The sequence below is a fragment of the Bradyrhizobium sp. BWA-3-5 genome (genome assembly GCF_032917985.1).
Lineage (GTDB): Bacteria > Pseudomonadota > Alphaproteobacteria > Rhizobiales > Xanthobacteraceae > Bradyrhizobium.
Genome location: NZ_CP136626.1, coordinates 2936880 through 3050857, shown reverse-complemented (window position 1 = coordinate 3050857; position 113978 = coordinate 2936880). Strand labels below are relative to the sequence as shown.

109 protein-coding genes and 2 tRNA genes (2 of these 111 cut by a window edge) are annotated in these 113978 nt (G+C 63.6%); 45 read left to right on the top strand and 66 right to left on the bottom strand.

Annotated features, from left to right (window positions below; genetic code table 11):
- Window positions 1-348, bottom strand: the 5' portion of a protein-coding gene (locus RX331_RS14550) for an ABC transporter substrate-binding protein (protein WP_317257202.1). Its footprint begins 1263 nt before the window's first position; only the first 348 of its 1611 coding nucleotides appear in the window; it begins with the start codon at window positions 346-348; its stop codon lies off the left edge, out of view.
- A 65-nt stretch (window positions 349-413) separates the two neighbouring features.
- Window positions 414-800 carry a hypothetical protein gene (locus RX331_RS14545; RefSeq protein ID WP_317257201.1) on the bottom strand — a complete coding sequence of 129 codons (387 nt, stop codon included), beginning with the start codon at window positions 798-800 and terminating at the stop codon, window positions 414-416.
- A 144-nt stretch (window positions 801-944) separates the two neighbouring features.
- On the opposite strand from RX331_RS14545, the gene RX331_RS14540 reads away from it, so the two are divergent.
- The 4 genes from RX331_RS14540 (at window position 945) to RX331_RS14525 (ending at window position 5276) form a co-directional block, all read left to right on the top strand.
- Window positions 945-1703 (top strand): proteasome-type protease, encoded by a 759-nt coding sequence (locus tag RX331_RS14540; protein ID WP_317257200.1) that lies wholly within the window; start codon window positions 945-947, stop codon window positions 1701-1703.
- Window positions 1704-1715: 12 nt separating this feature from the next.
- Window positions 1716-2480, top strand: coding sequence for an SDR family oxidoreductase (locus RX331_RS14535; protein WP_317257199.1), 765 nt, complete (start codon window positions 1716-1718; stop codon window positions 2478-2480).
- 275 nt (window positions 2481-2755) lie between these two features.
- Window positions 2756-3802: a patatin-like phospholipase family protein gene (locus tag RX331_RS14530; protein WP_317257198.1), complete on the top strand. Its 1047-nt coding sequence runs from the start codon at window positions 2756-2758 to the stop codon at window positions 3800-3802.
- Between the two features lie 19 nt (window positions 3803-3821).
- Complete coding sequence (locus tag RX331_RS14525) at window positions 3822-5276, top strand: GntP family permease (protein ID WP_317258131.1); 1455 nt, start codon at window positions 3822-3824, stop codon at window positions 5274-5276.
- 18 nt (window positions 5277-5294) lie between these two features.
- Here the strand turns inward: RX331_RS14525 and RX331_RS14520 are convergent, their stop codons facing one another.
- Window positions 5295-6518, bottom strand: coding sequence for an MFS transporter (locus RX331_RS14520; protein WP_317257197.1), 1224 nt, complete (start codon window positions 6516-6518; stop codon window positions 5295-5297).
- Window positions 6519-6763: 245 nt separating this feature from the next.
- Between RX331_RS14520 and RX331_RS14515 the strand changes: the two genes are divergently transcribed.
- Entirely contained in the window at window positions 6764-8014 is a 1251-nt protein-coding gene (locus tag RX331_RS14515) for a NupC/NupG family nucleoside CNT transporter (RefSeq protein WP_317257196.1), read from the top strand.
- A gap of 125 nt (window positions 8015-8139) precedes the next feature.
- On the opposite strand, the gene RX331_RS14510 is transcribed toward RX331_RS14515, so the two are convergent.
- Window positions 8140-8679 (bottom strand): cupin domain-containing protein, encoded by a 540-nt coding sequence (locus tag RX331_RS14510; RefSeq protein WP_317257195.1) that lies wholly within the window; start codon window positions 8677-8679, stop codon window positions 8140-8142.
- 197 nt (window positions 8680-8876) lie between these two features.
- Window positions 8877-9164, bottom strand: a complete 288-nt coding sequence (locus RX331_RS14505; RefSeq protein WP_317257194.1) for an usg protein — start codon at window positions 9162-9164, stop codon at window positions 8877-8879.
- Between the two features lie 381 nt (window positions 9165-9545).
- Here RX331_RS14505 and groES point away from each other — a divergent pair, with 381 nt between their 5' ends.
- The 4 genes from groES to RX331_RS14485 all read left to right on the top strand — a co-directional run bounded on the left by groES (window position 9546) and on the right by RX331_RS14485 (window position 12918).
- On the top strand, window positions 9546-9860 hold the full coding sequence (gene groES, locus RX331_RS14500; protein WP_317257193.1) for a co-chaperone GroES: 315 nt from the start codon (window positions 9546-9548) through the stop codon (window positions 9858-9860).
- Between the two features lie 91 nt (window positions 9861-9951).
- A complete protein-coding gene (gene groL, locus RX331_RS14495; protein WP_317257192.1) occupies window positions 9952-11595 on the top strand; it encodes a chaperonin GroEL in 1644 nt (547 codons plus the stop codon).
- 441 nt (window positions 11596-12036) lie between these two features.
- Window positions 12037-12513, top strand: a complete 477-nt coding sequence (locus RX331_RS14490; protein ID WP_317257191.1) for a phasin family protein — start codon at window positions 12037-12039, stop codon at window positions 12511-12513.
- Between the two features lie 192 nt (window positions 12514-12705).
- Window positions 12706-12918, top strand: a complete 213-nt coding sequence (locus tag RX331_RS14485) for a hypothetical protein (protein WP_317257190.1) — start codon at window positions 12706-12708, stop codon at window positions 12916-12918.
- A 51-nt stretch (window positions 12919-12969) separates the two neighbouring features.
- Here the strand turns inward: RX331_RS14485 and RX331_RS14480 are convergent, their stop codons facing one another.
- Window positions 12970-13713: a Crp/Fnr family transcriptional regulator gene (locus tag RX331_RS14480; protein WP_317257189.1), complete on the bottom strand. Its 744-nt coding sequence runs from the start codon at window positions 13711-13713 to the stop codon at window positions 12970-12972.
- Window positions 13714-14289: 576 nt separating this feature from the next.
- Between RX331_RS14480 and RX331_RS14475 the strand changes: the two genes are divergently transcribed.
- Window positions 14290-15570, top strand: a complete 1281-nt coding sequence (locus RX331_RS14475; RefSeq protein WP_317257188.1) for a serine hydrolase domain-containing protein — start codon at window positions 14290-14292, stop codon at window positions 15568-15570.
- Between the two features lie 160 nt (window positions 15571-15730).
- On the opposite strand, the gene RX331_RS14470 is transcribed toward RX331_RS14475, so the two are convergent.
- The 8 genes from RX331_RS14470 to RX331_RS14435 form a co-directional block, all read right to left on the bottom strand.
- Window positions 15731-16864, bottom strand: coding sequence for a slipin family protein (locus RX331_RS14470; RefSeq protein WP_410708278.1), 1134 nt, complete (start codon window positions 16862-16864; stop codon window positions 15731-15733).
- Between the two features lie 359 nt (window positions 16865-17223).
- A tRNA-His gene (locus RX331_RS14465) sits at window positions 17224-17288 on the bottom strand.
- A 4-nt stretch (window positions 17289-17292) separates the two neighbouring features.
- Window positions 17293-17364 (bottom strand) — tRNA-OTHER (locus RX331_RS14460).
- Window positions 17365-17670: 306 nt separating this feature from the next.
- Window positions 17671-19167 carry an AMP nucleosidase gene (locus RX331_RS14455; RefSeq protein ID WP_410708204.1) on the bottom strand — a complete coding sequence of 499 codons (1497 nt, stop codon included), beginning with the start codon at window positions 19165-19167 and terminating at the stop codon, window positions 17671-17673.
- 94 nt (window positions 19168-19261) lie between these two features.
- On the bottom strand, window positions 19262-20404 hold the full coding sequence (locus RX331_RS14450; RefSeq protein ID WP_317257186.1) for a DUF2778 domain-containing protein: 1143 nt from the start codon (window positions 20402-20404) through the stop codon (window positions 19262-19264).
- Window positions 20405-20667: 263 nt separating this feature from the next.
- The gene (locus RX331_RS14445; protein ID WP_317257185.1) at window positions 20668-21048 is read right to left on the bottom strand and encodes an RtcB family protein; all 381 of its coding nucleotides are present in this window, start codon (window positions 21046-21048) and stop codon (window positions 20668-20670) included.
- 82 nt (window positions 21049-21130) lie between these two features.
- Entirely contained in the window at window positions 21131-21883 is a 753-nt protein-coding gene (locus RX331_RS14440; protein WP_317257184.1) for an RtcB family protein, read from the bottom strand.
- Window positions 21884-22028: 145 nt separating this feature from the next.
- Window positions 22029-22724 (bottom strand): DUF899 family protein, encoded by a 696-nt coding sequence (locus tag RX331_RS14435; RefSeq protein WP_317257183.1) that lies wholly within the window; start codon window positions 22722-22724, stop codon window positions 22029-22031.
- 278 nt (window positions 22725-23002) lie between these two features.
- Here RX331_RS14435 and RX331_RS14430 point away from each other — a divergent pair, with 278 nt between their 5' ends.
- Both RX331_RS14430 and RX331_RS14425 read left to right on the top strand, forming a co-directional pair.
- Window positions 23003-23533, top strand: coding sequence for a FecR domain-containing protein (locus RX331_RS14430; RefSeq protein ID WP_317257182.1), 531 nt, complete (start codon window positions 23003-23005; stop codon window positions 23531-23533).
- A gap of 16 nt (window positions 23534-23549) precedes the next feature.
- Window positions 23550-25445: an adenylate/guanylate cyclase domain-containing protein gene (locus RX331_RS14425; protein ID WP_317257181.1), complete on the top strand. Its 1896-nt coding sequence runs from the start codon at window positions 23550-23552 to the stop codon at window positions 25443-25445.
- Between the two features lie 14 nt (window positions 25446-25459).
- On the opposite strand, the gene RX331_RS14420 is transcribed toward RX331_RS14425, so the two are convergent.
- The 3 genes from RX331_RS14420 to RX331_RS14410 form a co-directional block, all read right to left on the bottom strand.
- The gene (locus RX331_RS14420; protein ID WP_317257180.1) at window positions 25460-26959 is read right to left on the bottom strand and encodes a glycosyltransferase family 39 protein; all 1500 of its coding nucleotides are present in this window, start codon (window positions 26957-26959) and stop codon (window positions 25460-25462) included.
- 192 nt (window positions 26960-27151) lie between these two features.
- Entirely contained in the window at window positions 27152-28282 is a 1131-nt protein-coding gene (locus RX331_RS14415; protein WP_317257179.1) for a glycosyltransferase family 2 protein, read from the bottom strand.
- Window positions 28283-28600: 318 nt separating this feature from the next.
- Complete coding sequence (locus RX331_RS14410) at window positions 28601-28798, bottom strand: hypothetical protein (protein ID WP_317257178.1); 198 nt, start codon at window positions 28796-28798, stop codon at window positions 28601-28603.
- A gap of 213 nt (window positions 28799-29011) precedes the next feature.
- Between RX331_RS14410 and RX331_RS38795 the strand changes: the two genes are divergently transcribed.
- Window positions 29012-29644: a phasin family protein gene (locus RX331_RS38795; RefSeq protein ID WP_410708203.1), complete on the top strand. Its 633-nt coding sequence runs from the start codon at window positions 29012-29014 to the stop codon at window positions 29642-29644.
- A gap of 244 nt (window positions 29645-29888) precedes the next feature.
- Here the strand turns inward: RX331_RS38795 and RX331_RS14400 are convergent, their stop codons facing one another.
- The 7 genes from RX331_RS14400 to RX331_RS14370 all read right to left on the bottom strand — a co-directional run bounded on the left by RX331_RS14400 (window position 29889) and on the right by RX331_RS14370 (window position 38604).
- Window positions 29889-31397 carry a SulP family inorganic anion transporter gene (locus RX331_RS14400; RefSeq protein WP_317257177.1) on the bottom strand — a complete coding sequence of 503 codons (1509 nt, stop codon included), beginning with the start codon at window positions 31395-31397 and terminating at the stop codon, window positions 29889-29891.
- Window positions 31398-31439: 42 nt separating this feature from the next.
- Complete coding sequence (locus RX331_RS14395; protein WP_317258129.1) at window positions 31440-32318, bottom strand: formylglycine-generating enzyme family protein; 879 nt, start codon at window positions 32316-32318, stop codon at window positions 31440-31442.
- Between the two features lie 134 nt (window positions 32319-32452).
- Window positions 32453-33820 (bottom strand): arylsulfatase, encoded by a 1368-nt coding sequence (locus RX331_RS14390; RefSeq protein WP_317257176.1) that lies wholly within the window; start codon window positions 33818-33820, stop codon window positions 32453-32455.
- Window positions 33821-33943: 123 nt separating this feature from the next.
- A complete protein-coding gene (locus tag RX331_RS14385; RefSeq protein WP_317258128.1) occupies window positions 33944-34807 on the bottom strand; it encodes an ABC transporter ATP-binding protein in 864 nt (287 codons plus the stop codon).
- 2 nt (window positions 34808-34809) lie between these two features.
- Window positions 34810-35778, bottom strand: coding sequence for an ABC transporter permease (locus RX331_RS14380; RefSeq protein WP_317257175.1), 969 nt, complete (start codon window positions 35776-35778; stop codon window positions 34810-34812).
- Between the two features lie 51 nt (window positions 35779-35829).
- The gene (locus RX331_RS14375) at window positions 35830-37266 is read right to left on the bottom strand and encodes an ABC transporter substrate-binding protein (RefSeq protein ID WP_317257174.1); all 1437 of its coding nucleotides are present in this window, start codon (window positions 37264-37266) and stop codon (window positions 35830-35832) included.
- Between the two features lie 534 nt (window positions 37267-37800).
- On the bottom strand, window positions 37801-38604 hold the full coding sequence (locus RX331_RS14370) for a Crp/Fnr family transcriptional regulator (protein ID WP_410708202.1): 804 nt from the start codon (window positions 38602-38604) through the stop codon (window positions 37801-37803).
- Window positions 38605-38905: 301 nt separating this feature from the next.
- Here RX331_RS14370 and RX331_RS14365 point away from each other — a divergent pair, with 301 nt between their 5' ends.
- Entirely contained in the window at window positions 38906-39730 is an 825-nt protein-coding gene (locus tag RX331_RS14365) for a DUF72 domain-containing protein (protein WP_317257173.1), read from the top strand.
- 9 nt (window positions 39731-39739) lie between these two features.
- On the opposite strand, the gene RX331_RS38790 is transcribed toward RX331_RS14365, so the two are convergent.
- Window positions 39740-39904, bottom strand: coding sequence for a hypothetical protein (locus RX331_RS38790; protein WP_410708201.1), 165 nt, complete (start codon window positions 39902-39904; stop codon window positions 39740-39742).
- Window positions 39905-40156: 252 nt separating this feature from the next.
- On the opposite strand from RX331_RS38790, the gene RX331_RS14355 reads away from it, so the two are divergent.
- Window positions 40157-40621 carry a DUF488 domain-containing protein gene (locus RX331_RS14355; protein WP_317257172.1) on the top strand — a complete coding sequence of 155 codons (465 nt, stop codon included), beginning with the start codon at window positions 40157-40159 and terminating at the stop codon, window positions 40619-40621.
- Between the two features lie 120 nt (window positions 40622-40741).
- Here the strand turns inward: RX331_RS14355 and RX331_RS14350 are convergent, their stop codons facing one another.
- The 6 genes from RX331_RS14350 to RX331_RS14325 all read right to left on the bottom strand — a co-directional run bounded on the left by RX331_RS14350 (window position 40742) and on the right by RX331_RS14325 (window position 46688).
- Window positions 40742-41644: a PhzF family phenazine biosynthesis protein gene (locus RX331_RS14350; protein ID WP_317257171.1), complete on the bottom strand. Its 903-nt coding sequence runs from the start codon at window positions 41642-41644 to the stop codon at window positions 40742-40744.
- Between the two features lie 8 nt (window positions 41645-41652).
- Complete coding sequence (locus RX331_RS14345; RefSeq protein WP_317257170.1) at window positions 41653-42963, bottom strand: adenylate/guanylate cyclase domain-containing protein; 1311 nt, start codon at window positions 42961-42963, stop codon at window positions 41653-41655.
- Between the two features lie 125 nt (window positions 42964-43088).
- Window positions 43089-44255, bottom strand: coding sequence for an ABC transporter permease (locus RX331_RS14340; protein WP_317257169.1), 1167 nt, complete (start codon window positions 44253-44255; stop codon window positions 43089-43091).
- A complete protein-coding gene (locus tag RX331_RS14335) occupies window positions 44252-45196 on the bottom strand; it encodes an ABC transporter ATP-binding protein (protein ID WP_317257168.1) in 945 nt (314 codons plus the stop codon). The genes RX331_RS14340 and RX331_RS14335 overlap by 4 nt, the downstream gene beginning before the upstream one ends.
- On the bottom strand, window positions 45193-45978 hold the full coding sequence (locus RX331_RS14330; protein ID WP_317257167.1) for an efflux RND transporter periplasmic adaptor subunit: 786 nt from the start codon (window positions 45976-45978) through the stop codon (window positions 45193-45195). Before RX331_RS14330 ends, RX331_RS14335 begins: the two co-directional genes overlap by 4 nt.
- A complete protein-coding gene (locus tag RX331_RS14325) occupies window positions 45975-46688 on the bottom strand; it encodes a TetR/AcrR family transcriptional regulator (RefSeq protein ID WP_317257166.1) in 714 nt (237 codons plus the stop codon). Before RX331_RS14325 ends, RX331_RS14330 begins: the two co-directional genes overlap by 4 nt.
- A 326-nt stretch (window positions 46689-47014) precedes the next feature.
- Here RX331_RS14325 and RX331_RS14320 point away from each other — a divergent pair, with 326 nt between their 5' ends.
- Together RX331_RS14320 and RX331_RS14315 are read left to right on the top strand one after the other, a co-directional pair.
- The gene (locus tag RX331_RS14320) at window positions 47015-47758 is read left to right on the top strand and encodes a cupin domain-containing protein (RefSeq protein ID WP_317257165.1); all 744 of its coding nucleotides are present in this window, start codon (window positions 47015-47017) and stop codon (window positions 47756-47758) included.
- Between the two features lie 106 nt (window positions 47759-47864).
- Window positions 47865-48293, top strand: a complete 429-nt coding sequence (locus RX331_RS14315) for a hypothetical protein (RefSeq protein ID WP_317257164.1) — start codon at window positions 47865-47867, stop codon at window positions 48291-48293.
- 19 nt (window positions 48294-48312) lie between these two features.
- On the opposite strand, the gene RX331_RS14310 is transcribed toward RX331_RS14315, so the two are convergent.
- From RX331_RS14310 to RX331_RS14285, 6 genes are all read right to left on the bottom strand, one after another.
- Window positions 48313-48522, bottom strand: coding sequence for a hypothetical protein (locus tag RX331_RS14310; RefSeq protein WP_317257163.1), 210 nt, complete (start codon window positions 48520-48522; stop codon window positions 48313-48315).
- Window positions 48523-48655: 133 nt separating this feature from the next.
- The gene (locus RX331_RS14305) at window positions 48656-48778 is read right to left on the bottom strand and encodes a hypothetical protein (protein WP_317257162.1); all 123 of its coding nucleotides are present in this window, start codon (window positions 48776-48778) and stop codon (window positions 48656-48658) included.
- On the bottom strand, window positions 48775-48987 hold the full coding sequence (locus tag RX331_RS14300) for a hypothetical protein (RefSeq protein WP_317257161.1): 213 nt from the start codon (window positions 48985-48987) through the stop codon (window positions 48775-48777). The genes RX331_RS14305 and RX331_RS14300 overlap by 4 nt, the downstream gene beginning before the upstream one ends.
- 224 nt (window positions 48988-49211) lie before the next feature.
- The gene (locus tag RX331_RS14295; protein WP_317257160.1) at window positions 49212-49505 is read right to left on the bottom strand and encodes a hypothetical protein; all 294 of its coding nucleotides are present in this window, start codon (window positions 49503-49505) and stop codon (window positions 49212-49214) included.
- A 53-nt stretch (window positions 49506-49558) separates the two neighbouring features.
- Window positions 49559-50851, bottom strand: coding sequence for a sulfite oxidase (locus RX331_RS14290; protein ID WP_317257159.1), 1293 nt, complete (start codon window positions 50849-50851; stop codon window positions 49559-49561).
- 350 nt (window positions 50852-51201) lie between these two features.
- Window positions 51202-52290, bottom strand: coding sequence for a TRAP transporter substrate-binding protein (locus RX331_RS14285; RefSeq protein ID WP_317257158.1), 1089 nt, complete (start codon window positions 52288-52290; stop codon window positions 51202-51204).
- Window positions 52291-52614: 324 nt separating this feature from the next.
- On the opposite strand from RX331_RS14285, the gene RX331_RS14280 reads away from it, so the two are divergent.
- On the top strand, window positions 52615-53661 hold the full coding sequence (locus RX331_RS14280) for an MBL fold metallo-hydrolase (RefSeq protein WP_317257157.1): 1047 nt from the start codon (window positions 52615-52617) through the stop codon (window positions 53659-53661).
- An 83-nt stretch (window positions 53662-53744) separates the two neighbouring features.
- On the opposite strand, the gene RX331_RS14275 is transcribed toward RX331_RS14280, so the two are convergent.
- The 10 genes from RX331_RS14275 to RX331_RS14230 form a co-directional block, all read right to left on the bottom strand.
- Window positions 53745-54155, bottom strand: coding sequence for a DUF2000 family protein (locus RX331_RS14275; RefSeq protein ID WP_317257156.1), 411 nt, complete (start codon window positions 54153-54155; stop codon window positions 53745-53747).
- Window positions 54156-54308: 153 nt separating this feature from the next.
- Window positions 54309-54698: a DUF4189 domain-containing protein gene (locus RX331_RS14270; protein ID WP_317258125.1), complete on the bottom strand. Its 390-nt coding sequence runs from the start codon at window positions 54696-54698 to the stop codon at window positions 54309-54311.
- 242 nt (window positions 54699-54940) lie between these two features.
- Window positions 54941-56545 carry a molybdopterin-binding/glycosyltransferase family 2 protein gene (locus RX331_RS14265; protein ID WP_317257155.1) on the bottom strand — a complete coding sequence of 535 codons (1605 nt, stop codon included), beginning with the start codon at window positions 56543-56545 and terminating at the stop codon, window positions 54941-54943.
- Window positions 56542-57246: an XdhC family protein gene (locus RX331_RS14260; protein WP_317257154.1), complete on the bottom strand. Its 705-nt coding sequence runs from the start codon at window positions 57244-57246 to the stop codon at window positions 56542-56544. Before RX331_RS14260 ends, RX331_RS14265 begins: the two co-directional genes overlap by 4 nt.
- Window positions 57243-57572 (bottom strand): XdhC family protein, encoded by a 330-nt coding sequence (locus tag RX331_RS14255; RefSeq protein ID WP_317257153.1) that lies wholly within the window; start codon window positions 57570-57572, stop codon window positions 57243-57245. The genes RX331_RS14260 and RX331_RS14255 overlap by 4 nt, the downstream gene beginning before the upstream one ends.
- Window positions 57573-57586: 14 nt before the next feature.
- On the bottom strand, window positions 57587-58792 hold the full coding sequence (locus RX331_RS14250) for a VWA domain-containing protein (protein ID WP_317257152.1): 1206 nt from the start codon (window positions 58790-58792) through the stop codon (window positions 57587-57589).
- 125 nt (window positions 58793-58917) lie between these two features.
- Window positions 58918-59823, bottom strand: coding sequence for a MoxR family ATPase (locus RX331_RS14245; RefSeq protein ID WP_317257151.1), 906 nt, complete (start codon window positions 59821-59823; stop codon window positions 58918-58920).
- Between the two features lie 35 nt (window positions 59824-59858).
- On the bottom strand, window positions 59859-60662 hold the full coding sequence (locus tag RX331_RS14240; RefSeq protein WP_317257150.1) for a xanthine dehydrogenase family protein subunit M: 804 nt from the start codon (window positions 60660-60662) through the stop codon (window positions 59859-59861).
- A gap of 76 nt (window positions 60663-60738) precedes the next feature.
- Window positions 60739-61212, bottom strand: a complete 474-nt coding sequence (locus tag RX331_RS14235; RefSeq protein WP_317257149.1) for a (2Fe-2S)-binding protein — start codon at window positions 61210-61212, stop codon at window positions 60739-60741.
- Between the two features lie 216 nt (window positions 61213-61428).
- Entirely contained in the window at window positions 61429-61875 is a 447-nt protein-coding gene (locus RX331_RS14230; protein ID WP_283033918.1) for an SRPBCC family protein, read from the bottom strand.
- Between the two features lie 160 nt (window positions 61876-62035).
- Between RX331_RS14230 and RX331_RS14225 the strand changes: the two genes are divergently transcribed.
- From RX331_RS14225 to RX331_RS14215, 3 genes are all read left to right on the top strand, one after another.
- Complete coding sequence (locus RX331_RS14225; RefSeq protein ID WP_317257148.1) at window positions 62036-63391, top strand: 3-carboxy-cis,cis-muconate cycloisomerase; 1356 nt, start codon at window positions 62036-62038, stop codon at window positions 63389-63391.
- A 101-nt stretch (window positions 63392-63492) separates the two neighbouring features.
- Window positions 63493-64275, top strand: coding sequence for a 3-oxoadipate enol-lactonase (gene pcaD / locus RX331_RS14220; protein WP_317257147.1), 783 nt, complete (start codon window positions 63493-63495; stop codon window positions 64273-64275).
- 112 nt (window positions 64276-64387) lie between these two features.
- On the top strand, window positions 64388-64780 hold the full coding sequence (locus RX331_RS14215; RefSeq protein WP_317257146.1) for a carboxymuconolactone decarboxylase family protein: 393 nt from the start codon (window positions 64388-64390) through the stop codon (window positions 64778-64780).
- Window positions 64781-65027: 247 nt separating this feature from the next.
- Here RX331_RS14215 and RX331_RS14210 read toward each other — a convergent pair whose 3' ends face one another.
- Window positions 65028-65195 (bottom strand): hypothetical protein, encoded by a 168-nt coding sequence (locus RX331_RS14210; protein ID WP_317257145.1) that lies wholly within the window; start codon window positions 65193-65195, stop codon window positions 65028-65030.
- A 274-nt stretch (window positions 65196-65469) separates the two neighbouring features.
- Between RX331_RS14210 and RX331_RS14205 the strand changes: the two genes are divergently transcribed.
- The 9 genes from RX331_RS14205 to RX331_RS14165 all read left to right on the top strand — a co-directional run bounded on the left by RX331_RS14205 (window position 65470) and on the right by RX331_RS14165 (window position 83079).
- A complete protein-coding gene (locus tag RX331_RS14205; protein WP_317257144.1) occupies window positions 65470-66387 on the top strand; it encodes an ABC transporter permease subunit in 918 nt (305 codons plus the stop codon).
- A complete protein-coding gene (gene livM, locus RX331_RS14200) occupies window positions 66387-67718 on the top strand; it encodes a high-affinity branched-chain amino acid ABC transporter permease LivM (protein ID WP_317257143.1) in 1332 nt (443 codons plus the stop codon). The genes RX331_RS14205 and livM overlap by 1 nt, the downstream gene beginning before the upstream one ends.
- Window positions 67715-68548 carry an ABC transporter ATP-binding protein gene (locus RX331_RS14195; protein WP_317257142.1) on the top strand — a complete coding sequence of 278 codons (834 nt, stop codon included), beginning with the start codon at window positions 67715-67717 and terminating at the stop codon, window positions 68546-68548. The genes livM and RX331_RS14195 overlap by 4 nt, the downstream gene beginning before the upstream one ends.
- Before the next feature lie 181 nt (window positions 68549-68729).
- Window positions 68730-69464 (top strand): ABC transporter ATP-binding protein, encoded by a 735-nt coding sequence (locus tag RX331_RS14190; protein ID WP_317257141.1) that lies wholly within the window; start codon window positions 68730-68732, stop codon window positions 69462-69464.
- Window positions 69465-69781: 317 nt separating this feature from the next.
- Window positions 69782-70900 (top strand): branched-chain amino acid ABC transporter substrate-binding protein, encoded by a 1119-nt coding sequence (locus tag RX331_RS14185; protein ID WP_317257140.1) that lies wholly within the window; start codon window positions 69782-69784, stop codon window positions 70898-70900.
- Between the two features lie 253 nt (window positions 70901-71153).
- Window positions 71154-77438, top strand: coding sequence for a HAMP domain-containing protein (locus tag RX331_RS14180; protein ID WP_317257139.1), 6285 nt, complete (start codon window positions 71154-71156; stop codon window positions 77436-77438).
- A gap of 14 nt (window positions 77439-77452) precedes the next feature.
- The gene (locus RX331_RS14175; RefSeq protein WP_317257138.1) at window positions 77453-78946 is read left to right on the top strand and encodes an HWE histidine kinase domain-containing protein; all 1494 of its coding nucleotides are present in this window, start codon (window positions 77453-77455) and stop codon (window positions 78944-78946) included.
- A 342-nt stretch (window positions 78947-79288) separates the two neighbouring features.
- Window positions 79289-82027: a PAS domain S-box protein gene (locus RX331_RS14170; RefSeq protein ID WP_317258124.1), complete on the top strand. Its 2739-nt coding sequence runs from the start codon at window positions 79289-79291 to the stop codon at window positions 82025-82027.
- A 56-nt stretch (window positions 82028-82083) separates the two neighbouring features.
- The gene (locus RX331_RS14165; protein WP_317257137.1) at window positions 82084-83079 is read left to right on the top strand and encodes a P1 family peptidase; all 996 of its coding nucleotides are present in this window, start codon (window positions 82084-82086) and stop codon (window positions 83077-83079) included.
- 89 nt (window positions 83080-83168) lie between these two features.
- On the opposite strand, the gene RX331_RS14160 is transcribed toward RX331_RS14165, so the two are convergent.
- Window positions 83169-83936 (bottom strand): EF-hand domain-containing protein, encoded by a 768-nt coding sequence (locus tag RX331_RS14160; protein ID WP_317257136.1) that lies wholly within the window; start codon window positions 83934-83936, stop codon window positions 83169-83171.
- 258 nt (window positions 83937-84194) lie between these two features.
- On the opposite strand from RX331_RS14160, the gene rpe reads away from it, so the two are divergent.
- Both rpe and RX331_RS14150 read left to right on the top strand, forming a co-directional pair.
- Window positions 84195-84896: a ribulose-phosphate 3-epimerase gene (rpe, locus tag RX331_RS14155; protein WP_317257135.1), complete on the top strand. Its 702-nt coding sequence runs from the start codon at window positions 84195-84197 to the stop codon at window positions 84894-84896.
- A 193-nt stretch (window positions 84897-85089) separates the two neighbouring features.
- Window positions 85090-85449, top strand: a complete 360-nt coding sequence (locus RX331_RS14150) for a DNA-directed RNA polymerase subunit N (RefSeq protein ID WP_317257134.1) — start codon at window positions 85090-85092, stop codon at window positions 85447-85449.
- A gap of 31 nt (window positions 85450-85480) precedes the next feature.
- On the opposite strand, the gene RX331_RS14145 is transcribed toward RX331_RS14150, so the two are convergent.
- From RX331_RS14145 to RX331_RS14115, 7 genes are all read right to left on the bottom strand, one after another.
- Window positions 85481-85963, bottom strand: a complete 483-nt coding sequence (locus tag RX331_RS14145; protein WP_317257133.1) for a PH domain-containing protein — start codon at window positions 85961-85963, stop codon at window positions 85481-85483.
- Between the two features lie 120 nt (window positions 85964-86083).
- A complete protein-coding gene (locus RX331_RS14140; RefSeq protein ID WP_317257132.1) occupies window positions 86084-87511 on the bottom strand; it encodes a bifunctional serine/threonine-protein kinase/universal stress protein in 1428 nt (475 codons plus the stop codon).
- Window positions 87512-87516: 5 nt separating this feature from the next.
- Window positions 87517-88257 (bottom strand): metallophosphoesterase family protein, encoded by a 741-nt coding sequence (locus tag RX331_RS14135; protein WP_317258123.1) that lies wholly within the window; start codon window positions 88255-88257, stop codon window positions 87517-87519.
- 125 nt (window positions 88258-88382) lie between these two features.
- Window positions 88383-88994, bottom strand: coding sequence for a TetR family transcriptional regulator (locus RX331_RS14130; protein WP_317257131.1), 612 nt, complete (start codon window positions 88992-88994; stop codon window positions 88383-88385).
- 362 nt (window positions 88995-89356) lie between these two features.
- Window positions 89357-89965 carry a hypothetical protein gene (locus RX331_RS14125; RefSeq protein WP_317257130.1) on the bottom strand — a complete coding sequence of 203 codons (609 nt, stop codon included), beginning with the start codon at window positions 89963-89965 and terminating at the stop codon, window positions 89357-89359.
- Complete coding sequence (locus RX331_RS14120; protein ID WP_317257129.1) at window positions 89958-90632, bottom strand: hypothetical protein; 675 nt, start codon at window positions 90630-90632, stop codon at window positions 89958-89960. Before RX331_RS14120 ends, RX331_RS14125 begins: the two co-directional genes overlap by 8 nt.
- Window positions 90622-91377 carry a MotA/TolQ/ExbB proton channel family protein gene (locus tag RX331_RS14115; protein ID WP_317257128.1) on the bottom strand — a complete coding sequence of 252 codons (756 nt, stop codon included), beginning with the start codon at window positions 91375-91377 and terminating at the stop codon, window positions 90622-90624. Before RX331_RS14115 ends, RX331_RS14120 begins: the two co-directional genes overlap by 11 nt.
- Window positions 91378-91577: 200 nt before the next feature.
- On the opposite strand from RX331_RS14115, the gene RX331_RS14110 reads away from it, so the two are divergent.
- The 3 genes from RX331_RS14110 to purB all read left to right on the top strand — a co-directional run bounded on the left by RX331_RS14110 (window position 91578) and on the right by purB (window position 95102).
- Window positions 91578-92948 (top strand): sensor histidine kinase, encoded by a 1371-nt coding sequence (locus RX331_RS14110; protein ID WP_317257127.1) that lies wholly within the window; start codon window positions 91578-91580, stop codon window positions 92946-92948.
- 38 nt (window positions 92949-92986) lie between these two features.
- Window positions 92987-93631: a response regulator transcription factor gene (locus tag RX331_RS14105; protein WP_317258122.1), complete on the top strand. Its 645-nt coding sequence runs from the start codon at window positions 92987-92989 to the stop codon at window positions 93629-93631.
- Between the two features lie 163 nt (window positions 93632-93794).
- A complete protein-coding gene (gene purB / locus RX331_RS14100; protein WP_317257126.1) occupies window positions 93795-95102 on the top strand; it encodes an adenylosuccinate lyase in 1308 nt (435 codons plus the stop codon).
- Here the strand turns inward: purB and RX331_RS14095 are convergent, their stop codons facing one another.
- Window positions 95103-95936: an FTR1 family protein gene (locus RX331_RS14095; RefSeq protein ID WP_317257125.1), complete on the bottom strand. Its 834-nt coding sequence runs from the start codon at window positions 95934-95936 to the stop codon at window positions 95103-95105. It abuts the gene before it with no gap.
- Between the two features lie 20 nt (window positions 95937-95956).
- Window positions 95957-96301: a cupredoxin domain-containing protein gene (locus tag RX331_RS14090; RefSeq protein ID WP_317257124.1), complete on the bottom strand. Its 345-nt coding sequence runs from the start codon at window positions 96299-96301 to the stop codon at window positions 95957-95959.
- Between the two features lie 311 nt (window positions 96302-96612).
- On the opposite strand from RX331_RS14090, the gene murI reads away from it, so the two are divergent.
- Window positions 96613-97401: a glutamate racemase gene (gene murI / locus RX331_RS14085; protein ID WP_317257123.1), complete on the top strand. Its 789-nt coding sequence runs from the start codon at window positions 96613-96615 to the stop codon at window positions 97399-97401.
- Between the two features lie 17 nt (window positions 97402-97418).
- Here murI and RX331_RS14080 read toward each other — a convergent pair whose 3' ends face one another.
- The gene (locus RX331_RS14080) at window positions 97419-98171 is read right to left on the bottom strand and encodes a ThuA domain-containing protein (RefSeq protein ID WP_317257122.1); all 753 of its coding nucleotides are present in this window, start codon (window positions 98169-98171) and stop codon (window positions 97419-97421) included.
- Between the two features lie 164 nt (window positions 98172-98335).
- On the opposite strand from RX331_RS14080, the gene RX331_RS14075 reads away from it, so the two are divergent.
- The 5 genes from RX331_RS14075 to RX331_RS14055 all read left to right on the top strand — a co-directional run bounded on the left by RX331_RS14075 (window position 98336) and on the right by RX331_RS14055 (window position 102840).
- Window positions 98336-99115 carry an HpcH/HpaI aldolase family protein gene (locus RX331_RS14075; RefSeq protein WP_317257121.1) on the top strand — a complete coding sequence of 260 codons (780 nt, stop codon included), beginning with the start codon at window positions 98336-98338 and terminating at the stop codon, window positions 99113-99115.
- Between the two features lie 199 nt (window positions 99116-99314).
- Window positions 99315-100091 (top strand): acyltransferase, encoded by a 777-nt coding sequence (locus RX331_RS14070; RefSeq protein ID WP_317257120.1) that lies wholly within the window; start codon window positions 99315-99317, stop codon window positions 100089-100091.
- A 254-nt stretch (window positions 100092-100345) separates the two neighbouring features.
- The gene (rpsD, locus tag RX331_RS14065) at window positions 100346-100963 is read left to right on the top strand and encodes a 30S ribosomal protein S4 (protein ID WP_317257119.1); all 618 of its coding nucleotides are present in this window, start codon (window positions 100346-100348) and stop codon (window positions 100961-100963) included.
- Window positions 100964-101065: 102 nt separating this feature from the next.
- Entirely contained in the window at window positions 101066-101665 is a 600-nt protein-coding gene (locus RX331_RS14060) for an addiction module antidote protein (RefSeq protein ID WP_317257118.1), read from the top strand.
- 107 nt (window positions 101666-101772) lie between these two features.
- Window positions 101773-102840: a threonine aldolase family protein gene (locus RX331_RS14055; protein ID WP_317257117.1), complete on the top strand. Its 1068-nt coding sequence runs from the start codon at window positions 101773-101775 to the stop codon at window positions 102838-102840.
- 13 nt (window positions 102841-102853) lie between these two features.
- Here the strand turns inward: RX331_RS14055 and RX331_RS14050 are convergent, their stop codons facing one another.
- The gene (locus RX331_RS14050; RefSeq protein WP_317257116.1) at window positions 102854-104482 is read right to left on the bottom strand and encodes a beta-(1-6) glucans synthase; all 1629 of its coding nucleotides are present in this window, start codon (window positions 104480-104482) and stop codon (window positions 102854-102856) included.
- Window positions 104483-104649: 167 nt separating this feature from the next.
- Between RX331_RS14050 and RX331_RS14045 the strand changes: the two genes are divergently transcribed.
- Window positions 104650-106131 carry a GH1 family beta-glucosidase gene (locus RX331_RS14045; RefSeq protein WP_317257115.1) on the top strand — a complete coding sequence of 494 codons (1482 nt, stop codon included), beginning with the start codon at window positions 104650-104652 and terminating at the stop codon, window positions 106129-106131.
- An 11-nt stretch (window positions 106132-106142) separates the two neighbouring features.
- On the opposite strand, the gene RX331_RS14040 is transcribed toward RX331_RS14045, so the two are convergent.
- The 4 genes from RX331_RS14040 to grxD are packed head-to-tail and all read right to left on the bottom strand — an operon-like array spanning window position 106143 to window position 109639.
- Window positions 106143-107444 (bottom strand): serine hydrolase domain-containing protein, encoded by a 1302-nt coding sequence (locus RX331_RS14040; protein WP_317257114.1) that lies wholly within the window; start codon window positions 107442-107444, stop codon window positions 106143-106145.
- A complete protein-coding gene (locus RX331_RS14035; RefSeq protein WP_317257113.1) occupies window positions 107425-108705 on the bottom strand; it encodes a serine hydrolase domain-containing protein in 1281 nt (426 codons plus the stop codon). Before RX331_RS14035 ends, RX331_RS14040 begins: the two co-directional genes overlap by 20 nt.
- Before the next feature lie 47 nt (window positions 108706-108752).
- Entirely contained in the window at window positions 108753-109304 is a 552-nt protein-coding gene (locus RX331_RS14030; RefSeq protein WP_317258121.1) for an O-acetyl-ADP-ribose deacetylase, read from the bottom strand.
- Complete coding sequence (grxD, locus tag RX331_RS14025) at window positions 109301-109639, bottom strand: Grx4 family monothiol glutaredoxin (RefSeq protein ID WP_283033879.1); 339 nt, start codon at window positions 109637-109639, stop codon at window positions 109301-109303. The genes RX331_RS14030 and grxD overlap by 4 nt, the downstream gene beginning before the upstream one ends.
- Window positions 109640-109936: 297 nt before the next feature.
- On the opposite strand from grxD, the gene egtB reads away from it, so the two are divergent.
- A complete protein-coding gene (gene egtB, locus RX331_RS14020) occupies window positions 109937-111190 on the top strand; it encodes an ergothioneine biosynthesis protein EgtB (protein WP_410708197.1) in 1254 nt (417 codons plus the stop codon).
- Window positions 111191-111238: 48 nt separating this feature from the next.
- Entirely contained in the window at window positions 111239-112207 is a 969-nt protein-coding gene (egtD, locus tag RX331_RS14015) for an L-histidine N(alpha)-methyltransferase (protein WP_317257111.1), read from the top strand.
- A gap of 23 nt (window positions 112208-112230) precedes the next feature.
- Here the strand turns inward: egtD and RX331_RS14010 are convergent, their stop codons facing one another.
- A complete protein-coding gene (locus RX331_RS14010) occupies window positions 112231-112530 on the bottom strand; it encodes a hypothetical protein (RefSeq protein ID WP_317257110.1) in 300 nt (99 codons plus the stop codon).
- Window positions 112531-112912: 382 nt separating this feature from the next.
- Here RX331_RS14010 and RX331_RS14005 point away from each other — a divergent pair, with 382 nt between their 5' ends.
- Window positions 112913-113044, top strand: coding sequence for a hypothetical protein (locus RX331_RS14005; protein WP_317257109.1), 132 nt, complete (start codon window positions 112913-112915; stop codon window positions 113042-113044).
- Between the two features lie 34 nt (window positions 113045-113078).
- Here RX331_RS14005 and RX331_RS14000 read toward each other — a convergent pair whose 3' ends face one another.
- Window positions 113079-113978, bottom strand: the 3' portion of a protein-coding gene (locus RX331_RS14000) for a low temperature requirement protein A (RefSeq protein ID WP_317257108.1). It continues 279 nt past the right edge of the window; only the last 900 of its 1179 coding nucleotides appear in the window; its start codon lies beyond the right edge, outside the window; the stop codon is at window positions 113079-113081.

Here is a 113978-nt window from a genome sequence, read left to right as displayed (position 1 = left end):
GAACGGCTGGCCGTCGTGCCACTTCACGCCCTGCCGGAGCTTGAAGGTCAACTTCGTATTGGTGGAATCCCACGACCAGCTTTCGGCGAGATCGGGAATGACGGTGTCGATGCTCTCATGCACCTTGGCCGGATCGAACACGACCAGATTGTTGAAGATGGCCGCGAACGGCGTGACCGAGGCAATCGTCGCTTCCTCGTGCAGCGAGGCCGAGGGCGGATTGTCGTTGTGATAGAGCCTGAGCGTGCCGCCCTTTTTCTGCGCCACGGCAGGAACTGCCGTGAGCAAGGCGGCACAGAGCGCCACCATGGAGACGGTGAGTTCGCGTGATAGCCGCTTGCCGCGCATGATGAGGCCTCCCGATATTTCTTGTTGTTATGGAGGGACAGCGTGCCGGAGGCGGCGGACTCAAGTCAATATTCACAGGCGCGATAGTTCGATGCGGCGCAGGCATCCGCCATGGACTTCGCCTGCGACATTTCCGCAGGGGTCATCGTCTTCGACATTTCACGCAAGCCGGCCCTCGCCTTGGCATCGCCACGCCTGGCGGCGACGCTGAACCACATGAAGGCGCGGGCCTGGTTCGGCGCCGTGCCCTCGCCCTTGCGATACATGGTTCCGATCTGGGTCTGCGCCTTCGGATTGCCCTGTTCGGCCAGCGGGCGGAACAGCCGGATCGCGGGCAGGTAGTCGCCGCGATTATAGGCCACCATGCCGTCTTCCCAGGGGCCGGCCAGCGCGTGGGCGCTGCTGAGCAGGAGCGTCCCCGCCGCTATGGCTGCCAGAGCTGATTTCCGCATGGGCTCCCCCCGGCCTTCTCCCTGCCTTCTCCTGGGACATGGTACCCAGCGGGAGCATGCCGCGCCACGGGAATTGGGGTTGGATGCCCCATCGAAATTGGCTACTAGTTTGGCGCCGAAAATGAATGCGTTCGGGGACGTGGAATGACCTATTGCTGCGGAATTCTGGTGCGGGACGGCCTCGTCATGATCGCGGATACCCGCACCAATGCCGGCCTCGACAACGTCTCGACCTTCCGCAAGCTGCATATTTTCTCAAAGCCCGGCGAGCGCATCATGGCGATTGCCTCGGCCGGCAACCTCGCGATCAGCCAGTCCGTGCTGTCGACGCTGACGGAGGGCATCGAAGACCCCAACACCGGCGACGTCGAGACGCTGATGAACGCGCCGACCATGTTCCAGGCCGCGCAGCGCATCGGGCGGGCAATCCGCATGGTCCATGCCACCGAAGGCCCGGCGCTGCGGTCCGAAGATGTCTCCTTCGACGTCTCCTTCCTGTTCGGCGGCCAGATCAAGGGCTCGCGGATGCGGCTGTTCATGGTCTACACCGCCGGCAATTTCATCGAATGCACCACCGACACGCCGTACTTGCAGATCGGCGAGCATAAATACGGCAAGCCGGTGCTGGACCGCGCGATGCATTACGACGTCGAACTCTACGAGGCGCTGAAGACCGGCCTGATCTCGATGGATTCGACCATGCGCTCCAATCTCGGCGTCGGCCTGCCGATCGATGTTCTGGTGGTGCGCACGGACGCCTGCGAGGCCGATCTCAACCACCGCATCGAGGCCGGCGAGCCATATTTCCACGACCTGCGCTCGCGCTGGTCGGCGGCGCTGCGCGCGGCGCATCAGAATATTCCGAGACCACCCTACAAATCCGAAACAGAAGCAAAGAAGTAAGGCGAGGAAACAATGGCCGACGCAACCAACAAGATCGCACTCGTCACCGGCGCAGGCACCGGCGTCGGACGCGCCGCATCGCTGGCGCTGATGAATGCCGGTTACACCGTGGTGCTGGCCGGGCGCCGCATGGAGATGCTGGAGGAGACGAAGAAGCTCGGCGACAATGTCGGCAAGAGCATGTGCGTTTCCGCCGACATGACCAAGCCGGAGTCGATCGCGGCGCTGTTCGCCAAGGTGAAGGACACCTATGGACGGCTCGACGTGCTCTTCAACAACGCCGGCATGGGCGCGCCGCCGGTCAATTTCGAGGACCTCAGCCTGGAACAGTGGCAGGCGGTGGTCAACACCAACCTCACCGGCCCCTTCCTGTGTACCCAGCACGCCTTCCGCATCATGAAGGACCAGAACCCGCGCGGCGGCCGCATCATCAACAACGGCTCGATCTCGGCGCACGCCCCCCGCCCATTCTCCGCGGCCTATACCTCGACCAAACACGCCATCACCGGCCTGACCAAGGCCTCCAATCTCGACGGCCGCATGTATGATATCGCGGTCGGCCAGGTCGACATCGGCAATGCCGCGACCCCGATGACCGACCGCATGGTCGCCGGCCCCGGCGTGATGCAGCCGGACGGCACGATGAAGCACGAGCCGCGCATGGACGCGAAGGCGGTTGGCGATGCCGTCGCCTACATGGCCAGCCTGCCGCTCGACGCCAACGTGCTGTTCATGACGGTGATGGCAACCAAGATGCCGTTCGTGGGACGGGGGTAACCTCTCGTACCCCGGGCGCGACGCAGCATGAAATGCTGCGTCGCTGAACCGGGGCTCATACTAGCGGCACGATAGGTCCCGGCTCTGCGGAGCAGCGTGAAGGACGCTGCACCGCGTCCGGGACACGCACCCTCCAGCTAATTCACGCGTAGCACTCGCTCCCGCAGGAGCCGCGGCGAACCTCATACATCTCGTAATTGTGAAAGTAGCCACGCGAACGACGTGGTGTATGCTCCTTTTCGGCTCGCGTCGCGCTCGCACTGTCGGAGCCCGCCATGTCCTCGAAGGAACCACACAAGCGCGAGGGGCGCGATCCCGTGCTGGTAGATCTCGCGCTGCAGGGTGGCGGGTCGCACGGCGCATTTACCTGGGGCGTGTTAGATCGACTGCTAGATGAGCCGTGGCTGCGCATTGAGGGGATATCGGGCACATCGGCCGGCGCGATGAACGCGGTGGTGCTGGCGGCGGGTTTCAAGAACGATGGCCCTGCCGGCGCGAAGTCTGCGTTGCGGGCGTTCTGGCGGCGGGTCGCCGACTCGGCGCGGTTCAGCCCGATCAGGCGGACTCCACTGGACGTCGTGCTCGGCCGCTGGACGCTTGATACGTCGCCGTTTTATCTCGCCTTCGATATGGCAAGCCGCGTGTTCTCGCCTTATGATCTGAATCTATCCCGCGCCAACCCGCTGCATCACGTTCTCGCCGAGTCCGTCGATTTCGGCCAGGTCGCGAACTCTCCGATCCGGCTGTTCGTGACGGCCACCAACGTTCACACCGGTCGCGGACGCGTGTTTCGCAACGCTGAGCTGACACCTGATGTCCTGCTCGCTTCCGCCTGCCTGCCAACGCTATTCCGCGCGATCGAGATCGATGGCGAGCCCTATTGGGACGGTGGCTACGCCGGCAACCCGACGATTACGCCGCTGGTGCGCGAGACCGACTCGCATGACACGCTCCTGGTCGCCGTCAATCCGGTCGAACGTCAGGGGGTACCGCGCTCGGCGCGCGAAATTCTCGACCGATTGAACGAGGTCTCGTTCAACGCGACGCTGCTCAAGGAGCTGCGCATGATCGCGCTGCTCCGACAGGTCGTGGACGCGGGAAGCTCCGAGGGGCGCAAATGGGCCGAGATGCGCGTTCATCTCATCGCCAGCAAGATGCTAGCCGAGCTTGGCGCATCCTCGAAGTTCAACGCCGAATGGGATTTCCTTTGCATGCTGCGGGATGAGGGCCGCCATGCCGCGGAGGCCTTCCTTGCGGCGAGCGGCCAGAACATCGGCCAGCGTTCGTCGGTGGATCTGGACATCCTGTTACAGCACGTTTGACGACAAGAGGTTTGACGGCATGGGTCTCGTCGGAATCCTTGTTGCCCTTGGCCTCCTTGTCTGGCTGTCGTTTCGCGGATGGAGCGTGCTCCTGCTCGCGCCGGCTGTGGCGATCGTCGCTGCGGCCTTCGCCGGAGAGCCCCTGCTCGCCCATTGGACCCAGACTTTCATGGGCAGTGCGGCGAACTTCATTGCGCAATTCTTCCCGATATTTCTCCTGGGCGCGCTGTTCGGCAAGCTGATGGACGACAGCGGGTCGGTCCTTGCCATCGCCCGTTTCATCAGCAGCAGGCTGGGGCAGCGCCGGGCGATCCTTGCTGTCGTGCTTGCGGGCGCGCTCGTCACTTACGGCGGCGTGAGTCTTTTCGTCGCTTTTTTCGTTTTGGCGCCGATGGCACGGGAATTGTTTCGTGCCGCCGATATCCCGCATCGGCTCATGCCGGCCGCCATCGCGCTCGGCACATCCACCTTCACGATGTCGGCGATGCCCGGAACACCCGCGATCCAAAACACAATCCCGATGCCTTTCTTTGGTACGACGCCGTTCGCAGCACCTGGACTGGGAATCATCGCTTCGGCCATCATGCTTGCCTTCGGGCTATGGTGGCTCGCCCGCGCCGAGGCGTCGGCACGCAAATCCGGTGAAGGCTATGGCGGAGATGCGGAGCCCAGCACCGGCACCGTTGCTGACGATCAATTCATCCGGGAACGCGCCACATCGTCCCACGAGTTCGATACGGCCGAAATAACCCATGGCAAGCGCAGCGATGTGCCGCCGCCAATCGGCACGGCAATCATCCCACTCCTCGTCGTTGTCGGCGTGAACCTCCTGATGTCGGTCCTGATCCTGCCACGCCTCGACTTCTCGTTTCTTGGGGAGGATCGCTGGGGCGCCACATCGCTTGCGGGTGTGGCCGGCGTGTGGTCGGTCGCCGTCGCGCTCGCCGCCGCCACCGCAACCCTCATTGCGCTCAATCGAGCCCGTCTGGCAGACGTGCGGGCGAGCATGGATGCCGGCGCAAACGCCTCGGTGCTGCCGATCTTCAGCGTGGCCAGCCTGGTCGGCTTTGGCGCTGTCGTCGCCGCGCTGCCCGCCTTTGCGCTGGTGCGCGACTGGGTGCTGTCGATTTCCGGCGGCCCTCTCGTCTCTCTGGCTATCGCGACGAACGTCCTTGCCGCCTTGACCGGCTCGGCTTCCGGCGGATTGACCATCGCGCTCGATGCGCTTGGCGAAACTTACCTGCAAATTGCCAGGACGGCCCAGATCGACCCAGGACTCATGCACCGCATTGCCGTGATCGGGTCCGGCACGCTCGACAGCCTGCCGCACAACGGCGCCGTCGTGACGCTGCTTGCGGTCTGCGGCTCGACCCATCGCGACAGCTACTTCGATATGGTGATGGCCAATATCGTTGGGCCGGTCATTGCGCTGGTTGCTGTGATCGCCTTGGGCTCGACGCTTGGGTCTTTCTAGCCGCACCCGCCGGCCGCCCTACTCCAGCCGCTCCACCTTCCGCAGCGACGGGAACAGTTTCATCCACAGCAGCGCGACCGCGATGGTGCCGACGCCGCCGATGACGGCAGCCGGCACGGTGCCTAACAGCGCGGCCGTGACGCCGCTTTCGAATTGGCCGAGCTGGTTGCTGGCGTTGATGAACAGGAAATTGACCGCGCCGACCCGGCCGCGCATCTCGTCGGGCGTCGAGAGCTGCACCAGCGAGAAGCGGATAACGACGCTGATGGTATCGGCGGCGCCGAGCAGTGCCAGCGCCAGCACCGACAGCCACATCCATTGCGACAGCGCAAAAATCACCGTCGCCGCACCGAACACGATCACGGCCTGGAACATCCGCAAGCCGACATGGCGGTTGATGGTGTGACGGGCGAGATAGGCGGTCATCAAGAGCGCGCCCACCGCGGGCGCGGCGCGCAGGATGCCGAGACCGAGCGGGCCGGTCTGCAGGATGTCGCGCGCATAGATCGGTAATAGCGCCGTAACGCCGCCGAGCAGCACGGCGAACAGGTCGAGCGAGATGGTGCCGAGGATTGCCGGGTTGTTGCGGATGAAGCGGACGCCGGCATATACGTCGTCCGACGTCGTGTCGGTCTTCGAAAGCTCCTGCCGTTCCGCCCTGATGAAGCCGGTAAGGACTGCGCCCGCCAGCCAGAATACGACGATGACGAGATAAGGCAGGCTCGGCGCGAAGACATAAGCGAGGCCGCCGAGTGCCGGGCCGGTGATGGTCGCGATCTGGGCAGCGCCGGAGGAAATCGCGGTGGCCCGCTGCAGCGAGCCCTTTGGCGCGATCAGCGGCAGCAGCGCGGCGGTGGCCGGGCTTTCGAAGGCGCCGGCGATCCCGATCACGAAGGTCGCGATGAAGATCTGCACCTCATTGAGCCAGCCGGCAAAGGTGGAGACCGCCAGGAACAGCGCCGTCATGGCTTCCGCGATCTGGCAAAGCTGCACCACGCGCTTGCGCTCGAACCGGTCGGCCGCATGGCCGGCCACGAACACCAGCAGTGCCGTCGGCAGGAACTGCACCAGCCCGACCATGCCGAGATTGAAGGCGCTGCCGGTGAGATCATAGATCTGCCAGCCGATCGCGACCGCGGCGATCTGGCTGGAGAAGCGCGAAAGGCTGCGCGACAACAGGAAAAACAGGAACGGCCCGTGCCTGAGCAGTTCGCGGGCACCCACCGGTAGCGTTGAGGACATGGCTGTGACGGGTGGCCGAGCGGCGAGTTGTTGTCAACGGCCGGAGGCAAATGGCTATCGTGTCCCGGACGCAGCGCGGCACGAAGTGCTGCGCTGCTGAGCCGGGACCCATTCCCGTGCGTTGACAATGGGTCCCGGCTCAGCGGCGCAGCGCCAAAGAGGCGCTGCACCGCGTCCGGGATACGGACCGGGTTTTCACAGCGCGGCGGCGCTGGCATAATCCCGTCAGGGGCTTCGGGGGATCTATGCTGCAACTGCAATCGGCGTTTGGCGTGCTGGCGCTATTGGCCATCGCGTGGGCGCTCAGCGAAAACCGCCGCGCGGTCTCGTTGCGGCAGGCGGCGATCGGCCTCGCCGCCACCGTCATCACCGCACTGGTGCTGCTCAAATTGCCGCCGGTGGCCAAGGCATTCGGCGCCATCAACGATGCCGTGGGCACCATCTCGGCGGCGACACGCGCCGGCACCTCCTTCGTGTTCGGCTATGTCGGCGGCGGCGCGCCCCCCTTCGATCTCAAGGCGCCGGGCGCAGATTTTGTGCTGGCGTTCCAGGCATTGCCGATCGTACTGGTCATGAGCGTCCTGACCACGCTGCTGTTTTATTGGCGCGTGCTGCCGCCGATCGTGCGCGGCATGGCCTGGCTGTTGGAGCGCACGCTCGGCGTCGGCGGCGCGGTCGGGCTCTCGACGTCGGCCAATATCTTTCTCGGCATGGTCGAGGCGCCGCTGTTCATCCGCCCCTATCTGGCGCAGCTCACGCGCAGCGAATTGTTTCTGGTGATGACTGGCGGCATGGCCGGCATCGCCGGCACCGTGCTGGTGCTCTATGCCACTTTCCTGGCGCCGCTGATTCCGGATGCTGCTGCGCACTTCGTCATTGCGTCCGTGCTGGGCGCACCGGCGGCGATCCTGGTCAGCCTGATCATGGTGCCGGAGACATCAGACAAGCGCACCGGCGGATCATTGGAAGACCCCGACATGCAGACGTCCTCGACCATGGACGCCATCGTCAAGGGCACCACCGCAGGCCTCGAGCTGCTCCTCAACATCGTCGCGATGCTGTTGGTGCTGGTGGCGCTAGTCTATCTCGCCAATGCCATTCTCGGGCTGCTACCCGAGATCGGCGGCGCCAGGATTTCGCTGCAGCGGCTGCTCGGCTATCTGATGGCGCCAGTCTGCTGGCTGATGGGCTTGCCCTGGCCGCAAGCGATCACCGCGGGCAGCCTGATGGGCACCAAAACCGTGCTCAACGAGCTGATCGCCTATCTCGAGTTGTCAAAACTCGGCACTGAGGCGCTCGATCCACGCTCGCGGCTGATCATGCTCTATGCGATGTGCGGCTTTGCCAACTTCGCCAGCCTCGGCATCATGATCGGCGGCCTCGGCACCATGGCGCCGGAGCGGCGCGAGGAAATCAATGCGCTTGGATTGAAGTCGATCGTGTCGGGGACGATCACGACGTGCCTGATGGGTGCGGTGGTGGGGGTATTGACTTAGGACCGTCATTGCGAGCGAAGCGAAGCAATCCGTATCGCGGCGTAACGGATGGATGGATGCTTCGTCGCTTCGCTCCTCGCAATGACGGCGGAGATGCCTTTAGGCGTTCCCCGAGCGACTGTGCCTCAAGCCGCCAATTCCACCGTCTTGAAATCCGCTGGCAGGATCACTTCCAGCAGTTCCACATCGTCGGAATAATCCATGATCAGGTGCTTGATGCGCGGCGGCTGGGTCCAGGCGCTGCCCTCTTTCATCAGCGTCTCGCCCTGCCCTTCCATGTAGGTCTTCACCCAGCCCTTGAGCACGTAGACCATCTGGAATTCGACGTCGTGGTAATGCAGCTTGGAGACTTCCGCCGGATTGCAGGGCCCCTGCAGGCGGATCACATGGGCCTGCGCCAGGCCGTGGGTCGCGTCCTTGATGCCGAGGTCGCGGTATTTTGCGTAAGTGCGCAGGCCGTCCGCCTTAAAATCCTCTTCGCGGTGATGGCTGATGGCGATGGTCTGCTTCGGCCGCGCCTTCTTGGCCGGCCTCGCCTTCGACACCCGTCCCTTGGATTTGATGGTCTTGCGGGTCGAGGATTTGGCCGCCGTCTTGTGACCCGACCATTTTTTCTTCACGGCGGGCTGTGCCGCGGGCCGTGATGTCACTTTCTTCCTGGCCATTTGTGCCTCCCTTTTCCTTATTGTTGTCGAGAGAGGCTAACACGAATTCGGTTGCATGGGTGGGCAAAGGCGCATTTGCGCCGTGCCCACCATCAAGAGCGCGATTACATTGGCAATGGTGGGCATGCGGAGCCTGTCATCGAGCGCGCATTCGCGCGACCCGGTGGCTCTGCCCACCCTACACTTCCGCGCAAGCCTCAATGCAGCTGAAACACCCCGTCGACCGCGCGCAGTTCGGTCGGCTTGATCAGCTTCGAATGGGCGACGGTCACGGAAAACAGCGGGCCATCAAGCTTTTCCTGCCAGAAAGCGAGGAAGTCCTTCAGCGCCGGGAATTTCGGAAAGAGATCGTAGTTCTGCCAGACATAGGTCTGCAGCAATGAAGGGTGATCCGGCATCCGATAAAGAATCTGCGCCGTCGTCAGCCCATACCCCAGCACCTGTTTCCGGAAGTCATCGGAAACAACACCAACCCGCGAGACCATGCGAATACCTCCATTTCTGGAGCGCATGTCGTGGTGGCCCTGCACCGAGCCACCCCTCGAAGATGCGCTCACATGAGAGAATTGTGACGCACGCTACCAACCCATCACAAGCCTAAATGTTTAATGATGTGTTGAAAATTCCAGCGTTAGCAGCAGCTTAGCGCACGTGCTAATACGGGAATCGGACGGTGACCGGCCGGTCGTTAAGCATGCCCCAGGAATTTTGGCAGAGCCGATATTTGAGTGCTAATTTTTCTGCTAAAAGCCCTTGTCCCCCAAACAAGTCTGGCCTAAATCTGCCGCAGCCGTGCTGGCACTCGCTGGTGCGGACTGCTAACAATCTAGAATTCGACAACATTTACAGACGTTTAGGAGGACTGCATGACCTTCCGTCCGCTTCACGACCGCGTCGTGGTCAAGCGCATCGACGCAGAAGAGAAGACCGCTGGCGGCATCATCATTCCGGACACTGCCAAGGAAAAGCCCTCCCAGGGCGAAGTCGTCGCCGTCGGCCCCGGCGGCCGCGACGAATCCGGCAAGCTGATCCCGATCGACCTCAAGGTCGGCGACCGCGTGCTGTTCGGCAAATGGTCGGGCACCGAGGTCAAGATCGACGGCCAGGAGCTCCTGATCATGAAGGAGTCCGACATCATGGGCGTGCTCGACGTTTCGGCCGCCAAGAAGAAGGCCGCCTAAGCCTTTTCGCCTGCAACGCTCACCCTGAGGAGCGCCGCAAGGCGCCCCCCTCCAAGGGTGAGAAACAAAGATCAACTCAGGGAAACCAAATATGTCAGCCAAAGAAGTCAAATTCGGCGTCGATGCCCGCGACCGCATGCTGCGCGGCGTCGACATCCTCGCCAATGCCGTGAAGGTCACGCTCGGTCCGAAGGGCCGCAACGTCGTCCTCGACAAGTCGTTCGGCGCTCCCCGCATCACCAAGGACGGCGTCACCGTCGCCAAGGAGATCGAGCTCGACGACAAGTTCGAGAACATGGGCGCCCAGATGGTGCGCGAAGTCGCCTCGAAATCCGCTGACGCGGCTGGCGACGGCACCACCACCGCGACCGTGCTCGCGGCTGCGATCGTCCGTGAAGGCGCCAAGTCGGTTGCCGCCGGCATGAACCCGATGGATCTGAAGCGCGGTATCGACCTGGCGGTGGAAGCCGTGGTCGCCGACCTCGAGAAGAACTCCAAGAAGGTCACCTCGAACGAGGAAATCGCCCAGGTCGGCACCATCTCGGCCAACGGCGACGCCGAAATCGGCAAGTTCCTCGCCGACGCCATGAAGAAGGTCGGCAACGAGGGCGTCATCACGGTTGAAGAAGCCAAGTCGCTCGAGACCGAACTCGACGTCGTCGAGGGCATGCAGTTCGACCGCGGCTACATCTCACCCTACTTCGTCACCAACGCCGACAAGATGCGCGTTGAGATGGAAGACGCCTACATCCTGATCAACGAGAAGAAGCTCTCCTCGCTGAACGAGCTGCTGCCGCTGCTCGAAGCCGTGGTGCAGACCGGCAAGCCGCTGGTCATCGTCGCCGAAGACGTCGAAGGCGAAGCGCTCGCCACCCTCGTCGTCAACCGTCTGCGTGGCGGCCTGAAGGTCGCGGCCGTCAAGGCTCCGGGCTTCGGCGATCGCCGCAAGGCCATGCTGCAGGACATCGCGATCCTGACCGGCGGCCAGGCGATCTCGGAAGATCTCGGCATCAAGCTCGAGAACGTCACGCTGCAGATGCTCGGCCGCGCCAAGAAGGTGATGATCGACAAGGAAAACACCACGATCGTCAACGGCGCTGGCAAGAAGGCCGACATCGAGGCCCGCGTTGCCCAGATCAAGGCGCAGATCGAGGAAACCACCTCGGACTACGACCGTGAGAAGCTGCAGGAGCGTCTGGCCAAGCTCGCGGGCGGCGTCGCGGTGATCCGCGTCGGCGGCGCGACCGAAGTCGAGGTGAAGGAGCGCAAGGATCGCGTGGATGACGCGATGCATGCGACCCGCGCGGCTGTTGAAGAAGGCATCGTGCCGGGCGGCGGCGTCGCCCTGCTCCGCGCCTCCGAGCAGCTCAAGCGCATCAAGACCGCCAACGACGACCAGAAGACCGGCGTCGAGATCGTGCGCAAGGCGCTGTCCGCGCCGGCCCGCCAGATCGCGGTCAACGCCGGTGAAGACGGCTCCGTCATCGTCGGCAAGATCCTCGAGAAGGACCAGTACAACTACGGCTTCGACTCGCAGACCGGTGAGTACGGCAACCTGGTCTCCAAGGGCATCATCGACCCGACCAAGGTGGTCCGCACCGCGATCCAGAACGCGTCCTCGGTCGCGGCTCTCCTGATCACCACCGAAGCCATGATCGCCGAACTGCCGAAGAAGAACGCTCCGGCCGGCGGGGGCATGCCCCCCGGTGGCGGCATGGGCGGCATGGACTTCTAAGGCGACGAAGTCGTCCCGGACGCGGTGCGGCGCGAAAGCGGTGCACCGTCGAACCGGGATGTCGCCCCACAAAATGCAAAACCCCGGCAGCGATGCCGGGGTTTTTGTTTGGAAACAACGATGTAAATGTTTGTCACAACACGGCGAATGCCGACGCTGGCGTTGCAACGCTACGCTGAAGAAAAGATTTGCTTCCGCTCGAGATATCCCTCTTATGCACAGCGCGGCGTAAATATACGATCGTTTGTGTTGACAATCTCAAAAAAACTTTTGGCGAGAGTCGGAATTCGAACCGACGTTTCGTTGCTCTTGGCCCAAAGTCGTATCGGGTAAGGGGCTAAATCAAAGCTCATCCAAAAATCTGATCGAACACGGAGCGTGAGCTCCGTGACGCAAGCGAGCGTCGCGGAGAATGCTTTCGCCCGGAAGGAGTAATGTTGCGTGAGTGAAAGCGAAATGAAAGCAACCGCCAACGGAACCAAAGCAAACGGGAACAATCTCTTCGGAATGCCGCTGCCGGACTTCTCCAAGATGGCGCTGCCCGGCATCGCCGGCAGCGAGCAGGTCCTCGCCCGCACACGGGAAGGCTTCGAGAAGATCAAGGCCGCCTCAGAGGAGATGACGGAAACGCTGTGCCAGACCTATTCGGGCAACGCCAGGAGCGCGACCGACTACGGGCTGAAAGTGTTTGAACTTTCAAGCGCCAATGCCGCCTCTACGCTGGATTTCATGATCGATCTCTGCGGCAGCAAGTCGGCGACCGATGTTGTCGCCTTGTCTGCGGAGCAAACGCGCAAGGCCTTCGTCGCTGCTTCCGATCAGAACAGAGAATTGTGGGCACTTGCACAGAAGCTTGCGACCGAAACGGGTGAACCGATCAGGAAGCACTTCAACAAGGTTTTCCACCAGACAGGCTAGAGAGCCCGCTCAATTCACGTCCAAGGACATTCGAGGATCCGGCCGGTTGGAACAGCCCGGCGAGCATGAGCCCCACCACCCCTGCTCGACCGAACGAGGTGCGCGATGCCCCCCAAAGTAAAGCCGCACCGACAAGGCAATCCAACCGGCCGGTGCTTTTCGACAATCTAAAGCGATCGCAGGGAGAGCGACATGGGTATGGTGATGGTCAAATGTCCCCAAACCGGACATGCGATTCCCACCGGTATCAGGACTGATCGTGAAAGCTTCGGCCGCCGCCCGGTATTCTTCTCGCGCACCCGTTGCGTGATCTGTCATACCGATCACCCGTGGTTTGCGCGCGAAGCCTGGGTCGAGGAGCCCGCCAACCGGGTTCAGCATCGTCGCGCGAGCGCCACCGCGTAGTTATTCAGGCTGATCGGATGATCATCGCGATGGAGGTCGTGCGAAACGCCTTCATATCGCATCGCGCGGTTTGACTTCAGGCAGAACGGTGGCGCGAGATTGAGCCGAATTCGACGAGAATATCTCCTCTACCTCGAGACGCATGGCGTTGTGACATTCGCAAGCCGCCGCCGCCAGCCGCCCCCGATTGATCTCGATCATGCCTCGCCGATCGGACCTGATCGCGCCCAGCGCGCGCAGATTCCGCATCACGAGCGTCACGGTCGTGCGCCGCACACCGAGCATTTGCGACAGCGCGTGCTGGGTGAGCGGGAGCGCATCATGGTCGACGCGATCGCGCAGCTGAAGCAGCCAGCGCGCCATGCGGGCTTCGACCGGGTGTAGCGCATTGCAGGCCAGACCGAGCTGGAACTGTATCAACAGCGCTTTGATGTGAGTTTGAACCATGCGCCTGATCGCCGGACTTCGGTTGAAGGCGCCGAAAAACCGCGATGCAGGAATCCGGAAGGCCGTGCCGGCGGCGCGAACGACAGCCGTAACCGCCGAAGGTGATGGCCCCAGCACCGAAAGCAGGCCGACGGCTCCCTCACGTCCAATTGCCGCGGTGGCAACCGTGTGGCCGTCCGCCATGTCGATCATCAACGTGATGGCACCGCTGTGGGGGAAGAGGACATAGTCGATATCGTCACCCGCCCGCGAAACGACCTTGTCCTGATTAAGCGCGATCACCTCAAGATCGGGTTCTAGCAGACCGAGATCCGGTGCAGGCAATGCTGCGAGAAGGCGATTGCCCATTCCGCCGCGAGGCGTCACTGCGACATACCCGCAGTGACACGTCTATGGCGCCCTCCATTCGGAGAAACGCGAAACGATCGTCTCAACATCGATTAAATTTGCTCTCTACTCACACAACACGCTGACACGCTGGCAATTCCAAACGCCCGGCTGCGCGGCAGACTTTCTGCTCCAGAGCCTAAGCAAGTTAGATGCAAATGGATCACTGGACGCAACCCGCAAATGCGCATGGGTAATACGGTAACAGTCCGTGAAGTCTGGTTCCAAATTCGGCAGGCAGCAATGGCTCTGGATCTCAGCATCTGCTTTGCGGTTCAACGGAGCTTTTGATAATCGCGGCGTAGATGCATGTCCCGCCGCGCGACTTCAAGATCCGCCGAGGACTGTGAGCGATATCGGCCCTTCGGATGATCACCCCTTTTTCTTCGAGCGATTCACCGCGCTTGCGATACCGTTTTGCGAATTCATTTGGTGCGATACCGTACCAATTAGCTTAACTTGGACCAATAAAGGAAGCCGCCGGTCCCGCGCGGGTCGGCCCTGAAAGCAGGCTTCAGAAACGGGGGAGAAGCAATCATGCGCAACATCGCTTTGGCATTCCTGTTGGCGACGGCCACCGCGCTCGCGGCACCCGTCCCCTCCTTCGCACGCGATGTCGCGATCGAGACATCCGCGTCACGGGCGGGCTTCGATCCCGCGAAGCTGAAAGCCGTCGTGACCTGGCTGAAGGAGGACGTCGACAAGGGAAGGATTCCGGGCGCGGTAGTCCTGATCGCGCGCGACGGACAAGTCATCCTTCACGAGGCTGTGGGATGGGCGGACAAGGACAAGAATGTCCCGATGCAGCGCGATTCGATCCATCCGATCGCCTCCTCGACCAAGCTGATCACGACCGTCGCCGCGCTCCGCCTGTTCGAGAAGAACCAGCTCTCCGTGATGGCGCCGATCGCGACCTATCTTCCCGAGCTGAAGGATCTCAAAGTCTCCGTCGAGAAGAAAGACGCTGGCGGCACCGCGACCACCGAGCTGGTGGCGCCCGCGCGCCAGCCGACGGTGCACGATCTGATGACGCACCGCGCCGGCTTCACCTATTCCTTTTTCCCGTCCAATCCGCTGCGCGCCAAGTACAAGGAGCTCGGCATCGATCGCGTCGACAACATGACGGCCGACGAGATGCTGCAGAAGCTCGCCACGTTGCCGCTGGCGTTCGCGCCGGGCTCGTCGTTCGAGTATTCGATTGCGACCGATCTGCTCGGCCACATTGTCGAACGCATCACCAAGAAACCGCTCGACGTCGCGCTGAAGGAGCTGGTGCTCGATCCCCTTGGGATGGGCGAGACCAGTTTCTTGGTCAAAGACGAGGACGTGCCGCGCTATGCGCGGCCCTTGTCGACCGATCCGGACCAATGGGTGTTCGACTGGCTCGACGTGACACGGCCGCCCAAGCGGTTTTCCGGCGGCGCCGGAATGGCGTCCACAACCACCGACTATTTTCGCCTGCTGCAGATGCTCGCCAACAGCGGAACGCTCGATGGCACTCGCCTGCTCTCCCCGATGACCGTGCGATGGGCGCTGAGCGATCAGATCGGCACGATGCGCGGCTTTGCACATCCAGGCGACGGTTATTCCTGGAGCCTCGTCAATCCGGTCAGGGTCAGCGCCGGCGGCGCGCCCTTCCAGGGAAGCGTCGGCGACCTGTTCTGGGGCGGCATCACGGGCCCGCGCTACTTCCTCGATCCCAAGGAAGACCTGATCGGCCTCGTCTTCGTGCAAGGCCCCTCGGTCCGCACCGCCTATCACGCCGAATTGCGCGCGATGGTCTATGGCGCAATGATTTCGAGCAAGAGCGAGAAGTAAAAAGCGACGGTGTAAGCGCGAACCCGGTAGCGCTGGCGGGTTTTTTGTTTTGGAGAGTCCCTCTCTCGTCATTACGGGGCGCGCCTCCTGGTGCGAGCCCGGAATCCATACCCACGCCGAAACATAAAAGTGAAGGGCCGCCCGTGGGCGACCCCTCGTCTCATGCGTTCTCGGCCGACTTGATGCGGACCAGCTTGCTGAGCAGCGCGTCGAGGCCCTGCCCGTCGCCTGCATGCAGGTCGATCCGGCCGACCTTCTCGACCAGCCGCTCCAGCGACTCCAGCTCCTTGAGCCGCAGCAGCAGCGGGTTTTCCTCCATCAGCTTGGCGGTGTTCAGGAGCGAACGCGTCGCCGCAGTCTCTTCCTGACGGCGGATCAGGTTCGCCTTGGCGACCCGCTCCGCCTCCACCACCTTGTTGACGAGCTCGCGGATCTCGCCGGGCAGGATCACGTCCTTGACGCCGAGCTCCGTGACCTCCACGCCGCTGTCGGCCACGCGCTCACGCACGTAGTCGCGCAGCTCCGCGTCGAGCGCCGCCTTTGCCGACAGCACCTCGTCGAGCGTGCGGCCGGCGACCGCCTCGCGGATCGCGAACTGCACCAGGCGGTACAGCCACGCATCCACGTCGGGCACCGCAGCGACCACCCGCTCGGGATCGACGATCCGGCGGAATGCCGTCAGGGTCACGCGCAGCGCGATGCGATCCTTGGTCAGCATTTCCTGCGCGGTGATCTCGACCGCCTGCGGACGCAGATCGAGGCGCTTGACCTCGATCTTGCGGCCGGCGATCCAGAACGCGTGCCGTCCGGGCGCGAGCCGCTCTACCAGCCGGCCCTCGACATAGAGCAGACCGGCTTCGTGGTTCTCGACCACCGCCTCCGTCACGATGGTCGGACGGTTGCGCTCGATCATCGCCAGATGACGCTCGGTCACCCTGGGATCGCGGCTCACATCGATGCGCTCGACATCAACAGAGGTCGCAACCTTCCAATAGACGCGCGCCTGCCAGGGCGTCATCAGGTGCACGGGACGGCCGTCGAGGCTGACGATGGCGATCTCGTTCGCCTTCGTCTCCACCGCCTCGAACAGCTCGGCAGCGAGATCAGGCTGCGCGGCCTTCAGCACCGCGTAACGCTCCGCGGGGAATTCGGTACGCACGACGTTGAAGATCTCCGCCGCCAACTGGCGCCGCAAATCGAACAGAAGGTGACGGCCAGGTTCGAGCACGCGCTCGAGCCTGCCGTTACGCGTCAGCAACGCGCGCTCGCCATCCTTCACCGTCAGCGTCTTCATCAGCAAATGCCAGGTCACGGCACGCCTCCATGGTTTGCGCTCCGGCCCTGAAGGGGTCGAAGTGCGGGTTTCGTTTTGCAAAGGACGTGAGGACGCGGACGACGCTTCCTGAAAGCTCGGCGGGCCGGGTTTGAGCTTGTGCGATGACGGGCGCACGCGGTCGATCGCACGACCTGCGCCGCGCTGCCAACACGTTGCCACCCGGCATCAACGCAAGCGGTATCCACCGCGGCGCAAAGCCGGTCTCACAGTGTCTTAAGTTCGGACGAAAAGCCTTTCGGCGATGCGGCCGGACTGCGACTGAAGCGCGCGTCCGGTCCCCTTCAGAGGTATCAGCTTATCAGGCTGAAACGGAGCGCTGGAACGGGATTCGAACCCGTGACAGGATGATTCACATTCATCTGCTCTACCAACTGAGCTATCCCTTGTGGTGTGATAGACCGGAATCGAACCGGCGACCTTCGGGTCACCCCGACGCTCTGCCGCTGAGCTACTATCGCGTCTTCACCCGGCGGAACACGAAACCGAAGACCGGCCCGCGCCAGTCGGGATCACAACGAGCCCGAACCGATGGCCAAAGCGAAGGAGCGCGGACATAAAGGAACCAGCGCGAGATTGCAAGAGCACCGGGCAATTTTTTTCATGATCGAAGATACGCTATATAGACAGCATCACAGCGTTAACGAACTTCGTTGGGTGGGCAAAGGAGCGCAAGCGACGTGCCCACCATTCCATCGGCGGGCGCTTCCAAATGGTGGGCACGCTTTCGCTTTGCCCACCCTACGCGCCACGTACTTGAAAGTCGCCTACTGAAATGCGACTTCCGCAAAACTTCTGAGCTTGCGCGAATGAAGCCGTTCGGATTCCTGGTGCTTGAGCCGTTCGAGCGCCTTCAGGCCGATCTCCAGATGCTGGCCGACACGCCGGCGGTAGAATTCGCTGGCCATGCCGGCGAGCTTGATCTCGCCATGCAGCGGCTTGTCGGAGACGCACAGCAATGTGCCGTAGGGCACGCGGAAGCGATAACCGTTGGCGGCGATCGCCGCGGACTCCATGTCGAGCGCGACAGCGCGCGATTGCGACAACCGCCTGATGACCGACGGGCCGCTGATTTCCCAATTTCTGTTGTCGACGCTTGCGACCGTCCCGGTGCGCATCACCCGCTTGAGCTCGAAGCCGGTCAGCCCGGTGACCTCGCCGACCGCCTCCTCGAGCGCCACCTGCATCTCGGCGAGCGCCGGGATCGGGACCCAGAGCGGCAGCTCGTGATCAAGCACGTGATCCTCGCGGACGTAGCCATGCGCGAGCACGTAGTCGCCGAGCCGCTGCGTATTCCGAAGGCCGGCGCAATGCCCCACCATCAGCCAGGCATGTGACCGCAGCACCGCGACGTGGTCGGTGACGTTGCGCGCATTGGACGGACCGGTGCCGATGTTGATCAGGGTGATGCCGCGATAGCCGGGCTCGACGAGATGAAAGGCAGGCATCTGGGGGCTACGCTCGAGCGCCGTCCCGGTCGTGCCGCCGCCAAGCCGCGCATTGCGCGTGATGGTATTGCCGGGTGCAACAAACGCCTCGGGGCCGACGTCGCCCGATGCGAGCCGTTGCTGGCACAGCTGCACGAAGGCATCGACATAGAACTGGTAGTTCGTGAAGATCACGAAATTCTGGAAATGCTCGGGATCGGTGCCGGTGTAGTGATAAAGCCGGCGCAGCGAGTAATCGACCCGCGCCGCACGAAACAGCGACAGCGGTTCGGGTGCGCCGGGGGGCAGCTCGAACGTGCCGTCGACGATCGCATCGTCCATCGCGCCAAGGTCGGGCGTATCGAACACGTCGCGCAGCGTTCGCGTAAAGGCCGAGCTATCGGCAATCGTCAACGCCGCCTCGATGTTGATGTCGCGCCGATAGGCGAAATGAATCGGAATAGGTTCGTTCGACTCGCCGATTTCGACCGGCACGCCGTGGTTCTTCACCAAGAGCTCGATCTGCTCGGTGAGGTAGGTGCGGAAAATATCCGGGCGCGTCACGCTGGTCTCGTGCATTCCTGGCCCCGCGACAAAGCCGTAAGCGAGGCGCGAATCGAGCCGCGCATGGGTCGCGGTCGTCATCCGCACGAACGGATAGCAGGCGCGCACCCGCGTCGCGAACGTCCCGCCATTGACATAGGCTTCGAACCGGTCGCGAAGGAAGCGGGTGTTGCGCTCATAGATCTCTTCGATCCGGGCAACGGCCGCGCCGGCATCGACGAAGGCTTCGCTCGCGATGTGCGGTGGAGTTTCGACGAGCATTGCGGAACACATGTCGTTTCCCGCCAGATTGGTTGCCAGCGCGAAAGACTCACTCTGGATCAACAAATATAACCACAATCGCCTCTCGTGCCAGAGACGTCTGCCCTTACTGGACCTTCGCCAGCACCGCGAGGCGGCGGATACCCTTGTTCTTGTAGGCGTCGAGGAAGGCGTAATAGTCCTTGAAGGAGACGCAGCCGTTGGATTGTCCGCTCGGCCCGAGCATGTAGGTGTGGGCGAGCAGTCCGTCGCGGTTGAAGATCTTGTCCTGGCCGCCGATCGGCGTCAGCCGCAGCGCCGGCACGCCGTGAAACAGCGCTTCGCGCGGCTTCAGTTCGTAGATGTGCGGCGGCGTCACGCCCTGCATCCGCACATGCGCGGAGCGAACGTCGTCCATCCTGGAGCCGAGGCCGGAATGCGCCTCCAGCCTTGTGCCGTCGGGCAGATAGACCATCTTCGCGGAAATGTCGTAGACCGCGGTCTGCCGATCATAGGGCGGCGAGCCGCCGAGCATCGGATTCTGGCTGCGCGTATCGATGATGCTGCCGGTGACGCTGGCGTCGGCCGAGGCATAGGCGAGCAGCGAGTTCGCCGGCTGCTTGCCCCACAGCTTCTCGACCATGTTCGTTCTATCGCTCGAGCCGATCGACATGACCGCCGCCTTGGCGCGTTGCGCCATGTCGCGGAAGGAGTTGCCGGACGGTTTCGCCGGCTCCTGCGGGGCCGCGGCCGGTACATTGAGCGCGAGCTGAGTCGCGGGCGCCGCAGTTTTCGGCTTCGGCGTTTCCGCGCGCTTGGGCGCCTCGACGGCCTTCGGCGCTGCAGCCGGCGGCGATGCTTCGGCCAGTTTCGTCGTTTCGACGGGTCTTGCTTCGCCAGCGCGCGACGGCTCGCCTTGCGCGGCTGCGGCAGCGAATCTCTCGTTGAACATCAGCGAGCTCGCGACGTTCTCCGGCGCCGGCATCACCAGCGGGCGCTGCTCGAGCGAGGCGAATATTTCGTTGAAGGCCGGCTGCACCGTGCGGGCGGCGATCGTCGTAGTGTTGCTGGCGGCGGGCGCCTCATAGGCGGCGCTGCTCACCGACGGATAGATGCTGGCGCCGATCACGTTGGTGTAAACGGTCCAGGCGCAACCCAGCACGAGGCCGCTGACCGCGACACCGCCGAGGAAATATTGGGGAATAGCTTTACGAGAGGATTTCCTGCGGTTGTGGGCCGCAGGGCCGAACGCACGCGTACGCTTACTCATTCACACAACGCCCAGAACAATTCCACCAAGTCCCCCTTTGATGCCGCGTCCCGACGGGTCCCATGCAGCATCTCGCAGAGGCACAGAGCGTCATTAAGGCGAATTTTAGTTAAATCAGGCTTAAACGCGGGCGGAACTAAGGCGGGTTCAAATAGCTGGAACTATTGGGGAAATTATCCCCGCAATACTCCGGAAAATGGGCGCGATCAGGGCTATCCGGCGTCGAGTTACGCCGGATGTCCCATATCGGACCAAGTTCGGCCTCAATCCTTGAACGGGTCGAATTCGTTTTCGCCGGCCATCGCCACCGCGAACGGCCGCAGCGTGTGCTGCACCCGGATCGAACCGGCGTGTTCAGCCAACACCTCCGGCAGCCGGCGATAGGCCATCGGGCTTTCGTCGAGGTCGGCCCCTACGAGCGTGACGCCGTGCCATTGCAGCCACGCGTCCATCTCGGCCCGCGTGAACCGACGCTTGGCCTCCTTGCGGCCGAACAAACGGCCGGCGCCGTGCACGGTCGAATAGAGCGAAGCTTTCGCTTCCTCGCTGTCGACGCCTTCGACGATCACGGCGTCGTCGCCCATCGATCCGCCGATGAAGCCGCGCTGGCCGGGAAATGCCGGCGTGGCGCCCTTGCGCACCACCCACAGATCCTTGGCCCATGCATCGCCGCGATGTAGCGCCGCCCGATCTCGCTGTCCTCGCCGATCACGGCCGGCGGCACGTTCATGCCGTCCTTGCCGCCCGCGCCTTGAGGTAGCGGGTCGCGCTGGTGTGGCCGAGGCCGCGGCTGCCGAAGTGGACGCCGATCCAGACAAAGCCCTCCTCGTCGCGGAGCAGGTCGACATAGTGGTTGCCCGACCCGACGGTGCCGAGCTGCGAGACCGCCTTCTGCCGATAGGCGTTCATGTCGGATTCGCGGCATGCGTCGGCGTCGTCGAACAGCGCATGCTCGACGCGCTCGTCATTGCTGCGGCCCACGCCGAACGAGATCACGTTGTGCACGTCCTTGATGATGGTACTGACGTTGTTTTCGATCTGGTTAAACGTTGTATCGAGGCGCACGGCCATGTTGCCGCAGCCGATGTCGTAGCCAACGCCGGAGATGCTGATCTGCTTCTCATAGGCAATCACGCGGCCGACCGGCTGGGCATAGCCGAGATGGCCGTCCGCGCAAATCACGCCGGCAACCGCATTGCCGACCGACATGCAGTTGCGCATCTGCGCAATCGTTGCGTCCTCGTGCGTGCCAAAAATCTTCAGCGGGCTGTTCTGGTATTGCGCCGCCTGCGGCTTGCTGGCGATGTCGCCGGCAACCGCCTCCGCATCGCGTGCAAGCTTTTCCTTACGCGCGGCATCGCGAAACAGGCACCAAGTCGGCATCGACCGCTGGCCGGGACGGTCGATCTTGGCGTCAGGGTTGAGCCCAGCCTCAACGGCCAAAGCCCGGGCGCGCTCCTGGTAGTGATCGGATCGCATCTCGTTCTCCTTCACAAGCAACACGATACACCGAAGTCCGTTCGGAACTTTCGGTTCGTCCCATGTCAGTCGCAACATTGGGACGGTCGGGTTTGCTGGCAGGGATGAACAATCTGCGATTATGAGCCTCCACGGGTTGCCGGCGCTAGTAGTTCAGGCGCGGATACCAATCCTTGCCGCGCCCTTCCGGCGTGGTGTCGAGGATGGTCCATAGCGGATCGAAATCGGGCGCACCGCGCGGGTCCTGTCCTGGATCGGCGGTCGATGCTCCCATTTCGCCCGACCAGAAATGCCGAGTGGTGCCATCGTGCCGCGTGAACACATTGTAGCCCGGCACGTCGGCATCCGCCGCGCTGACATAGTCGCGCGTGTAGTCGCCCAACATATCCGAATAGATCCGGTGCTGCGTCCAGCCGCGCGCCTTCTTCGCCTCGATGAGCCGCGCGATGGGCGAGCGCGCCACGAAGACGAAGGCGATGCGCTGCTCAAGGTCGGGCAACTTTCCTTGCCAAGTGCTCATGAAGGACGTGCACATCGGGCATGGCTGCTCGCGCTGCGGACCGAACATGTAACTGTAGATTACCAGCGTCTGCTTGTTGCCGAACAGGTCCGACAACGTCGCCTTGCCGCCCTCGCCTTCGAATTCATAATTCTTCGTCACCGCGCCGCCCGGCGGCAGCGCGCGGCGCAATGCGGCGACGCGTTCGATGTGACGGCGCAGCTCGATCTCTTCCGTCAGCAGCTGCTCGCGGGCGTGGCGATACTCGGCGCTCTCGTTGGGAAAGCGCACGGCGTTTGCGCGTGCGAGTTCGGCGGCGGGCTTCAGGGTGGAACCGGGCATGGGAACGTCTCCTGTTGCGTTTGGATGATTGGAAGACGTTTCAACCCCGGCTTCGCCGACAGCAGCGGCGGGTAAAAATCCGGTGTTAAACCCGCGGCTTCACGCTGTTTTGGCAATGTTTGGGCCTGCTTTCTCGCATTGCAGCCATCGCCGAACCTTAATCGCTGCCCGCAGACACATTAACGCCGGCCATTGGCTTTGCGCTGGAGAATGGTGCGTGATACGGTGCCGTATCACGCCCTTCTTCGCTGTATTCGTCCGTACCCAGGGGAGCTGCCATGAGAATAACGCTGGCACGCGCCGGATCCATTGCCTTCGCGGGCACCCTGCTGCTGCTGCTCGCCGGGGCTGCGGCGGCGCAGCCGGCAATATCAGGCTGCACGTCCACGCCGACGGCACAGGGAACCCAAACCCTGCGGTGTGAAGCAGCTATCACAATCGTGGCCGAGAGCGGTGCTAAGTTCGAGCTCAGGGACCGCAACCGCGACGGCCATGTCGATTCCGTCGAGCTCAGCAGCAAGGCCCTGTTGCTCGAGGTGCCGAAAAAGCCGGGCCGCGCGCGGTTCAATGTGACGACGCCGCAGGCGATTGCCGCGGTGCGCGGCACCAAATGGGCTGTCGATGCCGAGAGCGGAAAAACATCCGTCTTCGTCGTCGACGGCCGCGTGAGCGTCGCGCGCTCAGCCGGCCGCGGCAGTGTCGTGCTCGGCCCCGGCGAAGGCGTCGACGTCGAGACCTCAGGCGATCTGGTCGTCAAACGCTGGGGCGCGGCGCGCGTTGCGGCACTGATGGCAAGATTAGGACAATAGAAAAGAAACGACGCGAATGAGCCACCGACGTCTTCATATTCTGGTTGCGTTGCTCTGCACGGGATTATGGGCGGGCGCGATATGGCTCGGCCATTCGAACGGCTATTTGCGTTTTCTCGACCGGCTCGAAACGGCACTGACCGACGTGCGAACATTGATGCGCGGCGTGAAGACGCCGCCGGACCTCGTCACCGTCGTTGCGATTGACGACAGCATCGTCAAGCTCGCCGGCGCCTACCCGCTGCCGCGCGCAGAGATCGCCGGGATCGTCGAGGCGATCGCACGGCTGGAGCCGAAGGTCATTGCCGTCGACTTGCTGCTGATCGACAAGGGTCCCGCCGAAGGCGATGCGGCGCTGGCGAAATCTTTCGCGGCCGGCCCGACCGTGCTCGCGGCGGCGGCCGTATTCCCGAACACCGTCCAACCGCCGGCAGAGAGCGACGGGCCGCTGGCCGGCCTGCCGAAGGCCAGCCGCTTCCTGCTGCCGCTGCCGGCCTTTACCGAACGCGCGGAAGTCGGCATCGCCAATGTGGCGACGGGCCAGACCGGCACGCCATTGTCGGTACCGATGCTATTCCGGACGCGCGAAAACATCGAATTGTCGTTTCCGCTCCGCGTCGCCTCGATCGCGATCGGCGAGAAACTGACGATCGAGCCCGACCGCCTCAGATTCGGCGACCGGCCGATCGCGACGGCTGCCGACTATGCGCTGCCGATTTCCTATTACGGTCCGCGCCACACCATTCGCACGATCAGCGCTGCAAACCTGATCGACGGCCACGTCGACAAGGAAGCCATTCAAGGCAAGATCGTCGTCCTCGGCGCCACCGCGACCGGCGCCGGCGACTTTTTTCCGACGCCGTTCGACTCGCTGATGCCGGGCGTGGAAATCATCGCAACAGCGATCACGCATCTGCTGGCGGCTGACGGCGTCGTGCGCGACCGCCTGGTTCGCATCATCGAAGCCGTGACGACGATCCTGCTGCCGATGCTGCTGGTCGGACTATTGGCCTGGCGGCGAAATGCCGTCGGTCTGTTCGCGGTGAGCGCGGTGCTGCTGGCATGGGCGGCCGCAAATGCGATCGCCTTTGCGCACGGCCTGTGGTTCAACGCCGCAACGACCATCGCCGCCGCCGCGCCGCCGCTGATGCTGTTCGGCGGCATCCAGCTCTGGTCGGGCCGGCGCAGCGCGCAGCACCTGGCCGCACAAAACAGGCTGCTCGAGCAATTCCATACGCCGGGCCTGCAGCAATGGCTGACGCGCGACCCCGATTTCCTGCTGGCGCCGGTCAGGCAGAACGCCGCCGTCGTGTTCGTCGATCTGTCCGGCTTTACCTCGCTCAGCGAAACGCTCGATCCCGACGCCACGCGCGGACTGCTGCAGGAGTTTCACGCCCTGGTGGACAAGGAAGTGATACGATGCGGCGGCGTCATCACGAGCTTCCTCGGCGACGGCGCCATGATCCTGTTCGGCCTGCCGGCGGCAGCGGCAGATGATGCGGCGCGCGCCGCGCAATGTTCGATCGCGCTCTGCGTCAAGACCGAACGCTGGATTGCGGCGTTGCCGCCGCAAATCTCGCCCCGCATCGGCTTCAAGATCGGTGCGCATTTCGGGCCGATCGTCGCCTCCCGCCTCGGCGGCCGCAACCACCAGCACATCACCGCGACCGGCGACACCGTGAACGTGGCGAGCCGGCTGATGGAAGTGGCGGCGCGACATGATGTCCGGCTGGCGCTGAGCGATACGCTTCGCAGCGCGGCCGAACGCATCGGCGCGCGGCTGAAGACCGGCAGCCTGACCGGCCCCGTCGAGGCGCAGATTCGCGGCAGATCCGGCTCGCTCGCGGTCTGGCTGTGGCGGAACGAACATCCGACGGTCAACCAGCACACGCGATCCAACGCTGCCGAGTGAACCGGCTCTGCCGCCTACTGCATTTCCGGCGGCGACGTGCGATCGAACACGTCGCCCTTCGGCCCGCGCAGAAGATGCAGCGCATAGGTCTCGATCACGAGCGGGCCGCGCCTGCGCTCGACCTCGCCGATCTTCTCGACGCTTGCGAACGCGCCACTCATCTCATCCGCGCCCGGGAAAACCTCGCGCACATACAGGAGTGGGCCGGCAAGCTGCGCCGCGTCAGGCTCGGGCATGTTGACCCAGCGGATGCGCTGGCTCTGCTGCGCGACGCATGTGCCCTTCGGCAAATGGAAGGCGAGCCAGCCGGTGGTGCCGTAATCCGAAGCCAGCACGCAGGTCGCGCCTGTTCGCGCCCTCACCGCCTCGATCGCGGCGGCCGTTTCGCGCCAGCCGATGCCGATGCTGCGCACGGTGGCGTCGCGGCGATAGTCCGACAGCAGCCCGGTGTCGGCCTGCACGACCAAAGCCACGAACATTACGATGCCGCCAGGTGCCGCCCAGCGCCGGCAGAAATCGGCCACGCGCTGCCAGCGCGGCTCCCATTGCACCAGATGCGCCGCAACCGCCGCGGCGATCGCAAACGCCGGATAGACCGGCGCGAACCAGTTGGCCTCGACGCGGGCATGCAGCGAATGCCAGATGAAATAGGCGACGATGATCCAGAACATCGTATTCACAAGCGCCCGCGCCGGCAGCGCACCGGCGCGGCGGCGGAGCAGCGCATAGAGCCCCATCGTGCCGAGCATCCAGACCAGCGGCGTCGCAAAGGCGATCTGCGTTGGGATCAGTTCGGCAATGTAGATCGGGCGGAATTCCTCGATCCGCGCCCGCCCCATCTGCTTGATGAAGGAAACCCAATGATGATCGGCATTCCAGAGAATGACCGGCGCAAACAACAGCAGCGCGACGAGCCCGCCGAGATAGAGCCAGGGCGAGATCAGCCAATGCCGCAGCTTGGGGACCGCGATCAGCCAGATCAGGATGGCGGGTCCGAAGAACAGCGCGGTGTATTTCGACAATAGCGCGCAGCCGGCGGCGGCGCCGACCGCAAGCCACCACACGCCCCGGCCGCTCTGCAGCACCTTGGCGAGCGAAAACAAAAGCAGGCTGGAAGCGACCAGGAGCGGCGCATCCGGCGTCACGATCATGGTGCCGACCGCAGCCATCAGCGTGATGTTGAGCAGGATCGCCGACGAGGCCGCGACGCGGCGGCTGCCGAACAGAATGGCGGCGGACTGATAGATCGCCCAGCTCATCGGCAGCGCCAGCAGGATCGATACCAGCCGCACCCCGAACTCGGTATCGCCGGCGATCATGGTGCCGAACCGGATCACGACGGCGACCATCGGCGGATGATCGTAGTAGCCGCCGGCCAGATGCTTCGACCACATCCAGTAATAGGCTTCGTCGAAGGTGATCGGGGTGAACCAGGCTGCGATCAGGCGCAGCGCCACGAGCGCAAGGATTGCCAGACTCGTATTAAGGGCTACCCGCGCCTCGTTCGAGGTCATTTTGAAGCCTTCTCACCCTCACATGTCATCCCCCCGAAAGCGGGGATCCAGTACGCCGGGAAGACTGTGATCAGATCGAACGGCCGCGGCGTACTGGATCGCCCGGTCAAGCCGGGCGACGACAGCGGAATGGAAGGCGCGCGCCTCATCCCATCATCCCTCACCCGAACCTTCGCTTGAAAGCGCCACGGGCTATCGCTTGCGCCAGACGAACAGGCCTGACATCGCGTAATTCCAAACCACGCCCATCAGGGCGCCGGCAAGCCCGGCGAGCCACCAGATCGGCTCCTGGTCGAAGACCGCGAAGGCGACGCCGACATTGGCGAGGAGACCGACGCCGCAAACCAGATAGAACAGCAACAAGCCGCGCAGGATCGCAAATCCCTTCAGCCGCTGGTCGCGATAGGTCAGGAAATTGTTCAGGATGAAATTGCTGGTCATGGCGACCAGCGCGCCGGCGGCCTGCGCCTCGGCAAACGGGGCCCTGAAGATTTCATGGGCGATGAACAGCGCCACCAGATGCACCACAAGGCCAGTGCCGCCGACCATCGCGAACAACAGGAAGCGCAGCGACACCACGTCGTGCGTCAGCTTGGCGAGCACCAGGCCGAGGAAGTCCAGCGCCACCATGGAATCGAGCTTGCTCTCGCCGTGCTGGCGCGAGCCGAAGGTGTAGGGAATTTCGACGGTCTTGAGCTTGCCTTGCGCGGTTGCGATGACGTCGAGCAGGATCTTGAAGCCCTGCGTCGAGAGCTGCGGCGCCAGTTGCTCGAAACGGTCGCGCCGGATCATGAAGAAGCCGCTCATGGGATCGGCGATCTCGACCTTCAGCGCGCGCTTGGCGACCTCGGTCGCAAGCTGGCTGGCCCCTGCCCGCTGCTTGTTGAAACTGTCGGCGCTGCCGCCCTCGATGTACCGGCTGCCGACCACGAGTTGGGCCTCGCCGCTGCGCAGCAGCGCAACCATTTTCGGCAACTGTGTCTCGTCATGCTGCAGGTCGGCATCAATCACCGCCGCATAGGGCGCGCTGGAGGCCAAAATGCCTTCGATGCAGGCCCCCGACAGCCCACGCCGTCCGATCCTTCGGATGCAGCGGACGCGGGAATCCTTCCGGGCCAGCCCGCGCACCACATCCCACGTGCCATCAGGGGAATTGTCGTCGACAAAGACCACTTCCCAGGCGATGCCGGCCAGCGTCGCCTCCAGCCGCCGGTACAGCACGGTGACGTTGTCACGCTCGTTGAAGGTCGGGACAACGACCGACAGCTCAGGCAAACCGGCCTGCGACGGGGCCTCAAGGCCCGGTTTGATGGCTTGATTCATGACCGGCAGCGTATATCTGCAGCCGGTTGACATGCCAAGGCGAGCCTCAAGAACGAGGTGACCAGACGGTGAAAAACGGGGCGAAATCGATCCGGCAGCTGTACGGCGGCGGCGAATCAGTGCCCGTCCCAGAATCGGATCCGGGCGCCTGCGTTGCTTGAAAATGCTCTGAAAATGCCAACGACCACGAACAGAGGCGCGCGTACATCCGGCGCAGCCCGGCTATTCATGGTCGTCCCAGCGCCGGAGCTTTTTACGCGTCAACGTCGCCGTTAAAAGCTAGATAGGAACGCCCCGCGCATTCCGCAAGAGGGCCGGCTAATTCGGCACCTCGCGAATCACCGGCCCGCGCGGGGCTGGTGCCGCGGGAACCGGCTGCGCTGGCGCGGCTTGCTGGAGGCTGGCCGGCTTGGCGGGCTTTCCATACTGGCCGATCGGCCCGTAAGCGATTGCCACCACCATCACAATCGACGCGACGATGGCTCCCAACAGACCAGCGACTGATTGCGAATTCATACCCTTTATCCCTACTTGACCGGGAACTGTTATCACGGAAAAACCGCGGCGAGGAATAGTCCCAGTGTGAATCGGCGGTAAAATCGGCGGGTAAATGCCGGCGTTCAAAATCTCACCACGCGAGTGCCGCGCAAGCGACAAGCAAGAACCGCGATTCCAGCGCAAACATGGCGGAGTCTCGACCTTTAATTTGATAGGGAATAGGGGAAAGCAATGTCGACGACAGATGACACCAAAGCGGCCGGCAAATCCGGGCGGCGCAAGGGCAAAGGCAAGAAGAAGCCGGACGCCCGCCAGAACCCGGCACCGGTCGAGTTGCAGACCCCGGAACCTGTCGAGCCACAAAGCCCGGACCTGAGCCTGCAACCGCAGCCGGAGCAATCTGTCGTCGAAAGCCCGCCGACGGATCAGGCGCCGCTCGTTGCCGAGCCGGCCGAAGCTGTCACCGCCGAGCGGGTCGAAGCGGTCCGCGCCGCGCCCGAGCCCGAGCCTGCCCCCGCTGCTTCGGCCCCCTCGGACGCCGAGCCCTCGTCAGCCGAGCGCGCGCCGGCCGCATCTGCGTCAGCCGAGCCTGCGCCGGTGAGCCTGCAGACGATCGCGAATGCCTACCGCGACTACACCCGAAAATCCTTCGAGGAGTTCGGCTCGTTCGTCGAACAGCTCAGCGGCGCGCGCTCGCTCGACAAGGCGATGACGGTTCAGACTGAATTCGTGAAACGAGCCTACGAGACCTCGGTCGCCGAGTCGCAGAAGATCTGCGAACTCCACACCCGGCTTGCAAAGCAGACCCTCGATCCCTTCAAGAGACTCGCGGGCAAGGCACCGCCAACGCAGGGCAAGCGCTGAGATCCCGGCCGGTTTGGCAAGGCCACGAGATCAGAGGCTCCGGTTTTCCGGAGCCTCTTTTTTTTTGGCAATCATGCCTGCGACGCTTGGCGCTGGCTTCGCTTCGAGGCAGGTCCAGCGCCGCGCATGTAATGCCGCTCCGGCCGGTAGCGCCCGGCCCAGGCCCGCATGATCGCCCGGGTGATAGTCGATATCCAGTGCATGATGGTCATCGATTGATCCTTCCGTCCTGCAACGCTGCAATTCACGCGCCAAGCTGGCCGGTGAGCCGCTGGTGAAACGAAGAGCTGCGCTGATCTAGCCCGGTGAAAGTGACGGTCGCGCCATGCTCGCGATACTTGTTCTCGATCGAATCGAGCGCCGCCACGCTCGATGCGTCCCAGATCTGGGAGTGGGTCAGATCGATCAGGACCCGCTTGGGATCCTCGCCATAGGAGAACCGCTCCACCAGGTCATTGCTGCTTCCGAAGAACAGCGGCCCATGGACGCTGTAGCGCACCGATGCGCCGTCCGCGCTCACGGCGCGCTCGGCGCGGATGACATGGGCGACGCGCCGCGCGAACAGCACCATCGCCAGCAGCACGCCAATCGCGATGCCGACCGCGAGGTTGCCGGTGACAACGGTAACGATGACCGTCATCACCATGACCGTGGTTTCCGGTATGGGCATGCGCTTGAAGGTCGCCAGGCTGAGGCTGTGCCAGTCGATGGTCTTGAGCGCGGCGATCATCATGACGGCGGCGAGCGCCACCATCGGGATCTGCGCCATTAAATCGCTCAAGCCCGTCACCAGCACCAGCAGCACGATGGCGGCGACCGCGGTCGATATGCGGGTACGGCCCTGCCCGATCTTCACGTTGACCACGGTCTGCGCGATCATCGCACAGCCGCCGATGCCGCCATAGAAGCCGGCGGCGATATTGGCGACACCAAGCGCCCAGGATTCCTTGCCCTTGTGCGAGCGCGTGTCGGTGAGATCGTCGACCAGCTTGGCAGTCAAGAGCGTCTCGAGCAGGCCGACAAAGGCAACGCTGATCGCGGTCGGCCAGATGATGCGCAACGTGTTGAGGTCGAGCGGGACCGCGAATGCGGTGATTCCGGGCAGCCCCGGCGCCATAGCGCCCTCGCCGCCGACATTGGGGACGGCCAGATGCCCCATGATCACGATCGCGGTCACCACGATGATGGCGACCAGCGGCGCCGGCACGGCGGTCGTCACGCGAGGCATCACCAGCACGATCGCGATCGTCAGTGCGAACAAGGGATAGACGAGCCAGGGCACGTTGAAGACATGCGGCAATTGCGCAGCGAAGATCAAAATGCCGAGCGCATTGACGAAGCCGATCATCACCGAACGCGGGATGAAGCGCATCAGCCGCGCCAGCCCGGCAACGCCGAAGGCGATCTGGATGACGCCTGCCAGCAAAATCGTTGGCAGGATGTAGCCGACGCCGTGCACCTTCACCATCGGCCCGATCACCAGTGCGATCGAGCCGGCGGCGGCGGTCACCATGGCGGGCCTGCCGCCGAGCACGGACATCACGAGACACAACACGATAGAAGCTACCAATGCCACTTTGGGATCGACGCCCGAGACGAAGGAGAACGAAATCACCTCCGGAATCAGCGCCAGCGCCGTGATGATACCGGCGAGCGATTCGCGAACAACCAGATTTGGCGCGCGGAGTACCGAAAGGATCGAAGGTGTGTCTTCGAAGTCGGATTGTGGTGCAGCGGGGCTGGCGACTTGCATGATATTCCAGAATGTTGGCGGTTCAGTCCCGTTCGGCGGAATTCACGCGCCGGGCGGTTTGCGCAGGATGCAGCGGAAGCCGATGTGGCAGGTTGAGGAGTCGACCGTTTCGCCCTGCCGGGCCGACGGCCGGTAGCGCAGGCAGTAATTGGGGGCACAAAGATGCGAGCCGCCCTTCACCACGCGGCGCGTCGAGCGGTCGTCGCCGGCATTCGGGTGGCAGCAGGATTGTGGCGGCTGGTCGGGCGCCGCGTCATAGAGGCTAGTCGTCCATTCCCAGACATTGCCGACCATGTCGAACAGGCCGTAGCCGTTGGCCGGAAACGCATCGACCGGCGAGGTCCCCTCATATCCGTCCTCGGCGAGGTTTTCGTGGGGGAAACGGCCCTGCCAGGTATTGGCGAGAAACCGCCCTTCTGGATTGGCGGCGTCGCCCCATGGATAGGCCTTGCCTTCGAGGCCGCCGCGCGCGGCAAATTCCCATTCGGCCTCGGTCGGCAATTCCTTGCCGCGCCATGTCGCGTAGGCGAGCGCGTCCTCATAGGCGACATGCACGACGGGATGATCGTCGCGGCCGGCGATCGAACTCGCAGGTCCCTCCGGATGCCGCCAGTCCGCGCCTGGCCGGTACTCCCACCAGGCGAGATTGTTACGCAGGCTGACCGGGCCATCCGGTTTGATGAACACCAGCGAGCCCGGCACCAGCAACGCCGGGTCCGCGTCCGGATACATCGCTGCATCCGGCGCACGTTCGGAATAGGTGACGTAGCCCGTCGCCTCGACGAATTTCCTGAACTCGGCATTGGTGACGGGATGGATGTCCATCCAGAAGCCTTCGACGAAGGCCGGACGAACCGGGCGTTCCTCCCGATAGAAGCTGTTGGAGCCCATCAGGAAGTTTCCGCCCGGAATCCAGTTCATGAATTCCGGCTTGACCGCTTCGGGCGCATGGCCCGCCTTGGCCTTGCCGGAGAGAGCGCAGCAGCTCTCTCCCCGGCGATGGCCGGCTGCACCCAGCGCGATCGTTTCCGCTCTCGTCGGTGCAGTCATCGCGGTCAGGCCTTCGCGTGGCGCTTGGGCACGAAATCGAGCGGAGCGCCCGGCGGAATCAATTCCTCCTTCTTGGCACTCTCCTCGAATTCCCTGATGACGCGCTGGGCATGCTGCATCACCCACCAGCGCACATAGCGCTGGTTGACGGCCTCACGCTCCTTGGGGTCTTCCTGCAGATGCGTGATGCGGGCAAAGCCGAGCGGCAACTCCGGATCGTGGAAATGCTGCTGCCGCTTGAAGTTGATCTTGAAGTCCTTCCACTTCACGGCGTGCAGTTCGTCCTTCAGCCAGACGATGCAGGACTCGCGGTTGGAGGCTTTCTGATGGCCCATGAAGAACGGGCTCTGGTCGACGCCGTCGATCAGGCGATCGGCGGGCTTCTCGCAGCCGGTCATCGAGAGCAGCGTGGTGAACATATCGGTGACATGCACCATCTCGTTGCTTTCGATGCCTGCCGGAATACGGCCCGGCCAGCGGATCAGCAGCGGCGTGCGGATGCCGCCTTCAGCCGAGCTGAAATAGGAGCCGTCGAAGAAGCCGCCGGTGCCACGGCCGGCGAGATGATCCTCGGCGCCGTTGTCGCCGCACATCACGACGATGGTGTTGTCGGCGACGCCGAGTTCATCGAGCTTGTCGAGCAGCACGCCGAAATCATGGTCGAGCATCAAGAGGCAGTCGCCCCAATCGCCATTGGTGCTCTTGCCGACGAATTCGTCACGCGGGCTCATCGGGAAGTGCATCAGCGAGTGGTTGAAATAACAGTAGAACGGCTTGTCCGCCTTGACCGACTTCTCCATGAACTTGATGGCGCGCTTCTGATACTCGAGGTCGCAGGTCTTCTTGGTCTCCATGGTGAGCTGCTCTTCCATGATCGGCCAGGCGCCCTTGCCCTTCACGCCCTCATGCATGTGCGAGAAGCCGTCGCGCTCCGCCACGTAATGCGGGTCGGTCAGCCACATGCATTCGTCATAGGTGCGCAGCGGGCCGTACCATTCGTCGAAGCCGTGATCGGTCGGGAACCGGCCGTCTTCGGCGCCGATGTGCCACTTGCCGTAGATCGAGGTGGCGTAGCCGGATTCTGACAGGATCGCGCCGATGGTGCGCTCCCACTTGACGATGCCGCCGCCATTGCCGCCGAGCGCGATCGTGTGGTTGCCCGAGCGGATCGGGAAGCGGCCGGTCATCAGCGCCGAGCGGGTCGGCGTGCACTGCGGCTCGACGACGTAATGCGTCAGCTTGACGCCTTGCTTGGCGAACGCATCCATGCGCTTGGTATCGGCGCCGCGCAGAATGCCGCCGCCGTAACAGCCGAGCTCGCCCATGCCGAGGTTGTCGACGTGAAAAAACAGTATGTTGGGTCTCTTTGCCATTTAATTCTCCGATCCTGACGCAAGGCGCGGGTCATCGTTGACGCGCACGCCTGTTCGCGTCTCCTTGGTTACTGTGATTGATTGCTATCTCGCGCCTGTGCGGCCGCGACGTTCAAACGGATGTCAGAAGATTTCGCCTACTCCTTTCGGTCCCACTTTCATCCCGAAGCCTGAAAGGCCTCGATCCTTGATTTCAGGCGCCATGGCGGCCAGCGACTCCTCGCGGATCAGCCCCTTGAGCTCCTGCACCAGGTTCATGAATTCCGGCGTATCGGTCATTTCTGCCGTGCGCGGGCGCGGCAGCGGCACCTTGATCTCCGCCTTGATGCGGCCCGGCCGCGCCGTCATGACGTAGATGCGGTCGGAAAGAAAAATCGACTCCTCGATGTCGTGGGTGATGAACAGCACCGAGATCTTGAACTGCTGCCAGATGTTGGTCAGGATTTCCTGCATCACGACGCGGGTCTGCGTGTCGAGCGCGCCGAACGGCTCGTCCATCAGCAAGACCTGGGGACTGGTCGCCAGCGCGCGGACGATGCCGATGCGCTGCTTCATGCCGCCGGAGAGCTGATCCGGATAATGGTTCTCGAATGACCGCAGCCCGGCGAGATCGAGCAGCGCCCGCGCGGTCGTGTTGCGCTTGCCTTGTTCGACGCCGGCCATCTTCAGGCCGAACTCGACGTTCTTGCGAACCGACAGCCACGGAAACAGCGAATATTGCTGAAACACCACGCCGCGGTCGGAGCCCGGCTTCGTGATCGCCCTGCCGTCGAGCTTGGCTTCGCCGCGCGTCGGCTTGACGAAGCCGGCGACAATGCTGAGCAGGGTCGACTTGCCGCAGCCGGAGGGGCCGATCAGCGAGACGAACTCGCCGGGCTGGACGTTGAGCGACACGCTGTCGACGGCCACGACCTTGTTGTCGTTGGCGCCGAACGTCACGCCCATGTCGCGAACGTCGATGAAACCCTTTTGAGCTTCGGCCGCCATTGTCATCGCTTGCCTCCCGGTGCAAATGCCAGCCACGGCATGAGGAGATTGCCGACCATGCGGATGATGCCGCTGCAGGCGAGGCCAAGGCATCCGATGGTGATCATGCCGAGCACGATCGCGGGATAATCCACCAGCGAGTACGCCTCCCAGGTGAAGTAGCCGACGCCGAACTGGCCCGAGATCATCTCGGCGGCGATCAGCGACACCCAGGCGACGCCCATGCCGACCGCGAGACCCGTGAAGATATGCGGCAGCGAGCCCGGCAGGATCACATTCAGGAACAGGCGGAACTCGCTGGCACCAAGACACCGCGCCGCCCGGATCAGCACGCCATCCAGCGAATGCACGCCGTGGATGGTGTTGAGCAGGATCGGAAAGAAGGCGCCGATGAAGGTGATGAAGACGATACTGGCCTCGTTGTTGGGCCACAGCATGATCGACATCGGCACCCAGGCGATCGCCGGGATCGGCCGCAGCACCTCGACCACGGGCATGAACAGGTCACGCACCCGCGGATATTTTCCGATCGCAAGCCCGAGCGGCACGCCGATCGCGATGGCGATCAAGAAGCCGGTCAGGATGCGGCGCACGCTGATCGCGATGTTGACCAGATACTTGTTCGACAGCCCGACCTGGGTAAGCTGCTGGTACACTTCATAGGGCGTCGGAACGTTCTTGAAGCGGATGTAGAATTCGAGGCGGTACTTGGTCCCGAGATACCAGAACAGGAACAGCGCCCCGAGCGACACGCAGGCGAGCGCAGCGGTTATGATGCGCTCGCGGGTGATTTTCGCGAGCAGATGGCGGGACACCTTGGTCAGTGAAACCGTCGGGATGGTCTCCGGCTCACTCGGCGTCATTTCCGAAATGGCCGGCACGACCGCGCCGGCGGCGTTCGTATTATCCGCGATCACCGCCGCGACGGGCTTCGCAGCCGGCGGCTGGTGCTCACTTTCCGGGTCGATCATCGGAAGGACTACAACCTTCGCACTTGCCGTACCGCCCATGGGCCTACCTGCCTATTGTCCGATGTTGATGGCGCCGAGCACTTCGGCGTAGGTCGCGAGCTTGGCCCCGTGCTTCGACGCATATTCTTCGGCGTCCTTCTTGAGCAGGAACGGCACCACGTCCGGCTTCTTCGGATCGCTGCCGCCGACCGAATAGAAGGCGGCGTCGGCGAAGACCTTGATGCCGAGCTGATGATCGACGAGATAGACCGCGTTGAACTTCTTGCCCTCCGCGCCGTACTTCTTGACGCCAAGCAGCGTGCAGACCGGCGAGCTGAGCGCCACGATGTCGCCGCCCTGGATCCAGATCTCGCCGCTCTGCCTGGGATTGTCGACCGGCGCGTTGCAGATCGGGTCAGTGCCCTTCACATTATAGGTGTCGAACGAAGCGAGCTGCTTGTCGTAGTCGAGCCCCTGCCCCTTGAAGGCCTGCCGAACGAATTTGTCATTCACCCATGCGCCGACATTGAGCTCCTTGATCATGTTCAGCTTCTGCAGGATCGCGTAGTTCGCGCCGACCGCTTCGATCCATTTCGGCTTGATGGTCGCATCGAGCGTGTGAACGCCGCCGGGACCTAAGAAGATGTAGACCACCTCCTTGTTGATCTTGGTCCACTCCTCGATCTTCTCGGCGGCAAGCTTCGGATTCTTGCGCATCCAATCGTTGGCCTCCATCAGCGCGGTGATGTAGGCGACCACGATCTCGGGGTACTTCTCGCCGAAATCCTTGCGCACGACGACGCCGTGGAATGTCGGGGTCTTGGTTTCCGCACCGTCATAGATCTTGCGGGCGAACCCTTTGAACGGCAGCAACTCGGCGAACGGCACGAAATCGCCATGCGCGTCGATGCGCTTTTCCTGAAGGTTGGTGCTGCCGACCTCGGGCGATTGCGATACCAGATTCCAGAAGTCCGGCGGCAGCCCGCGCTTCTGCAGCGAAGTCAGCATCATGCCGTGGGCGGCCGAGCCGAACGGCACGGAGACGTTCTTGCCCTTGAGATCTGCGAGTTCATAGAATGGTGAGTCCTTATGGACGACGATGCCGTTGCCGCCGCCGACGGCGTTATAGGCGATAATGGCGATGAGCTGCGTTTCGTTCTTGGTGGCCTGCCCGGTGGCGCCATTCACCATCAGCGGGTAGTCGCCCATCATGCCGATCTGGATGTTGTTGGCCATCATGCCGTTGGTGATCGGTGGGCCCGACGTCGCGTTCTGCCAGCTCAGCTTGTATTGAATGTCCTTGTACTTGCCGGTTTTCGGCAGATGCTTTTCAAGAAGACCGAGCTCCTTCAGCACGACACCACCGGTCACGGTATTGGTCGTCGTATTCTGCGTACCGATGCCGATCTCAAGAACCTCTGCGTTTGCCGTCGCGGGTATCAACCCAAGGTTTGCGGCAAGGAGCAGCGGAAGGAAGCCAGGGAGTTTGGACGCAGGGCCGACGCTCATAGAACAAATCCTTTCGAACCGAACTGTGCTGGACTTTGTGCGATGCCCAAGCGAGACGCCCCGACGGCTATTGCGGAAGGCGGCTGAGCTGCTCGGCGTTGAGCAGGTGGACTGGCTTGATGAGTCAAGTGTGCAAGCGACATGCCACGGGGAACCCTGCTGACGACCTGCAGAGGCTCCGGTTCGCGTTGGCCCGGTCCGCGACCGGTACGGCTCAAGAAGGAAGTTGACGTCATGTGCCGTGAACTCGCTTGCTTCCATCCCGGACCCCGAAACGTCCGGCAAGCGAACTCTGAACGGTCTCCTCAAAATCGGAAACGACGAACGCTTCGATCCAGCAAGCTATTGCGAAGAAACATCGGATGCTCAATTTATGAACAGGAAAGCCGTCCGTTTTGGCTATCGGATGGGCGCGGTGGCTAGAAATTAGCCACGCGAGGCCGGCATCGGCCTGGTCCGGAAGGCCCGGAATTACAAGCAAGCGAGTTTGTACCGGTGGCGGTTTGACGCGGGCTTATCGCCTTGCCGGGCTCCTCAGACCTCGTCCGAGGCCGCGCCCTTGCCTAGCTTGCCGTCGCGAATTTCACCGAGCAACTCGGCGTTCTTGATGACGAGGTTGGCGCCGTGCGCGGCGAGGATGCCGAGCTCGGTGAACTTCTTGAGGCTGATGGTGACGGACTGGCGTGTCACGCCGGTCATGTGCGCGAGGTCGGCATGGGTGAATGAGGCGGCGATCAGGACGCCGTCGCGCTCTTCCACGCCATAGAGATTCATCAGATGCAGCAGCAGCTGCGCCAGCCTTTCCGTCGGCGAGCGCGTGCCGAGCATCTGCGCCAGCGCCGAATAGCACTGGCCCTTGAAACTGAGGCCTTCGATAATTCCAATCGCAAGCGCAGGGATCGTCATCACCATCCGCCGCAGTACATCGCCCGGCAAGTGCAGCACCGCGCTGTTGACGGCGGCCTCGCCCGACCAGACATGCAGGCCCTGCTTGAACACTTCGGGGCCGCCGACGAAATTGCCGGAGTGCCAATAGGCGAGCGTGATCTCGCGTCCCGAGGGCGCGGTGTAGAATACCTTGATGCGCCCGCTTTCGATCAAATAGATGCCATCCTGCGGGCTGCCCTGGCTGAAGAGCTGCGCGCCGCGATAGAGCACCTTGCGCTTGCCCGAACCTATGACATGCGCGATTTCGGATTCAGTCAGTCCGTTGAACAGATATGGCGGCCCGCTCCGCTGCGCGCCGCTGTCTGTCATCAGCAATGCGCCGAATTGTGCCGGCGCGCCGGCCTTGCCCGGCTGGGCCGCCGGTTGCAGGAGTTGATGCTTTCCAGTCATGAATCCGCTCGAAGCCAAACCCAATCCCAACTTGCGTCGATCCAGACGGAGAGCACCGGGCAGGACTGCCAGATCCCCGGCCGGCACCGGCCCGCGACGTTGCATGCTTTGCAATTGACGCGCCAAGTGCCGCGCTCATTCTCTGTCGAAGGAACTTCCCTGTCCATATCTGGGGTGGTCGCGCCAGCGGGCCCACCATGTTTCCCACGTGTTCGCCCGCTGCTGCGACAATCTGGCAAATCGGGGCCGGTTTGGTTAACATCGCCCGTCCCCTCCTCCCATTTCCCGATGAGCGATCCCCGTGAGCAAGCCTACGAAATCGACCGCAAATAAGAGCGGCAACATCTATATCGGCATCGGCGGCTGGACTTTCGAGCCGTGGCGCGGCGTCTTCTATCCGGAGAAGCTCGCGCAGGCGAAGGAGCTGTCCTACGCCGCGTCGAAGCTGACCTCGATCGAAATCAACGGCACCTATTACGGCTCGCAGAAGCCGGAGAGTTTTCGCAAATGGGCGCGTGAGGTGCCCGACGGATTCGTGTTCTCATTGAAGGGGCCGCGCTTCGCGACCAATCGCCGTGTGCTGGCGGAAGCCGGCGATTCCGTAAAGCGCTTCTACGATTCCGGCGTGCTGGAGCTCGCCGACCGGCTCGGTCCGGTGCTCTGGCAGTTCGCACCGACCAAAAAATTCGACGAGGCCGATTTCGGAAAATTCCTCGAACTGCTGCCGCGCAAGCTCGAGGGGCGCGCGCTTCGCCATGTGGTCGAGGTGCGGCATGACAGTTTCTGCGTGCCGGAGTTCATCGCATTGATACGCGAGTTCGAGACGCCCGTCGTGTTTGCCGAGCACGGCAAATATCCGGCCATTGCCGACGTCGCCAGTGACTTCGTCTATGCGCGTCTGCAGAAGGGCAACGACGAGATCAAGACGTGCTATCCGCCAAAACAACTCGACGCCTGGGCCAAGCGCTTTCAGGACTGGGCTGGTGGCGGCGAGCCCGACGATTTGCCGCGTGTCGACAAGACCAAGCCGAAGAAGATGCCGCGCGACGTGTTCGCCTATGTGATCCATGAGGGCAAGGTTCGCGCGCCGGCGGGCGCGATGGAATTGATCGAGCGCGTGAAGTGACTGACACGCTCAGTCAAGCCTGATCCCGGCTTCGCGGATCAGCTTGGTCCGGCTCTCGTATTCGGAGGCGACGAAGGCATCGAGTTTGTCGTCGGCCAGATCCCACACCTCCCCGCCGCTCTTCTCAAAGCGCACCTTGAGTTCGGGCAGCGTGGCGCGGATTTCGCGGCGCAACTTTGCGATTATCTCCGACGGCGTCCTGGCAGGCGCAAAAATGCCGAGCCAAAAATCGACTTGAGGCCGGAAACGCAGCCATGTGAGCATCCGGCAAAATCGGTTCATCGTATCCCCCGCAAATGAGCCTTTTTGCAGGCTCTTTCAGCGGGACTATGCGACATGGCGTATCCGGCGGCAACGCGGCATATGGCAATCGTCCTCGCGCGTCCCTAGCTTTGCTGGCGACTGATCAGCGCAGTGGATATCGACATGGCCCGCAAGACCAAACGCCTCTTCACCATCGGTTATGAGCAGACGCCGGCCAAGGCCGTGCTCGCCGAACTGGAGCAGGCCGGCGTCAAGCTTTTGGTCGACGTGCGTGCCGTCGCCTCCTCGCGGCGGCCGGGTTTTTCAAAGAAACAACTAGCCGCGGGGCTCGACGAGCGCGGCATCGCCTATTTACACCTGAAGGGCTTGGGTACGCCGAAGGAGGGCCGCGAGGCGGCGCGCAGCGGCAAGTTTGATGTGCTGCAGCGGATCTACTCCAAGCATCTGAAGACGGCGCAAGCCAAGGAGGAGCTCGACGAGCTGTCAGCGCTGGTGAAGCAGGCGGGGCCGGTGTGCATCCTCTGCTATGAGCGCGATCATACCCATTGCCACCGGCACTGGATCGCGGAGATCATCGAGGAGCGCGATGGCGTGAAGGTGGAGAACCTGGTTGCGCCGCAGGTTTAACCGAGATCTCATTGCGAGAAGCGAAGCGACGAAGCAATCCATCTATCCCGGGGCCGAGGCATGGATTGCTTCGCTTCGCTCGCAATGACGGCGAGACGCCGTGGCTTCTCACCCCTTCCCCTACAGCCGGAAAGTTCCTTCCATCATCTTCACGCAGGCGCCGCCGACATGGATCGACGCGACCTTGCCGCCCTGCTTGCGGACGCGCGTGAGCAGCAGGCTTGGCCGGCCCATGTCGACGCCCTGCCCGATCTTCAACTTCAATTCACCGTCCTTGGTAGCGTCGAGATCGGCGAGCAGCGCTGCGGCTGCCGCCGTCGCACTCCCGGTGGCAGGATCTTCCGACAATCCGCTTGAGCCGGGATGGAACATCCGCGCCTGCAAGTCACAGGGCTTTTCACTTGCCGGCACATCGCGGGTGTAGAGGTACACCGCATCGCTACCGTCACATGGAAACGTTTTTTCGAATGCGGCAGCATCTGGCTTCGCCTGCCGCAGCGCCTCGCGCGAGGCAAGCTCGACGGCGATGAAGGACAGCCCCACGGAAATGACCTGCGGCGGGTGGCGGTCGGTTTTCACATCGCTTGCCGACAGCGAAAGCAACGCCGCCGCCGCATCCGTGCTGACATGCGACATCCGCTTCAAGGGCTGCGGCGCCGTGAATTCGGTGCTGACGACTCTGCCCTGCTCGGTCGCAATCTCGACCGGCACGAGCCCAGCCTCTTCCTCGAACAACAGCCGCGCCGGCGGCTTTGCCGCCTGCGTCGCCAGCACGAAGGCGGTGCCGACGTTGGGGTGGCCGGCAAAGGGTATCTCGCGATTCACGGTGAAGATGCGGACTTGCGCATCGTGCGCGGCATCGCGCGGCGGCAGCAGGAAGGTCGTCTCCGAATAGTTGAATTCGCGCGCAATCGCTTGCATCTGCTCGGTCGAGAGACCACCGGCATCGAGCACCACGCCGAGCGGATTGCCGCCAAAGGCGCGGTCGGTGAACACGTCGACGGTGATGTAACGTCTATTCATTTCGACCCCTATGCAAGTCGCCACACGGCCATCGGCCGCTCATAGCCCCTGACCTCGACCTCGCCGAGCGAGACGGCGTCTCTGCAGGCGTCGCCGAGTGCATCGTGCACCGCCTCCGAGATCAGGAACTGCGAATTGAAGTCCTTGTTGAGCGCCTCGAGCCGCGAGGCAAAATTCACGGTGTCGCCGATCACGGTGTATTCCTTGCGCCTGGGCGAGCCGATGCTACCGGCGACGACTTCACCGAGGTGAATGCCGATGCCGATGCGCAGCGGCCAGCTCGTCGCTTCGTTGACCCGCGCATTGGCCTCTAGCATCTCGCGCGCCGCCGCCACCGCCCGGTGCGCCGGGTCCGGCGCTTCCAGCGGCGCGCCGAACAGCGCCAGGAATCCGTCGCCCAGGAACTTGTTCACGATGCCGCCGTGGCGGTCGAGAATATCGACCAGGATGGCAAAGGCGCCGTCGAGCCGATCCACCACCTCCTGCGGCGAGCGGGTACGCGCGCCCGCGGTGAAGCTGCGAAAGTCGACGAACATGACGGCGACGCGGCGGATGTCGCTGTCGGCCTTGGTGCCCTCGGCCATCAGGCGTTCGACCACCTGCGGGGAGACGTGCTGGCCGAACAGATTGGTGATGCGGTCGCGCGCGGTCGCGGCCTTGATGCTGGCTTCGAATTGCCGTCGCAACTGCAGGCCGACAGCGCCAGCCAGCATGCCGCCGATCAGCAGGATCAGGCTGCGCGCGGCGTGATAGAAAACGCTTACCTCCGGGCCAGGATCCGGATGATAGAAAAGGGCCATCAGAAACAGCTCGGTCGCAGCGACGAATCCGGTGAAGGTAGAGAGCCAGAAATCGAGCCGCAGGGTCGAGAGGATAATGAAGATGAAGTAAGTCATCGGGACCACGAAGCCGAGCGCGGCTACCGAGCCCATGGCGTTGATGTGAAGCGCCAGTGCAACCGTCGGCATCGACGTCTCGATCAGCGCGCCGAGGTAACGCCGGAACAAGGGCAGATCACGCCCCTCACGCATGTGCCGCGTTATCGCGCCGTGCACCCACAGTTCGAACAGGATGAACGGCACCATGACCGAATAGAGATAATGCGGCTTAAGATTGCCGTGCCAGACCTGGCTCACTTTTTCGGGCGCGAGGAAGTAGACGGTCCAGAGGATGACGGACAAAAGGACAGTCGTTCCGATCAGCGCCTTGATGCGCAACAACTCGGTCGCCATTACCTGCTGCGTCAACGCGCGCTGGAAGTCGGCCGACACGCCGATGTCTTGGTCTTTCTTCCCCGTGCCCCACAACCCAAACATCATCGCCCCTTGTCATTCCGGGGCGCCTCGAAGAGGCGAACCCGGAATCTCGAGATTCTCAGGTGCGCAAGTGCGCACCATAGTTCGATGCTGTGCATCGCCCCGAAATGACGGGTGTGCATATAACCTCAATCCAGCGTGCGACGGAAGCGTGTCACGGCGATCGTCATCGCCACCAGCATCAGTACAATGAGTGCAATCGTATCGTATTGCAGGTTGGACGGCACCGCGCCCTTCAACATGATGGCGCGCACGATGCGGATGTAATGGGTCAGCGGCAACGCTTCGCCGAGATACTGCGCCCAGACCGGCATGCCCGCGAACGGAAACATGAATCCAGAGAGCAGGATGCTGGGCAGGAAGAACATCATCGACATCTGCATCGCCTGCAGTTGGTTCTGCACGATGGTGGAGAAAGTGTAGCCGATCGACAGGTTGGTGGTGATGAATAGCGTCGTCAGCAGTGCCAGCAGCGTGACGCTGCCGAGAATCGGCACCCCGAACAACAGGACTCCGATGCCGACGATCAGCGTCGCCTGGATGAAGCCGACGATCACGTACGGGATGATCTTGCCGAACATCACCTCGACCGGCTTGATCGGCATCGACAGCAGGCTCTCCATGGTGCCGCGCTCGATCTCGCGCGTCACCGACAGCGCAGTGAAGATCAGCATTGTCATGGTCAGGATGGTGCCGACCAGGCCCGGCACGATGTTGAGCCGGGATTCGGCCGCGGGGTTGTAGCGGGCATGCGCCCGGATCTCGAACGGCATCGCGGGTGGGTCGCCGATGTGAACGTCGTGGGCGAGCGCGGTCTGCACCAGGACGCCGAGCGATCCGAGCGCCGCGCTGGCGGCGACAGGATCGGTCGCATCCGCCGCGACCAGCAGCGCCGGCTTGTCGCCGCGCCGTACCGCCCGCTCGAAGCCGCGCGGGATCTCGACCCCGAACAGCACCTTGCCGGACTGCAGGAGGTCGTCGAACTCGGCGACGCTGTGGACCTCGCGGGTGAAGCGGAAGTAGCTGGTATTCTCAAGTGCCTTCAGCACCGAGCGCGCCAGGTCGCTGTCCTCCTGGATCAAGACCGCTGTCGGCAGATGGCGCGGCGTGGTGTTGATGGCGTAGCCGAACAGCAAGAGCTGCATGACAGGGATCATCACGATCATCGCGAACGAGACGCGGTCGCGGCGAAGCTGGATGAATTCCTTGACCAGCATCGCATAGCTGCGCCGCCAGAAGCCGAAGGCCGGCTCCCTCGCCGCGCCGGCGGGACGAACGGTGTCGGTCGCACTCATTGGAAATTGTCCTTTGAGCGGTTCATGAGATCGATGAAGACGTCTTCCAGCGACGGCTCGCTATCTTCCCAGCGCCATCCCTTCTTGGCGCGGTACGGCGCGATCGTTGCCTCGAGCGCCGCCTTGTCGCGCCCGGAGACGTGCAGGCTGGTGCCGAACGGCGCCACCATGTCGACGCCGGGCTTGCCGCTAAGCTCAGTCGCCAGCCCGTTGAGGTCGTCGCCGGAGACCGTCCAGGTCGAAAGCGCCGATTTCGCGATCACATCATCCACCGTGCCATGCGCCAGCAGGTGGCCATAGGCGATGTAAGCGATCTCGTGGCAGCGCTCGGCCTCGTCCATGTAGTGCGTGGAGACCAGCACCGTCAGCCCTTCCGCGGCGAGCGCGTGGATCTCGTTCCAGAAGTCGCGCCGCGCCTTGGGGTCGACGCCGGCAGTCGGCTCATCGAGCAGCAGCAAGTGCGGGTTGGGCAGCGTGCAGGCGCCGAGCGCCAGCCGCTGCTTCCAGCCGCCGGAAAGCTCGCCGGCCAGTTGCTCCTCGCGGCCGCTCAGGCCGATGCGCTGGATCATGTCGCCGGCCGCGCCCCGCGCATCGCGCAGACCGTAGAGCCGCGCGACGAATTCGAGGTTCTCGCGCACCGAGAGATCCTGATACAGGCTGAAGCGCTGCGTCATATAGCCGACCAGGCGCTTGATCTTGTCGGCGTCGCGGCGAATGTCGTAGCCGAGGCAGGTGCCTTCGCCGGCATCCGGCGTCAACAGCCCGCACAGCATGCGGATGGTCGTGGTCTTGCCAGAGCCGTTCGGGCCGAGGAAGCCGTAGATCGAGCCGCGCTTCACCTGCATCGAAAGGTCATGCACGACCTCGCGGCCGCCGAAGGATTTTGAAAGACCTTCGACGTTGATGGCGATGTCGGGGGCTGATGCGGGCGCTGGATTCATCGCTTGTCCGCCACCGGCGTCCTTGGATTGAGGAATACGCTGATCGGCTGGCCGACGCGCAGCACGTCGGGCCGGCTCGGCCGTGCCTGGATCAGATAGACCAGCTTGTTGCGTTCATCGAGGCTGTAGATGACCGGCGGGGTATATTCCGCCGTCGTCGCGATGAAGTAGATCTTGGCGGTGAGATCCGCCGCGCAATTGTCGCAGGTCACCCTCACCTCGTCGCCGATCGCAAGCTTCGGCAATTCGGTCTCCGGCACGAAGAAGCGGATCTTCATGTTGCCGGGCGGCATGATCGACAGCACCGGCCGCTGCGCCGGGACCATTTCGCCTTCGCGGAAATAGATCTGCTGGACCGTGCCGCCAACCGGCGCGAAGCCGCTGCGCCGCGCCAGCCGCGTTTGCGAGGTGTTGACGCGGGCTTCCGCCACGCGTAGCGCCGAGGTTGCGGAGTCCAAATTGGCTTGCGTGCCGGAGCCGGTCTTGCTCAGCGAGGCCGCGCGATCAAACGTCTGCTGCGCATTGGCGAGCGTCGCCTTATTCTGGTTGAGGTCCGCCTGCTGCAGATCGTCATCGACGGAATAAAGGTGATCGCCGGGCTTGACCTCGTCGCCCTCGCGCACATTGAGCTTGATGACACGGCCGCTCTCGTCGGGGCTGACAAAGATCATGTCGGCTTCCACCCAGCCCTGAAAGCCCGGGTCCCTGCGCTCCTTGCAGCCCGCAAGCGTGGCGGCGAGCGTCAGCGCGGCCAGGATATTTATCGTTCGCGACGCAATCATGCCGCTCTCCGTTCGCCAAAAATCAAATCGAGATGAACACGAAACATCGCGATCGCATCGAGCGGCGCGTGCCGCGCGAAAAGGCTCTGCCAGATCACCGCGATTAGCGCCGGCGCGACCACGATCTGTGGAAACTGCACGAGCTTGGTTTGTCGGATCTCGCCGCGTGCGATGCCGAGCTCGATCAGGGCGCGCATGCCGGCCAGCCCCCGCGACACCACTTCGCGGTAGTAGAAGTCGGCCACTTCCGGAAAGCGCGGCCCCTCGGCCACGATCAGCCGCACGAGATCGCCGCGCCGTGTGGTCGCCACCTCCTCGATGAAGGTGCGGGCAAACCCCTCCATCAGGTCGCGCACGGATGCATCTGGCTTGGGCGGCGTCGCCCAGAGACGGCTGATCATCGGAACGATGGCGGTACGGATCAGTTCCTCGAACATCGATTCCTTGTCCTTGAAGTGCAGGTAGATCGTGCCCTTGGCGACGCCGGCGCGCCTGGCGATGTCGTCGAGCCGCGTCGCCGCAAAGCCGCGGGCGATGAACTCGTCCATCGCCGCCGCGATGATCGCCCCGCGCCGCTCGGCCGCACGTTCGGCGCGGTTGGAAGCAGGCTTTTGTGGCGGGCTCGACGCTGCCGATGCCCTCACCCCGGGGCGGCGATCGGCCGGCTTTGCAGCGGATTTTCGGGCGTTTTTGGCGACTTCCTTTTTCATGCTTCATTTATGACTGACTGGTCAGTCATTGTCAATGCGCGCGCAAAACGGATGCTCTCACGTCGGCGTGACTGACAGAGGCGGCGGCCCACGGACGTATTTTGGCGCGGCTCCTATCGGCTTTCCCATCCCACAGATACGGGTGTCTCTCCGCATCTCGCTCGCGGCGGTCTGCCGGACGGCGATGGCGACCTGCTGAAAGGTACGCTCTAGGCGGAAGTAGAGTGGCCAACCGATTGCGCATGGCTATAGTTGCAGGAGACATGCCGCTCATCCTCAACGCGCGTCAGGACGGCGGGACGAATTGCAGACAGGGGAGAACGCAGATGGGCAAACTTTCGAGCAGCTGTTCCTGGCTACGTTGGTCACGGGGCAAGAAAAGTGCTGACGCGGCGCTTTCGTCGAAACCGTTTGAAGTCGGCGACCGGCGCCAGTTGCTGCAGGCTCTCTCCGTGATGGCAACCGGCGGCGCCCTCGCCGCGATGTCGCAACCAGCCGACGCAAAGGATGCAAGCGAGCTGCCGCCGCCCAAGCGGGCGCTGACCGGCCGCAACGAGGCCGGCAAGTCGGTGTTCAAGTCCTTTGACGTCACGAGTACGGTGGTGGAAATCGATTCCAATCCGGGGCTGACGTTCTACGAGCTTTACAGAACGGAAGGCGTGCCTGATCTCACCGGCCTGGAGGCGGACCCGATGCTCCCGGGCACGAAAGCCTTCCCCGGCCCGGGCGGCACGATATTCCGGCTCATCTCATATCCGCCGAAACGTCCCGAGGGTTACAAACCACCGCCGGGCGTCACCTTCGAGAGCGGCTTGAAGGAACTGTCGGACAAGCTTCCCGGCATGGGCGATCACTTCGAAAGGGGCGGCGGCGGCATGCACACCACCGACACGATCGATTACGGGGTCGTGGTTCGCGGCGAGATGACGCTGGAATTGGACGACGGACAGAAGGTGCATCTGCGCCAGGGCGACTGCATCGTGCAGAACGGCACGCGCCATCGCTGGCGCAATCCGCTGCCGGAGCCCTGTCTCATGGCTTTCGTCTCGCTCGGCGGCAAGCGGGCCTGAGGCTGGTCTCCGACCAAAGCCCAATGGCACAAGACAGCGCACGGTATCATCATAAGCTGCCGCTGAAAGGCCCTCGCCCGATGATGGGAAAAGAAGGGGTGATCGCATGACGCCAGACGGAGTGGCCTTAGCTGCCATTGTCATTCTGCTGTTTCCGATAGGCTACTTCTTTCTGGCCTCCCCTGCTTTTCTATTGGTGAAGCTCGACATCCCGCCCGTCACCCAGTTGCTGGGCGGCATGTTCAGCGTGCATTTTCTGATGCTGCGCGTGACCACCGTCATTGCGATGATGGTTTTTGCAGCGACACGCCGACCGGCTTTCGCGCTCGGCGTCGGCCTGATCGCGGCGCTGGCGTTCTGGGGCCGCGGCTGGTTCATGCAGCGGTGGAATGCGGCGCTTAGCGCCCGGGATGCCGGCAATCCCGATGCGGTGCGACGGCTGCGCCGTCTGCACTGGACCGGCATGCTGTCGAATGCCGTCGTGCTCGTCGCCGTCGTCGCCAGCATTCCCTATGTCAGCGCGTCGTCGAGTTGAGCGGCTGCGAGATCGCTTGTCAGCGATGGATCGGGGCCGGTGCGCTGACGCGCTCTCGCAATTGATCGAACTCGCCGGAATGATAAGTCGCGCCGTCGGGGGTCACGATCTCGACATTCCAGCAGCCGTCCGACATCAACTCGGCGGCCTTCTTCAACGCGGCCGGAACGGACTCGCGGTTGAGAGTGATATTTCCTGCCGTATCCAACCCCGTAATCAAAAACCTCATCTGACCGTCTCCCGGCGCGAGCTGCCGGCCATTCTGGACCGACGTGCAACGGCGTCAAGAGCGGCGTCGAAGCCTGCGGTTCTGATCGAATCAGAACCGCAGCATCAGGGTGGTCTATTCGCGCCGACCGAGACTATTCCTCAGACCGTCCAGACATCTGACGACGAAGCTGCTGGGCTTCGTGCCAGGTCGCGAGCGCCTCTTTCCCGAAGCGGGCCAGCGTGGTTGCGAACTGCGCGAGGATGAGTGTGATCATGGCCGGCGCCCCCCGTTGGCGAGCAGATGCCCGATCGCGCGCTCGGCGTCGTCGGTCAGCGCGCGCCCATGGGTAGCAAGATACTGCTCGACCGCACGGTCAGCCTGCCGCTGCCGGGCTTCGAGATGAACGCGCAACAATCGAGAGAAAAATGAGGGCTTTTTGGTCGGGGCAAAAAACGCGGCCCCAGTGGTGAGTACGTTCGCCATGGATGGCTCCTTTTATCGGAGTTGTCCCTGGGCGACTTCCTTCCCTGACGCGAGAAATAGGTACTGGTGCCGACGATTGCGAGACCAAATACCTCGCAATCATGCATCAATTTTGTACCTCAGAGGTTAACAAGGCGCGGCGCCGTCACATGGCTGTAACGTCAAATACGCATGCACGCCGCATCGCGCGAATCGAGTTCACCGTAGTCGCGAACCTTAACCGCTCACTTTGCGAATGGATTCACCCAACCTCCCCTGCCCGCCGGCGCGCGCGGCGGATAGGCCGTTTCGAGATAATTCAGGATCACTTCGCGATCCTTGTCGTCGAGCGGCGGCATGCTGTGGCGGCGGACCATCAGGTTGATCGAATCTTCCCACTGCGCACGCGTCATGCCCTGCTGCGCCACGAGCTTGAAGCCGTGACAGGCGGTGCAGGCATAGAAGGTCTCGTTGCGGCCTGCGCCCGCGACGAACTCCTCCGGACTTTCGTCGCGGGGCGAGAAGGCCTGCTGCGCCATGGCCGGTGCTATCCAGAGCGCACCGGCCAGCGCTAACAACACAAGGCGCTGCATCATCCGACCAGCACGGCGATGCGATGCATGGCGTTGCCGCCATAGCCTTGCGGATTCCAGAAGCCGGCCTGATGCGGCTGCATCGCGCCCTTGGAATCGGTGGCACGCGCCCAGATCTCGAAATAGCCGTCGGTCGGCAGCTTCACCGTCGCAGTCCAGCGCTGCCAGTCATATTTGTTCTTCGGCTTCTCCAATGTGACGCGCTGCCAGCTCGCGCCGAAATCAAGCGAGATGTCGACCTGCTTCACCGTGAGATCGCCCGCCCAGGAGGCGCCGCGCAGTTTCAGTTCCTTGGTGCCGGCGGCGAATTTCGCGCCGTTCGCAGGACTGGTGATGATCGAGCGCACCGGCATCGATTCCAGGATACGGAAGTTGGCCGGATCGGCCTTGGCCCCGGGCACCATCGGCTTGATCGCGGTGCGATAGGAAAACTCCGTCATGCCGGGGCCGTCATGCTCGCGGTCGCGGATGGTGATGCGCGTCAGCCATTTCTGCGAGGCCGAGCCGGCCCAGCCCGGCACGATCAGCCGCACCGGCCCGCCATGGATGTTCGGCAGCGGCTTGCCGTTCATGGCCCACACGATCATCGTGTTCGGGTCCATCGCCTTCGCGATGCGCACGCCGCGCGAGATGCTGGGCTTGCCGGCCTCGCCCGACAGATGCAGATCGGCGGCATAATGCGCGGTGTATTTCGCTGACGGTTTGAGGCCGGCCTTCTTGAGGAGATCGGCGAGCGGGACGCCGGTCCATTCGGCACAGCCCGCGCCGCCATTGGTCCACTGGTTGCCGCGCGCCGGCGGCGAGAAGCCGGCGCGGCCGTTGCCGCCGCATTCCAGCACCATGCGCCGGGTTACCGCCTTGTATTTCGATTTCAACTCCCCGACCGTGATCTCGATCTTGTTGTTGACCTCGCCATCGATGGTGATCTTCCAGGCGTCGGGGTCCTTCGCCTCCTCGGGGATCTGTCCGTTATTGCGGATGTAGAATTTCTCGATCGGCGTGGTGTCGTCGTCGAGCAGGCTTTCCGGCGTCTCGGCGACCAGCGGCTTTTCGCCGAGCACGACGAGCCCTTCGTTCTTGCCGGGGAATTTCAGATATTGCGGCCCCTTGGCGGGCGCGGGTGACGCGGCCTGCGCATGGGCCTGCGGAATGCCAAATCCGTCGCGCGAGAGCGGCAGCGCGCCGCCGATCGTGGCGCCCAGCGCGGCCAGCGCCGAGCCTCCCAGAAATCTGCGCCGATTGGTATCGAAATGGCTGCCTTCAGCCGCACTGCCCCCGGCTTCCCAAGTCATGACGTTCTCTCCCGGTTGCCCGCTCCCGGGCTTTCTTGGCCGGGCTTCCCCTCGGGAGCCCAACTGAAGAGGAGTATTTGCATTTTGCGACTGCACCGCAAGATGCCTGTACGTCGGCTGCAACTGTTTGGCGCGCACATGCCGTCCTGACCTGGATCAAGGACACTGCCACCATCCTGGTTACCAATGGCTCCTGCGTAACGTGCGGGAGTCGCTGACGAGAAGAAGCGCCTGCGCTGGATCGAGGAAATGCGCCAGCATGGCACGCATGGCGCCTAAGACGATGACAGGTCGGGCCGATATTTCGACCCGACTTGCTGGTTGGCGATATTGCCTGCGCGCAGAACGCCTCAGCCCTTGCGCGTCTTGCTGAGCAGATAATTGTCGTAATAGTTTTCCGCGATCTGCGTGTAGAAGAGCAGTTCCTTCATGTAGGCGTCGTGGCTCTCCTTCGTCTTCTTGAACAGCGGGTTCTTCTCGGCGATCTCGTTCAGGTGATCCTGCGTCGCCTTGTGGCAGGCCTCCATGACCGGCTGCGGGAAGGCGCGCAGCTCCGCACCGCCGGCGACGAGCCGCTTCAGCGCGGCCGGATTGACACTGTCGTATTTCTCGATCATCCACGCGCCCGCCGCCGAAGCCGCCTGGTTGACGATCGCCTGGTATTGCTTGGGCAACGCGTTCCACTTCTCCTCGTTCACGACGACGTGCAGCATTGCCCCGCCTTCCCACCAGCCGGGGAAGTAATAGTACTTTGCGACCTTATAGAAGCCGAGCTTCTCGTCGTCATAGGGGCCGACGAACTCCGCGGCATCGATGGTACCGCGCTCGAGCGCCGGATAAACGTCGCCGCCCGCGATCTGCTGCGGCACAACGCCCAGTCTTGCCAAGACATGGCCGCCCATGCCGGCAATGCGGAATTTGAGGCCCTTGAGATCGTCGACGGCCTTGATCTCCTTGCGAAACCAGCCGCCCATCTGCGTGCCGGAATTGCCGCACAGGATCGCATGGGCCTTGAACGGCTTCAGCGCCTCGTTGGTGAGGTCGGCGCCGCCGCCGAACGACCACCAGGAATGCTGGTGACGATGGTTCATGCCGAACGGCGCGCCGGTCGCGTAGGTCAGCGCCGGCTCCTTGCCGATGTAGAAATAGAGCGGCGTCTGGGCCATCTCGACGGTCGCCGAGCCGACGGCATCGAGCGCCTGCAGGCCGGGCACGATCTCGCCGGCCGCAAAAGTCTGGATCTGAAACTTGTTGTCGGTGGCATCGGCGACGTATTTCGCAAAGGTCTGCGCCGTGCCGTAGATGGTGTCGAGCGACTTCGGAAAGCTCGAGGTCAGCCGCCACTTGATCTCGGGCGAGGTTTGCGCGATCGCGGGTGCCGCAACCAGCGTCGCCGCGCCGGCCACGGCGCCGCCTTTGAGGAATGTACGGCGTTTCATCGTATATTACTCCTATAAAATGCATGTCCCTTCGCGCGGGGGGAAGGCCTTCGCGGATCACTCATCTCTTATCATAACGAACATCGAGCCATGCTTGGAAGCGTTACCTTGCCGTGGCATGACGGATATCCGGTATAGCTTGGACGACCCGCCTCCCGCACTCCCGGCGCCCTATGGACAAGACCTGTAAGATCGCCTTTTTGTAGTGACACCTGCAAAAACAGGGCGTAGCTTTTCGGTAGCTGCTCAACCACAAACTGTGTGGGCGCTGAGCAAGAATTATCAGCATGACGGACGGGGGCTTCTCGAACAGGAGGAACTTCCATGAAGCTTCGAATAGCGTTGCTTGCGACTTCGCTTGCCGGCGTCGCCGTCATGATTTCCCCGGCGCGCATCGCTGCGGCTGAGCCCACTGGCAAAATCACGATCCTCTACGACGCGTTCGGCACTGATGCTTCGATGAAAAAGGACTGGGGCTTCTCAGCGCTCGTGGAAGTCTCCGGCAAACGGATCCTGTTTGACACGGGCAACGACGCGGACATCTTCGCGGCGAACATCAAGGCGAAGAACATTGACCTCACCAGCATCGACTTCGTCGTTCTGTCACACCGCCACTCCGACCACATGGCCGGCCTGAACCATGTTCTGAGCGTTAATCCGACGGTGAAAATCTACGCGCCCAAGGAAGGATTCGGAATCTACGGATCGTCGCTGCCATCGAGCTTCTACCGTAAGGACGAATCCTTAGCCCCGGAGATGCGCTACTACGGTGGCAAGCCGCCGGAAGTCATGAAATTCGGCGCTGCCTGGCAGCACGCCAACATCGAGCCGATCGACAAGACGTCCGAAATCGCTCCAGGGATCACGTTGATAGCACTTGTGTCGGACGCCCCCGGCACGAAGGAGTTGAAGGAGCTGTCGCTCGCCGTCGAAACCGCCGATGGCGTCGTGCTCGTGGTTGGTTGCGCACATCCGGGCATCGAAAAAATCGTCGAAGCCGCCAAGGCCATCAATCCCAAAATTCGCTTGATCGCGGGCGGCTTTCACCTCGTCGTCGCCTCGGACGAAGTCATTGCCAAGGCCGTGGCGGCGCTCAAGGATGACTTCAAGGTAGAAAACATCGCGCCGGGCCACTGCACCGGCGAGCCGACATTTGCAGCATTGAAGCAGGCGTTCGGTGACCGATATCTATATGCGGGAGTTGGCACCGCGCTGCCGTTGGGACATGGCACGGGCTCTGTTGGGCGACGTGGCGAGGGACCGGCAATCCAGGACGATGATCTGGCAACCTACCGGAAGTTGGCCCAAAGAGAAGACCCCTTCGGCATCCTGCGGGCACGGCAACAAAGAACGAAGCTTTCGCATCTTTGAAGGCGCACATCCATGCATCAAAGTTCGTAGCCCGAATAGAGCGAAGCGCAATCCGGGCTACGACTTGCGATATCCACGCGCTGCTAGCTGTGAAATTTCAGCCCATCGACGATCTTGTCGATCACCTTCCGCTCGGCGCGCATGGCGATTCCGACCAGGTTGAGTTCGGCGCGGATCACGGCCCGAACCACCTCGCGGTTGGCGGCATCATGCGTGGTCTTGAACATGTCCTCAGTATAGACCGCCGGCGTGACGTTGCGGGCGAGCGAGCGCTCCAACGCGCGGGACAGTGCCGCTCGATCGGCGCCGTAGATCAGGATCGGTTGGCCGATCAGCGACAGATATTGCGTGCCCGAGGCGTCGCCATAGGGCTCGCCGATGCATTCGGGAAATGCCGCCGCGATGCCGCCAGCGAGGAACGACGCGACGTTGAGCTTCTGCCAGGCTTCGAGGTCGGTCCGGATCACGACCGCGATCTTGGTGTCGAATTGCATCTGCGAATTACCGATAGCTGGAGGGTTGGAAAGAACAGGGTTCCTCATGGTGACGAGGCGCGCAAGCGCCGTCTCGAACCATGCGGCCCGGCTGGTGGCCTTCATCCTTCGGGACGCGCGTGCCGCGCTCCTCAGAGGATGAGGATCAACCTATCACCCCTTCGCGTCGCAGGCCCAGGCGCGGATGACGCATTCCTTGCCGCCGAATTCGTAGCACTTCTTGGTCGCCGCGTTGAGCGAGCTGGAAATTCTGGGTTTCACGACATAGCCATGCGCACCGCACGGGTTGGTCATGTCGACGGCGAGCGCGGCACAGGCGCGCTTCATGGTCACCGCAGTGCAGGCGCCCTTGCATTGCCTGAGTGCCGCGGCCCGCGCGTCCGCCTCGGCCGGATAGTCATAGGCCTGGCCGTAAGCACCGCATTTGCCGACCGCGAAGGCGCCGGCCGCCCATGTCCTGCCGATGAAGCCCGAGACGCCCAGTATCAGTGCCATCACAAGGATAAAGAGCGCGCGGCGCTTTGCCGCGACGTTCGAAACAATCAAATGCCCCTCCCCCGAGGTAACACGGCAGAATCTAAGGCGGGGGAGTTTCCAGTTGGTGAATGAGGGATTTGGAGGAAGAGGAATGAAGCGCCGGTCATTCCAAGATGTCGTCCCGAACGCCCGGACCCATAACCACAGGATTACGTGGTCACGGCACCCTGCAGCCCCACTCTTCTCACAGCAATCATGACGGTGCGCGTGGGTCCCGGCTCAAGGCCGGGACGACAGCCGTGAATGCCTCATGATCTGCGCGCCGCTTCCAAGGCTTGCGGCGTATCGATATCTAAAAACGCGCTCTGGCCGTCGACGGGAACTTCAGCGACCGCCTCCGCATGCTTGGCGATCAAATGGCGCGCGCCGACGTCGCCGTCGAGCGTCATCAGCTCTTTAAAGAAGCGGCGCGACCACAGCACGGGATTGCCGCGCCGGCCCTCGCTGACGGGGACGGCGATCAGATGGCCGCGGTCCGGGGCAAAGGTTTCGATCAGCTGATCGATCAGTTTTGCCGAGATCAGCGGCATGTCACCGAGACAGACGATCGCACCATCGGCATTATCAGGCACCGCCGCGATGCCGGCCTTTACCGAGGACGCGAGGCCGCCGGCGAAATCGGGATTGCGAACGAATTTGACGTTCAGCCCCGCCAGCGCCTGCTCGACCAGTTCGGCCTGGTGGCCGGTGACGACGATCACCTCGCTCGCCTTCGAGGCCAGCGCCTGCTCGGCGACAATCCGTACCAGCTTCTTGCCGTCGATTTCCGCGAGCAGCTTGTTCGGGCCGCCCATCCGCGTCGAGCGGCCGGCGGCGAGCACGACGGCGGTGACGTGGCGGTTGGCCTCCCCCTCGAGATGGGTGCGCGGCTGCGGCCGGGTCACGATTTCCATCAAGAGGCCGCCGACGCCCATGCCGGTCAGCTCGGCGCGCGTGACCTTCAAGCCGGCAAGCAGCCGCATCAGCACCCAGTCAAACCCGTTTTCGACCGGCGAGCGCGCACAGCCCGGCGCGCCCAACACAGGCACCTCGCCAGCGCTGCCGATCAGCAGCAAATTGCCAGGATCGACCGGCATGCCGAAATGCTCGATGCGGCCACCCACTTCCGTGATCGCGGCCGGAATGACGTCGCGCCGGTCGGCGATCGCGGACGCCCCGAACACGATCACCAGCTCGGCGCCGAGGCCCAGCAATTCCTTGATGGAGGCCGCCAGCGCCGCCTCGTCGTGCGGCACGCGCCGTTCGGCGATGATGCTGGCACCCGCAGGCGCGAGCCGCTCCGCGGTGACGCGCAGGGTTTTGTCGATCACCTTTGCTGCGAGCCCCGGCAGCAGTGTCGAGACCACGCCGACGCGTTTGATGACGTAGGGCGCGATCCGCAGCGCATCCTTGCCCGCGACTTTGACGGCGGCGTCCCGCAGCTTCCCCTCGACGCCGAACGGGATCAGCTTGACGGTCGCGATCATCTCGCCCTCGACCACCGGCTTGAAGGCGGCGAGCGTCGCGAAGGTGATGGCTTCATCGACGCCGTTGATGCGGTCGACCGCGGCGCGGTCCACCACCAGCACGCCGGCGCGTGCCGCAAACAGATTGGCGCGACCGGTAAAGGCACGCTCGACATTGACGCCCTCACCCGCGACGGCCTGCGCGACGCTGGCGGCGGCCTCGTCCTCGGAGACGTCGCCCTCTTCCAGCCGCACCACGACGATTTCTTTCACGCCGGCCTTGTTCAACGCTTCGACCTCGGCAGGCCCGATCGTGGTGCCCTTCTTCAGCACCAGCGAGCCCTGCCGCAGCGTGTGCACGGTGACGCCGCCAATCGCGTCGGCCGGACTGGCTGGGCCGAACTTCATGCCGCCTGCACCTTCGCGGTCTCTTTCGGCAACCGCAGCCCGGCGGTGATCTCGGCCATGATCGCGACCGCGATTTCCGACGGCGAGACCGCGCCGATCGAAAGCCCGATCGGGGCATGGATGCGCGCGATATCGGCGTCGGATGCGCCCTGTGCCTTTAGCCGCTCCGCCCGCTTGGCGTGGGTCTTTCGCGAGCCGAGCGCGCCGATATAGAAGCAGTCGCGTTCGAAAGCGTGCAGCAGCGCCGGGTCGTCGATCTTGGGATCATGCGTAAGCGCGACAAACGCGGTGTAATGATCGATGTTGAGCGGCGGCAGCGCCACGTCGGGCCATTCGGCGATCAGCGGCACGTCCGGAAAGCGCTCGGGGCTGGCAAAGGCGGTGCGTGGATCGACCACCGTCACGTCGTAGTCGAGCGATCGGGCCAGCGGCGCCAGCGCCTGGCTGATATGAACCGCGCCGACAATCACAAGCTTCGCGGTCGGCGCGTAGACATTGAGGAACAGTTTCTTGCCGCCGCTCTCGACCATGGCGCTCTTGCCCATGCGAAGCTGCTTCGAAAGCTCGCCCGCAAGCGGATCGGTCGCGATGTCCTTTGCCTTCACCAGCCGTTGATCGCCCGTAGCGACGTCGGTGACCACGATGACGGGGCGGCGCGCAGCGCGCTCGACATTGACTTGAGTGAGGGTTTCCAGTTTCACGACTGCCCCACCTTCTCGACGAAGACGCGGATGGTGCCGCCGCAGGACAGCCCGACATTCCAGGCGGTCTCGTCGGCAACACCGAATTCGAGCATTTTGGGCTTGCCGCTGGCGATGACGTCCAGCGCCTCAGTGACAACGGCGCCTTCGACGCAGCCGCCGGAGACGGAGCCCAAAAACGTGCCGTCATCGTTGATGACGAGGCTGGAGCCGGCCGGCCGCGGGGCCGAACCCCAGGTCTCGACCACGGTTGCCAGCGCCACGCCGTGGCCGGCCTTCTGCCAGCTCTCGGCGGCCTGCAGAATGTCTTCGTCGCGGTTGAGCATTAGGAGACCCTCCTTCAGGCGGCCGAGCGGATGCGGCTCATGTGGTGGGGCGGGGGCGGCGCAGAAAGCGCCTCGATCAGCCCTTCCATTGAGGTCAAGTTATGCACCGGGCGGAATTCGTCAACGTGGGGCAGCATCATTTTGATACCCTGGGCCTTGGCCTCAAAACCACTGTACCGCAGCAGCGGATTGAGCCAGATCAGGCGGCGGCAGGAACGGTGCAGCCGGTCCATCTCGAAGGCCAGCTTGGCGTCAGCCTCGCGCTCCAGCCCGTCGGAGATCAGGAGGACGATGGCGCCCTGCCCCAGCACCCGGCGGCCCCATAGCTTGTTGAAGCTGTGCAGCGAGGTGGCGATGCGGGTGCCACCAGCCCAATCCTCCACCGAGGACGAACAGCTCGCCAGCGCCTCGTCGGGGTCTTTGGCCCGCAGCGCGCGTGACACGTTGGTCAGCCGCGTGCCGAACAGGAACACGGAAACGCGCTTGCGGGCATCGGTGATGGCATGGAGGAAATGCAGGAACAGGCGGGTATATTCGCTCATCGATCCCGATATATCGAGCAGTGCCACGATCGGCGCCGGCTTCTCGATCCGGCCGAGCTTTCTTATCTCGATGATTTCGCCGCCGGTGCGCAACGAGCTACGCAAGGTCCGGCGCATGTCGAGCTTCAGGCCCTTGGCGTCGGGCTGGTAACGGCGGGTGCGCAGCTCGGCCTGCGGCAACTTCATATTGGCGATGGCGCGGGTGACCTCGGCGATCTCCGCCGCGCTCATCTGCGCAAAATCCTTTTTCTGCAGGATCTCCTTGTCGGAGACCGACAGCCGCAGCTCCTGCTGCTCGGCCTGTTGCGCTTCTTCGCGCATCGAGGGCTGTGCCAGCGCTTCCTGCACGCGGCGCGAGGCCGGCGGCGGCTTCTTCTTGGCATGGTCCGGCAGCGGCACCGAATCCAGCATGTGCTTCCAGTCTTCGGCGGCGCGGAAGAACAGGTCGAACGCCTGGGCAAAGATCAGCGCGTGCTCGTGGCGCTTGACGAAGATCGCCTCCAGCGTGGCGTAGACGTCGGCGCGGTTGCCGATCTCGATCATCTGCAGCGCGTTCAGCGCGTCGATCACCGAGCCCGGGCCGACCGGCAGCCCGGCCGCCCGCAAAGCGCGGGCGAAGCCGATGACGTTATCGGCCATGTGGCCGGTGGGCGGGTTGAGGTGATCGATGGTGGTCATCGAAAGATCTCTCTACCTCGTCATTCCGGGGCGAGCGAAGCGAGAGCCCGGAATCCATTTCTCAGGGATCTGCGCGGCTCGATGGATTCCTGGCTCGCGCCAAGTGGCGCGCCCCGGAATGACGGCTATTCGCTCGTCGCGTCCTTCAAAACCTTCTGCAGCGCATCGCCCTGCATGCGTGCGATGTCGTCCTGGTATTTCAAGAGGGCGCCCAGCGTGTCGCCGACCACTTGCGAGGTCAGCGAGCGGGCGTCGAGCTCAGTCAGCGCGGTCGCCCAGTCGATGGTCTCGGCAACGCCCGGTGACTTGTAGAAATCCTGGTTGCGCAGCGCCTGGACGAAGCGGACGACCTGCTGCGACAATTTTGCGGATATCCCCGGCACGCGCGACTTGACGATCGCAAGCTCGCGCTCGGCCTCCGGGTAATCCACCCAGTGATAGAGGCAGCGGCGCTTCAGCGCGTCGTGAATCTCGCGGGTGCGGTTCGAGGTGATGATGACGATCGGCGGCTGCGGCGCCTTGATGGTGCCGAACTCGGGGATCGTCACCTGGAAATCGCTGAGGATTTCGAGGAGATACGCCTCGAACGCCTCGTCGGCGCGGTCGAGTTCGTCGATCAAGAGCACCGGCGCGCCGGCAACGTCCGGCTCCAGCGCCTGCAGCAGCGGGCGCTTGATCAGAAAGCGCTCGGCAAAGATGTCCGAGGACAACTGCTCGCGATCGGTATCGCCAGCGGCTTCCGCCAGGCGGATCGCGATCATCTGCGCCGCGCTGCTCCACTCATAGACGGCGGAGGCGACGTCGAGGCCTTCATAGCATTGCAGGCGGATCAGCTTGCGCCCGAGCGCCGCCGACAGCACTTTTGCGATTTCAGTCTTGCCGACGCCGGCCTCGCCTTCGAGAAACAGCGGCCGGCCCATCCGCAGCGACAGATAGGCCACCGTTGCCAGCGAGCGCTCGGCGAAATAGCCGCGCGCGTTCAGGAGGTCGAGCATCCCATCGACGGATTTGGGCAGCGCCGATGCACTCATGGTATCGCCAATCTTGATGCGCCTGTAATCGGCAACTACTTCGCCGTCGCCGCTTCGACCGCGCGCCGCGTCAGCACGCCGATCAGGTGCGCGCGGTATTCGGCGCTGCCGTGTAGATCGCTGTTCAGCCCCTCCGCCGAGGCGGAAATGCCGTCCAGCACCTTATGCGAGAAGCGCTTCTTCAATGCTTCCTCGAACGCGGTGGCGCGGAACACGCCATCCGAGCCGGCGCCGGTCACCGCCACGCGCACGTCCGACGGCCGCTTGGCGACGAACACGCCGACCAACGCGTAACGCGACGCCTGGTTGCGGAATTTGATGTAGGCGGCCTTCTTCGGCAGCGGGAACATCACCTTGGTGATGATCTCGTCACTCTCCAGCGCGGTCGTGAACAGGCCTTGGAAGAATTCCTCCGCCTTGAGGCGGCGCTTGTTGGTGACGATGATGGCGCCGAGCGCGAGCACGGCGGCGGGATAATCCGCCGTCGGGTCGTTATTGGCGAGCGAGCCGCCGATCGTGCCCTTGTGGCGCACCGCTGGATCGCCGATTCCGCTGGCGAGTTCGGCGAGCGCTGGAATGGCCTCGCCGACGATCGGCGAGTTGGCGACGTCGGCATGCTTGGCGGTGGCGCCGATCACCAACGACCGGCCCTTCATCTCGATGGCATCAAGCCCCTCGATATGGGAGAGGTCGACCAGATGCGGCGGGCTGGCGAGCCTTTGCTTCATGACCGGCACCAGCGTGTGGCCGCCGGCGATCACCTTGGCGTCCTCGTTCTTCACCAGGAGATTGGCGGCCTGCCGCACGGTTGCCGGACGATGATATTTGAATTCGTACATGGAGAACTTCCTGATCGCGGGTCGCGATGAAAATCGATTAAGCGAACGTGTCGATTACTTGACGGTCACTTAGCGGTCACTTGGCCATCGCCTTGGCGCCGGCGGCGATCGAGGTGACGATATTCTGGTAGCCGGTGCAGCGGCACAGATTGCCCTCGAGCTCTTCGCGAATGACCTCGTCGGAAAGATCATTGCCCTTGCGGTTGACCAGATCGACCGCGGTCATGATCATGCCGGGGGTGCAGAAGCCGCACTGCAGCCCGTGATGCTCGCGGAAGGCTTCCTGCATCGGGTGCAGCGGCGCGCCGTCGGCGGCCAGGCCCTCGATGGTGCGAACCTCGTGGCCGTCGGCCATCACCGCCAGCGTGGTGCAGGATTTGACCGCCTTGCCGTCGAGATGCACGACGCAGGCGCCGCACTGCGACGTGTCGCAGCCGACATGGGTGCCCGTCAGGCGGAGATTTTCCCGCAGAAACTGGACCAGCAGGGTACGGGGATCGATATTGGCGTTTACGGGATTACCGTTCACGATCAGGGAAATCTTGGCCATCAGCACTCTCTTGGCTGCACTGCCGCATATCGGCTGTGCAGGTGTTTATAGTCATTCCAAAGCCCATAATATGGGCCATCCCGGTAATGAGCAACCTCAGGAGCCCCTCGTTTGGGGCATGGCCTGAGTGACTTGACGGGCCTGTCTAGCCGGTCCGACGCGAAGGAATCAGCCGTGTCGGGGCCTTGATGTTGGGGCTCGGGCGTCAGCCGCGGATCACCCTTGCACAGCCTTGCCGAAATTGCTGAAGAACTCGTCGGCCAGCTTCTTGGCCGCGCCATTGATCAGGCGCTGTCCGAGCTGGGCCAGCTTGCCGCCGATCTGCGCCTCGACATTGTAGCTGAGGAGCGTGCCGCCATCCTTCTCCGACAGCGCGACCGTCGCGCCGCCCTTGGCGAAGCCGGCGACGCCGCCCTCGCCCTCGCCCGTGATCTTGTAGCCGTTGGGCGGGTCAAGATCGCTCAGCATCACCTTGCCCTTGAAGCGGGCGGAGACCGGGCCGACCTTCATCTTGGCGGTGGCGCGGAAGCCATTGTCCTCGGTCTTTTCCAGCTCCTCGCAACCGGGGATGCAGGCCTTCAGCACGTCCGGATCGTTCAGCTTGGCCCACACAGCCTCGCGCGACGCCGCAAGCTGGACCTCGCCGTTCATCGTCATCGCCATGGGGGTGCCTCCTGAAATCTACGCTTAACCCGATCTCCCAAGTAAAGCACGCAAGGGGCAAAAGGAAGGGCGATAAGCGATGCAAATTCGCACCTGCAACACGTGTGACGCGACAAGGGCATTGGCATTGACAGGCCGGGGTGGTTAGGTCGCACGGAAGATGAGCACGCCCCTCTCCCCATTGCTTGCCCCGATGCTGTCGAGCACCGCGATGCGCGCGGTCTGCGACGATGTGGCAGCCCTGCAGAACATGCTGGATTTCGAGGGCGCGCTGGCGCGCGCCGAAGCCGCGGCCGGGGTGATTCCGGCAAGCGCCGCGGGACCGATCACGAATGCGTGCAAGGCCGAATCATTCGACCTCGCGGCGCTGGCCGATGCCGCGACAAAGTCCGGCAATCTCGCCATCCCCCTCGTCAAGGCGCTGACCGCGACTGTCGCCAAGGCAGACGCCGATGCCGCGCGCTACGTGCATTGGGGCGCGACCAGCCAGGACGTAATCGACACCGGCGCCATGCTCGGCCTTCGCGCCGGGATCGACGCCCTGCTTGCCGACTTAGATCGTGCGATCGATGGCTTTGCCGCCCTGGCGCGCCGGCACCGCGATACCCCTGTGGTTGCCCGCACCTGGCTGCAGCATGCGCTGCCGATGCCGTTCGGACTGAAGCTCGCCGAATATGCCGCAGCCCTGCACCGCTCGGGGACGCGGCTGAGGCGCCTGCGCGGCGAGGCGCTGGCGCTGCAGTTCGGCGGCGCCGCCGGCACCCTCGCCGCGCTCGGCGACAAGGGGCTGACGGTCGCGGAAAAGCTGGCTGCGGAGCTGAAGCTGCCGCTGCCCGACGCGCCCTGGCACACCCAGCGCGACCGCATCGCAGAAGCGGCCTCGGTGTTCGCGATCCTGGCCGGCACCTGCGGCAAGATCGCGCGCGACGTCTCCCTGATGATGCAGACCGATGTCGGCGAGGCGTTCGAGCCGTCGGGCGAAGGCCGCGGCGGCTCCTCCACCATGCCGCACAAGCGTAACCCCGTCGCATCCGCCAGTGCGCTCGCCGCGGCAACCATGGCGCCGAACCTCGCCGCCACGATTTTTGCGGCGCAGGTGCAGGAGCATGAGCGCAGCGCCGGCCCCTGGCATGCGGAATGGCCGACGCTGCCGACGCTGCTGCTTGCGACATCGGGCGGATTGGCGGCGATCGTCGATATCGCGGAAGGGCTGGAAGTCGACGCCGCGCGGATGCGGCAAAATCTCGATATGACAGACGGGCTGATCATGGCCGAAGCAGTGGCGATGCGGCTGGCTGAGAAGATCGGCAAAAGCGAAGCGCATCACCTTGTTGAGGCGGCGAGCAAGCAGGCGGTCCAGGACAAGCAGCATCTGCGGGAGGTGCTGACTGCGGACGCCAAGGTCACCACGCAACTCGGCGCTGATGAGATCGCAAAACTATTCGAGCCGACGGCCTATCAAGGCGCCTCGCAGGCCCTGATCGACCGCCTGCTCGCTTCGCTCGACAAGCGCTGATGTCATTGCCGGGCTTGACCCGGCAATCCATCACCTTGAATAGAGTCTTTTGTTTGGATGGATGCGCGGGTCAAGCCCGCGCATGACGAAGGAACAAAGCCATGCCAATGATCGACGCCGAGGGGTGTCTGCTCAACGTATCCGTCGAAGGCCGCGACGGCGGACCGACGCTGATGCTGTCGAACTCGCTGGGCTCGACCATGCAGATGTGGGAGCCGCAGATGAAGGCGCTGACGCAAGTATTCCGCGTCGTCCGCTACGACCGCCGCGGCCACGGCAAGTCGGGCGTGCCGCCCGGACCCTACTCGCTGGAGCGCTTCGGCCGCGACGTGCTGGCGATTCTCGACGACCTCAACATCGCGAAAGCGCATTGGTGCGGGCTGTCGATGGGCGGCATGGTCGGGCAATGGCTCGGCGCCAACGCGCCCGAGCGGTTCGGCAAGATCATCCTGGCCAACACCACCTGCTATTACCCCGACCCGACGCGCTGGAACGACCGCATCAAGGCGGTGAAGGAAGGCGGCATCGCCGCGGTCGCCGATGCCGTGCTGGCGGGCTGGCTGACGGCGGATTTCCGCGAGCGGCAGCCGCAGCTCGCCGCCAACATGAAGGCGATGATGCTGACGACGCCGGTCGAGGGCTACATCGCCTGCTGCGAGGCGCTGTCGACGCTCGACCAGCGCGAGCTGTTGCCGCGGATCAAGAGTCCGACGCTCATCATCACGGGCCGCCACGACATGTCGACGACGATCGCCGACGGCGAATTCATGCGGAGCCGGATTCCGGGCGCGAGCATGACCATCCTCGACGCCGCGCATATTTCCAATGTCGAGCAGCCGCACGCCTTCACCGACGCGGTGATCGGATTTCTGACGCAACGGTAGTGACCGCAACTAGAGGCGTCATTGCGAGCGCAGCGAAGCAATCCATTTCACCGCTTGCGGAGAGATGGATTGCTTCGTCGCTTCGCTCCTCGCAATGGCGGAAGGAGAGAGTATGGACGACAACCAACGCCGCGACGACGGCATGGCGCAGCGCCGCAAGGTGCTCGGCAATGAGTGGGTCGACAAATCGATCAAGCACCGCAATGCATTCAACACCGACTTTCAGGACCTGATCACCCGCTACGCCTGGGGCGACATCTGGACCCGGCCGCATTTCGACCACCGCACCCGCCGCGTGCTCGTAATCGGCACCATGGTGGCGCTCGGACAATGGGACGAATTCCGCCTGCATGTGCGCGCGGCACTGGCGGAGGGAGGCTTCACGCCCGACGACATCAAGGAAATCCTGCTGCAGCAGGCGATCTATTGCGGCGTGCCGGCGGCCAACCACGCGGTGAAAGAAGCGAACGCGATCATCGCCGAACTGGGTCTGCTGCAAGGCTAGGTCGGTCGGCGCCACATCGACCTGCCGAACTCTCGTGTCCCGGACGCGGCGCGGCATGAAATGACTCGACGCAGAGCCGGGACCCAGACCGCTCCCTGGGCCCCGGCTCTGCGGCGCATCACCAAGAGATGCTGCGCGCGTCCGGGGCATGAGGTGCAATCTAAAGGCCATAACGGCTCCGTGCCCCACAAAGAAAAACCCCGCCTCCCGGCGGGGTCTTCTTCAAGTCTGTATCCGGTCAGTCCGGCTAGCGGTCCTGATCGGGCATCTGTCCCTGACGATTGGGGTTCTGTCCCTGACGGCCCGGATCCTGTTGCTGCTGACCCGGCTTCTGACCGCCGCCCTGCTGCTGCTGACCGGGCTTCTGGCCCGGGTTCTGGTTCTGCTGGCCCGGGTTCTGGTTCATCTTGCTCATCGAGGGATCTCCGTTGTTTAGACGTAGACCGACATAACGAAGCGCCGCGGCCATGGTTGCCGGGAACAACGGTTCCGATGCGAGGATCGCACGGCAAAGGCATGGCCGGACCGTGGCAGTGGAACAACTGCGCAAAAACTAGCTCTGTACAAGCCAATTAAGCCGCACCGAGCGCTGTTGCCGCCCCCGGTTCCCACCTGTTAGAAAACGGCACGACGCGTCGTCATGGGCTGCCGGAGCTCTCGCCGCGTCCTCCTACAAAAAACGGCAGCGCATGGATTATTTCGCCCAACAACTGATCAACGGCCTCGTGCTCGGCTCGATCTACGGCCTGATCGCCATCGGCTACACGATGGTCTACGGCATCGTCGGCATGATCAACTTCGCCCATGGCGACATCTTCATGATCGGCGGCTTCATCGCCCTGATCACCTTCCTGATCCTGGTTTCGATCGGCCTGACCGCGATCCCCTTGATCCTGCTGGTCGTACTGCTGGTGTCGATGGCGATCACCGCGCTTTATGGCTGGACGGTCGAGCGCATCGCCTACCGGCCGCTGCGGCATTCGTTCCGCCTGGCGCCGATGCTGTCGGCGATCGGTATGTCGTTCGTGCTGACCAATTATTCGCAGGTGGCCCAGGGCGCCCGCGTCAAGCCGGTGCCGCCGATCATCACCGGTGGCCACACCCTGCATGAGGGCACTGACGGCTTCGTCGTGCAGCTCTCCAACATCCAGATCATCGTCGTCATTACCACCGTGGTGCTGCTGGCGCTGTTCACCTGGCTGGTATCGAGCACAAGGCTCGGCCGCGACATGCGTGCCTGCGAGCAGGACCAGACCATGGCCTCCCTGCTCGGCGTCGACGTCGACCGCACCATCTCCATGACCTTCGTGATCGGGGCCGCCCTCGCGGCGGTCGCCGGCATGATGTACCTGCTCTATTACGGGCTGGTCGATTTCTTCATGGGCTTCGTCGCCGGCATCAAGGCATTCACGGCGGCCGTGCTCGGCGGCATCGGCTCGCTGCCCGGTGCCATGCTCGGCGGGCTTCTGATCGGCCTGATCGAGACCTTGTGGTCGGCCTATTTCTCGGTTGAGTACAAGGATGTCGCCGCGTTCTCGATTCTCATCGTGGTGCTGATCTTCCTTCCGACCGGCCTGCTCGGCCGGCCCGAAGTCGAAAAAGTCTGATGGGCGATCGCGTGAGCGCAACCCCCGCCGCCCCAACCTCGCGAGTCCCCGGCGCCGCCTTCATCCTCAAGAAAGCGCTCATCAGTGCCTTCGTGGCGCTCGTCCTGTTCTCGCTGATGATCGGCGTGCGCACCGAGGCAGGTCCGCAAGGGCAATTGGTCTACTGGACGCGCTTTGGCGACCTCGCTGCCATGGTCGGGGCCGTGTTCGGCGGCAGCATCATCATCGAGTTGCTGCGGCAATGGTGGGGACCGGTCGACGCGGTCAAAGTGGTGCCGGCGTCGGTGCAGAGCGCGCTGTCGCTGGCTGGACGGTTGGTCGCACCGGTGCTGCTGGTCTTCACATTCCTGGTGCCGGTGCTGTTCTACAACGAGCGCTACATTCTCGACCTTGCTATCCTCGTGCTGACCTACGTCATGCTCGGATGGGGGCTGAACGTGGTGGTCGGCCTCGCCGGCCTGCTCGATCTCGGCTATGTCGCCTTTTACGCGGTCGGCGCCTATTCCTACGCGTTGCTCGCCACCAATTTTGGCCTGTCGTTCTGGATCTGCCTGCCGCTCGCCGGCGTTCTCGCCGCGTTCTGGGGCGTGCTGCTCGGCTTTCCCGTGCTGCGGCTGCGCGGCGACTATCTCGCCATCGTGACACTCGCCTTCGGCGAGATCATTCGCCTCGTCATCATCAACTGGCAGAGCCTGACCGGCGGACCGAATGGCGTCACCGGCATTCCCCGGCCGACTCTGTTCGGCATTCCGCTAACGAATGACGACAATGGCCTCGCGGCGCTGCTCGGCATCGAATTCTCGCCGACGCACCGCATCGTGTTCCTGTTCTACCTGATCCTGGCGCTGGCGCTGCTTACCAACTGGGTCACCATCCGGCTGCGACGGCTGCCGATCGGCCGCGCCTGGGAGGCGCTACGCGAGGATGAGGTCGCCTGCCGCGCGCTCGGCATCAACACCACCACGACCAAGCTGACCGCGTTCGCGACCGGCGCAATGTTCGGAGGCTTTGCCGGCGCGTTCTTCGCGACCAGGCAAGGCTTCATCAGCCCGGAATCCTTCACCTTCCACGAATCGGCGCTGGTGCTGGCGATCGTGGTGCTCGGCGGCATGGGCTCGCAGCTCGGCGTGGCGCTGGCCGCGCTCACCATGATCGGCGGCTTTGAGCTGTTCCGCGGGCTCGACCAGTACCGCATGCTGGTGTTCGGCATGGCGATGGTGCTTTTGATGATCTGGCGGCCGCGCGGCCTGATCGGCCATCGCGCGCCGACCGTATTCCTGCAGCGCCAGGAAGCGATCTCGTCCGACCTCGTCAAGGAGGGCCACGGATGAGCGATGCTCCGATCCTCTCGGTCGACCGGCTGTCGATGCGCTTCGGCGGTATCGTCGCCGTCAACGAGCTCTCCTTCGACGCCGAGCGGCGCAAGATCACCGCGCTGATCGGGCCGAACGGCGCCGGCAAGACCACCGTGTTCAACTGCATCACCGGCTTCTACAAGCCGACCTCGGGCGCGATCCGCCTGACGCAGGATGACGGCCATGTGACAAGGCTCGAACGTCTCAACGATTTCCGAATCGCCAAATTCGCCCGCGTCGCGCGCACCTTCCAGAACATTCGCCTGTTTCCCGGCATGACCGCGCTGGAGAATTTGATGGTGGCGCAGCACAATGCGCTGATGCGTGCCTCCGGGCTGACCTTCCTCGGCCTGATCGGCGTGCCGTCCTGGCGGCAGGCCGAACAGGCTGCCATCGACCTGGCGCGAACCTGGCTCGACCGCATCGGGCTGCTCGATCGCGCCGACGATGCCGCCGGCAATCTGCCCTATGGCGACCAGCGGCGCCTGGAGATCGCGCGCGCGATGTGTACCCAGCCCGCCCTGCTTTGCCTCGACGAGCCGGCGGCCGGCCTCAACGCGCGCGAGAGCGCGGCTTTGAGCGAATTGCTGCTCTCGATCCGCGCCGATGAGGGCACTTCGATCCTTTTGATCGAGCACGATATGAGCGTCGTGATGGAAATCTCCGACCACGTCGTGGTGATGGACCACGGCGTGAAGATCGCCGAAGGCACGCCGAAGGAAATTCGCGACGATCCCAAGGTGATCGCCGCCTATCTCGGCACCGACGAAGAAGAAGCCATTGCGGTGATGGAGAGCGGTACGTGATCCGGTCTCTCCACTTTTCCCGGATGCGATGCAGCGCGGAGCGATGCTCCGCTGATCCGGGATCCATGAACGGACGCGGGAGATTGGGCCCCGGTTCTGCTCGGCAGCGCCATAGCGCGTCGACGACGCGCGTGAACGCGCTTATGGCGCCGCAGTACGCCCGGGACACGGGAGCAGCAGCATGACAGCGCCCCTGCTCGCGATCCGCTCGCTGCGCGCGGCCTACGGCAAGATCGAGGCGCTGAAGGGCGTCGACATCGACATCAATGCCGGCGAGATCGTCGCGCTGATCGGGGCCAACGGCGCCGGCAAGTCGACGCTCATGATGACGATCTTCGGCCGTCCGCGCGCCCGTTCCGGCCGCATCGAGTTCGACGGCCAGGACATCACCGGGGTGCCGACGCATGAGATCGCGCGGCTGCGCATCGCGCAGTCGCCCGAGGGCCGCCGCATCTTCCCGCGCATGAGCGTGGCAGAAAACCTGCAGATGGGCGCCGATGCGACCGACTCGAACGAGAGCGACCGGGCGAGCGGGCTGGAACGCGTCTTCGCGCTGTTCCCGCGGCTCAAGGAACGCATGACCCAGCGCGGCGGCACGCTGTCCGGCGGTGAACAGCAGATGCTGGCGATCGGCCGCGCTTTGATGAGCCGGCCCCGCCTCCTGATGCTGGACGAGCCCTCGCTTGGGCTCGCCCCGCTGATCGCCCGGCAGATTTTCGATGCGATCCGGACGCTGAACCGGCAGGACGGCCTGACCGTCCTGATCGTCGAACAGAACGCCAACCATGCGCTGAAGCTGGCCCATCGCGGCTATGTCATGGTCAACGGCCTGATCACCCTGTCAGGAACCGGCAGCGAATTGCTGCAGCGCTCGGAAATCCGCGCCGCCTATCTGGAAGGCGGCCGGCGGGAGTAGCGTCCGGCGCGTTCCCCGGATGCTGCGCAGCACCGAAAGCGCGTTTAAGGGCGTCTTCGACGCACTATGGTGATGCGCTGCTGATCCGGGGTCTATCCGTATGGTTAGCGATGTGGGTCCCGGCTCTGCGGAGCAGCGTCAAGGACGCTGCACCGCGTCCGGGACACGGCGCGCTGCGGCAAGATGCTGCGAACGGGCCGTGGATTTGCCCGAAAATTGCCGATGACTTCGTCATAAAATCAGCCGACAATGGGCATGATTTTCGTACCCGGCCCGCCGGGTATTCCCCGAAATCGACTGAGCTGCGAGGATATCTCATGAAATCACTGAAACTCATCGGCCTGGCATTGGGCGCATCGTTGGCGCTGTCGACAACGGCGCTGGCGCAGGACATCTCCATCGCAGTGGCCGGCCCGATGACGGGCGGCGAATCCGCATTCGGACGGCAAATGAAGAACGGCGCCGAACAGGCGGTGGCCGACATCAACGCCGCCGGCGGTGTGCTCGGCAAGAAGCTGGCGCTGCAGGTCGGCGACGACGCTTGCGATCCCAAGCAGGCGCGCTCGGTGGCCGAAAAGTTCGCCAGCGCCAAGATCCCGTTCGTGGCCGGCCACTTCTGCTCGTCCTCGTCGATCCCGGCCTCCGAAGCCTATGCCGACGGCAACGTGCTGCAGATTACGCCCGCCTCGACCAACCCGCTCTTCACCGAGCGCAAGCTGTGGAACGTGGCGCGCGTCTGCGGCCGTGACGACCAGCAGGGCCTGGTCGCCGCCGACTACATCGTCAAGAACTACAAGGGCAAGAACATCGCCATCCTCAACGACAAGTCGACCTACGGCAAAGGTCTCGCCGACGAGACCAAGAAAGCGCTCAACAAGGCTGGCGTCACCGAGAAGATGAACGAGTCCTACAACAAGGGCGACAAGGATTTCAACGCGATCGTGTCGCGGCTGAAGCGCGACAACATCGATCTGGTGTTTGTCGGCGGCTATCATCAGGAAGCCGGCCTGATCCTGCGCCAGATGCGCGACCAGGGCCTCAAGACGGTGTTGATGGCGGGCGACGCCATGAACGACAAGGAGTTCGCCTCGATCACCGGTCCGGCTGCAGAAGGCACGCTGTTCACCTTCGGTCCCGACCCCCGCAACAAGGCGAGCGCGAAAGCGATCGTCGAGAAATTCAAGGCCAAGAACATCGATCCCGAGGGCTACACCCTCTATACCTATGCCGCGATGCAGGTCTGGACTCAGGCGGTGGCGAAGGCGAAAACCACCGATCCGAAGAAGGTGATGGAGACCATTAAGGCCGGCGAATGGGACACCGTGCTCGGCAAGCTCGGGTTCGACGCCAAGGGCGACATCAAGGTGATCGACTACGTCGTCTACAAGTGGGACGCCAAGGGCAACTACGCCGAGATCAATCCGAAGGGCTCTTGAATCTTCTCGGCCACCGCAAATGCAGACGCCCCGGCTCACTCCGGGGCGTTTCGTTTTCAGAAATCCAAAAAAGTTCCGCGATGAGTGGAACCATTGGGTTCCCCGCGCATTGAGGAACCCGGGCTGGGTTCCATGTCATTGATTTCCCATACTAACCGTTGTTCCAACTTGATCTGCAAAGGGGCAGTCGGTTCTATGACTGGAATCGCATCACTGCACGATTTTTTGCGCGATTGGCGACCGAGGAAACACCATGAGTGACCTTTCTCCCGAAGCACCCGCCGTTCGCCGCGTTCCCAAAGGCAAGACCCCCATCAACGGACAAGCCGATCCCTTGCAGGATCTGCTGCATGCGCTGCAGGCGATGCGCGCGGGCGATTTCTCGGTGCGCATGACCGGCGATCACATCGGCATCGAGGGCAAGATCGCCGACACCTTCAACGAAATCGTCGCCGCGAACCAGCGGATGGCGCAGCAACTCGAGCGCGTCGGCCAGGTGGTGGGGCGCGAAGGCAAGACGCGCCAGCGCGTCAAGTTCGACCTTTCGAGCGGCTCGTGGGCGGACATGGAAGGCTCCGTCAACACGCTGATCGACGATTTGCTGTGGCCGACCCGCGAAGTCACCCGGGCGGTTGCCGCCGTGGCCCAGGGCGATCTGTTGCAGACCGTGCAGCTTGACGTCGACGGCCGCCCACTTGGCGGCGAATTCCTGCAGTCGGCCAACATCGTCAACACGATGATCAAGCAGCTCGGCGTGTTCACTTCCGAAGTGACGCGCGTCGCGCGCGAGGTCGGCACCGAAGGCAAGCTCGGCGGCCAGGCCCAGGTGCCGGAGGTGACCGGCGTCTGGAAGGACCTGACCGAGAGCGTCAACTCGATGGCCAACAATCTCACCGGCCAGGTCCGCAACATCGCCGAGGTCACCATCGCGGTGGCGAACGGCGACCTTTCCAAGAAGATCACGGTCGACGTCCGTGGCGAGATCCTGCAGCTCAAGGAAGCCATCAACACGATGGTGGACCAGCTCCGCTCCTTCGCCTCCGAAGTGACGCGCGTGGCGCGTGAAGTCGGCACCGACGGCAAGCTCGGCGGCCAAGCGATCGTCCCTGGCGTTGCCGGCACCTGGAAAGACCTCACCGACTCCGTCAACGCGATGTGCGGCAACCTTACCGCCCAGGTCCGCAACATCGCCAACGTCACCACGGCGGTGGCGCGCGGCGACCTGTCGCGCAAGATCACGGTCGACGTGCGCGGCGAAATTCTTGAGCTGAAGGACACCATCAACACGATGGTCGACCAGCTCAACGCCTTCGCATCGGAAGTGACGCGCGTGGCGCGCGAGGTCGGCACCGAAGGCAAGCTCGGCGGCCAGGCCCAGGTCCCGGGCGTCGCCGGCACCTGGAAGGACCTGACCGACAACGTCAACTTCATGGCCTCCAACCTGACGGCCCAGGTCCGCAACATCGCCGACGTCGCCACCGCCATCGCCGGCGGCGACCTCTCCAAGAAGATCACGGTGAACGTTTCAGGCGAAATCCTTCAGCTGAAGGAAACGCTCAACACCATGGTCGACCAGCTCAACGCCTTCGCCGGCGAAGTCACGCGCGTCGCGCGCGAGGTCGGCACCGAGGGACGGCTCGGCGGCCAGGCCAACGTGCTCGGCGTCGCCGGCACCTGGAAGGACCTGACCGAGAGCGTCAACTCGATGGCATCGAACCTGACGGCGCAGGTCCGCAACATCGCCGAAGTCACGACGGCGGTCGCCAATGGCGACCTGTCGAAGAAGATCACGGTGGACGTGCGCGGCGAAATTCTCGAGCTGAAGGACACCATCAACACGATGGTCGACCAGCTCAACGCCTTCGCCGGCGAAGTCACGCGCGTCGCGCGCGAGGTCGGCACCGAAGGCAAGCTCGGCGGCCAGGCCAACGTGCGCGGCGTCGCCGGCACCTGGAAGGACCTCACCGACAACGTCAACTCGATGGCCGGCAACCTCACCGCTCAGGTCCGCAACATCGCCGACGTCGCGACCGCGGTGGCCAAGGGCGACCTGTCGAAGAAGATCACGGTGAACGTGTCGGGCGAAATCCTTCAGCTCAAGGAAACGCTGAACACGATGGTCGACCAGCTCAACGCCTTCGCCGGCGAAGTCACGCGCGTGGCGCGCGAGGTCGGCACCGACGGCAAGCTCGGCGGCCAGGCCGAAGTGCCCGGCGTCGCCGGCACCTGGAAGGACCTCACCGACAGCGTGAACTCGATGGCCGGCAATCTCACCGCCCAGGTCCGCAATATCGCCGAAGTCGCGACCGCCATCGCCGGCGGCGACCTGTCGCGCAAGATCACCGTGGACGTGCGCGGCGAGATTCTGCAGCTCAAGGAAACGCTCAACACGATGGTCGACCAGCTCAACCGCTTCGCGGGCGAAGTGACCCGCGTGGCGCGCGAGGTCGGCACCGAGGGACGGCTTGGCGGCCAGGCCAACGTGCCCGGCGTCGCCGGCACCTGGAAGGACCTCACCGACAACGTCAACTCGATGGCCGGCAACCTGACCGGCCAGGTCCGCAACATCGCCGAAGTCACCACGGCGGTGGCGAAGGGCGACCTGTCGAAGAAGATCACCGTCGACGTCAAGGGCGAAATTCTCGAGCTGAAAAACACCGTCAATACGATGGTCGACCAGCTCAACGCCTTCGCGTCCGAAGTCACCCGCGTGGCCCGCGAGGTCGGCACCGAAGGCAAGCTCGGCGGCCAGGCCCAGGTGCCTGAAGTCGCCGGCACCTGGAAGGACCTTACCGACAACGTCAACTTCATGGCCTCGAACCTGACCGCGCAGGTCCGCAACATCGCCGAGGTCGCGACCGCGATCGCCGGCGGCGATCTGTCCAAGAAGATCACGGTCGACGTCCGCGGCGAAATCCTGCTGCTTAAGGACACCCTCAATACGATGGTCGAGCAGCTTCGCTCGTTCGCCGCCGAAGTGACGCGCGTCGCGCGCGAGGTCGGCACCGAGGGCCGGCTCGGCGGCCAGGCCGTGGTGCCCGGCGTTGGCGGCACCTGGAAGGACCTGACCGACAACGTCAACCTGTTGGCGGCCAACCTCACGACCCAGGTCCGCAACATCGCCGAAGTCACCACGGCGGTGGCCCGCGGCGACCTCTCCCGCAAGATCACGGTCGACGTGAAGGGCGAAATCCTCGAACTGAAGAACACCATCAACACGATGGTCGACCAGCTCAACGCTTTCGCCGGCGAAGTGACGCGCGTGGCCCGTGAGGTCGGCACCGAGGGCAAGCTCGGCGGCCAGGCGCAGGTGCCCGGCGTCGCCGGCACCTGGAAGGACCTGACCGACACCGTGAACTTCATGGCGGCCAACCTGACCGAGCAGGTTCGCGGCATCGTCAAGGTGGTGACCGCGGTCGCCAACGGCGACCTGAAGCAGAGCCTGACGGTGAAATCGAAGGGCGAGGTCGCAGCGCTCGCCGACACCATCAACAACATGACCGCGACGCTCGCGACCTTTGCCGATCAGGTCACCAGCGTGGCGCGCGAGGTCGGCGTCGAGGGACGCCTCGGCGGCCAGGCCAACGTGCCCGGCGCGGCCGGCACCTGGAAGGACCTCACCGGCAACGTCAACCTGCTCGCCGCCAACTTGACCTCGCAGGTGCGCGCCATCGCCGAGGTCGCGACCGCCGTGACCAAGGGCGACCTCACCCGCTCGATCCAGGTCGATGCCCGCGGCGAAGTTGCCGAGCTCAAGGACAACATCAACACGATGATCGGCAACCTGCGTCTGACGACGCAGGTCAACACCGAGCAGGACTGGCTGAAGACCAACCTCGCCAGGTTCACGAACATGCTGCAGGGCCTGCGCGACCTCTCCACCGTCGGCCGGCTGCTGCTGACCGAGCTGGCGCCCCTGATCGACGCGCATATGGGCGCGATCTACCAGGTGGAAAATGCCGATAGCCCGCAGCTGCGCCTGCTCTCCTCCTATGCCGGCGACGGCGCCCATCCACATCCGCAGGCTATCCAGTTCGGCGAAGGGCTGATCGGCCAGTGCGCCCTCGACAAGCGGCAGCGGCTGGTATCGAACATCCCCGAAGGCACCGCGCCGATCAACTCGGCCTTGCTGCGCGTGATCCCGAGGAACATCGTCGTATTTCCGGTGCTGTTCGAGAACCAGGTGAAGGCCGTGATCGAGCTTTCCTCGATCGGCTCGTTCACCACCTCGCAGCTGACCTTCCTCGAACAATTGACCGACAGCATCGGCATCGTGCTCAACTCGATCGAGGCCACGATGCAGACCGAAGGCCTGCTCAAGCAGTCGCAGCAGCTCGCCGGCGAGCTGCAGACCCAGCAGAAGGAACTGCAGCAGACCAACGACCAGCTCGAGCAGAAGGCCCAGCAGCTCGCCGAACGCAACGTCGAGGTGGAGCGAAAGAACCAGGAAATCGAGCAGGCCCGCCGCGCGCTCGAGGAAAAGGCGACAGAGCTGGCGCTGACCTCGAAGTACAAGTCGGAATTCCTCGCCAACATGTCGCACGAGCTGCGCACGCCGCTCAACAGCATCCTGATCCTCGGCCAGCAGCTCACCGAAAATCCGGAGGGCAATCTGTCGGCCAAGCAGGTCGAATTCGCCCGCACCATCCACGGCGCCGGCACCGACCTGCTCAACCTGATCAGCGACATCCTCGACCTGTCGAAGATCGAATCCGGCACGGTGACCGTCGACGCCGAGGAGATCCTGACGTCGAACCTTTTGGAAACCGTCGGGCGGCCGTTCAAGCATGAGGCCGAGAACCGCCATCTCTCGTTCAACATCAGTTTCGATGAAAGCCTGCCGCGCAGCATGGTGACCGACTCCAAGCGCCTGCAGCAGGTCCTGAAGAACCTGCTGTCGAACGCCTTCAAGTTCACCGCGGAAGGCGGCGTCAAGCTGGACGTATCGGCCGCCGTCGGCGGCTGGAGCGCCGAGCACCCGATCCTCAACCACGCGCCGGCCGTCGTCGCCTTCGAGGTGACCGATACCGGCATCGGCATTCCTCTGGAGAAGCAGAAGCTGATCTTCGAGGCGTTCCAGCAGGCGGATGCCGGCACCAGCCGCAAATACGGCGGCACCGGCCTCGGCCTTGCCATCAGCCGCGAGCTCGCCAGCCTGCTCGGCGGCGAAATCCATCTGCGCAGCGCGCCCGGCAAGGGCTCAACCTTCGTGCTCTATCTGCCGCTGAAATATTCCGGTCCCACCGTTGCGCCGCGCGCCCCTGCCCCCTCGCCCTTTGCCCCGGTGCCGGCGCTCCAGGTCGCAGCGACGCAGGAGCGGGTCGTCGAGCAGTTGCCGGACGACCGCCTCGAGCTCGCGCCCGGAGATACGATCCTATTGATCGTCGAGGACGATCCGCACTATGCGCGGGTGCTGATCGATCTGGCGCGCGACAAGGGCTTCAAGGTGCTGGTGGCAAGCCGCGGCGCCGAGGCACTCGAACTCGCCAAGCAGTTCCAGCCCGCCGCGGTTTCGCTCGACGTATTCCTGCCCGACATGCTGGGCTGGACCGTGCTCAGCCAGCTCAAGCACAATCCGCTGACGCGGCACATCCCGGTACAGATCATCACGCTCGACGAAGACCGCCAGCACGCGTTGGCGCGCGGCGCGTTCTCCTTCGTCAACAAGCCGACGACGACGGAGGGCGTCAGCGCGGCGCTGTCGCAGATCAAGGAATATGCCAAGCCGCGCCGCAAGCGGCTCCTGATCGTGGAGGACAATGCCGCCGAGCAGATGAGCATCACCGAATTACTCGGTCATGACGACATCGAGATTGTCACCGCCGACACCGGCGCCGACGCGCTGTCGACGCTGCGGAACCAGCCCTGCGACTGCGTCGTGCTGGACTTGCGGCTGCCCGACATGAGCGGCTTTGAGGTGCTCGACAGGCTGCGCAACGATGAAACGCTGTCAAACGTGCCGGTCGTGGTGTTCACGGGCCGGGAACTCTCGGCCGAGGAAGACGCGGAACTTCACACCATGGCGCGAAGCATCGTGGTGAAGGGCGTGGAGTCGCCGGAACGTCTGCTCGACGAAACGTCGCTGTTTTTGCACCGTGTGATCACGGAATTGCCGGTCGACAAGCAGAGGATGCTCGAAAAGCTCAATAGTTCCGATGAGGACCTTGTTGGCAAGACCGCGCTTCTCGTCGACGACGACGCACGCAACATTTTCGCCCTATCGAGCGTTCTCGAACGGCGCGGAATGAAAGTGCTGACCGCGACGACCGGCCATGAGGCCATCGCGCTGGTCGAATCCACCCCGAATATCGCAATCGTGCTGATGGATATCATGATGCCGCAGATGGACGGATATCAGACCATTGGCGTTATCAGGCAAAACCCGTCCTTTGGCCGCCTGCCGATCATTGCGCTGACCGCCAAGGCGATGAAGGGCGACCGCGAGAAATGCCTTGAGGCCGGCGCTTCGGACTATCTCGCCAAACCCGTCAATACCGAGCAGCTATTGCTCGCCATTCGAATGTGGTTACACCGCTGACGCAGAAGTAGATGATGGACCAAGAGAAGGTAAACATTCTTCTGGTTGACGATCAGCCGGCGAAGCTGCTCGCCTATGAAGTCATCCTGAAGGAACTCGGCGAGAATCTGGTCAAGGCCTCCTCGGGCCGCGAGGCGCTCGAATTTCTGCTCAAGAACGATGTGGCCATCATCCTGGTCGACGTCTGCATGCCGGAACTCGACGGCTTCGAGCTCGCCGCGATGATCCGCGAACATCCCCGCTTCCAGAAGACGGCGATGATCTTCATCTCCGCGATCCAGGTCAGCGATATCGACCGTCTGCGCGGCTACGAGATGGGCGCGGTCGACTACGTGCCGGTGCCGGTCGTGCCGGAGGTGCTTCGCGCCAAGATCAAGGTGTTCGCCGAACTCTATCGCAAGACCCGGCAGCTCGAACGCCTCAACCTCGAACTCGAGGACCGCGTTCGCGCCCGCACCGCCGAGCTGGAGGAGTCGCATGCCCGTCTTCTGGAAAGCGAGCAGCGCCGCAGTCTCGCGATTGCCGCCGGCAAGATGGGATCCTGGGACTGGGACTGGGTCAACGGCGACTTCATGTGGGACGAAGGCCAGTACCAGATCCTCGGCCTTGATCCCGGCAAGTTCGAGCTGACGCCGGCCAACATCCAGGCGCTGTTTCATCCCGACGACGTTCAGGAATTGCACGATGCGTGGGCGAGCTTCGCCCGCGGCGCGAAATCCTATGAGACCGAATTCCGCATCGTCCGCCCCAATGGCGAGGTGCGCTGGTGCGCGGGAACGGCGGCGGCGAGCACCGACAGAGGCGGCCGCGTCATCCGCGTCAGCGGCGTCACCGTCGACATCACCGAGCGCAAGCAGGCCGAGGAGCGGCAAAACCTGTTGGCGCGCGAGGTCGATCACCGCGCCAAGAACGCGCTCGCGCTCGCGCAGTCGATCGTCCGCCTGACGCGCGGCGAGAACGTGAAGACCTATATCCGCTCGGTCGAGGGGCGGATCAACGCGCTGGCGCGGGTACACACGGTGCTGTCGCTGTCGAGCTGGCAGGGCGCCGAAATCCGCAAGCTGATCGACGAGGAGCTGGCGCCCTATTCCACCGGCGAGCAGATCGACCTGTCCGGCCCGGAGGTGAGGCTTGAGCCAGCCACGGCCCAAACGATCGCGCTGGCGCTGCACGAGCTCATCACCAACTCGGCCAAATATGGCGCGCTGTCGACGCTGTCAGGCCGGCTGGCGGTGAGCTGGGAGGACCAAGCGGACCTGCTCAGGATCACGTGGGTGGAGACCGGGGGGCCGCGCGTCGAGAAGCCGGTATCGCGCGGGTTCGGGACCAGAAGCGTGATCGCCAGCATCGAGTCGCAGCTCGGCGGCCATGCGGAATTCGATTGGCGCCCGGAAGGCCTCGTCTGCCGCCTGTCGGTCCCGCTCTCGCAACGGCGGTTTACCGCCGAACCGGTTTCGCTTCGCGACGTTGCTGCTGATGGCAACGGCCTGCGGCGCGCCGAGCGTTAACCCCGCGCCACGCTCGATGAAAACCCTTTGCACGATCCTGCTCGCGCTATCCGGCCAACGCGGAAGCTCCGCAAGCATTATTCAGCCGATCGGTAAGGAGGTGGTTACGCCGGTCGGCTCTTAGACCTCGCTTAGGGATGACCTCGGGTTGATTCCTTCCGACGTCCAGTTAGCGTAGCCTCAAGGAGGCGCGATTCCCGCGGCATTCAAAGATGCCGACCTGTTCCGCCCGCGTCGCATACGTTGCTTTGATGCATTTCATTATACTTTTGTCCAGGCGCGTTCGCTGCCAGTTTGCCGGAGACGCCATTGGGTAACGAGCGCAACATCTTTCTTTCGACCATGCCCGCGACTCAAGGCGATCGCACGTTCGCCCTCGCCGTGGTCAGCGTCTCCGCTATCCTCTTCGCCTGTGCCGTGCCGTTCGCCGGCGTGCCGCTTACCCCGGTTCCGGCGTTCGTGGCGAGCTACCAGTCCGCGCTCGCCATCAACGACCTGATCACGGCCGTCCTGCTGTTTTCACAATTCGCGATTTCCCGCTCGCGCGGGATGCTGCTGCTCGCGAGCGGATATTTGTTCACCGCCGCTGCGGCGATCGTTCATGCCCTGAGCTTTCCCGGCCTGTTTGCCCCCGGCGGCGTTCTCGGCCCCGGCACGCAGACCACCGTCTGGCTCTACATGATCTGGCACGGCGGATTTCCGCTGGTGGTCATCATCTATGCGCTGCTCAAGACAAGAGACGAACGGACGAAAATGCGCGGCTCGATCAGCGGCGCCATCATCACCAGCATCATCGCGGTCGCGGCCGCCGTCGCCGCGTTCACCTGGGTCGTCACCGTCAAGCACGACCTGCTGCCGATACTCTTGAGCGGCGGCCATTATACGCCGGCGATGCTCGCCGTGGTGTCGACGGTGTGGTGTCTCAGCCTCGCCGCGTTGATCGCTTTACTGCTGCGGCGGCCGCAATCCGTGCTCGACATCTGGCTAATGGTGGTAATGAGCGCCTGGCTGTTCGACATCGCGCTATCGGCAATCCTGAACGTCGCGCGTTTCGATGTCGGCTTCTATCTCGGCCGCATCTACGGCCTGTGCGCCGCGAGTTTCGTGCTCGCGGTGCTGCTGATCGACAATGTCGGCCTGCAGGCCAAGCTCGCCCGCCTCCTCGGGGTCGTGCGCCGCGAGGCCGCTTCCGAAAAGGACCGTCGTGCCGAACGCGACAGCCTGTTCAGCGCGGTCGTGGAGTCTTCCAACGACGCGATCATCACTCAACGGCTGGATGGAACCATCACCGGCTGGAACGGCGCCGCGCAGCGGCTGTTTGGATTCGCAGCCACCGAGGCAGTCGGCCAGGGCATCGATATCATCGTCCCGCCGGAGCGGCGCGACGAGGTCCGCGACATCCTGGGCCGCGCCGGCCGCGGCGAGCATGTCGAGCATTTCGAAACTTCGCGGGTAGACAGAGACGGCCGCGCCATCGACGTTTCGCTGAGCATCTCTCCGATCCGGTCGGCCTCCGGCCAGATCATCGGCGTTTCCAAGACGGCACATGACATCACCGAACGCAAGCGGACGCAGCAGGCGCTCAACCAGGAAGCCGAAGAGCGGCGACGCATATTCGAATCGTCGAACGACCTCATCCTGGTCAGTGATTCCATGGGAAATCTGATCCAGGTCAGCCCGAGCGTCAGGGATATCCTCGGCTACGAACCTTCCGAAATGGTCGGGCACAACGCGATTGCATTCATCCACCCCGACGATCTCGAGCATACCCGCAAGGAAATGCGACTGGGACGGCGGGGACGAAGCAAGCGCAATTTTGAGACCCGCTATGTCAGCAAGGACGGCAAGGCCGTCGCGTTGAACTGGACCGGCACGTGGTCGGAGCCGGTCCGCCGCCATTTCTTCATCGGCCGCGACCTTACCGAAAAGCAGGCCGCCGATGCGCAGTTAAGGCATGCGCAAAAGATGGACGCGGTCGGCCAGCTCACCGGCGGCGTCGCGCACGACTTCAACAACATCCTGACGGTGATCACCGGCACCATCGGCATCCTGGAGGAAGCGGTCGCCGGTCAGCCTCAGCTCGTCGCCGTTACCAAATTGATCGACGAGGCCGCCGAACGCGGCGCCAATCTGACCAGGCATCTGCTGGCGTTTGCCCGCAAGCAGCCGCTGAAGCCACTCGAGATCGACATCAATGCGCTGGTGCTGGAGACGGCGAAGCTGTTGCAGCCGACACTTGGCGAGCACATCGAGATCACGCCGCTGCTCGCCGAGGACGCATGGACGGCGCTGGTCGATCCCAACCAGCTCACCACCGCCATCCTCAACCTGGCCATCAATGCGCGCGACGCCATGCCTGACGGCGGCAAGCTTGCGCTCGAGACCAGCAACGTCGTCCTCGACGAAAGTTACGCTGGCATGCACAGCGAGGTCACGCCAGGCCATTACGTGATGATCGCGGTCAGCGACACCGGCGCCGGCATTCCGGCGGCGCTGCTCGACCGCGTGTTCGAACCGTTCTTCACGACCAAGGAGGTCGGGCGGGGCACCGGCCTCGGGCTCAGCATGGTGTTCGGTTTCGTTAAGCAAACCGGCGGACACGTCAAGATCTACAGCGAGGAAGGCCACGGCACGTCGGTAAAACTCTATTTGCCGCGCGCCACAGGCCTGCAGCAGACCGACGCGGAAGCGCAGGTCGCGGCCGACCTCCAGGGCGGCAGCGAAACGGTTCTGGTCGTCGAGGACGATGCATTGGTGCGGCGCTATGTCATCACCCAGATCGAGAGCCTGGGCTACACCACGCTGGAAGCAGCCAATGCTTCGGACGCCCTGCGCATCATCGACGACGCCCCCATCGATCTCTTGTTCACGGATGTGATCATGCCCGGCGCCATGAACGGCCGCCAGCTCATCGACGAAGCGCTGAAGCGGCGGCCCGAGCTCAAGACGCTGTACACCTCGGGCTATACCGAGAATGCAATCGTGCACCACGGCCGGCTGGATTCCGGCGTGCTGCTGCTGGCAAAACCCTATCGCAAGTCAGAACTCGCCAAGATGATCCGCCTGGCGCTGGCCAGTTGAAGCCTCGCGGCAGCTGCTATATCCGTGGATGCAACGCTAGAACCACGGACCACGCTTTGAAAAACTTGCTCACCGATATTGCCGGCGTTCGCGTCGGCCACGCCCAGGATGCGGCGATCGCCTCCGGCGTCACCGCGATTCTATTCGATACGCCCGCCGTCGCATCGATCGACGTGCGCGGCGGCGGGCCCGGCACCCGCGAGGACGCCCTGCTCAAGCCTGAAAGCACCCTTGAAGCGATCGACGGCATCGCCCTTTCCGGCGGCTCGGCGCTGGGCCTCGACGCCGCCGGCGGCGTGCAGGCCTGGCTTGCCGAACGCGGGCGCGGCTTTCAGGTGCGCGGGGCTGTTATTCCAATCGTGCCGGGGGCGATCTGCTTCGATTTGCTCAACGGCGGCAACAAGGCGTGGGGTCGCTTCCCGCCCTATCGCGATCTTGCCTATGCGGCGGCGAACGCGGCGGGCGAGGACTTCGCGCTCGGCAGCGTCGGCGCCGGGCTCGGCGCGACCACCGCGAATTTCAAGGGCGGCCTTGGCTCGGCTTCGGCAAAGACCGAAGGCGGCGTCACCGTCGGCGCGCTCGCGGTGGTCAATGCGGTGGGTAGCGTCACCGTCGGCGACGGCCCGTGGTTCTGGGCAGCGCCGTTCGAGCAGGACAACGAGTTCGGTGGGCGCGGACTGCCGCCCTCGTTCACGCCTGATATGCTGCGGGCGCGTCTGAAGGGGGGGCCGGCGGTAACACCCGCGGAGAACACCACGCTGGTGGCCGTGGTCACGGATGCCGTGCTGACGAAAGCGCAGGCCAAGCGGCTGGCGATGATCGCGCATACCGGCATGGCCCGCGCCATCTATCCCGTCCATGCAACGACGGACGGCGACGTGGTATTCGCCGCCGCGACCGGCAAGAAGCCGATCGATCCGCTATTCGGCATGACCGAACTCGGCATGGTCGCCGCCAACACGGTGGCACGGGCGATTGCGCGCGGCGTTCACAGTGCGACCGCGCTACCCTTTCTGGGTGCGCTACCGGCGTGGAGCGATCGCTTCAGTTAGAGCATGGTTCGGAAAGGTGGACACCGGTTTTCCGAACCATGCTCACGATTTAAGGCCGCAATCTGAAGCGATCTCACCGGGTCTCGCGATCAGGCGCTCATCGAAACCGATGCCGTGGCGGCAGACGAAATCGCCTTGGCCTCGCGCTGGATCATCTGCTCGATGAAACTGTAGGACGACGTCGCTGACGAGGACGAGCTGCCGGAGGCTGGCGAGATCATAGTCACTTTCGATCCGTCCGCATAGGTCAGCGAGGTCGTCACCGAGCCATCGCTATTGGTGACCGTCGTGGTGGTCGCGCCCTGCCGCAACTGTGCCAGCGGATCGGAGCCCGCGCCATCGCTACTGGAAGCTTTGTCGTCGTCGCGATCGCGATGTTTCCTGGCCTTCAGCGCCGTCGCCAGTTCCTTGACGCTGACCGAGCCGTCGCCGTCCTGATCGAGCTGGCCGAACACACGCTCGGCGTTCGCAACATTGGTGCCACCGGCGCCGAGCGCCTCGTCGAATTCCGCCTTGCTGATCTTGCCGTCGCCGTCGCCATCGATCTGCCCGAACAGATCCTTCAGCGCGGCGTGCCGGCTCTTGGTAGCCGTTCCCGATTGGCTTGCGGCCTGGCTTTGCGCGTCGAGCAGCGCGCTCATGGTTTCCGGCGATATCGGCGCACTGCCGGTGCCAGCCGAACCAGCGCCGGAGGAGCCGGTTGCCGATCCGATCGAAGCCGAGGCGTTCGAGGACAGGAAGGCAAACGGGTTTTCTGAGGCCTGGCTTGCGCCAGTGGTTTTCGTTGACGACTTCGACGACGTCAGCGCCTTGAGGGCATCGATCGCCGATGATGCGGCGCCCAAAGCAAAGAACATGGCGGAACTCCAACAATGCCGCGCAGAAGAAGCGGCCGATAACCCCGTGCGCTTTTCTCAGCAAGCGGCATGCCATGAAGAAAAACCCAATAAAACCAGTCTTTCCTGCGTTGCGTCCCGCCCGTTCAACCCGGCAATAGTTGCCCGCCCCGGCAGATTTTTCCGCCCACAGGAGAGCTCGGGCCGCCGCATTGCCCCCGGCCCGCCTGCATGTTACGCGGGGCCATTCATCCCCTCGAAGAGATTGGGAAAGCGCACATGTCCCAGCAATTTGCGTCGCGTCCCCTGGTCATCGCACCGTCGATCCTGGCGGCGGATTTCGCCAAGCTTGGCGAGGAAGTCCGCGCCGTCGACGCGGCCGGCGCGGACTGGATCCATCTCGACGTGATGGATGGACATTTCGTGCCGAACATTTCCTACGGCCCCGACGTCATCAAGGCGATGCGCCCGCATACGAAGAAGATTTTCGATGCGCATCTGATGATCTCGCCCTGCGATCCCTACCTCGAAGCGTTTGCCAGGGCAGGATGCGATCACATCACCGTCCATGCCGAGGCTGGCCCGCATCTGCACCGCTCGCTGCAGGCAATCCGCGCGCTCGGCAAGAAGGCCGGCGTCTCCCTCAACCCGGGCACGCCGGCGAGCGCGATCGAATATGTCATCGATCTGATCGACCTCGTGCTTGTCATGTCGGTCAATCCCGGCTTCGGCGGCCAGGCCTTCATCAAGTCCGCACTCGGCAAGGTCAGCGACATCAGGGCGATGACGGCGGGACGTCCGATCGACATCGAGGTCGATGGCGGCGTCGGGCCCGACGTTGCCGGCCAGCTCGCCGCCGCCGGCGCCAACGCGCTGGTCGCGGGCTCGGCGGTGTTCAAGGGCGGCACGGTAGAGTCCTACACGGCCAACATTTCCGCGATCCGGGGCGCGGCAGCGCTGGCGCGCGGCGAAGCGGCTTGAAGCGGGTTGCCCGGGTCCCCTTCTCGAACTTGCGCAGCCAACGCGGCCCAAGCGCGATCCGCGACATTCTGGAGCGCGCACGCCGCCGAAATGGCGGGCAGGAACCGTAAAGTCCACGCTGCGGCCACAAAGCGTCACGCATCTCGCCATAAAGGCAGATCAGCATCCCGCCATTCAAGGATGGGACACACATATGATTAAGGCCCTCGCCACCGCTGCATTGCTCCTGGCCCTCGCACCCTCTGCCGCATTCGCGCAGCGCGCGGGTGATGCGGCGCTCGGCGCGGTAGCCGGTGCCGTCGTGCTGGGCCCAATCGGCGCCGTCGCCGGCGCTTTTGTTGGCTACACGGCCGGCCCGTCGATCTCGCGCTCCTGGGGGCTGGAAGGCTCGCGTTCGTCGCGGCACCGCAGGCAATCTTCCAGAGACAGCGTGCGCGGCGCTCGGGCCGAAGCCATGGGCCCTGCCCCGGCGGAACGGAGCGGCCGCATCGCCAGCAATCCCGCGCCAACCCCACCGCGTTCAAAAGCGCCGCCCGTCCAGACGCTCGAGTGAATGCCGTCGTCAGCTGTCAGCTCGCGCTGCATCAAGCCGCGCGCTGTGACGCCTTGCGAATGATATTGTAAACCAGCCGCGCATCGGCGACGGCTTCCATCTTGGTCGCGCCAGAAGTTGTGGCGTTTCCGGCGTCGGCGCCGCTGCTTTCCCCGAAATGGATCGTCCCGCTGCCGTCGGATTTCTCCGTCAATGTGATCGCTCTAATCTTGCGGTATTCGATCGACTGGATCGTCCGGCTCAACAGGCTGGTGCGCACAATCACGCGCTGGTTGGTGACGGCATATTCGGTGTAGCGGCGACAGAACGCGCTCCAGAAGAAGTGCCCGACCGACAGGTACAAGCCGGCGGCAACAAACGGAATCGACCATAGCGTCGGAAAGACGGTGCTTTCCTTGCCTGCGGCCAACAGGGAGCCAACAGAAATGCCCAGGAAGACAAATCCGAAGGCCGATTGGAGCAGATGGCCGAATTCGATCCGAATGTCAGACAATGGCCGCCCGCTCCACAGCATCCGCTCGCCGGAATCGAGCTCCTGCTGGAGCGTTGCACCCGAATTGGCCATAAGCTGTCTCGCACCTGAACCGAATGAACGAACATTTGTCGGCCGGTGGAGGTCTGAAGTTCGGTCCGGCTATGTGATTTCTTCCGCCAGCGGCCCCACCCCCGACCGCGGTGGCCGCACCACCGTCACGCTGCAGGCGGCTTCGCCCGCGACCTTGGCCGAGACGCTGCCGAGCAGCGTGCGCAGCATCGAATTCTGCCGAGCGCCGATCACGATATGATCGACCTGGTTGACGCGGGTGAATTCCAGGATCGCCGCTGCCGGATCGACCGCCTCCAGCACATGCACCGTCAGCCGGCTCTCGTCGAGCTCTAGCGGCTGTGCCCAGTGCCGCAGCGCGACCATGCGGTCGATGTGCTTGTTGTTGCCCTGCTCGTCCAGCGTCCTGTCGATGGTGACGCGGCCGAGCCGCAGCACGTTCAGGCAGGCGAGCCGCGCCGACGGCAGGGTTGCGAGGAGCTGTGCAGCGGTCCGGCGCAGACACGCGTTGAGCGCTGTCGATGCTTCCTCGGTATCGATCGCCACGACCATGATCGGCCCCGATGCCAGTTGGGCCGCGACGTCGGATTTCGGCTTCGGCAGCGTCACGCCGCGGTTGAAGCGGCGCCGCCACACCGTAGAGAGTGGATCGCGCTGCAGCCGCTCCGAGCGCGCCGTCAGCTTGACCTGGTTGGGATGGGCAAGGTCGAACGCCAGTTGCGAGGCCGTCGGATGGCGCCACACCGGCTCGATCTCCAGGCAGCGCAGCACGATTTCCTGCAGCCAGGGCGGATAGCCGGGCCTCAGCTTGCGCGGCGGATAGGGGTCGCGCCACAGCCGACGTCGCATTCCGCGCAGCGTTTCGCTCTCACCGAACGGCCGCACCCCGGTGGTGAAGAAATACAGGAGCACGCCGAGCGAAAACAAATCGCTGCGCGGATCGTCGCGCACGCCGAGCAGCCGCTCGGGCGCCATGTAGGGCGCGGTACCGTAGGGCAGCCGGAATTCTTCCTGCAACAGGTCCGGCAACTGATTGTGGTGCGACAGGCCGAAATCGATAAGCACGCATTCGCCTGTGGGGCGGAACATGATGCTGCTCGGCTTGATGTCGTGGTGAATCACGTTCTGCCGGTGCAGGTCGGCCAAAGCGGTCGCGATCTTGCCGCCGAGCAGCCTCGCCTCTTCATAGGGGATCGGCAGCTCGTCGATGCGGCTATAGAGCGTTTTGCCGGGAATGCGCTCCATGACGACGTAGGCCTGCCGGTCGAAATCGCCGGTGCCGAAGCAGCCCGGCACGTGCGCACCCGCCAGCCGCGGCAGGATCATCTGCTCCATCTCGAACGAGACGATCGCCGCGGGGTCCTCGCCCTCGGCAATCCGCGGCACCTTCATCAATAGCGGCACGGGGATGCCGGGATGCGTCACCGTCCACAGCGTCGCCATGCCGCCATGATGGACGCACTCGCCGACCGTGAAGCCATCGAGCACCGTCCCCGGCGCGATTGCAGGCCTCGCCATCGGCCTCACCTCCCGATCAGCAGACGATCGGCCAGCCAGGGCGGCAGGCCGTTTGCGCGGATCCGATCGGCAGCCGCCTCGACATCGTAGGGCACCCGGCAATAGGTAATCTCACGCGAAACCGTGTCGAGCATCACGAACGATGCCGCCGGATTGCCGTCGCGCGGCTGGCCGACGGAGCCGAGAACGGCGAGCCAGCGCCGGCCGCCGAGCAATTGCACCGGCACGTCATTGGTCGGAGTGAAGCTCGTCATCTTTGCCGCCGCCGACATCGAATAAAGCGCCGGACGGTGGATGTGTCCGCAAAAAGTGACATGGGCGTCGGTCGCCTCCAGGCTGCGCGCGGCGTCCGAGGTTCCCCGCACATAATGCCATCGCGCCGGGTGTGATGCTTCCGAATGCACATAGAGGCGATCGTCCTCGCGTCGGGTCAGCGGCAGTTCGGCGAGAAAGCGCCGCTGCGCCACGCTCAGCCGGCCGCGCGTCCATTCGATCGCCATCTGGGCTTCGGCATTCATGGTTTCGGAGGGCGTAGAAATCGCATGATCATGGTTGCCGATGACGGCGACCGCGCCGTCATCGACGAGGCCCATCACGGTATCTACCGCCCACTCCGGATCGGCGCCATAACCGACGATATCGCCGAGGCAGATCAGCCGCTCCGCGCCATGCGCGCGCGCCGCATCGAGGCATGCAGCAAAGGCCTGCCGGTTGGCGTGGATGTCGGCAAAAATGGCCAGCCGCACCGCGTCGTCTCCCTTCATCCATCATCGCGCCGTGACTGCGCGTGCCTTGATGGATATCAAACAACAGGCGGCTTGCGGATTGCAATCAGAGGAAGGCACGCCGGCTGTGCGGCGGGGAACGGCGATCAATTGACAGGAGCGTCAGCCTTGCACGGCGCTTCCAGACCCTTGAGCAGCAGCGCCAACAGCGCATCGATCCGCGCCGGGGCGCCCGGTTCCTTCCATTCCTCGGCATGGGCGGGATGGTGGAAGCGGCTGGTGGCGTCGAAGATGGCGCGCGCGGTCACCTTGATGTCGGCGACCTCGAAAGCGCCCTGCTTGACGCCGTCGGCGAGGATCAGCGCGATCTGATCGACCAGGCAGTCCTTGTGGCAGCTCACGGATTTGCAAGCCTCGCGCGCCAGCGCCAGGTAGGTCGCAAACATCTCGGGATCGTCGCCAAGCCGCTCGCGCTTGATCGCAAACATCGTACGCAGCCACTTGTCGAGCCGCGCCGACGCCGGGCCTTCGCTCTCGGCGATCTTGAGCAGCGGCGCGCTGAGGCGGTCGAGCCAACGCTTGGCGACCGCCTCGCGCAGCGAGGCCTTGCTGGGGAAATGGCGATAGACGCTGCCGTGGCTGACATCCAGCGCACGGGCAACGTCCACTACGGTCGCCTTGGCGAGGCCATAGCGGCGCAAGACGTCCTCAGTAACCTCCAGAATCCGTTCGGGGGTCAGAACCACGACTTCGTTCATGCGCGCACCTTTGATGCGATCGGACGGCTGGTCATCTAGTCCCCTCTACTACTGCCCCTGTAAACCCCGGGTGGGGTTAATGTTTCGCCGCCGGCTCAAACCGCTCGGCCTGGGCGGCCAGATGCCGAGCAACGCTCTGGTCAAGCCAACGCTGAATTTGGGTCGCAAGTTGAATGAGATGGGTCGTCATAACGGTAGTCCTTTGCAAGTCCCCGGCTCCGAACCAATTGGGCCGGGTAACGCCCTAGTACCGGCGTCGGAAATGCATATAGCATCTCGCGCTGACAGATTTCAATATCTGTCAGACAATAATCCGTGAGGTAACGGGGTGGTCCAAGAGCCGGACACCGGCCGGTGACCTCCTATTGCTCATCTTTCGGGGGCATCCGCGGCGGCAGCAGCGGGGTAAAGGACACCTCGTCGCCGTCGCGGGGCGTGGCCAGCAGCCCCCCGCCTGTCGAGGGATCACCGCCGGACGTGTCCAGGATGGTGCCGGGCGTGATGTATTCCCGGGCGGCCTGCAGCAGGCTGCCCCCGCCGTCGCCGAAATCGGCGGCCCGGCCGCCCTGCGGCCGGCCGGCGGCGATCTCGGAAGCCGCCTTGTCGCTCTTCTGCGCGAGGCTGTCGGTATAGGCCAGGCGGTAAGCCCGCGGGATGCCGCTCGGCCGGTTGCCGTCGTCGAGCGCCTCGACCCAGAGATAAATCGAGCCCCGATCGCCCTCCAGCGAATGCGGCTCCACGATACGGACCTGCAGCACCTTGAAGGTGGCCGGCAGGCGGTCGATCGTCGCCCAGCCAAGGAGGCCCCGCGCGCCAATGAAGCTTGCAATGTAGAACGCGCTGGTCACGACCACCGCCACCGCCTTGGCCTGCCATGGTAACCGCGCATAGACTAGAACGACCAGCAGCAGCGCGCCGATCAGCGCGTAGCTGATGGAGAGCGTGAGGACGACTGATTGCAGGTTACTCACGGCGCGGCATCCTGACGCCGGTTTTCGGATCGATGTCGGCGCCGTTGGCGCGGACGTTGCGGAACGTCTCCATCAGCGATTTGGGCCGCTGCTGGACGTCGATCACCTTGCCCTCCCCATCGAGCCAGAAGCGCAGCGCGGTCTTTTCGTGGCCGGTGTGGTCGACGGTCAGCTTGTTGTCGAAGATCACCTGCGCGGTCGGATTGAGCTTCTGGACCTTCACGTTCACGGTGACGGGCTGGCCGGTGGTGGCCTGGAAATGCGAGACGTTGACGGTGTACTCGCCTGGCACAATGCCGCGCACGGTGACGATCTCCTCGCGAATCGGCGACGGGATCTTCTTGCCATTGACGACGATGAAATCATTGGCGCCGCCGCGGTCGTCACGGTCGAGGGTGAGGAAGCCAGCCTCGCGGCGGCGGTACCAGGCGATGTTGCCGGCGGGATCCTGCACGAACAGGTCGAGATCGTCAGGATGATTGTCCGGCCAGTCCATGGTGATGATGAACTCGGCGTTGGAATCGATCTTGCCGTCCTTGGCATCCGGCGAGACCGCCAGCAGCGCCAGGAAGAACAAGAACGCGATCACCTGCAGCGCCTTGAACAGCATCACGCCGAGCGGATCGAACGGCTCCTCGCGCGGATAGAGGCCGAAATCATCCATCATGGCGGCGTTCCAGCGCGGGCGTGACATGCGTCTCGGTCAACACGACGGCGTCGGAAAACACCCGCTGGGTCGCAGCATCCAGCATGTAGTATTGGATCTTGACGAGGATGGAGCCGATCAGGCCGGCCAGCGTCGTGTACATCGCCACCGCCATGCCGTCGCTCATCAGCCCCATGGAGGACTTCATCGCGACCTTGTCGGCCGCATCGAGCGTTGCGATCGGCGCCAGCATGATGATGAAGCCGATGATAGTGCCGAGCAGGCCGAGCTTCATCAGCGTATCGGAGACGAACGCACCAAACCCGTTGGAGCCGCGCAGGCGGTCGGCGAGCGAGCGCAGGAGGAGCGTCTGGTCGATCCGTCCTGCGGTCTGCGCCTCCGCCTTCTGCACGAGGCTGCGGATGTGATCCGGCACCAGCCCCGTCGGCAGCGCATGCGCGTCGGCGAGCGCCCTCGCCCCGCCCGGCGCCGACAGGATGGCGCGGCAGCGCCGCGCGATCTCGCCCTCGCGCGCGATTGCGCGGCTCCGCCAGAAGCAATGGAAGCACGTGACGAAGTAGAGGACGGCGATGACGCTCGAAATATAGGTGCGGTCGGAGACGACCATCAGGTGAAGCAGCCCGTAGCGCCAGAGCACGACGCAGGCGAACACCGATAGGCCGGTGAAGATCATCCATAGCAGGAGAACGCTGCGCTCCGAGGTGTCCGCGGAGGAAATGGTTTCGGCGCTTGCCGTGACACTCATGCCTGCACACAGCTCCTGTAAGCCGTCACCTTCTGGCCGGCACCGAACCTTTGTTAGATCAGCCGTTGCAGCGCCGTCCAAAGAGATATGCCCGGGGTTTGCTGGGAAAATTTCCCAAGCTGGACCTCCCGCCCCGCTTGCAATTTGGCACCGGTCGGCGGTGCTGTTAGGCTCGCCGGCACTGCCCGCGGAGTGATCGCATGCGCCTTGTGCTTCAACTCGTCGCCCGCCTGTTCATCGTCGTCATCCTGTGCCTCGGGGCCGCCACCATCTGGGCGACGATCGATGCCTACCGCAGCGTCGACCGCGCCACGGCCGCTTCGGCCGAGCGCGTCTCGGTCGCACTGGAGGCGCTGTACTGGCGCGAATTGCTGCTCCGCAGCAGCAGAATGCGCGAGCAGCTCGTGCCGACGGCGGAATGGCGTACCATTCAGACCATGAGCCTGATTTCGCCCGGCATCTGCGTCCGGATCGAACCATCAGGTGCGTTCGAAAGGCCGCTCTGCGGCCAGAGCAAGGGTCTGGGCCAGACCCCGCCGCGCTGGTTCGCAGCCACGGTGGAGACCGTGCTTGGCAGTCACGCCCCGGTCGTCCGTCCCATCAGCGCGCGCGCCGCCAATGCCGGCAGCATCTCGGCCACGGCCGATCCGCAGGCCGCGATCGCGCTGGCGTGGCAGCACGTGCTCGACAACATCCACCTTGCTTTGCTGATGGCGGTCGCGATCGCGCTGCTCGCCTCGCTGGCGATTGCGCATACGTTGGCGCCGGCGCGGCAGATCGTGACCGCCCTGCAGCGGATGGCGCGCGGCGAGTACCGGACACAGCTGCCCCGCTTCCGCTCGGTGGAACTTGCTATGATCGGCCAGGCCGTCGGCGAGCTTGGCGACCGCCTCGCGCTGGCGACCGAAGAGCGTGCCGCGCTGACGCGGCGCCTGCTTGAAATCCGCAGCGACGAGCGGCGCGCGCTGGCCCGCGAGCTGCACGACGAGTTCGGGCAGAACCTGACCGCGATCCTCGCCTTTGCCAACACGATCGAGGCCGCCAGCGCGCTGGAGCATGGCGAGAACGAGGTGGCGCAGGATGCGCGGATGATCTCACAGGCTACCCACCGGATCATGGCCTGCCTGCGGGACACGCTAAACCGCCTGCGCCATCCGCCGGCCGAGGAACTTGGGCTGGAGGCCTGCCTGATCGACCTCGTCGACGGCTGGCGGTCGCGGAATCCCGCGCAGCCGATGATCCAGCTCGATCTCAAGGGCGACCTCGCCGACGTCCGTGGCGCGGTCGCTGCGGCGGCCTACCGGGTGGCCCAGGAATGCCTCACCAACTCGCTGCGGCACAGTTCGGCGCGTGAGATCGTGCTGCGGATCGAGCGGCGCAGCGGCGCGGAAAACGCGCTGCTGGTCCATGTCGAGGACGACGGCGGCGGCAACGCCGCCAAGGTTGCGGCGTCGACCGGCTTCGGACTGACGGGCATTCGCGAGCGGATCACCGCACTGGGCGGCTCGCTGTCGATTGCGGACGCCCATCGCGGGGTGCGCGTGGCCGCCACGATCCCGCTTGCGGCCTGATGACCACCTCACCAACTCAGGGCGTTTCGACCCAAGCGATGTCAACTCAAGGCATTTCGATCCTGCTGGTCGACGACCATCCTGTCGTCCGGCAGGGCTACCGGCGCGTCCTCGAACATCAGGACGATTTTCATGTGGTGGCTGAGGCCGACAACGCGGCCGATGCCTACCGGGCCTTCAAGGCGCATGTCCCCGACGTCGTGGTGATGGATATCTCGATGCCGGGGCCCAGCGGGCTCGAGGCTCTCAGGAACATCCACTCCCGCAGTTCCGGAACCCGTATTCTTGTCTTCAGCATGCATAGCGAGGCCGCTCAGGTGAAGGCCGCCTTCAATGCCGGCGCCAATGGCTATGTGACCAAGGGCTCCGCCCCGGCCGAACTGATCCGGGCGATCCGTTCGATCGTGCGCGGCGAGCAGGCGATCAGCGATGACATTGCCCGCGTCCTGGCGATGGAAAGCCTGTCCCCCTCACGCTCGCTGCTCGACCAGCTCGGCGAACGGGAAATCGAGATCCTACGGCAGCTGGCGGCCGGCGCGACCACGGAACAGATCGCGACGAACCTCAATCTCAGTACGAAGACCGTGCAGAACTATCACTACCTGATCAAGACCAAGACCGGCATGCGGACCGACGCCCAGCTGGTCCGGTTGGCCGTGGAATGCGGCCTGGCCAGCCTGTAGCAGCGGCATTTACCGGTGGGCTTTCGGCCTCTGCCGCAGGCCCGGTTTTCCCCTGTCCGTGGGCCGTACGGGTGGCTTCCCCCGGCGCAATTTGCTAAAGCGCGGCGTAAAAACAAATCGGCCGGGGACCGCCTCGCGCGCCCCTGCCCGTCCGGAGTTTTCGATGATCCCCCGCTACACCCGCCCCGAAATGGCTTCCATCTGGGAGCCCCAGACCCGCTTCAAGATCTGGTTCGAGATCGAGGCGCATGCGGCTGATGCGCTGGCGGAATTGGGCGTGATCCCGAAGGAAGCGGCGAAGACGATCTGGGCCAAGGCCAGGGACGCCACCTTCAACGTCGCTCGGATCGACGAGATCGAGCGCGAGACCAAGCACGACGTCATTGCCTTCCTGACCCATCTGGCCGAGATCGTCGGCCCCGAGGCGCGCTTCGTCCACCAGGGCATGACCTCCTCCGACGTGCTCGATACCTGCCTCAACGTGCAGCTCACCCGCGCCGCCGATCTCCTGCTATCAGACCTCGACAAGGTGCTGGCCGCGCTGAAGAAGCGCGCCTTCGAGCATAAGATGACGCCGACCATCGGCCGCTCCCACGGCATCCATGCCGAGCCTGTTACGTTCGGGCTCAAGCTGGCCTACGCCTATGCGGAATTCTCCCGCGCCCGCGAGCGCCTCGTCGCCGCGCGCAAGGAAGTCGCGACCTGCGCGATCTCGGGCGCCGTCGGCACCTTTGCCCAGATCGATCCACGCGTCGAAGCGCATGTCGCCAAGGCGATGGGCCTAGTCCCCGAGCCGATCTCGACCCAGGTGATCCCGCGTGACCGGCATGCGATGTATTTTGCAATACTCGGCGTGATCGCCTCCTCGGTCGAGCGACTCGCCATCGAAATCCGTCATTTGCAGCGCACCGAGGTTCTGGAAGCGGAAGAATTCTTCTCCGAGGGCCAGAAGGGCTCGTCGGCGATGCCGCACAAGCGCAATCCGGTGCTGTCGGAAAATCTCACCGGCCTGTCGCGCATGGTGCGCGCCTATGTGACCCCGGCGCTGGAGAACGTTGCGCTCTGGCACGAACGCGACATCTCGCATTCTTCCGCCGAACGCATGATGGGCCCTGACGCCACCGTGACGCTCGACTTCGCCCTGATGCGGCTTGCCGGCCTGATCGAGAAGCTGCTGGTCTACCCCGCCAACATGCAGAAGAACCTCGACCGCCTCGGCGGCCTCGTGCATTCGCAGCGGCTCCTGATCGCCCTGACGCAGAAGGGCGCCAGCCGCGAGGACGCCTACAAATACGTCCAGCGCAACGCCATGCCGGTCTGGCGCGGCGAAGGCGACTTCCAAAGCCTGCTCAAGAAAGACCTTGATGTGAAGAAGCACCTGACCGATGCCGAGATCGAGGAGCAGTTCGACCTCGGCTATCACTTCAAGCACGTCGACACGATCTTCAAGCGGGTGTTCGGGGAGAGCTGATCATTCGGCTGGCGCAGGTGTCGCGCCCTTCGCCGGGGCGCCGTAAAGCCGCATCAGCACGAAGGTCACCGCCAGGATCGCCAGGTAGACGGTGAGCTGCATTGCTGTGGGCTGGTCGGTATAGCCGATCAGCGTGTGCAGCGCCTTGCCGAGCAGGCTGGAGTCGGAAAGCAGCCAGCTCGAATCCCAGACGACACCGTCGAGCGCAGTCAGCCAGTTCGCCCGTTCGAGGAACGCGGTCGCCTGCGCCGCCATGCCGGCCGACAGCAGCGCGATCAGTACCGTCGTGGTGGTGAACAGCGCGCGCGGCGGAATCCGCAAGAGCCCGACATAGGTCAGCCAGCAGACCAGCGCGCCGAGCACCAGCCCGGCAAAGCCGCCGACCGCCACACCCCATCCTGTGTCATTACCGGTCGCCAGCACGCCGTAGAGGAACAGCACGACCTCGCTGCCCTCGCGCAGCACGGCTACGCCGACCACGACGGCCAGCGCCAGCAGCGATTTCTCGCCCGCGACCACGGCCTGCCCCGCCGCGCGCAATTCGCCGGCGAGTTCCTTGCCGTGCCGCGCCATCCAGACATTGTGCCAGGTGAGCATCACCACGGCGAGCGCGAGGATGCCCGCGTTGAAGACCTCCTGCCCCATGCCGGCAAACAGGTTCGACAGCGCGCCGGCACAGGCGGCGACCACGCAGGCCGCAAGGACGCCCGCGACAACGCCCCCGCCGATCCAGCCGTTGCGGTGCGGCACCGTGCGCGTGACCGCGAGCACGATGCCGATGATCAGACCGGCCTCGAAGACTTCACGAAAAACGATGATCAGGGCTGCGATCACGGTCGGCTTCTTGTTCTTCCTTACTTCACGACCAGCGCGCCGCGCGCCACCTTCTCGTTATACTCGTCGAAGAATTCGTAACGGCCCGGCTTCTGCGCGCGGACATTGATGGTGGCGTCGCTGGAACCGGCGACCACCTTCTCCACCTTCAAGGTCTTGCTCTCGAATTCCATCGCCTTGGCATCGAGGTTCTTCAGCTTGATCACGATCGGCGTGTTGGCGGGCGCGCTGATCTCCGCCGGGTCGAACTTCTTGTCCTTGTAGCTGAGCTGGATCTCGGTAGCGCTCTGCGCGCTTGCCGGGCCGGCTGCGGCCAATGAGACGAGCGCAAGGGCGACCAACAGGGTGAGCTTCGGGAAGGACATGCTTGGCTTTTCCAATATGGCTGACGATATCCGGCGCTGGCATACTCTGCCGGCAGCCATGGCGTGAAGGGGCAAAACGAGGGTATAAGTTGGAGAAGTTCTAAACAGTGCAACTGCTTGGCAGGGCTGCTATGGTATTCCAGCCGATGCCGCCGGTGGCGGCCTCGGTCACGATCCCAGCAGTTTCCCGGCCTTGCCAAGCCGAATTAAATCATTCCAAATTGTCACTGATGCCGTCGACAACCTTAGCGACCCCCTCGCCGGCCGTTGTAGCAACCTAACAGTAACCGCGGATCAACTAAGGTCACAGCGTGTCATCCCCGCCGAAAATCCTCGTCTTCGACTCCGGCCTTGGCGGCCTCACGGTCCTGCGCGAGATCGTCCGGGCCAGGCCCGACGCGCACTATGTCTATGTCGCCGACGACGCGTTCTTTCCTTACGGCCATCACAGCGAGGAACAGATCATCGCCCGCGTGGTGCCGCTGATCGGCGAACTGATCGCGCGGCATTCTCCCGCGCTGGTGGTGATCGCCTGTAACACCGCTTCCACGCTCGTGATGTCGCATCTGCGCAGCGCCTACAGCGTGCCGTTCGTCGGCACCGTACCGGCGATCAAGCCGGCCTGCGCCAGTTCGAAGAGCAAGCGCGTGTCCGTGCTCGGCACCAGGGGCACCGTGAAGCGCGAATATACCCGCCGCCTGATCGAGGATTTTGCGCAAGGCTGCGAGGTGACGCTGGTGGGATCGGGCGAACTCGCCTCACTCGCCGAATCCGCCCTCAGCGGCAACGACGTCCGCGATGCCGATATTGTCGCCGAACTCGCCCCCTGCTTCGTCGGCCAAGGCGCTGAGCGCACCGACACCGTCGTGCTCGCTTGCACCCATTATCCGCTGCTGCTCGACCGCATGACCCGGCTCGCACCATGGCCGGTCGACTGGATCGATCCGGCGCCCGCCATCGCACGGCGCGTATCGGCGCTGCTCGGCTCACCCGGCCGGGCCAACGACGACGCCGGCGCCGAGATGATCTTCACCTCCCAGCGCTCGCACACGCTCGCCCCCGCGCTGATGCCGTTCTTCGGCGGACGCGTGCTGGTGTAACGGCCCGACCCCGAGGGCTATCTGCGCATCGACCAGAGGATGGCGTTGGTGAGCAGCCGCTGATAGCGAGCATCTTGCCAAACCGACGGTTCATGGCCGAGCGCCGTGTAGAATACGCGTCCTTCGCCATAGAGGCGGGTCCATGCGAGCGGCCAACCATAGAATCGTCGATGCACGCCGCTCTTGCCAAGGTCCACCGAGCTTGGGTCGAGGCGCAGCAACACGTTTGATCCAAGATAATCGAAGTCGCTGATCTGGTAGATCTCGTCCTCTATTCGCGACGAATTCCCGAGAAAATCCACTAGGGGATCGCCAGGATCGACCACGTCGATGGTCACGCTCTGATGCCACGGGTGACCATTAAAATAGCCGCCGATCAGATCGAGGTAGTCCGGCCAAGTGTAGAACGTGTCCGTCGCCGAATGAATACCGACGAACCCATGGCCCGAGCTGACAAAGTTGAGAAGAGCTGTCTTTTGCGCATCGCTCATCGGAAGTTCGCCGGACGTGTAGAACATCACGGCGACGTAGCGTCCGAGATTTTCGGCTGAAAGTTCAGAGGTGTCTTCCGTTGCAGTGACTTCAAAGACACCCGAATTGCTTCCGAGCTGCGTCAGGATTGTCTTGGAAAGCGGTATTACTTCATGCCGATAGCCGGCCGAGTGACTGAAATAAAGAACGCGCTTTGTCATCGGACGCTCCGCATGCGCGCCGAGTGGCCGAACTGCCGCCGCGCCACCAAGGAGCGCGATGAACTCACGTCGTCTCACGGTCCGCTCCACGAAACCCAAGCAATCGTGCGGAACAAGATTAGCACGGTGGCGTCTGAAATCATGACGCCGCGCAAAAACAAAGTGGCTCGATAAGTCGTGAATTTGCCCCTATGGTCCCCTCGCCGAATGATATGCAGTCATTTCAGCAGGGAGTTGCCGCTGTGACCTCCGCAAAGCCTGCGCCGCTCAACCGCCTGCGCCAGCTCTGGCGCGAGGGGCGCCCGACCTTCGGCGCGATCGCGACCATTCCCTCGATCCAGACCGTGCAGATCATGGGCCGTTCCGGCATCGACTGGATCATCATCGATCTCGAACACGGGCCGATCGATCTCGGCGCAGCGCATGCGATGATCACGGCGACATCAGGCACGCCCTGCGTGCCGATGGTGCGGATTGCCGCCAACGAGCCGTCGCTGGCAAAAGCGCCGATGGACCTCGGCGCGCTCGGCATCAACTTTCCGATGATCTGCAGCCGGGTTGAGGCCGAAAAGGCGGTGCGCAACGTGCGCTATCCGCCGAAGGGCGACCGGCTATGGGGTCCGTTCCATGCGCCGTTCCGCTGGGGCGTTTCGATGGCGGACTACATGGCGACCGCTGATGACGACATGATCTGCATGATCACCATCGAGCATGTCGAGGCGGTCAACCGCATCGACGAGATCATGGCGACGCCCGGCATCGACCTCGCGGTGATCGGCCCGGGCGACCTTGCGACCTCCATCAACAAGCGCGGCCTGCCCGATGATCCCGAGGTGGTGGCGCTGATGAAGCGCGCCGAGGAAGGCATCCTCAAAAGCGGCGTGCCGATCGGCGGCGTCGCCCGCACCGCCGAGCAGGCCAATGCGATGATCGCGCGCGGCTATGTGGCGCTGGCGCTCGGCTTCGACTGGTCGCTGTTCCAGCGCGGCATCGCGGCGAGCCTGGACGGAATCAAGCGATAGGTAACGAGATGGCGGCAAGCCCCTCGAAATCCTCGAGGTTTGCGCCGCCCTCGGAGGCCACGTCGAGCGCTGGCGGGGCGCTCGGGGGTGCGAACCTTCTGGCGTCAAATCGCCTTGTTCGTGCTAGATGAGGTCCTGCAGGCCGCTCGCCGCGGCTAGCCAGTTTCTGATTTGCCTATTGTGGAGACCCGGGCAGAGCATGCGCGGAACGGTTCGAAAAATCACACTGCCGCGCCGCCTCGTCGCCGACCTCATGCACGCCTCGATCCGCGTGCCCTTTGTTTCGCTGACCCGCCCCCTCAACCTCCGCGTCCTCTCGGAGGCCCGCGCCCAGGCCGCCGAGCGGCCGGGCTGGGCTGCGATCTTCGTCAAGGCGTTCGCGCTGGTGGCGAAGGAACAGCCGATCCTGCGCACCCTCTATGTCAAATGGCCGCTGCCCGCCTTCTATGAACTGCCGCGCAGCGTCGCGATGGTGGCGATCGCCCGGATCGAGGACGGGCAGGATTGCGTGCTGCCGCAAAAGGTGGCCGCCCCGGATGAATTATCGCTTGCCGAGGTCGACGCGCTGATCCGGCACGCCAAGACGGCCCCGATCAACGAGGTGCCGGCGTTTCGCAAGATCCTGCGCACCACCCGGCTTCCTTTGCCCCTGCGTCGCCTGTTCTGGGCGATCGGGCTCAATTTCGGCCGCCAGCGGGCCAATTATTTCGGCAGTTTTGGCGTCACCTCGGTGGCCGCCTATGGCGCCGGGCAGCTCCATGCCGTCAGCCCCGGGCCGTTCGTCCTGAGCTATGGGGTGGAAAAGCCCGACCAGACCATCGAGGTGGTGCTGCGCTGGGATCACCGGGTTACCGACGCCGCCCCAATGGCCAAGGCCCTGAACCGGCTGGAACAGGTGCTGAACGGGGAAATTGCCGCCGAATTGCGCGCGAATCGGCAAACCGAGCCCAAACCCGTCCGGGCGGTCGCGACCTGACCACCGCTTGGCGGTCATTCCAGGTTCGCCTCTTCGAGGCGCCCCGGAATGACGGGCCTGGAAGGACCCCTTTTCGTTGACAGGACGGCAGTTTCTCCTTAATACCCCGCTTGCTCGCGGGCCGGTTTCGGCCCGCGATGCGTTTCGCGACCCGTGGTTCTCCCCGAGCTTTCGAGGCGGATCTGTCGGCCCCGGCCCTGCCGGTGCACAGGAGGGCGCGTTTCCTCAAAACTCAAACGTACGCAGAGGACGCGATGACAAAGCGCAGTGAGGCGAAATACAAGATCGATCGCCGTATGGGCCAGAATATCTGGGGCCGCCCGAAGAGCCCTGTGAACCGCCGTGAATACGGCCCCGGCCAGCACGGCCAGCGCCGCAAGGGCAAGCTGTCCGACTTCGGCGTCCAGCTCCGCGCCAAGCAGAAGCTCAAGGGCTATTACGCCAACATTTCCGAGCGCCAGTTCCACGGCATCTATGTCGAGGCCGGCCGGATGAAGGGCGACACCGGCGAGAACCTGATCGGCCTCCTCGAGCGCCGTCTCGACACCGTGGTCTATCGTGCCAAGTTCGTGGCGACGATGTTTGCCGCTCGCCAGTTCATCAACCACGGCCACATCAAGGTGAACGGCCGCCGCGTCAACATTCCGAGCTACAAGCTCAAGCCGGGCGACCTCGTCGAGATCAAGGAAGCCTCCAAGCAGCTCACACCGGTGCTGGAAGCCAGCCAGCTCGCCGAGCGCGACGTGCCCGACTTCATCGAGGCCGATCACGCCAAGATGACCGCGAAGTTCACCCGCATTCCGGCGCTGTCGGACGTGCCGTTCGCGGTGCAGATGGAGCCGCATCTGATCGTCGAATTCTATTCGCGCTGATCGGTTTTCAGCTCCGAGCTATCGAAGGCCCCGGTTCTACCGGGGCCTTTTTGTTTGAGGGGAGTTATTGACGAAGGCGCATTGTATCCTATAGGATACGTCATGTTCGAGATACTGACGACCGATGAGTTCGATCGATGGCTTTCAGATCTCGCAGATGAAAGGGCCAGGACCAAAATTGCTTCGCGCGTAGCGCGACTGCGCTTTGGGAACGCCGGCGACGTCAAGCCAGTCGGCGAAGGCGTCAGCGAAATGCGCGTCCATCATGGCCGGGATACCGCGTCTATTACAAGCAAATGGAAAGAACGATCATCGTCATTCTGTGCGGTGGAGATAAGTCGAGCCAAGCCAAGGATATCAAGCGAGCGAAGGAAATTGCTGCTGAATTGTGAGAGGACCGCCATGATCAAGATTTCGAAATTCGAGGCCGCAAATTACCTGAAGAGCCCGCAGGCAATGGCCGATTACCTTTCCGAGGCGCTGGCAACGGACGATCCGGAATTCATCTGCGACGCACTCGATACGATCGCCCGGGCCAAAGGCATGACTCAGGTTGCGAAGGAGACCGGCCTCTCCCGAGAGAGCCTCTACAAATCGCTGAGCGGTACGACAAAGCCTGAATTCGACACAATCAGAAAAGTAATCAACTCTTTCGGACTTCGGCTCGTTGCTGAACCTATCGACAAGACCGAAGTAGCTTGACTGGCGCTCCGGAAGCGCCCATGCGACGCTAACCCGAACGTCGTCGTAACAAGCGCCAAAATGCGTGCTTCTGCTGGCCCATAACAATGTGAGCGAGAGAATCCTCCATGCACTATACCCCTGCCCCGCGCGATCCCAAGGCTGAACCCATCCGCATCAACCTGCTGTCGGACACGCAGACGCGTCCCACACCGGCGATGCGCGAGGCGATCGCGCGGGCGGAGGTCGGCGACGAGCAGATCGGCGACGATCCGACCGTGAACCTGCTCTGCGAACGGGTCGCCGAGCTGCTCGGCAAGGAGGCCGCCGTGTTCATGCCGTCAGGCACGATGTGCAACGTCGCGGCGACGCTGGCCCATTGCCGGCCGGGCGACGAGCTTCTAGCCCATGCGACCGCGCATATCATCGCGCGCGAAGGCGGTGCGCATGCGGCGCTCGGCGGCTTCCAGGTCACGCAACTACCCGGCGATGGCGGGCAGTTTACCCCGCAAACGTTCCGCGCCGCCCTGCACCCGCGCTCGCGCTACCAGCCGCCGCAGACCCTCGTCAGCGTCGAGCAGACCGCCAACATTGGCGGCGGCACGATCTGGAAGAAGGCCGCGCTGGATGAGGTTGTGCAGATCGCCAAGGCGAACGGGCTCATCACCCATATGGACGGCGCGCGGCTGCTGAATGCCTGCGTCGCGACCGGCATATCGGCGCGCGACATGACGGCGGGATGGGACTCGGCCTGGATCGACTTCTCGAAAGGCCTCGGCGCGCCGATCGGCGGCGCGATCGCCGGGAGCCGCGCCTTCATCGACGAGGTCTGGCGCTGGAAGCAGCGGCTCGGCGGATCGATGCGGCAGGCCGGTATCGCCGCCGCGGCCTGCATCTATGCGCTCGACCATCACGTCGACCGCCTCGCCGACGATCATGCCAATGCGCGGGCGCTGGCACGGGGCCTGTCGCAGATCAACGGCATCGAGGTGCAGGAGCCCGAGACCAATTTGGTGTTCTTCAAGCCTGACGGCGCCGGCGTTCCCGGCAACAAGATGGTCGAGGCCTTGCGCAAGCGCGGCGTACTGCTCGCCATGATGGACGGCCGCATCCGCGCCTGCACCTATCTCGACGTCAGCGCCGACATGATCGAGGAGACTGTCGGCCTCGTGCGCGAAATCGTGCGCGGGGCTTAAAGCCGGCTCGAATTCAGGCTGTGGCCGGCGTGCGCCCTCGCCACAGCGCGCTGCCGAGCAAGAGATAGGCGGCACCGGTCCACAGCGCCTGCCAGTTCTCAAAGCCCTCGTTGAGCACGACATACAGAGCGGAAAGCGCGAACAGTCCGGCAAATACGGCTTCCGAAAGCGGCCGCTCGCCGGATTTCGAACCGTTGAGGAAGGCCAGCGTCCAGAACGGCACCACGGCCATGGTCAAGGCGGCGAACGGGAAATCGCGCCAGCGCGCGTCGAAGATCAGGCTGAGCGCGGTCTCGCCCGCAATGAGCGTCGTCACGATCAGCGTGATGCCCAGCATGTTGGTCATGAACAGCGGAGTGAGGCCCTTGGGTGGCCCCAACACTTCGAGGAACGACGGCAGCGGCCGCCCCGACATCAGCGCGTGGGTCGAAAGCAGCGGCGCCGTCACGGCCGCCATCAGCATGAAACCCTGGATCAGCCAGCCGCCGAGCCCGTAGCTTTCGAGGAGCATCTTGTCGACGCTGATCCCGAGCAATGTCCCGCCGACGATGGCGGATACGGCGACCGCGATCCATGACGCCAAGCGCGGCGGCGACGGCTGCTTCTTCGGTGCGAACATGGCGACAGCGAATATGCAGATGCAAAGCAGCAGCCCGCCCGCCATCTGTAGCTTCCAAAAGGGGTAGTTGCTGATGGCGACGCCGGCCAGATATTTCAGCTTGCGCTCGGTCCCGTCGAACAGTCCCCAATAGCCGCCGACGGTGCCTTCCCAGCGGCGCTTCCACGGCTCGTCATAAGCCTCGAACAGATTGACGCGGAAATTGTCCCGCCTCGCGCGCTCGAGAATCTGGGAAATGAATCGCGCCTGGTTGACGCGGGAAGCCAGCGCACCGTCGCGCATCCGCCCAAAGCTCGGCCAGCCAGTCTCCCCGATCAGGATCTCCTTGCCGGGAAAGGCCGCCACCACCTGCTTTCTGATGTCATCGACATGCGCGGCCGCGTCTTCGGCACGCGGCGGAACGTCCTCCCAATAGGGCAGGAAATGCGCGGTGACGAAATCGACATCGGCGCCGACTTCCCGGTACCGCAGCCAGAACTCCCAGACATCGGCATAGGTCACCGGCACACTGACGCGCGGCTTCACCGACTGGATGGTCTGGCGAAGGTCGCCCACCGTCATGTCGCCGCGCAGCAGCACTTCGCTGCCGACGATGATCGCCGCCACCGTGGTGGGATGATCCTTTGCCAGCGCGACCGCGATGTCGCAGAGCTCTGCGTTCTTGGCGCGGTCGCGGCCGAGCCATATGCCGAGCAGGACCTTCAATCCCGCCCTCGACGCCAGCTCGGGCACCTTGTCGAGGCCGTTGTCGATCGAATAGGTGCGGATGCACTTGGAAACCTTCGCGAGCTCGCGCAAATCCTCCGAGATCTGCTCGGGACGGACGATGAGCGTCGGATCATGCGGGGTCTGCTCGTTGCGGAACGGCGCGTAGGAAACGCATTCCAGCTTCGCCGCATCGTCGATCGGCGCACGCGTCAGCGCGACGGGAGTGGCGAGCCACCACCACACCGCAACGACGATGCTCAGCGATAGAATCAAAAGCGCCAGCGGCGTGCGGATGCCGATTGTCCTGCTCCCCAAAGCGTAAGTAGATCGGCCTATTTAGCCCCGCATGACAGCCCTGTCGACCGCCGATGCGGCCGCGTTGCGCTCGATCACGGAAGAAGTGATAGTAGATTGCATCAAACGCAAAGCATGAGCGCTGCCTTGTTTTGCTCAAAATTGATCGGGGCATAGCGATTGGAATGATGTCGTTCAAGAGATTTTCCCGGCGGCAATTCGGCAGGATCGCAGGCTGGTCGGCGCTGGGGATGTCGATGCTGCCGGCGGCGCCTGGATTGACTCAATCGGACGCGCGGAGCGGAGCGCGAAACATGCCCGCCTCTTCCGGCTTTCCGAACGGTTTTCTGTGGGGCACGGCGACTTCCGCCTATCAGATCGAGGGCGCCGTGAACGAGGACGGTCGCGGCCCATCGATCTGGGACCGTTTTTCCCACACGCCCGGCGCGATCGCAGATGGCAGCAATGGCGACACTGCAACCGACCATTACCGTCTCTACAAGGAAGACATTCACCTGATGAAGGAGCTGGGGACGAAGGCCTATCGATTTTCGATTGCATGGCCGCGCGTCTTTCCGGACGGGACCGGCTCGCCCAATCCAAAGGGCCTCGATTTTTACAAGCGCCTGATCGACGAATTGTCGGCGAACGGCATCGAGCCGTTTGCGACGCTCTATCACTGGGACCTGCCGCAGGCGATGCAGGAGCGCGTCGGCGGCTGGACCTCGCTCGAGACGCCGAACGCATTTGCGGACTACGCCGGCTATGTCGCCCGGCAGCTCGGCGATCGCGTGAAGTATTTCTTCACGATCAACGAATGCTCCCGGCTCGTCCATCTCGGCCACGGCCTCGGCGGCGATGCGCCGGGCCTCAAGCTGCCGCCATCCGGACTGAATCAGGTCCGCCATCACGTCGCGCTCGCCCACGGCCTTGCGGTCCAGGCCATCCGCGCGCAAGGACGCAGCGGCACCAAAGTCGGCCCGGCCGAGAATGTCGTGAGCTGCATCCCGGCCATCGAAACACCCGCCAACATCGGCGCCGCCGAAAAAGCAACGCGCGAGCTCAACGCTGGCTACATGACGGTCATGATGGAGGGAAAATATACGGACGCCTATCTGGAAAAGGCCGGCCGCGACGCGCCGAAATTCACCCCTGAGGACTTGCGCGTCATTTCATCGCCGATCGATTTCGTCGGGCTGAATGTCTATACGCCCGACCACTACGTCATCGCCGCCGACAACTCTCGCGGCTTCACGCTGGCGCCCTTCCCCGCCTCGTTCCCGCATATGAAGGCGGACTGGCTGCGGCCCGGACCGGAGGCGATCTATTGGGTGCCGCGGCATGTCGCCAAATTGTGGAACGTGAAGTCGATCTACATCACCGAGAACGGCACCTCGGGAAGCGACAAGCCGGCGGCGGACGGCACCATCTACGACGTCGATCGCATCATGTACCTGCGCAATTATCTGACGCAGTTGCAACGCGCGACGTCCGAGGGGCTGCCCGTAACAGGCTATTTCCTGTGGAGCCTGATGGACAATTTCGAATGGTCGGACGGATATGAGCAGCGCTTCGGCATCTATCACGTCGATTTCGAGACCAAGCGCCGCACGCCGAAGCTGAGCGCGTCATTCTATCGCGAGACGATCGCGCGCAACGCGGTAGTCTAGACGCGTGCCGGTCAGTCCTTGCGCAGACCTTTGCCCAGCGCCTCGTACATGATCGTCTTCAGCGCAAGCTGAATCCGGCCACCCTGCGTCGGGGCCTGCACCATGAAGACAACGAGCAGGTCATCCACGGGATCGACGAAATAGAAGCTGCCCCCCGCCCCGTCCCACCGGTATTCTCCGAGCGGCCACGTCGTATTCGGCGGGGGCGCGGTACGTATCGCAAAGCCGAGGCCAAAGCCGCTGCCCGGTCCCGGAAAGTAGAAGGGGTCATGAATGATCCCGGTCTCCGGGCCGATCTGATCCGACGTCATCAGTGCGACCGTTTCGGGCTTGAGATAACGCTTGCCGTCCAGTTCGCCGCCGTTCAGCAGCATCTGCAGGAAGCGGGCGTAGTCGCCAGCCGTCGAGACCAGGCCGGCACCGCCGGATTCCCAGCGCCGCGCCTCCGTCGCATCCTTGATGCCGGCCACGCGAAAACGATCAACGGGATACGCCTGGGCGATCCTCGGCCATTTGGCTTTGTCCGCAACATAGTACGCGGTCTCGGACATGCCGAGCGGATCGAACAATCTCTGCTTTTCGAATTGAAACAGCGACTGCCCTGAAGCCACCTCAACGACACGACCAAGCACGTCTGTGGAATGGCTATAGTTCCAGCGCACCCCCGGCTGATCGGCGAGCGGCAGTGAAGCGATCCGGTCGGCGAATTCGGCATTGTCGTAGTCGCCGGCGTAGAGCTTAGGATCGGCATAAAGTTTCTGCACCTGGGTTTCGCCGAAGAAGCCGTAGGTAATACCCGAGGTGTGCCGCAGCAGGTCCCGAATCGTGATGGGACGCTTGAGCGGTTCGAGCTTGAGCGGATACTTTCCTGCTTCATCGGAAAGATCGACGCCGACCTTTGCATCGGCAAAGGAGTGAATGTACTTCGACACTGGATCATCGAGGGACAGTTTGCCGTCTTCCACGAGCATCATCGCTGCGACCGAAGTGACCGCCTTTGACATCGAATAGATTTGGAAAATGCTATCCGGCGTCATCGGCTGCTTGGAGGCAGGATCGCGCACACCGAAACATTCAAGATCCACCAACTTGCCATGCTGCTGGATCAGCAGAACTGCGCCGGGAATCTTACCGGTCGAGATCTCGTTGCGAACGTAATCGCCAATACGGTCAAGGGCTGCCCGTGAGAATGTTGACGCGTCTGGCGTCTTCTCGCTTCCCAACGCATGGGGTGAGCTGCCGAGAAAAACCATTGCGAGCGCCGCCGCGACCAAGCCGTGCCCGATGGCGCCATTATTTCTCCAGCGCTTCATAGACCAACTGCTTCAGGGTCCGCTGGACACGCTGCCGCTCCGTCGGCGTCTGTTCGAGCACGACGAAGAACAGGTCCTGCTTGCGGTCGATGACCATATAGCATCCGCTGGCGCCGTCCCATTTTAGCTCACCCAGCGATCCCGGCGGTGGCGGTTTGGCGTTGCCGGGATCGGTGCGTACGGCAAGCCCGAGTCCCATACCAAAACCATCACCCGGAAAATAGAAATAATCCCGCGCAACTCCGGAGTCCTTGCCGGCATGATCCGAGGCCATCAGCTCGAACGTCTTCGGGCTGAGATAGGTCTTGCCGTCAAAGGCTCCGCCATTGAGCAGCATCTGCGCAAATTTAGAAAAATCCGACATGGTCGAAACCATGCCGCCGCTGGCGGATTCCCATTTCTGCCGGACCTCGGTCCGGTAGAGGCGGCCGACACGGAAATCGCTGTCGTTCGGCAGCGGCTGGGCGAGCCGTTGCAGCCTCTCCGGCTCCGTCACGAAGAAGTTCGTATCGACCATGCCGAGGGGATCGAGCAGCCTTTCCTTCTCGATCTCAAGCAGCGATTTGCCGGACACGATCTCCATGATCCGCGCCAGGATGTCGGTGGAGTGTCCGTATTGCCAGAGCGCGCCCGGCTGGTTGTGCAGCGGCAGCTTGGCGATGCGCTCGGCGAATTCGGCGAGGTCGAATTCGCCAGCATAGAGGTTGGCCTCCTTGTAAGCCTTGCGCACCAGGCTGTCGCCATAGAAGCCGTAGGTGATGCCCGAGGTATGGCGGAAAAGGTCGAGGACCGTGATCGGCCGCTCCAGCGGCACGAGCTCAAGCGTCTTGGTGCCGTCCTCGGCCTTCTTCTCCACGCCGACCTTCATATTCGCGAAGGAGGGAATGTATTTCGAGACGGGATCGTCGAGCTTGAACTTGCCGTCCTGGACCAACTGCATCCCGACAACGGAGGTGATCGCCTTGGTCAGCGACGACAAGCGGAAGATGGTCTTGTCCGTGATCGGCGCTTTCGACACCACGTCCTGCACGCCGAAGGTTTCGTGATAGACCGCCTTGCCATGCTGCTGGATCAGGACGTTCGCGCCGGCGATCTTGCCCGTCTCCACCTCGTTCTTGAAGAATGCGGTGATCTTGGCGAGCTTTTCCTGATTGAAATGCGCGCCCGCTGGAATATCGAATGTGCCTTCGGCGCAGACAGGCGATGCCGCGAGCAACAGCGCGCCGGTGGCCAGCGCGCGCAGGATTTGGCGTGAATTCATTGGACCCCTCTCCCCGGAATTCAGGAGGGAGTGTAACGGAGGCGTGATCAGGGACAAGGGCTGCCGAAGGCCTCCAGAACATCCTGATGCAATTCGCCGCTCGGCCTGGAAAAGCAGCAGAAAACCACGCGCATCAGGTGGGGCGCTGAGGCCAGGGCATCGACCACCGTCTTGACGGCAATTCCGGCGGCCCTGTCCGCCGGAAAGCGGAACACACCGGTGGAGATGGCTGGAAAGGCGATCGAAACAAGGCGATGCGCCTGGCAAAGCTCGATACTGCGACGATAGCACGATGCGAGCAGCGCATCCTCATTGCGCGTACCACCGTACCAGATCGGTCCGACGGCATGGATCACATGTCGCGCAGGGAGCCCGTAACCTTTGGTGATCTTGGCGTCGCCGGTCTCGCAACCGTTCAGCGTCCGGCATTCGGCCAACAGCTCGGGCCCGGCTGCATCGTGGATCGCACCATCGACGCCACCCCCGCCCAGGAGCGACGAATTTGCCGCGTTGACGATGGCGTCAACGCGCAATGTGGTGATGTCGGCAACGATGACTTCGAGCCGCGCCTGGCCGACCTGGCGCGCTGATGCGCTCAGGCGGAGGCCGCCGCGTTGAGGGTGACGCCTTTATCGGCGAACATCTGCTGCAATTCACCGGCCTGGAACATCTCGCGGACGATGTCGCAGCCCCCGATGAACTCGCCCTTGACGTAGAGCTGCGGGATGGTCGGCCAGTTGGAATATTCCTTGATGCCGTTGCGAAGCTCGGCGGATTCCAGGACGTTCAGGCCCTTATAGCCGACGCCGACATGGTCGAGGATCTGCACGACCTGACCGGAAAAACCGCACTGCGGAAACTGCGGCGTCCCCTTCATGAACAGCACGACGTCGTTCGACTTCACTTCGTTGTCGATGAATTGCTCGATGCTCATATTCGCTTCCTTTTAGGGCGCACAGCCCCTCTTGGCTTCACCCGTGGGCCGGCTCGTCCATGTAACCCGGTTACTTCGCCTATATGTAGCGCAAACCGTTGTTCATCCAAAGTAAAATGGCGAAGAGCTGGCATGCGCCGGCCGGCTCCGCATACCCGGGCAGCCATGCCCCATAGTCTGAGGGCATTAATCTCATAGCGGCGGAAGGCTTTTTTCCCGGAACATAGCCCCTATTTAGGACGGACTGCCCGCCGGGAACCAGTTAAACGGCCTAACGTTCTCTCCCCCTGACCGGAGATGCCCGTGACGAAACCTGTAGCCGCCGAGTACGCGCCATCCGCCCCGTCACTTTTCTCCGATTCAGGCACCCTCGCCCAGAAATTGGTGGAGGCCTATCTCGCCGTCCGCGGCGAGACCGAGCGGCGCTGCGCCCCTCTGAGCCCCGAGGACCAGCTTATCCAGTCGATGCCGGATGCCAGCCCGGCCAAATGGCACCGCGCCCACACCACCTGGTTCTTCGAACAATTCTTGCTCGGCGAGCATTGCGAGGGTTACCAGCCCTTCCACCCTGATTACGCGTTTCTATTCAATTCCTATTATGTCAGCGCCGGCCCGCGGCACGCCCGTCACGCGCGCGGCCATTTGACCCGCCCGAGCGCCGATGAGGTCACCGCCTATCGCCGGCATGTCGATGCCGCCGTGGTGAAGTTCTTCCAGGGCGCCGGCGAGGAGCGCCTCGCCAAATTGGTCCCGCTGGTCGAGACCGGCCTCAACCACGAGCAGCAGCACCAGGAACTGATGCTGACCGACATCCTGCACGCCTTTGCCCAGAACCCGATCCCGCCGGCCTATAATCCGTCCTGGCGCTTCCCGGCATCGGATCGCGGTGGCGATGAGTGGATCACCCTCAACGAGGGTATCCACACCGTCGGACATGCCGACGACAGCTTCCACTTCGACAATGAGAAGCCCGCGCACCGCGCCCTTGTCGGCCCGGTCAGGCTCGCCCGCAACCTCGTCACCAATGCCGAATGGCTCGCCTTCATGAAGGACGGCGGCTACGGCACGGCGACGCTCTGGCTGATGGACGGCTTTGCGGCGGCGACCAATGAGGGCTGGCAGGCGCCCGGCCATTGGCGGCAGGTTGGCGGCGAGTGGAAGATCATGACGCTCGGTGGTCTGCAGCCGGTCGACCCCGCAGCTCCGGTGTGCCACGTCAGTTATTACGAGGCGGACGCGTTTGCGCGCTGGGCCGGCCGCCATCTGCCGACCGAAATGGAATGGGAAGTCGCCGCCCGCGCCGGCCAGCTCAACGATGCCTTCGGCATCGTCTGGCAGTGGACCCGCAGTTCTTATTCGCCCTACCCCGGCTACCGCGCCATCGAGGGCGCGCTCGGGGAATATAACGGCAAGTTCATGGTCAACCAGTTGGTGCTGCGCGGCTCCTCGCTTGCAACTCCTGCCGGCCATAGCCGTATCACCTACCGTAACTTCTTCTATCCCTTCCATCGCTGGCAGTTCACGGGGTTGCGCCTCGCCGACTACACCTGATGTTTCCGACCATAAAAGCGCGCCGGAAAGCGCGTTCAGGAGAGTACCATGAATGTGCACGCCGCCGCTTTGGCCCAAACGCAATTTGATGAGCAAACCTCCGCCTTCGCCGGCGACGTGATCGAGAACCTGTCGAAATTTCCAAAACGCCTGTCGCCGAAATATTTTTACGACGTGGCCGGCTCCGAGCTGTTCGAGCAGATCACGGTGCTGCCGGAGTATTATCCGACGCGTACCGAGCTCGGCATTCTGCGCAGCCGCGGCGACGAGATCGCCGCCATCATTCCGAAGGGCGCTGCGCTGGTGGAATTCGGCGCCGGCGCCACCACCAAGGTTCGCCTGTTGCTCGAGCGCTGTAAGTTCAGCGCCTACGTCCCGGTCGACATTTCCGGCGACTTCCTGAGCGCGCAGGCCGGCGGCTTGCGCAAGGATTTCCCCGATCTCGGCGTCTATCCGGTCGCCGCCGATTTCACCGCGCCGTTCAGCTTGCCCGCCGAGATCGAAGGGACGCCCAAGGTCGGCTTCTTTCCCGGGTCGACGCTCGGCAATTTCGAGCCGCATGAAGCGCGCGCCTTCCTGCGCAGCGCGCGCGACATCCTGGGCAAGGATGCGCAGATGATCATCGGCGTCGATCTCGAGAAGAACGAGCGCGTGCTGTATGACGCCTATAACGACGCGGCCGGCGTCACCGCGAAATTCAATCTCAACGTCCTGGTTCGCATCAACCGCGAGCTCGGTGGCAACTTCGACGTTTCCGCCTTCATGCACCGCTCGGTCTACAATCGCGAGCGGCACCGCATCGAGATGCACCTGATTGCCAAAAAGGCGCAGACCGTGCGGATCCTGGGACGGAATTTTTCATTCCGCCCCGGCGAGAGCATCCACACCGAGTCGAGCTACAAATACAGCTTCGAGCGGTTCACCGCGTTGGCACGCGAGTCGGGCTGGTCGGTGCGGGAATCCTGGACCGACCGTGAGCAGATGTTCTCGGTCCACGCGCTGATGGCGTCGGACTGAGGTGCCGCCGCTCACTCTACCGTTCACGTCTTGCAGAACGATCGCCGGCGATCGGGTCGCATCCGGCGCGTGGGTGCGATCCGCGGCGCGACCGATATCCAGTCGTCGGACAAGCGGTCCGCGCCGAGGAGCCAGGCGTGAATGATCCGCCACTTGTCCTGCCCGCGCGACTGGAAGTCGAGCAGCGATGATCCGGTGTCCTGCAGTTCGTGGTAGAATTTCAGCGAGTCTTTTCCAGTGGGCCCGTCCGGCTCGATCGCTTGCGTCAAAATCCAGCGGTCCCACTCCTGGATGATGCGTACTCTTGCTTCACTCTGTTTCATAGGCGCGTATTCCCGGCCACGGCACCCCCGTGGGCACTGAGTTGATCGCGCTGGTCAAGGTTTGTTGGTAAAGGTGCCTACGCCGCCGCGCGTCCCCGCACCTTTGCCGGAACGCACTATAACCAAACTTCTTAACAAGTGTTCATCTTTATAGCCCCGCCCGCAAAAGGGTCCATCTACGCTCTCGTTTGCCCTCCGAAAGGTCCAATTTTTGACGCGGACTCAGCCGTATCTTTTCAGGCAGCATGGGGCGAGTTCGTTTCAAGGGATGTCAGTCATGGGGAATGCGTATCCAGCGTCGAGCAGCCACGGGCCATGTGCCGGATCGCGGTCTCATAACGATACGGACAGCGACTGGGATGATGGTGCGGACACCGAGCGGATGGCGCTCATCGAGGAAAATGCACGGCTTCGGGCACTCGTCGTCCAGCTCTCAACGCTCGTGCTCAGAAACGTCGTCGATCAGCCCAACGCGTCGCCACCGATGCCGATGATGCGGCCAAGGCTCGACTAACCAACGCCAGACTGAAGAGACTGGATTGAAGCGGCTATTTGGCGTGGCCGGGTCGCAGCGATATCGTTTCCCATGCCGCGACGATGATCATGATCGCAGTGGTCAGGATCGACAGTATCAGCGGCGACATCTCGCTGGCGAACCATGCGAGCACGCAGAGCGCGATAATACCAATCCCGTGCGAGAGTTGGAGGAAACCGGGAAAGCTGTGCTTGAACAGCATGGTCCCGAACAGGAACAGCAAGGGACCGCCGATCGCGCTCGTCACCGTCTTCAGATCGGAATGGCCGCCCGGGTGCTTCAGCACCAGTTCGTCCGCCACCGCCGCGACGACGATGCCCGCCACGATCGGCATATGCAGGTAGGTATAGGCAAGCCGCGCCAGCCTGCCCGGCTCGCTGGATTTTGAAAGCTCCTCGGAGCCGGCCTCGGCGCCGATATGGAAATAGATCCACCACATCGCGATGCTGCCGACCAAAGCCGAGACGAACGCCGGAACGTTTTCGCTGGTCCAGGTGAGTTCGGCAAAGGTCGCACCGGTCACGACGATGGATTCGCCGAGCGCGATGATGATGAACAGTGCGCAGCGCTCGGCCATGTGGCCGCCTTCGATCATCCAGTCCGCGACCGAGGACGCCCCGAAGCGGGGAATCCAGAACCGCACCGCCGGCGAGATATATTCGATGACGAGCGCGATGGCCCATAGCACCAATCGCGACTGGCCTTCGGCGATGCCGCCGGTGATCCAGAAGATGGCCGACGTCGAAAGCCAGGCCGCGATCCGGATGGCGTTCATCCTGGTCCGCGGGCGCGAGGCCGGCGTCGACAGCCACAGGAAGATCGTCTTGCCGACCTGCATCGTCGCATAGGCAAGGGCGAACCAGAGGCCGCGCTCGTCAAACGCCTTCGGGATCGACGTTGACAGCACCAGCCC

Bases quoted from the DNA above. Each gene is read 5' to 3' on its own strand.
- RX331_RS14285 (WP_317257158.1), bottom strand. From the start codon at position 52,290: ATGAAACGCCGTACATTCCTCAAAGGCGGCGCCGTGGCCGGCGCGGCG.
- RX331_RS14115 (WP_317257128.1), bottom strand. From the start codon at position 91,377: ATGAGTGTCACGGCAAGCGCCGAAACCATTTCCTCCGCGGACACCTCG.
- RX331_RS14345 (WP_317257170.1), bottom strand. From the start codon at position 42,963: ATGATGTTTGGGTTGTGGGGCACGGGGAAGAAAGACCAAGACATCGGC.
- rpsD (WP_317257119.1), top strand. From the start codon at position 100,346: ATGACAAAGCGCAGTGAGGCGAAATACAAGATCGATCGCCGTATGGGC.
- RX331_RS14315 (WP_317257164.1), top strand. From the start codon at position 47,865: ATGACGCCAGACGGAGTGGCCTTAGCTGCCATTGTCATTCTGCTGTTT.
- RX331_RS14240 (WP_317257150.1), bottom strand. From the start codon at position 60,662: ATGTACGAATTCAAATATCATCGTCCGGCAACCGTGCGGCAGGCCGCC.
- RX331_RS14425 (WP_317257181.1), top strand. From the start codon at position 23,550: ATGAGCCACCGACGTCTTCATATTCTGGTTGCGTTGCTCTGCACGGGA.
- RX331_RS14430 (WP_317257182.1), top strand. From the start codon at position 23,003: ATGAGAATAACGCTGGCACGCGCCGGATCCATTGCCTTCGCGGGCACC.
- RX331_RS14110 (WP_317257127.1), top strand. From the start codon at position 91,578: ATGCGCCTTGTGCTTCAACTCGTCGCCCGCCTGTTCATCGTCGTCATC.
- RX331_RS14290 (WP_317257159.1), bottom strand. From the start codon at position 50,851: ATGACTTGGGAAGCCGGGGGCAGTGCGGCTGAAGGCAGCCATTTCGAT.
- RX331_RS14545 (WP_317257201.1), bottom strand. From the start codon at position 800: ATGCGGAAATCAGCTCTGGCAGCCATAGCGGCGGGGACGCTCCTGCTC.
- RX331_RS14510 (WP_317257195.1), bottom strand. From the start codon at position 8,679: ATGGCCAGGAAGAAAGTGACATCACGGCCCGCGGCACAGCCCGCCGTG.
- RX331_RS14140 (WP_317257132.1), bottom strand. From the start codon at position 87,511: ATGGCGAGGCCTGCAATCGCGCCGGGGACGGTGCTCGATGGCTTCACG.
- RX331_RS14250 (WP_317257152.1), bottom strand. From the start codon at position 58,792: ATGACCACCATCGATCACCTCAACCCGCCCACCGGCCACATGGCCGAT.
- RX331_RS14505 (WP_317257194.1), bottom strand. From the start codon at position 9,164: ATGGTCTCGCGGGTTGGTGTTGTTTCCGATGACTTCCGGAAACAGGTG.
- RX331_RS14225 (WP_317257148.1), top strand. From the start codon at position 62,036: ATGAGCACGCCCCTCTCCCCATTGCTTGCCCCGATGCTGTCGAGCACC.
- RX331_RS14035 (WP_317257113.1), bottom strand. From the start codon at position 108,705: ATGAATTCACGCCAAATCCTGCGCGCGCTGGCCACCGGCGCGCTGTTG.
- RX331_RS14395 (WP_317258129.1), bottom strand. From the start codon at position 32,318: ATGAACTGGATTCCGGGCGGAAACTTCCTGATGGGCTCCAACAGCTTC.
- RX331_RS14480 (WP_317257189.1), bottom strand. From the start codon at position 13,713: ATGGGCAATCGCCTTCTCGCAGCATTGCCTGCACCGGATCTCGGTCTG.
- RX331_RS14320 (WP_317257165.1), top strand. From the start codon at position 47,015: ATGGGCAAACTTTCGAGCAGCTGTTCCTGGCTACGTTGGTCACGGGGC.
- RX331_RS14435 (WP_317257183.1), bottom strand. From the start codon at position 22,724: ATGCCCGGTTCCACCCTGAAGCCCGCCGCCGAACTCGCACGCGCAAAC.
- RX331_RS14190 (WP_317257141.1), top strand. From the start codon at position 68,730: ATGACAGCGCCCCTGCTCGCGATCCGCTCGCTGCGCGCGGCCTACGGC.
- RX331_RS14515 (WP_317257196.1), top strand. From the start codon at position 6,764: ATGCTGCAACTGCAATCGGCGTTTGGCGTGCTGGCGCTATTGGCCATC.
- RX331_RS14355 (WP_317257172.1), top strand. From the start codon at position 40,157: ATGGCCCGCAAGACCAAACGCCTCTTCACCATCGGTTATGAGCAGACG.
- RX331_RS14540 (WP_317257200.1), top strand. From the start codon at position 945: ATGACCTATTGCTGCGGAATTCTGGTGCGGGACGGCCTCGTCATGATC.
- RX331_RS14180 (WP_317257139.1), top strand. From the start codon at position 71,154: ATGAGTGACCTTTCTCCCGAAGCACCCGCCGTTCGCCGCGTTCCCAAA.
- RX331_RS14375 (WP_317257174.1), bottom strand. From the start codon at position 37,266: ATGAGCGTCGGCCCTGCGTCCAAACTCCCTGGCTTCCTTCCGCTGCTC.
- RX331_RS14485 (WP_317257190.1), top strand. From the start codon at position 12,706: ATGGGTATGGTGATGGTCAAATGTCCCCAAACCGGACATGCGATTCCC.
- groL (WP_317257192.1), top strand. From the start codon at position 9,952: ATGTCAGCCAAAGAAGTCAAATTCGGCGTCGATGCCCGCGACCGCATG.
- RX331_RS14370 (WP_410708202.1), bottom strand. From the start codon at position 38,604: ATGACTGGAAAGCATCAACTCCTGCAACCGGCGGCCCAGCCGGGCAAG.
- RX331_RS14235 (WP_317257149.1), bottom strand. From the start codon at position 61,212: ATGGCCAAGATTTCCCTGATCGTGAACGGTAATCCCGTAAACGCCAAT.
- RX331_RS14045 (WP_317257115.1), top strand. From the start codon at position 104,650: ATGTCGTTCAAGAGATTTTCCCGGCGGCAATTCGGCAGGATCGCAGGC.
- RX331_RS14275 (WP_317257156.1), bottom strand. From the start codon at position 54,155: ATGCAATTCGACACCAAGATCGCGGTCGTGATCCGGACCGACCTCGAA.
- RX331_RS14410 (WP_317257178.1), bottom strand. From the start codon at position 28,798: ATGAATTCGCAATCAGTCGCTGGTCTGTTGGGAGCCATCGTCGCGTCG.
- RX331_RS14520 (WP_317257197.1), bottom strand. From the start codon at position 6,518: ATGTCCTCAACGCTACCGGTGGGTGCCCGCGAACTGCTCAGGCACGGG.
- RX331_RS14215 (WP_317257146.1), top strand. From the start codon at position 64,388: ATGGACGACAACCAACGCCGCGACGACGGCATGGCGCAGCGCCGCAAG.
- RX331_RS14185 (WP_317257140.1), top strand. From the start codon at position 69,782: ATGAAATCACTGAAACTCATCGGCCTGGCATTGGGCGCATCGTTGGCG.
- egtB (WP_410708197.1), top strand. From the start codon at position 109,937: ATGCCCGTGACGAAACCTGTAGCCGCCGAGTACGCGCCATCCGCCCCG.
- RX331_RS14205 (WP_317257144.1), top strand. From the start codon at position 65,470: ATGGATTATTTCGCCCAACAACTGATCAACGGCCTCGTGCTCGGCTCG.
- rpe (WP_317257135.1), top strand. From the start codon at position 84,195: ATGTCCCAGCAATTTGCGTCGCGTCCCCTGGTCATCGCACCGTCGATC.
- RX331_RS14130 (WP_317257131.1), bottom strand. From the start codon at position 88,994: ATGAACGAAGTCGTGGTTCTGACCCCCGAACGGATTCTGGAGGTTACT.
- RX331_RS14245 (WP_317257151.1), bottom strand. From the start codon at position 59,823: ATGAGTGCATCGGCGCTGCCCAAATCCGTCGATGGGATGCTCGACCTC.
- RX331_RS14385 (WP_317258128.1), bottom strand. From the start codon at position 34,807: ATGGCGGCCGAAGCTCAAAAGGGTTTCATCGACGTTCGCGACATGGGC.
- egtD (WP_317257111.1), top strand. From the start codon at position 111,239: ATGAATGTGCACGCCGCCGCTTTGGCCCAAACGCAATTTGATGAGCAA.
- livM (WP_317257143.1), top strand. From the start codon at position 66,387: ATGGGCGATCGCGTGAGCGCAACCCCCGCCGCCCCAACCTCGCGAGTC.
- RX331_RS14090 (WP_317257124.1), bottom strand. From the start codon at position 96,301: ATGTCCTTCCCGAAGCTCACCCTGTTGGTCGCCCTTGCGCTCGTCTCA.
- RX331_RS14400 (WP_317257177.1), bottom strand. From the start codon at position 31,397: ATGCAAGTCGCCAGCCCCGCTGCACCACAATCCGACTTCGAAGACACA.
- RX331_RS14450 (WP_317257186.1), bottom strand. From the start codon at position 20,404: ATGAGTAAGCGTACGCGTGCGTTCGGCCCTGCGGCCCACAACCGCAGG.
- RX331_RS14255 (WP_317257153.1), bottom strand. From the start codon at position 57,572: ATGCTCAACCGCGACGAAGACATTCTGCAGGCCGCCGAGAGCTGGCAG.
- RX331_RS14265 (WP_317257155.1), bottom strand. From the start codon at position 56,545: ATGAAGTTCGGCCCAGCCAGTCCGGCCGACGCGATTGGCGGCGTCACC.
- RX331_RS14175 (WP_317257138.1), top strand. From the start codon at position 77,453: ATGGACCAAGAGAAGGTAAACATTCTTCTGGTTGACGATCAGCCGGCG.
- groES (WP_317257193.1), top strand. From the start codon at position 9,546: ATGACCTTCCGTCCGCTTCACGACCGCGTCGTGGTCAAGCGCATCGAC.
- RX331_RS14150 (WP_317257134.1), top strand. From the start codon at position 85,090: ATGATTAAGGCCCTCGCCACCGCTGCATTGCTCCTGGCCCTCGCACCC.
- RX331_RS14420 (WP_317257180.1), bottom strand. From the start codon at position 26,959: ATGACCTCGAACGAGGCGCGGGTAGCCCTTAATACGAGTCTGGCAATC.
- RX331_RS14310 (WP_317257163.1), bottom strand. From the start codon at position 48,522: ATGAGGTTTTTGATTACGGGGTTGGATACGGCAGGAAATATCACTCTC.
- RX331_RS14145 (WP_317257133.1), bottom strand. From the start codon at position 85,963: ATGCTGTGGAGCGGGCGGCCATTGTCTGACATTCGGATCGAATTCGGC.
- pcaD (WP_317257147.1), top strand. From the start codon at position 63,493: ATGCCAATGATCGACGCCGAGGGGTGTCTGCTCAACGTATCCGTCGAA.
- RX331_RS14160 (WP_317257136.1), bottom strand. From the start codon at position 83,936: ATGTTCTTTGCTTTGGGCGCCGCATCATCGGCGATCGATGCCCTCAAG.
- RX331_RS14060 (WP_317257118.1), top strand. From the start codon at position 101,066: ATGTTCGAGATACTGACGACCGATGAGTTCGATCGATGGCTTTCAGAT.
- RX331_RS14350 (WP_317257171.1), bottom strand. From the start codon at position 41,644: ATGAATAGACGTTACATCACCGTCGACGTGTTCACCGACCGCGCCTTT.
- RX331_RS38795 (WP_410708203.1), top strand. From the start codon at position 29,012: ATGTCGACGACAGATGACACCAAAGCGGCCGGCAAATCCGGGCGGCGC.
- RX331_RS14005 (WP_317257109.1), top strand. From the start codon at position 112,913: ATGGCGCTCATCGAGGAAAATGCACGGCTTCGGGCACTCGTCGTCCAG.
- RX331_RS14055 (WP_317257117.1), top strand. From the start codon at position 101,773: ATGCACTATACCCCTGCCCCGCGCGATCCCAAGGCTGAACCCATCCGC.
- RX331_RS14455 (WP_410708204.1), bottom strand. From the start codon at position 19,167: ATGTGTTCCGCAATGCTCGTCGAAACTCCACCGCACATCGCGAGCGAA.
- RX331_RS14230 (WP_283033918.1), bottom strand. From the start codon at position 61,875: ATGGCGATGACGATGAACGGCGAGGTCCAGCTTGCGGCGTCGCGCGAG.
- RX331_RS14390 (WP_317257176.1), bottom strand. From the start codon at position 33,820: ATGGCAAAGAGACCCAACATACTGTTTTTTCACGTCGACAACCTCGGC.
- RX331_RS14530 (WP_317257198.1), top strand. From the start codon at position 2,756: ATGTCCTCGAAGGAACCACACAAGCGCGAGGGGCGCGATCCCGTGCTG.
- RX331_RS14195 (WP_317257142.1), top strand. From the start codon at position 67,715: ATGAGCGATGCTCCGATCCTCTCGGTCGACCGGCTGTCGATGCGCTTC.
- RX331_RS14070 (WP_317257120.1), top strand. From the start codon at position 99,315: ATGCGCGGAACGGTTCGAAAAATCACACTGCCGCGCCGCCTCGTCGCC.
- RX331_RS14170 (WP_317258124.1), top strand. From the start codon at position 79,289: ATGCCCGCGACTCAAGGCGATCGCACGTTCGCCCTCGCCGTGGTCAGC.
- purB (WP_317257126.1), top strand. From the start codon at position 93,795: ATGATCCCCCGCTACACCCGCCCCGAAATGGCTTCCATCTGGGAGCCC.
- RX331_RS14475 (WP_317257188.1), top strand. From the start codon at position 14,290: ATGCGCAACATCGCTTTGGCATTCCTGTTGGCGACGGCCACCGCGCTC.
- RX331_RS14415 (WP_317257179.1), bottom strand. From the start codon at position 28,282: ATGAATCAAGCCATCAAACCGGGCCTTGAGGCCCCGTCGCAGGCCGGT.
- RX331_RS14340 (WP_317257169.1), bottom strand. From the start codon at position 44,255: ATGAGTGCGACCGACACCGTTCGTCCCGCCGGCGCGGCGAGGGAGCCG.
- RX331_RS14120 (WP_317257129.1), bottom strand. From the start codon at position 90,632: ATGATGGATGATTTCGGCCTCTATCCGCGCGAGGAGCCGTTCGATCCG.
- RX331_RS14300 (WP_317257161.1), bottom strand. From the start codon at position 48,987: ATGGCGAACGTACTCACCACTGGGGCCGCGTTTTTTGCCCCGACCAAA.
- RX331_RS14470 (WP_410708278.1), bottom strand. From the start codon at position 16,864: ATGAAGACGCTGACGGTGAAGGATGGCGAGCGCGCGTTGCTGACGCGT.
- RX331_RS14325 (WP_317257166.1), bottom strand. From the start codon at position 46,688: ATGAAAAAGGAAGTCGCCAAAAACGCCCGAAAATCCGCTGCAAAGCCG.
- RX331_RS14535 (WP_317257199.1), top strand. From the start codon at position 1,716: ATGGCCGACGCAACCAACAAGATCGCACTCGTCACCGGCGCAGGCACC.
- RX331_RS14280 (WP_317257157.1), top strand. From the start codon at position 52,615: ATGAAGCTTCGAATAGCGTTGCTTGCGACTTCGCTTGCCGGCGTCGCC.
- RX331_RS14040 (WP_317257114.1), bottom strand. From the start codon at position 107,444: ATGAAGCGCTGGAGAAATAATGGCGCCATCGGGCACGGCTTGGTCGCG.
- RX331_RS14335 (WP_317257168.1), bottom strand. From the start codon at position 45,196: ATGAATCCAGCGCCCGCATCAGCCCCCGACATCGCCATCAACGTCGAA.
- RX331_RS14330 (WP_317257167.1), bottom strand. From the start codon at position 45,978: ATGATTGCGTCGCGAACGATAAATATCCTGGCCGCGCTGACGCTCGCC.
- grxD (WP_283033879.1), bottom strand. From the start codon at position 109,639: ATGAGCATCGAGCAATTCATCGACAACGAAGTGAAGTCGAACGACGTC.
- RX331_RS14305 (WP_317257162.1), bottom strand. From the start codon at position 48,778: ATGATCACACTCATCCTCGCGCAGTTCGCAACCACGCTGGCCCGCTTC.
- RX331_RS14105 (WP_317258122.1), top strand. From the start codon at position 92,987: ATGTCAACTCAAGGCATTTCGATCCTGCTGGTCGACGACCATCCTGTC.
- RX331_RS14210 (WP_317257145.1), bottom strand. From the start codon at position 65,195: ATGAGCAAGATGAACCAGAACCCGGGCCAGCAGAACCAGAACCCGGGC.
- RX331_RS14010 (WP_317257110.1), bottom strand. From the start codon at position 112,530: ATGAAACAGAGTGAAGCAAGAGTACGCATCATCCAGGAGTGGGACCGC.
- RX331_RS14440 (WP_317257184.1), bottom strand. From the start codon at position 21,883: ATGCGATCCGATCACTACCAGGAGCGCGCCCGGGCTTTGGCCGTTGAG.
- RX331_RS14295 (WP_317257160.1), bottom strand. From the start codon at position 49,505: ATGGCGCAGCAGGCCTTCTCGCCCCGCGACGAAAGTCCGGAGGAGTTC.
- RX331_RS14525 (WP_317258131.1), top strand. From the start codon at position 3,822: ATGGGTCTCGTCGGAATCCTTGTTGCCCTTGGCCTCCTTGTCTGGCTG.
- RX331_RS14380 (WP_317257175.1), bottom strand. From the start codon at position 35,778: ATGATCGACCCGGAAAGTGAGCACCAGCCGCCGGCTGCGAAGCCCGTC.